Source organism: Sulfuritalea sp. (assembly GCF_017302275.1).
Lineage (GTDB): Bacteria > Pseudomonadota > Gammaproteobacteria > Burkholderiales > Rhodocyclaceae > Sulfuritalea.
On the sequence record NZ_JAFLDR010000003.1, the window covers coordinates 1 to 108,990 of the forward strand.

Genomic DNA, 108,990 nt, shown 5'->3' on the forward strand with positions numbered 1-108,990 from the left:
GCCTGACGCCGGCGGCCACCGGCTCGGACACCGGCGGCTCGATCCGCCAGCCGGCGGCCCTTTGCGGCCTCACCGGCCTCAAACCCACCTATGGCGTGGTCAGCCGCTACGGCATGATCGCCTTTGCCTCCAGCCTCGACCAGGCCGGGCCGATGGCCAAGTCAGCCGAGGACTGCGCAATGCTGCTCAACGCCATGGCCGGCTTCGATGCGCGCGACTCGACCTCGCTCGAGCGTCCCGCCGAAGACTACGCCCGCGACCTGGAGAAGCCCTTGGCCGGCCTGCGCATCGGCCTGCCCAGGGAATTCTTCGGCGAGGGCATGGATGCCGACGTGCGTGCGGCGGTTGAAGCGGCCCTGGCCGAATACCGCAAGCTCGGCGCGACCACGGTAGAGGTCAGCCTGCCCAACTCCGGCCTGTCGGTGCCGGCCTATTACGTGATCGCACCGGCCGAGGCCAGCTCCAACCTCTCGCGCTTCGACGGCGTGCGCTACGGCTACCGCGCCCCCGAATACGGCGACCTCAACGACATGTATTCGAAGTCGCGCGCCCAGGGCTTCGGTGCCGAGGTCAAGCGCCGTATCCTGATCGGCACCTACGTGCTCTCGCATGGCTATTACGACGCCTACTACCTCAAGGCGCAGAAGATTCGCCGTCTGATCGCCGCCGACTTTCAAAAAGCCTTCGAAAGCTGCGACGTGATCATGGGCCCGACCTCGCCTTCGGTGGCCTTCGCCTTCGGCGCCAAGAGCGCCGACCCGGTGCAGATGTACCTCTCCGACATCTACACGATTTCCACCAACCTCGCCGGCCTGCCCGGCATGTCGATTCCCTGTGGCTTCGGCGCCACGCATTTGGCAAACCCGATGCCGGTCGGACTGCAGATCATCGGCAGCTGGTTCGGCGAAGCAAAAATGCTGCAGGCCGCGCACCAGTACCAGAAGGCTAGCGACTGGCATGTTCGTATGCCGGAGGAATTGAAATGAGCCAGTGGGAAGTCGTCATCGGGCTGGAAACCCATGCCCAGTTGCAAACGAAGTCGAAGATTTTCTCCGGCAGCAGCATCGCCTTCGGCGCCGAACCGAACGTCCAGGCCAATGCCGTGGACATCGCCCTGCCCGGCGTGCTGCCGGTGCTCAACGGCGAGGCCGTGGTCTGCGCCATCAAGTTCGGCCTCGCCGTCGGCGCCAGCATCGCGCCGCGCTCGGTGTTCGCGCGCAAGAACTATTTCTACCCCGACCTGCCCAAGGGCTACCAGATCAGCCAGTTCGAGATTCCGGTGGTGCAGGGCGGTGGATTGGCGATCCGCGTGGGTGAGCAGGAAAAATTCGTGCGCCTGACCCGCGCCCACCTCGAAGAGGATGCCGGCAAGTCGCTGCACGAAGACTTCCACGGCCGCACCGGCATCGACCTCAACCGCGCCGGCACGCCGCTACTGGAAATCGTCACCGAACCCGACATGCGCTCCAGCGCCGAAGCCGTGGCCTACGCCCGCGCCCTGCATTCGCTGGTGCAGTGGATCGGCATCTGCGACGGCAACATGCAGGAAGGCAGCTTCCGCTGCGACGCCAACGTCTCGGTGCGCCGTCCCGGCGAGCCGCTGGGCACGCGGCGCGAGATCAAGAACCTCAACTCCTTCCGCTTCATGCAGCAGGCGATCGACTTCGAGGTGCAGTGGCAGATCAACGAAATCAGCGAAGGCCGCGCCATCCGCCAGGCCACGGTGCTTTTCGACCCCGACAGCGGCGAAACCCGCGCCATGCGCAGCAAGGAAGACGCCCACGACTACCGCTACTTTCCCGATCCCGACCTGCTGCCGCTGGAAATCGGCGCTGACTGGATCGCGCAAGTGAAGGCCGGGCTGCCGGAACTGCCGCAGGCCATGCAGGCGCGCTTCCAGGCGGAATACGGGCTCTCGGCCTACGACGCGGCGATACTCACCGCCTCGCGCGCGATGGCCGATTACTACGTGGCCGCCGTTGCTGTCGCAGGTGCCGCCAACGGCAAGGCCGTCGCCAACTGGATCATGGGCGAACTCGCGGCGCGCCTGAACAAGAACGACATCGACGTCGCCAACTCACCAATCTCGGCCGCGCAACTGGCGGGGCTGGTCCAGCGCATCGCCGACAACACGATTTCCAACAACATCGCCAAGAAGGTATTCGAGGCGCTGTGGAACGGCGACGGCAGCAGCGCCGACGAAATCATCGAAAAGCAGGGCCTGAAGCAGATCACTGATACCGGCGCGATCGAGGCGCTGGTCGACGAGGTTCTCGCCGCCAATCAAAAATCGGTGGACGAGTTCCGTGCCGGCAAGGAAAAGGCCTTCAACGCGCTGGTCGGCCAGGCCATGAAGGCAACCCGGGGCAAGGCCAACCCGCAGCAGGTCACCGACCTGCTGCGCAGGAAACTCGGCGCTTGATCAGTTCTTTCCGGCAGGCTTGTCGCTGGCGGGCTTGTCAGCCGCCGGCGCCGCGGCCGGAGCGGGCGCCGCCGCGGGCGCGGGTGGCGCGGTGACTCCGGCCGGGATCACGGTCCGCGGAATCGCCGGGGCCGACGCTTCCGGTTCAAGCGCCTTCTTGCCGGTCAGCTCCAGGTAGCGTTTGCGCTCCTCGGCGAACTTGGCCCGCACCTCCTCGGCCTCCTTGACCTTGGCCGCTATCGCTGCCTGCTGGGCGGCGATTTCCTTCTCGTTGTCGCGCACCTGAGCCTTGACATCCTCCGGCAGGGCCTTGCCCTTGTAGAACTCCTTGTCGGCGTCGATCTTCTTCTTGCGCTTGTTGGCTTCGCCGAGCCGCGCCTCGGATTCCTTCCTGTTCTTTTCGATCTCCGCCAGCGAGCGGTCACGCGCGGAAATGATGTCCTTTTCGCTGGAATAGGTCGAAAGCAGCGCCAGCGAGCGGCGCCGCTCCTCGGCGGCCTTCTTCGCATCCGCCTCCTTCTTCAACCTCTCGGCCTCGCGGCGCGCCTGCTGTTCCGGCGTCAGCGGCGCCTCGACTGTCTTCGCCACGAAGCCGCGGTTGTCGCGCTCCTCGTAGGCGCGCCCCTGGCAGGCCTCGGGCAGGAAGTCGCCGCAGACCTTGCGGCCGCTGGCATCGTCGCAACAAAAAATCCGCATCTGGGCCGAAGCACCCATCGCCAGGATCGTGGTTGAGGCAAACAGCAAGGTGGAAATCAGGCGCATGGGGGTTCTCCCTGGAGAGGTGTTCTTGGGCATCAGTCGATCCCGTAACGAAGGCGGTAGTCACGCACGGCGGCAAGATTGCTTTCAAGTTCCGGATGGCCGGACAGATAATCGATCAAATCGGTCAAACTCGCAACGCTGATGACTGGAATCCCGTAATTCCGTTCGACTTCCTGTACCGCCGAAAGCTCGCCCTGGCCGCGTTCCTGGCGATCCAGGGCGATCAGCACGGCGGCCGGCGTGGCACCCGCCGCGCGTATCAGCTCCACCGACTCGCGCACCGAGGTGCCGGCGGAAATCACGTCGTCGATGATCAGCACGCGACCCTGCAGCGGCGCGCCGACCAGCGTGCCGCCTTCGCCGTGGTCCTTGGCTTCCTTGCGGTTGTACACGTAGGGCAGGTTGCGGCCAAGGCCGGCAAGCGCCATGGCGGCGCCAGCGGCCAGCGGGATACCCTTGTAGGCCGGCCCGAACAGGACATCGAAGTCGATGCCGGCAGCGAGGATGCGCTGTGCATAAAACCCGGCGAGCCGCGCCAGTGACGCGCCATCGGAGAACAGGCCGGCATTGAAAAAGTAGGGGCTCAAGCGCCCGGCCTTGGTCTTGAACTCGCCAAAGCGCAACACGCCCAGCTCGCAGGCGAAGGCGATAAACTCGCGGCTCAGGTCGTTGGCCGCGACACGGTCGGCGTTCGCATTCATCGCGCGCATTCTACATCCACGGGCACATGCTCCGAATACTCAGTCTGAATCTGAATGGTATCCGTTCCGCCGCCGGCAAGGGCGTTTTCGAATGGCTGGCGACGCAGCGGGCCGACATCGTCTGCGTCCAGGAACTGAAGGCGCAACTGGCCGACCTGAGGCCGGCATTGCGCGAACCGCCCGGCTACCGCGCCTGCTTCCACGCCGCGGAAAAGAGGGGCTACAGCGGAGTCGGCATCTACTTCCGGCGGGCGCCGGACCGCGTCATCGAAGGCTTCGGCAATGCGGAGTTCGATGCCGAGGGGCGCTACCTGCAGGCCGATTTCGGCAAGCTCTCTGTGGTCTCGCTCTACCTGCCCTCCGGATCCAGTTCGGACGAACGCCAGCAAGCCAAGTTCCGTTTCCTCGACCGGTTCCGGCCGCAACTGGAAAGCCTGGCGCGCGACGCCCGGAAGTCGGGGCGGGAGGTCGTCCTGTGCGGCGACTGGAACATAGCGCACCGCGAAATCGACCTGAAGAACTGGAAGTCGAACCAGAAGAACTCCGGATTCCTGCCCGAGGAACGCGCCTGGCTGACCTCCGTGTTCGACGACCTGGGCTGGGTGGACGTCCATCGCAAACTGCAGCCCGAGGCCGCCGGCGAGGCCTATACATGGTGGTCGAACCGTGGCCAGGCCTGGGCCAAAAACGTCGGGTGGCGCATCGACTACCAGATCGCCACGCCCGGCCTGGCCGCGACGGCCCGCCGGGCCGGCGTGTACAAGGAGCAGCGCTTTTCCGATCACGCGCCGCTGACCGTCGATTACGAATTCGACATGGTGTGACCTGGATCATTGCAGCGCCGCGACAAAATCGGTAGCCTTCAACTTTTAACCCATTCTTTCGATCCTTTCCAGGAGAATCACATGAGCGACATGAGCGAAGTCACCAAGGACAAACTGATTGCCGACGTCAAGCTGGTCATCGCCGACAGCGAGGAACTGCTGCGCGCCACGGCCGGCCAGGCCGGCGAGAAGATCGCCGAAATCCGCGCCCGCACCGCCGACCGCCTCGCCACCGCCAAGATCAAGCTGGCCGAAGCCGAGACGGCCGTGGTGGACAAGGCCAAGCTGGTCGGCCGCGCCGCCGACGACTACGTGCATGACAACCCCTGGCGTTCCGTGGGAGTTGCCGCCGGCATCGGCTTCATCGCCGGCCTGCTGATCGGCCGCCGCTGATCCCATGAGCGAAGGCGCCCCCGGCGGCGAAGCCTCCCGGGCGGGTCTGTTCGCATCGCTGAAAGGGCTGTGCGGCACCTCGCTGGCGCTGGTGCAGAACCGCCTCGGGCTGCTTGGCGTCGAACTCGCCGAGGAACGGCTGCGCCTGCTGTCGCTGGCCACCTACGGCGCGATCGCCCTGATCTGCCTCAGCGCGGGACTGGTGTTCCTCGCGGTGTTCCTGACCGTGTTGTTGTGGGACAGCCAGCGCCTGTTGGCGCTGGGCGTCTTCAGCGCGCTCTTCCTCGGCGCCGGCATCGCCACCCTGCTGATGGCAATGAATTACGCCAGGGCAGGGTCGGCGCTGTTCAAGGCCAGCCTCGCGGAACTGGCAAAGGACCGCGAAGCGCTGACGCAGGGCGAATCCGCAGGACCGCGATGAGTCCCGCCGAGCTCGAACTGGCACTGAAGAAGCAGCGCCTGCAGATCAAGGGCGAAACCCTGCGCGTCGATTTCGGGCGCCACGCCGCAGGCTTGCGGCCGACCTTGGCGGTCGGCGATCTCGCGGTCGACGCCGGATACTGGCTGCGAGCCCATCCGCAGGTCGTCGTCGCCACCACGGTCGCCTTGCTGGTGGCCAAACCCCGCCGCGTCTGGAGCTGGGGACGCCGCGCCTACTTGGGCTGGCAGGCCTGGCGCAAAGTACGCGCCCTCTTCGACCCGCGCCCGCCTTCGCGCTAGGCGCTGACGCAAGGCGGTACTGGAAGCCGTGAAGGTGTCGATGCGCCGCGTTGGCCAAGCCGCCCTGGTCCTGGGCGGCGTTGTCGTCCTCCTGCTCGGTTTCGCCTGGCTGGCGCTGCCGGGCATCCTGCAGTCGCAGGCGCAGAAGCTCGTCGCCGAGAAAAGCGGCCACGCGCTGGCGCTGGCCAAGCCCGAGATCAACCCCCTGGCGCTGAGCCTGCGCCTGCGCGAACTCAAGCTGGCGGACCCGGAAGGCGCACCGCTGCTGGCGTTCCGCGAGCTCTTCATCGACCTTTCGGGCGCCAGCATCACCACGCGTGGCATCGTCATCGACGAATTGAAGATAGACGGCCTCGCCGTCAACCTGGTCCTGCGCAACGACGCCCAGGCGCCTATGAACTGGAGCCGGCTGCTGGCCGCCTTCGCCGGCAAGGACGAAAAGAAGCCCGATGCGCCGCCGCGCATCGACATCAACCACCTGGTCTTGAGCGGCGCTCAGGCCGACATCGCCGACCAGCGCAGCACGCCGGCCTTCGTCAGCCGCGTCGACGCCTTCGACCTCGAACTCGAGAGCATTTCCACCAGGCCCGACGACAGCGGGCAATTCAAGCTGTCGGCGCACACCGCCTTTGGCGCCCAACTCGAATGGAAGGGCACCGCGACGCTGAATCCGCTCGGCTCGAGCGGCCAGCTCAGCCTGCGTGGCGTCGATCTCGGCAAGCTCGCCCCGTTGCTGGCCCAACGCCTGCCGCCGGAGCTGGGATTCGCCCCGCCCGAGGGCATCGCCGGCCTCGCCTTCGATTACCGCCTCGGCCATGCCGACGGCAAGCTCGCGCTGGCACTCGATCCCTTTACGGTCGAACTCGCCGACCTCGTCCTGCGCAAGCCCAGGGCCACCGGAGCGCCGGCCATCGGCCTCGGCGGGCTGACCCTGGACGGCGGCCGCTTCGACCTCGCCACGCAGCGGTTGGCCTTCCGGTCGCTGGCGCTCAAGGACATCAGCCTCGAATCGGGCGCCGGCAAGGAGCGCGCGAAGCGGATCGCGCTGCCCGAACTGAGCGTGGCCGCAACGCGCATCGATCTGGCGCAGCGCGCGGCCGAAGTCGGCGCCGTGAGCCTGCGCAACGGCCGCATCGCGCTGCGCCGCGACGGCGCCGGTGCGATCGACCTCGTCGCAGCGCTGCAGGCACTGGGACCCGATGCCGCCGCCGCAAGACCGGCCGCAACCAAGCCCGCCTCGGAGCCCGCGGCGGCGCCCTGGCGCTACGCGGTCGAGCGCATCGCGCTGTCCGGCTTCGGCCTCGCCTTCCATGACAAATCGATGACGCCGGCGTGGCAGGTCGGGCTCGAGGACATCGCGGCCGAGACCTCGGGCGTCAGCGAAAATCTCGACCGCCCGCTGCCGCTCAAGGCCGGCCTGCGCGTCGCCAGCGGCGGGCGGCTTGCGCTGGAAGGCAAGTTGCTGCCGGCGACGGCGGCGATCGACCTGCAACTGAAACTCGACGACCTGGCGCTGAAGCCGGCGCAGCCCTTCATCGGCAAGTACGCGGCGCTGGATCTCGCCGCTGGCCGCATCAGCGCCGCCGGCAAGCTGCAACACGACGTCAGGGCCGGCAGTTACAAGGGAGGCTTCGGCGTCAGCGAACTGCGGCTCAACGAAGCGGGCAGCGACAAGGTTTTCCTCGCCTGGAAATACCTCGGCAGCAAACAACTGGAAGCGACGCCGCAGAAATTGCAGATAGGCGAGCTGATGCTCGACGGGCTCGATACGCAGTTGCTGATCGCCAGGGACAAATCCACCAATTTCCAGCGCATCCTGCGCAAGACGGAGGCGCCGCCCCCCGCGGCGCCCGAAGCCAAGGCCGATGCTGCCGCCCCGCCCGCCGTGGCGCCCGCGACCGAAGGAAGCCCCCGTGCGGCGCCGACTTCCGCACCTGCACCCGCTGCGGCACCGGACGCGAAGCCCGCACCGGCCTTCCTGGTGAACATCGACCGCCTGCGCTTCCGCGACGGCGAGCTCGAGTTCGCCGACGAGTCGCTGCTGTTCCCCTTCGGCACGCGCATCCACAAGCTGCGCGGCTCGGTCGCCGGGCTGTCGTCGCAACCCGGCGCCGCGGGCCAGCTCGAACTCGACGGACAAGTGGATGACTACGGCCTGGCGCGCGCGGTGGGCCAGGTCGATCCCTTCGATCCGACCGGCTTCACCGAAATCAAGCTGATTTTCCGCAACCTCGAAATGACGCGCCTGACACCCTACTCGGCCACCTTCGCCGGGCGCCGCATCGATTCCGGCAAGCTCTCGCTCGACCTCGAATACAACATCCGGAAGCGCCAGCTGCAAAGCGAGAACACGGTGGTGATCGACAAGCTGGTGCTCGGCGAACGCGTCGACAGCCCAACCGCCAAGGACCTGCCGCTGGACCTGGCGATCGCCCTGCTGGAGGATTCCGACGGCCGCATCGACCTCGGCCTGCCGATCACCGGCAGCCTCGACGATCCGCAGTTCAGTTACGGAGCGCTGGTCTGGAAGGTAATCGGCAACGTCCTGAGCAAGATCGTCACCGCGCCCTTCCGCGCGCTGGGTGCCCTGTTCGGCGGCGGCGACGAGAAGCTCGACAGCATCGCCTTCGAAGCCGGCGCGCGACGCCTGACGCCGCCCGAGCGCGAAAAGCTGGTGAAGCTGGCGGGCGCGCTGAACAAGCGGCCGGCGCTGGCCCTGACTATCGGCGGCACCTGGAACGCCGCCGACCGCGTCGCCCTGCAGGACCTGCAACTGCGCCGCGCGCTACTGGAAAAAAGCGGGCAGAAGATCGACGCGCAAGGCGACCCCGGACCGATCTCGACGCGCGCGCCGGCGATCCAGGCGGCGCTGGAAACCCTGTTCGGCGACCGCTTCGGTGCCGCCGAACTGGCCGGCCTGAAGCAAGGCTTCCGCGATGCCAACCCCGGGCAGCTCGAAGAAAACCTGACCGGCAAGATGATGTCGCGCCTCACCGGCCTGGTTCGTCCGCCGCGCCAGTTGAACGAGGGCGAAGTCGGCGCGCTCAAGGGCGCCGACTTCCACGCCGTGCTCTACCAGCGCCTGCGCGAGAAGGAAGCCATCGTCGACGAACGCCTGCAGCAACTGGCGCAGGCGCGCGGCGAGGCGACGCTGGCGGTGCTCAGGGAAGCCAGGGCGCCGGTCGAGCGCGTCACGGTGGGGGCGGTTGAGATGGTCGCCGGCGCGGACCACGAGGTGCCGCTCAAGCTGGGACTGGGCAAAGCCGCGCGCTGAGTCGCCGTAGTGCGGGCGCCGTCCGCAGGGGATACCGTCTCCGGCATTGCCGGAGACATAACTTTCACGCCGGCGGTTCCCGCGCCTCCAGCAGTTCCGTGTCCTCGTGCGAATACGGCGGCGCACAACAGCAGAGGATGCGCAAGGGCTCGGCGCCCAGCGCCTCGATGCAATGCGGCGTGCCCGGCGCGATCAGCACCGTGTCGCCAGCGCCGACTTCCATGCGCTCCGCGCCCAGGGTCATCAGGCCGCTGCCCGAGGTGACGTGGTACAGCTCCTCGGTCCGCGCATGGCGGTGCAAGACCGTGCGGCAACCCGGCTCGACCGTGGCTTCGGCCAGGCTTTGCAGGCGATTGCCATGTTGCGCGGGATGCATCAGTTCGCGGATCTCGGAACCGTCCTTGGTGGTGTAGGCGGGAATCTGCGCGTAGCTGGTCTTCATCGCGCTCAGTTTGCCATGCCGATCGGTGGCGGCGGTGCGGCGCGTTTCTGGTTCATTTGCATGATGCGGGAAACATCGCCCCGCATCATGCAAATGAACCTTTCTTCTAACACCCGCCCCCCTTCGCCCCCCTCTCGGGGGGTTCCCCATTTGCTCGCTACGCTCGAAATCACCCCGTGCGCCTGTTGTTATTTCGAGTTAAGCAAGCAATGCAGCATGCCCTGCGCGGCGGGGTCCAGTTCGCCCTCGGCGTCCTGCGCGAGGAAGTGGCGACGGAAGGCGGCACGAGCCGCCGGTACATTGACCATGTCATAACCCAGGGCGCGCAGCCCCAGCAGCGCATCGAAGCCCTCCGGCGCAGTCGGCGGCGGCGCCTCGCACCAGAGGCCGAAGCCCGCTTGCGCCAGGCGGCGCCAGGGGAACAGACGGCTCGGATCGACCTTGCGCGTCGGCGCCACGTCGCCGTGGGCCAGCACGTTCTCGGCCGGAATCCGGTGGCGCTCGCGCAGCTCGCCGAGCAGCACCAGCAGCGCGGCGATCTGCGGCTCAGCGAAGGCTTCCTCGCCAGTGTTGTCGAGTTCGATGCCGATCGAGCCCGAGTTGAGGTCGGTCATGGAGCCCCAGCGCGAGTCGCCGGCGTGCCACGCACGCGCGGCTTCGTCGACCAGTTGCAGCACCGTCCCGTCACGGCCGATCAGGTAGTGGGCGCTTACCTTGCGCTGCCGATCGGTGAGCGTGGCGAGGGCCTTGGCGACGTTGTCGCTGGTGGTCTGGTGCAGGATGACGAAATTCGGCCGGCGCTGGTCGAAGTTGGGCGAAGGCACCCATTGGGCGCGGCCATCCGGCGGCAGCGGCGCGCACGCAGCCAGCGCGGCCAGCAGGAGCAGGGCGATCCCGCGCGGCATCATCGATGGATGCGGGCGGAACGGGCGCGACCGTCAGATGACGATCGGCTTGGCCAGGCGCGCCCGGCTTTGCGCCTCGGACTTGTTCATCTCGGACACCTGGCGGCCGTAGGCCTCGCGCGCAGCCTGCCCCTGACGGGTCGCCTCGATGCTGCGGATGCAGCGCCAGCGCTTGCCGGCCTTGGTTTCGATCTGGCGCATTTCCGTCTTCGGATGGTGCTGACGGCAGTGATAGCAGAAAGCAGTTTCGGACATACCGTGGAACTCATGCAGGAGGGAGACCGCAATTGTAGACCGAGTTGGCCCAATGATCCTATAGACTTCCCGCCCGCATTGTCCCTCTCCCTGCGTCAAGACCCTTAGTCATACGTGGATACTTCCCCGCAGATTCCGCCTGTCGTCGAATTGCCGCTCTACCAGGGCATCGACATCGCCGACGTGACGCTGGTCGATACGCCCGCGGCGGCGGCCGTTGCCTGCCGCGCATTGCTCGCCGAAACGGTGCTCGGCTTCGACACGGAAGCCAAGCCGACCTTCGCCAAGGGCGAGGTGTCCACCGGGCCGCACCTGGTGCAGTTGGCCACCGAGCGCCGGGTTTACCTGTTTCCCGTCAATGCGGGACTGGACCGCGAGGGCCTGCGCGAAATCCTCGAATCGACACGGATACTCAAGGTGGGATTCGGCCTCGGCAGCGACCTGGCGCAACTCAGCGCCCGGCTCGGCATCGAGGCAAAGGCCGTGCTCGACCTGTCGCGCGCGCTCCCCGGCGACACGCCGAAGCAGGCCATGGGCGCCAAGACCGCGGTCGCCCGTTACCTGGGCCGGCGCATGCGCAAATCCAAGCGCATCACCACGTCCAACTGGGCCCACCCGCGGCTCAACGAACGCCAGATGCTGTATGCCGCCGACGATGCGCAGGTCGCCCTTCGCGTCTATCACCTGGCCCTGGCCGCGGGCCACCTGGAACACATGCCTTCGAGCGCCACCCGCAAATCATGAAACGTACACTTGCCTTGCCATAGGCGAGCAAACTCGGCCCGCCCCCCTTCCCCCCTCGCGGGGGGTTGCTGATCGGCTCGCTTCGCTCGATGTCACCGGTGACCCAATTCGCCGCGTCACAGTAGACCGCTTCCGACCGGCGGCAATCAGCGCCGCAGAAGTCCGTTCCAGAAGGCCGCCAGTTCGACCATGCGGTTGGCGAAGCCCCATTCGTTGTCGAACCAGATCAACAGGTTCGCCAGTTGCCGGCCGCTCATGCGCGTCTGCGTCAGGTCGATGATGGCGGAATGCGGGTTGTGGTTGAAGTCGATCGAGGCGTGGGCCTCGCCGGTATGGGCAAGCTGGCCGGGGTGCCCCGCATCGACGGCGCGCCGCAGGCAGGCATTGATGTCCGTGACCGTGGCGGCGCGTGCCAGCGTCGCCACCAGGTCGATCGCCGAAACGTTGGCCACCGGTACTCGGATCGACTTGGCCTCGACGCGGTCGGCCAGGTGCGGCAGCAGGCGCACCACGCCCCGGGCCAACCCGGTGGCGACGGGAATGATGGACTGCATGGCCGAGCGCGTGCGGCGCGGATCGGAATGGTGGTAGCCGTCGATCGGCGGTTGGTCGTTCATCACGGAATGCAGCGTGGTCATCATGGCGTGCTCGATGCCGAAGGCCTCATGGAGCATTTCCAGCACCGGGACCACGGCATTGGTGGTGCACGACGCCGCCGAAACGATGCGTTCGTCGCCGGCCAGCGACGCGTGGTTGCTGCCGAAGACGACGGTGCGATCGACATCGCCTGCACCATGGCCCGGATGCGCCAGCAGCAGGCGCGGGCAGCCGGCGGCGATGAAGGCTTCCAGCTCATGGCGATGCGAATAGCGGCCCGATGCCTCGACCATCAGGTCGACGCCCAGGCTGCGCCAATCCACCCCCTCCGGCGTCGGTGCGTGCGACACCGGAATGCACTGGCCGTCGATGCAGATATGCCCTCCCCGTTGTTCCACGCTGCCCGGAAAGCGGCCGTGGGTGGAATCGAAGCGGGTCAGGTACACCATGCTTTCGATGTCCGCCGGCTCGTTGATGGCGACGATGCAAAGTTGATCGCGCAGCGAGGACTCGCGCAGCGCGCGCAGAAAGCAGCGGCCGATACGGCCGTAGCCGTTGATGGCGATTCTCAGGGGCATGGAGGACAACTGTCGGAGGTGAAAATGCGGATCCGCCGTCGTGGCGGATCCGCTTGCTGCACGATCAGGCTTGCGCGCCCCCGAATATCGCGTTGAGGGTCGGGCTCGGACGCATCACGGCTTCGGTTTTCTTCGCGTCCGGCATGTAGTAGCCGCCGATGTCCACTGCCTTGCCCTGCACGACCTTCAGCTCCTCGACGATCTTCTGCTCGTTCTCGGCCAGGGTCTTGGCGAGCGGCGCGAAATGCGCCTGCAGCTCCTTGTCCCCGGTCTGCGCCGCCAGCTCCTGCGCCCAGTAGGTCGCGAGGTAATACTGGCTGCCGCGATTGTCGAGTTCGCCGGTGCGGGTCGACGGGCCCTTGCGGTTGTCGAGCAGCTTGCCGGTGGCGGCATCCAGCGTGGTGGCCAGGATCTTCGCCCGGGCGTTGCCGGTCTTGATGCCGAGGTCCTCCAGCGACACGGCCAGCGCGAGGAACTCGCCCAGCGAATCCCAGCGCAGGTGGTTTTCCTGCACCAGCTGCTGGACATGCTTGGGCGCCGAGCCGCCGGCGCCGGTTTCGTACATGCCGCCGCCGGCCATCAGCGGCACGATGGACAGCATCTTGGCGCTGGTGCCGAGCTCCATGATCGGGAACAGGTCGGTCAGGTAGTCGCGCAGGATGTTGCCGGTGGCCGAGATGGTATCCATGCCGCGGCTCGCGCGCTCCAGCGTGTAGCGCATGGCGCGCACCTGCGACATGATCTGGATGTAGAGGCCCGAGGTGTCGTGGTCCTTGAGGTAGGTGTTGACCTTCTTGATCAGCTCGTTTTCGTGCGGGCGGTAAGGGTCGAGCCAGAAGATCACCGGCGTGTCGGACTGGCGCGAGCGGGTGACGGCGAGCTTGACCCAGTCGCGGATCGCCGCGTCCTTGACCTGGCACATGCGGAAGATGTCGCCCTGCTCGACGTTCTGCGAGAGCAGCACTTCGCCCGTGGCGAGGTCGACGATGTTGGCGACGCCGTCCTCCTGGATTTCGAAGGTCTTGTCGTGCGAACCGTACTCTTCGGCCTGCTGTGCCATGAGGCCGACGTTGGGCACGGTGCCCATGGTCTTCGGGTCGAAGTTGCCGTGCCACTTGCAGAAGTTGATCATCTCCTGGTAGATGCGGGCGAAGGTCGATTCCGGCATCACGGCCTTGCAGTCGTAGGGCTTGCCGTCGGCACCCCACATCTTGCCGCCGCCGCGGATCATGGCCGGCATCGAGGCGTCGACGATGATGTCGTTGGGCGAATGGAAGTTGGTGATGCCCTTGGCCGAATCCACCATCGCCAGGCGCGGGCGGTGTTCCTGGCAGGCGTGCAGGTCGCGCTCGATCTCTTCGCGCAGCGAATCCGGCAGGGTCTTGATCTTGTCGTAGAGGTTGACCATGCCGTTATTGACATTGATGCCAAGCTCGTCGAACAGCTTGGCGTGCTTTTCGAAGGCCTCCTTGTAGTAGATCTTGACGCAATGGCCGAAGACGATGGGGTGCGAGACCTTCATCATGGTCGCCTTGACGTGCAGCGAGAACAGCACTCCGGCCTGGCGGCAATCCTCCAGCTCGCGTTCGTAGAACTCGCACAGCGCCTTCTTGCTCATGAACATGCTGTCGATCACTTCGCCGGCCAGCAGGCTGACCTTGGGCTTGAGCACGACGGTCTTGCCGCTCCTGGTGACGAGTTCCATCCTGACGTCGCGCGCGCGGTCGAGCGTCATCGACTTCTCGCCATGGTAGAAGTCGCCGTGGTGCATGTGAGAGACATGGGTCTGCGACCACTGCTTCCACTCGCCCATCGAATGCGGGTTCTTGCGCGCGTATTCCTTGACGGCGCGCGGCGCGCGGCGGTCGGAATTGCCCTCGCGCAGCACCGGGTTGACCGAACTGCCGATGCACTTGCCGTAGCGGGCCTTGAGCTTCTTTTCCTCGTCGCTCTTCGGGTCTTCCGGATAGTCCGGGATCTTGTAGCCCTTGGCCTGCAGTTCGCGCACACAGGTCATCAATTGGGCGACCGAGGCACTGATGTTGGGCAGCTTGATGATGTTGGTGTCGGGGTCATGGGTCAGGCGCCCCAGTTCGGAGAGGTTGTCGGGGACTTTCTGCTCCGCCGTCAGGCAGTCGGAGAATTCGGCGAGGACGCGCGCCGCCACTGAAATGTCGCAACCGACGACATCGACGCCCGCCGGTGCGGCGAAGGTCTTGATGATCGGCAGAAACGCATAGGTCGCCAGCAGCGGCGCTTCGTCGGTAAGCGTGTAGATGATCTTCGGTTTGCCTGCAGCCATTCTTTTTTTCCCCTTGCCTTTGTGTGTTGAAAGTATCTGTTTATGCGCTCATTAGCGCCATTATGAATCCTTCCGGCGATTTCAAGAACTCCCTTTCGATCCGATTTGCTGCGCCGGACACGGCCACGGGGCAGCGACGCATTGCCCGCGGGGCGGAAGGAGCGGCGGCTCAAAAGTCGGCGCCGGTGACACGGCGCGGAAAGTTCCTACAATGACGCGGATTTCATCCCAGCCTTCAATCATGGCCGCTTCCCCGTTCCGCGCCGGTGCCCGCGAGGGCTTCCTCGGCTTCCTGCCCCTTTCGGTGGGCCTGATCCCCTGGGCCATGGTCACCGGCATGGCCATGATCAGCACCGGCCTGACGCCGCTGCAGGCGATGGGCATGAACGTGATCGTGTTCGCCGGCACCGCGCAGCTCGGCACCCTGCCGCTGATCGCCATCGGCGCGCCGCTGTGGCTGATGGTGGCGACGGCGCTGGCGCTCAACCTGCGTTTCGTGATCTTCAGCGCCGCCATCGCCGAAGGCTTTCGCGGCGCCGACTCGCCGACGCGCTGGTTCTGCGGCCATCTGCTGACCGACGGCGTGTTCGCCCATTGCGTGGAGAAGATGCTCAAGGTTGACGATGCGCGCTGGCGCCTGGGCTACTTCCTCGCGCCCTCGCTGTGGTCCTGGCTGCTGTGGCAGGCCTCCACAATGGTCGGCGTGTTTGCGGCGGGTTCGATCCCGAAGCACTGGTCGCTCGAATTCATGGCCAGCATCGCCCTGCTGGTGCTGCTGGTCCCGATGGCCAGGCAGCGCCCGATGCTGGTCGCGGCGATGGTCGGCGGCGCCACCTCGGTGATCCTGCGCGGCATGCCGCTGCGCCTCGGCCTGATCGTCGGCATCGTCGCCGGAATCGGCGCCGGCTTCGCCGCCGAGCACTGGCATGGCAGAAAGGAAGTGCCATGAGCGCTCCCCGCGGTCGGGCCGGGGCTGGGGGGAGGGCAGTCCGATGAGCGACGAAGCGACGCTGTGGCTCGCCTTCATCCTGATCGGCCTGGCGACCACGCTGCCGCGCGCCAGCTTCATCGTGCTCGGCAGCCGCGTCAGCCTGCCGCCGGTGGTCCAACGCGCCCTGCGCTACGCCCCGGCCGCCGCGCTGGCGGCCATCGTGGCGCCCGACGTGCTGGTGGTCACCGGCGATTTCGTGCCGCTCAATCCCAAGCTCGCCGGCATCATCGCCGCGGTCGCCGCCGCCGTGCTGTGGCGCAATCCCTGGCTGCCCTTCATCGCCGGCATGGCGGTGCTGCTCGGGTTGCGGGCGGTCTGAGGTCCGTCAGGCCCCTTCGCGCTCGGCCAGCCGGCGCAACGCCAGCGGAAACGCGCCGGTCAGGAAGCTGGCGACCGCCGAGACGATCAGCGCCCAGCCCGCCATGTCGTCGCCGAACAGCGGATGCACGCCGCGCAGCAACCCCGCCAGCGCGGCGCCGCCGGCAAGCAGCAGCACGGCGCCCAGCGCCGCGAAGAAGACGAAAGTCCAAGGCCAATGGTGCGGTTTCATGGCTGCCCCCGCCTCGTCCAGTTACCCACGCTCACTTGTTCTTCGCCCGCGGGTGGGCGCTGTCGTATACCTTCGCCAGGTGCTGAAAGTCGAGGTGGGTATAGATCTGCGTCGCGGCGATGCTGGCGTGGCCGAGCATTTCCTGCACCGCGCGCAGGTCGCCGGAGGATTGCAGCACGTGCGAGGCGAAGGAGTGGCGCAGCATGTGCGGATGCACGTGCACGCCGACTCCCTGGCGCTGCGCCCATTGCGCCAAGCGGTACTCGATCTGGCGCGGCATCAGGCGCGTGCCGTGGCGGCCGAGGAAGAGCGCGACGCTGCCTTCCACGGCGAAGCGAGGACGCAGCTCGAGCCAGGCGCGCAGCGCGGTCTGCGCCTTGTCGCCGACCGGCACCGTGCGCGTCTTGCGCCGCTTGCCGGTGACCGTGACTTCGCCGGCATCGAGGTCCAGCCCGCCGGGCCAGTCGAGGCTCACCAGTTCCGCCAGGCGCAGGCCAGAAGAGTAGAACAGTTCGAACATCGCCGCGTCGCGCACCAGCAGCGGATCGTTCTCCTCGGTGGTCACCGGCACGTCGAGCAGGGCGGCGGCCTGGTCGATGCCGAGCGCCTTGGGCAGGCCGCGCGCGCGCTTCGGTGCGCGCAGGCCGTCGGCGGGATTGAGTTCGATCGCGCCGCGCCGCGCGAGCCAGGCGTAGTAGCTGCGCCAGGCCGACAGGGTGCGGGCGATGGAGCGCGGCGCCAGGTCCTGCGCGTGCAAAGCCATCAGGCCGCGCCGCAGTTGCGGCGGCTTGAGCGCGACCGGGTCGCCGTCGGCCGCCAGCGCCGCGAGGCGGACCAGGTCGCGGCGATAGGCCGCCACGGTGTGCGGGCTGGCCTGCCGCTGGACGCTCAGGTCGGCGAGGAAGGCCTCGACCGAAGCGTCCGCCATGTCACGCGGCGACGCGCAGCAGTGCCGCCGCGGCCAAGTCGCCGATCCGTTCGAGGTAGAGGGTGCCCAGTTCGGGGTAGAAGCGATGCGGTTCCTCGCTCGCCATCACCAGCAGGCCGAAGCAGATGCCGTCGGCCTCGCGCAGCGGCACCTGGGCCATCGAGCGCAGGTACGCCGCGGCCTCGCCGAACCAGAGCGCCGATTCCTGGCCGGCGACGCTGCCGCAGTAGGGGCGATGCAGGCCGGAGGCAAAAGCCTTGACGGAATCGGCCACGGCCTCGAATTCGCGGACCTCGCCCTGTCCGGCGCCCCACAGGCGTACCGTCACATGGGGCACGGCGAAGGCACCGCCGAGGTGCGAATACAGGGCGCGCAGCGCGCCGGCCTGGTCGGTCGCGGCGATCAGCGCCACGGCGAGGCCGTGCACCTTGTCGGAGATCGAATCGTTCTCCTCGCCGAAGCCGATCAGTTCGACCAGCTTGGCTTCCAGTGAGCGCACCTTGTCGCGCAGGTTGAACAGCTGCTTTTCGGTGATCGAGATGGCGCGGCCGCTGTGCGGGTCGGGCAGCGTGACCAGGGTCAGCATCTCGGCATACTGGTCGAAGAACTCCGGATGATCGTGCAGGTAGCGGGCGACGTCTTCTGATTTCATGTCATGGCTTTCACAGGTTGTGCGGCAATTCGATTTCGGCGCTGAATACGGTGGCGGCGGGGCCGGTCATCAGCACCGGCTCGTATTGGCCACCACGTTCGCCGGCCCAGGCGATGGAGAGATCGCCGCCGCGCGTGGTGACGCGCACCGGCGAATCGAGCATGCCGCGGCGGATGCCGGCCACCACGGCGGCGCAGGCGCCGGTGCCGCAGGCGAGGGTCTCGCCCGCGCCGCGCTCGTACACGCGCAGGCGGATCGCGTGGCGGTCGACCACCTGCATGAACCCGGCATTGACCCGGCGCGGGAAGCGCGGGTGGGCTTCGATCAGCGGGCCGGTTGCGGCGACCGGCGCGGCATCGACGTCGGCCACCACCTGCACGGCGTGCGGGTTGCCCATCGAGACGACGCTGATGTCCACCTGCGTAGCGGCGAAGTCGAGCGGCTGCACCACGGCATCGCTGTCACTCTGGAATGGAATCTCCGCCGGTGAAAAGCGTGGCGCGCCCATGTCCACCGTGACCTGGCCGTCGGCCTCCAGCTTCGGCACGATGATTCCGCAACGGGTCTCGACGCGGATTTCGCGCGCGGTCGCCAGGCCCTGCTCATGCACGAAGCGCACGAAGCAGCGCGCGCCGTTGCCGCACTGCTCGACCTCGCCGCCGTCGGCATTGAAGATGCGGTAGCGGAAATCGACGCCGGGCGTGGTCGGCTTCTCGACCACCAGCAACTGGTCGCAACCGACGCCGAAATGGCGGTCGGCCAGCCAGCGCGCCTGGGCCGGCGTCGGCACGAAAGCCTGGTTGATGGCGTCGAGCACGACGAAATCGTTGCCGAGACCGTGCATTTTGGTGAAGCGGATTTTCATTGACTTGAAATAGTTTGGTGGTCAGGAAGGGTCAAATATCGAGCGTAGCGAGCAAAACAATAGCCTCCCCGCGAGGGGAGGACAGGAGGGGTGGGCCTTCAATTCGCCTTTCGTATCCTCTTCGAGGCCTCGACGCCACTCCCTTGAAAATACGTTGAGGATACGCCGTGCGGTCAGCACCGACTTCCGGCAATTGAGGGGTCAATAAAGCCCTTTTTCGCCCGGCGGCCGGGTTTTGAAGCGCTTGTGCAGCCAGTAGTACTGCTCCGGCGACTGCAGGGCTTCCGCCTCGATGAAGGCATTCAGGCGCCGCGCGTCGGCGCCGTCGTCGCTGCCGGGGAAATCCGTCCACGGCGCGCCGAGGCGCGCCACATAGGCGCCCTGCTCCATGCGCGTGACGAGCGGGATCACTGTCGCCCCGGTCAGCCTGGCCAGCCGCGAGAGGCCGGTGATGGTGGCGGTCGGCACGCCGAAGAAGGGCACGAAGATGGATTCCTTCGGGCCGTAATCCATGTCCGGCGAGTAGTGGAAGAAACGGCCGCCCTTCATCGCCTTGAGCGCCTTGCGCGTGCCCTCCTGGCGCGACGCCAGTTCGCAGTTGCCGAAACGCAGGCGGCCGCCGTTCATCGCCGCTTCGAACACGTGGTTCTTCTGGTGGGTGTAGATCGCCACCAGGCCGTGCTCCAGCGCCAGCCGGATCCAGCCGGCGTCGATGCCGACGAAATGCGGCACCAGCAGGATCACCGGCTTGTCGCGACAGGCGGCGAGCTGTTCGCCGCCTTCGAGGCGCACCAGGCGCCGGATGCGTTCGGGCGAGGCCCACCACCACAGCCCGAGCTCGACGATGCTGCGGCCGAAGGCGGCGAAGTGCCGTCGCGCCAGCGCCGACTTTTCGGCCGGCGACAGATGCGGAAAGCACAGGCCGAGGTTGGTCTGCGTGACATGGCGCCGTTCGCCCACCAGCAGGTAGAGCAACCAGCCAACGCCGCGCCCGACCGCCGCCAGGAGCGGCAGCGGCAGCCAGTGCAGCAGCCACATCAGCGCCAGTATCAGTCGCGTCAAGGCAGGGCGGCCGAAGCGGCGGGGAGACGGTTGGATTGCGCGAACATCTGGAGTTCCGAGCATCAGAAACCCGAATTATCCCGCCAGTCGGCGCCGACTCGGTGAATTTCCCCGCCAGCCTTGCGAGAACCCGACCGGCGAAGCGCGCTTCTACTGACGGTCCGCAATGGCCATCCGCCTCGACATCCGCCAAAACCTTTCGACCGGAAAGGTTGTGTCGCTTATTGGCACGTTGCGTGCCATTTCGTTTCATTTGTCCATTGGCCAGCCGATTCTTCTTGCCACGACAGTTCAAACCTCGTGATAGTTCGGCCTCGTGTTTTGAAACATAACGTTCCATATTCGGGGGGGTTGCGCGGAATGAATGGACGAACCGGCAAGGGGGCAGGCCGCGGATGGCTTTCGCGTTCGACTACATCGTAGTCGGCGCCGGGTCGGCCGGCTGCGTGCTGGCCAACCGGTTGTCCGAGCGCCCCGGAACCAGCGTCCTGCTGCTGGAGGCCGGCGGCGAGGACTGGAATCCGTGGATACACATCCCGGTCGGCTATTTCAAGACCATGCACGACCCGAAGCTGGACTGGTGCTATGTCACCGAACCCGATCCCGGCATCGCCAACCGCCAGTTGCAGTGGCCGCGCGGCAAGGTGCTGGGCGGATCGAGCTCGCTCAACGGCCTGCTCTACATCCGCGGCCAGCGCGAAGACTACGACCGCTGGGCGGCGCTGGGCAATCCGGGCTGGGGCTATGCTGATGTGCTGCCCTACTTCATGAAGTCCGAAGACCAGCAGCGCGGGGCCGATGCCTGGCACGGCGTCGGCGGCCCGCAGAAGGTGTCCGACCTGCGCCTCAACCGCCCGATCGCCGATCGTTTCGTCATGGCCGCACAGGAAATCGGCATCCCCTTCAATGCCGACCCCAACGGCGCGGAACAGGAAGGCGTCAGCTATTTCCAGCAGACCGCGCACAAGGGCTTGCGCTGGAGCACCGCGCGGGGCTTCCTCAAGCCGGCGCGGCGGCGTCCGAACCTGAAGGTCGAAACGCGGGCGCAGACCACGCGCGTGCTGTTCGACGGCCGGCGCGCGACCGGCGTCGAATTCGTCCAGGGCGGGCAAACCCGTCAGGCCACCGCGCGGGCCGAGGTGATCCTTGCCGCCGGCGCCATCGGCTCGCCGCAGATCCTGCAATGCTCCGGCCTGGGCCCGGCGGAGGTGCTGCAGGGCGCGGGCGTGCCCATGCTGGCCGACCTGCCGGGCGTCGGCGCCAACCTGCAGGACCATCTGCAGGTGCGGCTGGTGTTCAAGACCCGCGAGCGCACCTTGAACGACGAGGTCAACAGCCCGCTCGGCAAGCTGTGGATCGGCATGCAGTACCTGCTCTCGCGCACCGGGCCGCTGACGCTGGCGGCAAGCCAGGTGGCGATCTTCACGCGCTCCGCCCCGCACGTGGCGCGGCCAGACATCCAGTTCCACATGCAGCCGCTCTCCGCCGACAAGCCCGGCGAGGGGGCGCACCGCTTTTCCGCCTTCACCTCCTCGGTCTGTCAGTTGCGCCCCCACAGCCGCGGCCGCATCGCCATCCGCTCGGCGGATGCGCGCGAGTACCCGGCGATCCACCCCGGCTACCTGTCCGACGAGCGCGACCATCCGGTGGTGATCGGCGGCATCAAGGTTGCGCGCCGCATCGCGCAGGCGCCCGCGTTGGCAACGCACATCCTTGCCGAACATGTCCCCGGCGAACAGTTCCGGACCGACGCCGAATTGCTCGACGCCGCGCGGCGCTACAGCCAGACGATTTATCACCCCGCCGGCACCTGCAAGATGGGCAGCGACCCGCTGGCGGTGGTCGACGCGCGGCTGCGGGTGCGCGGCATGGCCGGCCTGCGCGTGGTCGATGCGTCCATCATGCCGGAGATCGTCTCCGGCAACACCAATGCGCCGACCATCATGATCGCCGAAAAGGCGGCCGACATGATTCGCGAGGATGCTGCGTGAAAAGGAATTGCCCGAGAGGCAATAGTAGGGCGGTCGCGGCCGAGAGGCCGGTCTGCCCCGGTTGTTAACAATACGAGGAGGCAACAGACATGGCGATATCGATTAGGAAGCTCCTGGGGGTCGCCGCGGCGGCCGTGCTGGTCACCGCGGGCGGCCTGGCCCAGGCCCAGCAGGTGACGCGGATGAAAATCCAGACCGCGGTGCCCACCGCGAGCATCTACTACGACCTGATGAAGCGCTTCGGCGACCGCGTGGACAAGATGTCCAACGGCCGCCTCAAGATGGAAATCCTGCCCGACGGCGCGGTGGTCAACGCCTTCGAGATCCTCGACGCGGTGGACAAGGGCGTGGTCGACGGCGGCTTCGCCTGGACCCACTACTGGTCGGGCAAGAACAGCGCGGCGGCCCTGTTCTCCAACCCGGCGGCGGGCGCCGGCACCGGCATGGACCAGCTTTCGCACATGGCCTGGCTGTCGCAGGGCGGCGGCAACGCGCTCTACGAGAAGCTCTACGAACAGGGCCTGAAGATGAACATCAAGCCCTTCATGATGCAGCCGATGGGTCCCGACCCCTTCGGCTGGTTCAAGGTGCCGATCAACTCCATCGCCGACATGAAGAAGATGAAATACCGCTCGCCCCCCGGGCTGACCGGCGAAATCTTCAAGGAAATGGGCATCACCGCGGTGGCCATGCCGGGCGGCGAGATCGTGCCCGCGGCGCAGCGCGGCGTGATCGACGCCGCCGAGTGGATCGGCCCGGCGGACGACATGATCCTCGGCTTCCACAACGTGTTCAAGCATTACTACCTGCAGGGCCTGCACCAGTCCTCCGACGTCGGCGAAGTGCTGTTCAACAAGACCGTCTGGAACAAGCTGCCGGCCGACCTGAAGGCGGTGATCGAGGGCGCAGTGATGGCCACCATCACCGAGACCTATGCCTTCAACGTGGATCGCAACGCCAAGGCCCTGGAAAAGCTGCAGAAGGAACACAAGGTCATCGTGCATGACACGCCCAAGGAGTTCTTTGCCGCCTTCCACAAGGCCACCAACCTGGTGTATGACCGCGAGGCGGCGCGCAACCCGCTGTTCAAGGAAGTGCTGGAATCGCAGCGCGCCTATGCCAAGGTCGTGGTGCCCTACTGGACCAAGATCAACGGCCTGTATTACGGCATCGGCGCCGAAGCGGTGGGCGCCAAGTAAGATCGCAACAGGCAGGACGGTGCGCGGCACCTGTCGCGCACCGCATCCATCCCGCCGCAATCGTCGGACACAGGACCCATGACCGGACAAGCCTCGAAACTGCTGCGGATCGCGCACAAGCTCGATCCGATCGCCATCTGGACCGGCAAGCTCACGGCCTGGCTGATCATCCCCATGGTGCTGTCCCTCGTCTATGAGGTCGTCGCGCGCTACGTCTTCGACTCGCCGACCTTGTGGGCCTACGACATGACCTTCATGCTGTATGGCTCATTCTTTATGCTCGGCGCGGCCTACACGCTGCAATGCAAGGGCCACATCCGCACCGATTCGCTATACGCCGGCTGGTCGCCGCGCACCCAGGGCATCGTCGATGCCGTCTGCTACGTCGTCATGTTCATGCCCTTCGCCGCGATCTTCCTGTATTTCGGCTGGGGCTACTTCCTCAAGGCCTTCATGACCAGCGAGCGCTTCGTCAGCAGCCCCTGGATGCCGATCACCTGGCCCTTCAAGGCCGCGATGCCGCTCACCGGGTTGCTGCTGGCGATCCAGGGCATTTCCGAATTCTGCAAGAGCCTGGATGCCGCGATCACCGGCCGCTGGGCCGAAGGCATGGGACCCAAAGGCCTCACCAAGGAGCTGACATGAGCAACGAGGTGTTCGGCCTGGTTTCGCTGGCGGCGCTGTTCGGCATCATTTTCATCGGCTTTCCGATCGCCTTCACGCTGGGCGCCGTGGCCCTCGGCGCCGGCTTCATCGCCTTCGGCCCGATGGTGTTCGACCTCGCCGTGCTGCAAACCTTCTCAGTGATGAAGGATACGGTGCTGGCCTCGATCCCCTTCTTTCTCTTCATGGGCTTCCTGCTCGAACAGTCGGGCCTCATGGAGCGCATGTTCACCGGCATCCAGCAGTTGCTGGCCGGGCTGCGCGGCTCGCTCTACCTTGCCGTGCTGATCACGGCGACCATCTTCGCCGCCGCCACCGGCATCGTCGGCTCCGCGGTCACCCTGCTCGGCGTCATGGCCGGGCCGGCGATGATCAAGAGCGGCTATGACACCAAGATGAGCGCCGGCGCCATCGCCGCCGGCGGCACCCTGGGCATCCTGATCCCGCCCTCGGTGATGCTGATCGTCATGGGCCCCGTGGTCGGCATCCCCGCCACCGACCTGTTTGCCGCGGCGGTGATCCCCGGCCTGCTGCTGTCCACCATCTTCACCGTCTGGTGCCTGGTGCGCTGCTGGCTGAATCCGGCGCTGGGCCCCGCGCTGCCGCCGGAAATGCGCGCGACCTCGATGCTGGCCGTGGTCAAGGACCTGGTGATCGGCGTGGTGCCGGTGATCGTGGTCATCGTCGCCACGCTGGGCGTGATCCTGATGGGCATCGCCACGCCGACCGACGCCGGCGCCGTGGGCTGCGCCGCCGTTTTCGTCCTGACCTTGCTGTCGCGGCGCATGACGCTGGCCAAGATCCGCCGCTCGGCCTACCAGACGCTGGAAGTGTCGAGCATGATCCTGATGCTGGTCACGGCCTCCAACCTGTTCGGCGCGGTGTTCTCGCGCCTGGGCAGCGCCGAATACCTGGCCGGCCTGCTGACCAGCCTGGCCCTGCCGCCGACCCTGATGCTGATCGTCATCCTCGGCCTGATCTTCGTCCTCGGCTGGCCGCTGGAATGGGTGCCCATCGTGTTGATCGTGGTGCCCATCGTGCTGCCCATCGTGCAGGCGGCGGGCATCGACATGATCTGGTTCTGCACCCTGGTGGCGATGACGCTGCAAACCGCCTGGCTGTCGCCGCCGGTGGCGCTGTCCGCCTACTTCCTCAAGGGCGTGGTGCCGCAATGGGAGCTGAAGGACATCTACGCCGGCATGTCGCAATTCATGATCCTGCAACTGATCGGGGTCGCCCTGCTGATGATGTTCCCCAAGATGGCGACCTGGCTCCCGACCTTGAACTGACCCGCGGCGCTCCCCCGCAACCTGGAGGCAAACCACCATGCTGGCGAAGGACGTGATGACCACCGCGGTGCTCACCGTGACCCCCGAAACGGATGTCGGCGAGATCGCCGGACTCATGCTCGATGCACACATCAGCGCGGTCCCGGTGATCGCCGCCGACGGCAGCCTGGTCGGCATCGTCAGCGAAGGCGACCTGATCCATCGCGCCGAATCCGAAACGCGGCGCCGCCCCTCGTGGTGGCTGCGCCTGCTGGCCACGCCCGAGGAACCGGCCGAGCGTTACCTGCGCGAATTCGGCCGCCGCGCGCGCGACGTGATGACGAAGGACGTGATTTCGGTCACGCCGGACACCCCGCTCACCGAGATCGCCGCCATGCTGGAGAAATACCACATCAAGCGCGTAACGGTGCTGGAGGGCGGCAAGCTGGTCGGCATCGTCAGCCGCGCCAACCTGCTGCGCGGCGTCGCCAGTTGGCGCCGGCCGGGCGGCGTCCGCGTCGATGACTCGGCGCTGCGCGCGCTGCTGCTGGCGGCCCTGAACGAAGCCGAACTGCCGATGCACCTGATCAATGTCACCGTCACCAGCGGCGTGGTCGAGATCTGGGGCGTGGTCGATACGCAAGTCCAGATCGACGCGGCACGCGCCGCCGCCGAGGCCACGGCCGGCGTCGTCCGCCTCGAAAGCCACCTGGTGTGCCGCGCCTGACCGAAACCCGGGCTCGCCGGGGACGGACCGGCGCAGCACGCGGTATGCTCCGTCCCGCCCCCTGACCGCGGACGGCGGGGCGATCCGAACACGCGCCGAGGAGACGCCACATCAAGCGCAGCAAGCCCCTCGCGGGCCAATACAACTCCGCCGCCTGGGTCGAATCCGGCGCCGACGACACCGCCGAACCCGCCGACGAGGAAGCCAGCGAGGACATCCGCCGCCTGCGGCCGCTGACCGTGCTGGAGCTCCTCAGCGAAGCCTCGCAACCCCTGACCCTGGCGCAACTGGCCGCCATGATGCGGGTGCCGAAAAGCACCCTGATGCGCCTCTTGCGCGCCATGGAGGCGCAGGGCTACCTGCTGCACATGCCGGCCGAGCGCGGTTACGTGCCCGGCAATCGCGCCACCACGCTGGCGCTGCGCATGCTGCGCGGCTCCAACATCCGCCGCGAATGCCGCGCCGTGCTGCGCAACCTGGTGCGCTCGCTGGGCGAAACCTGCAACCTGACCGTGCCCGACGCCGGTCGCGTGCTCTACGTCGAGCGCATCGACACCACCGCGCCGCTGCGCATGCACCTGCCACCCGGCACCTGGGTGCCCATGCACTGCACCGCCAGCGGCAAGCTCTTCCTCGCCTCGATGCCCCTGCTGGAACGGCGCAGCATCCTCGCGCAACTGCAATTGACGCGGCATTCGCCGCGCACCATCACCGACCGCCGCGAACTGGAAGCCGAACTCGAACGCATCGCCCGCCGCGGCGTCGGCATCGACAACGAGGAATTCGTCCTCGGCATGGTCGCCGTGGCCGTCCCCGTGCGCGGCAAGGACGGCAACCTGGTCGCCGCCGTCGCCTGCCACGCGCCCACCGCGCGCCGCTCGCTGGACGAAATGCTGACCAGCGTCCCCGAACTGCGCGCCGCGGCCGACGCGATGGCTCGGATACTGAGTCCGGCGAAGGAGTAAGGCCGGCAAGGCCCGGCCGCGTCGCCGTATTGCCGGCGCCGACTCTTGCCTACGCCAAGTACGGTGCTGCGCCTGCTGGATGTCGATATTTCTCTGGAGCAGGGCGTCGCAGCGACAGGCATCAGGGGAAAAGCGGCCTCGGCCGCGAGGAAACCGGCGCGCATCATAGCCGCAGTGCGTAAGAAGGACGCCTGGTAATAGTTGGTCAGGCGTGCGCGGACGGACCCCGCATCGGCTGGACGGCAAGGCGCAGACCCATGGCCTTGAGGATGGCCGACAAGCTGCTGAGGACGGGGTTTCCGTCGGGTGACAAGGTGCGATAGAGCTGCGTCGCGCTCAGATGGGCGGTCTCGGCCACGGTCGGCACGCCGCCGAAGGCCTTCGTCATCTGGCGCAAGGTAATCAGGAGTTCGCTCTGGTCGCCTTCCTCAAGAATGCTGTTGAGCAATTGAACAGCATAGGCCGGGTCCTCGCGGAGCATCTCGGCCATCGCGTCGTCGTGCGCTCTATCTCTCATCGCTTGCCCTCCTTTGCCAGTCTTGCCAGTAGCCACAGGCACGGTCGATATCCGCAGCCTGAGTTCGCTTGTCGCCACCGCACAGCAACAACACGATTTCCTTGCCGGCGACCGCGTAATACACGCGAACCCCTGGCCCGACATCGACCCGAAGTTCCCATACGCCATCGCGACAAAACTTGTGGTCGCCGAAATTCCCGAGCTCAATGCGGTTCACCCGCCGATCCACGGCGATTCTCGCGGTCACGTCACGCAGCTTGCGCACCCAGTCGAGGAAGACATCCTTTCCGTCGGGCGTCAGGTAATGCCGGACTTCGTACATGGCTCAGTTTCGTTTATAAACGAATCATTGTCAAACCGATGCGCTTGCCGGCGTTCACCACGCGGACCGTGCGTATCGCCTATTCGCGCGCGCCGAAGGCGTCGTGGAAAACCACCGTGCCCTGCGGCCAGTGCCCGTCGAATGACAGGGCGAGGAAGTATTCCGGCGGCACACCGGCATGGGCCAACTGGTCGAGGTTTCTGAAACCGAACTTCCGGTAGTAATCCGGATGCCCGACCAGGCAACAGCCCCGCGCGCCCATCGCCTGCAGCCGCGCCAGGCCTTGCCGTATCAGCGACTTACCTATGCCCTGCCGCTGATGTGCCGGCAGCACGGACACCGGCCCCAGGCCATACCAGTCCGGCGTGCCGTCAGAGAGGGTCACAGGCGAAAAGGCGACATGCCCGACGACCCGCCCATCGAGTTCCGCGACCAGCGATACCGCCAGCGCCCCGGCGGCCCGCAGCGCCTTGACGATGAACTGCTCGGTGTGCTGGCTGATTTCGAGTGTGGCGAAGGCGGCGAGGGTGACGGTGGTGATGGCGTCGGCATCGGCAGCGGTTTCGTTGCGGATGAGGGCTTCAGGGTTCATTTGCGATCCATTCGCGCAGCGCTTCCAACTGGGTGGATTGGCTGGCTTGTCTGCTAGTCAGGCAAGGCCGGGTTTTCGATGTTGGCGGTGATCGGAATCAGAGGACCTTGCGGCCTTCAGCAGTGTTCAGCAGTTCCGGAAAGGCGAGGATGGCCGGGCGACGGCCGGAGCCTTCGCGCAGTTGTTTGAGCAGCCCGGCATCCTGCAACTGGCGCAGCAGCGGGTGCGCGGTCGGCTTGGGGATGCCGGCGCGGGTGGCGAAGTCGCCGATGCGGAAGATCGGGCGATCGAAAAGCGCGTCGACAATCTGGGCGCTGTGCTGCGAGCGGGTGATTTCCCGTACCCGCGTTTTCATCGTTTCATAGAGAGTCAGGATGGCCTGAACGCGGGCGATGTTGGTCTTCGCCTGCTCGGCAATCGCGCGCAGGAAGAAGGCCGACCACCCGGTCCAGTCATTTTCGCGGGTGACGGCGGCGAGCCGTGCGTAGTACTCGGCGCGGTGGGCTTCGAGATAGGCGGACAAGTAAAACATCGGTGTCGACAAGCGACCCTTGCTGTAAAGGAACAGCGGGATCAGCAGGCGGCCGATCCGCCCGTTGCCGTCCTTGAAGGGATGCAGGATCTCGAACTGGGCATGGACGATGGCGGTTTGCAGCAAGGGGTCGGTATCGTCGCTTTCGAGGTAGCGCTCCCAGGCTTGCAGGTGGTCCATGAGCTGCAGGGGGTTGGGTGGGATGAAGCTGGCCGTCTCGATGGTGCAGCCGTGGGGGCCGATCCAGTTCTGCGTCTTGCGGAATTCGCCGGGCTCCTTGTCCTGGCCGCGCACGCTGTTCATCAATTCCTTGTGCAGGGCCTTGACGAGGCTGAGCCGCAAGGGGCGGTCGGTCAGCGTTTCGGCGGCCAGCGTGAGCGCCTTCCGGTAGTTCAGGATCTCCTGGATGTCGGCCTCCTTGTTGATGTCGTATTCCCGGCCGGCTTCGTGTTCCAGAACCTCCTCCACGGTGGCCTGGGTGCCCTCGATGCGAGAGGAAAGCACCGCTTCCTGGTGGGTCAGTGGCGAGAGCATCACCGCCGGGTTCACCATGCCCTGCAGCAGGCCGTCGTAACGCGCCAGCGCGGCGTTGGCCTCACCGACCAGCGTGACCAGTTGCGCAATCTCGATGCCGGAAGGCGGCAGGGCAGCGGGTTCGTGAGCTTGCATGGCGCCTCTTGTATTGGCTGTCAGAGCCAAAGCTGTTTGTGTATTGAAAGCGAGCCGGGTCTATACATGAAACGACTTGTGTATAGCCTATCCAGCACAAGGGTTGTTTCGTATTGCAAATAGAACATTTCGATACGTTATTGTGCCCTATCTCGCCACTGCGTGCGCAATCCTTCGCTTGAATCGAGCGCCCCATTGCGGAATGGCTGTGAATGGGTGGGGTATTGCTTGCCATGATCCGCTCCGATGCCACCCACCTGCCCGGCGGCAGCCGGATCGCTTCCAATCACCATTAACCAAATGCCAAATTCACCAATAAGCTTAATGTCCTGCCAAGGAGAAATCGACGCCCCATTGCAAGCTGCCGGTCGTCAAAGGGCTGATCGAAGCAGGCAAGGTTCGCGCGACGATGTCGGCACTGGCGGGTGGCGCAGCGCTGGGCTTCGGTTTTTACGGGATCGTGGATTTGCGATGGCGCCGGCGCCGACTGATTTCCACAAGAGCATGACCGCGCATGCGGACCATCGCATCTGGCAGGACGTGGATCGGCCGATGACGGCCGCCGGCCGCGTTTATCTGAAACTCACGGTCATCGACGACGTGCTGATCGTGTCCTTCAAGGAGGTATGAACATGAAATGTCCAAGCTGCGGCGCGGCGAAGCTGGTCCGCGACCGGCGTGAGGAGCTACACCTACAAGGGCGAGACGACATCCATTCCGGACGTGAGCGGCGACTATTGCCCGGCCTGCGGCGAGGCCGTGCTGGACATGGCCGAATCCGCCCGGACCAGCGCGGCCATGCTGGAGTTCAACAAGCAGGTGAATGCCGCCATCGTCGATCCGGCATTCATCGCCAGCGTGAGGAAGAAGCTGCGCCTGGACCAGCAGCAGGCCGCCGAGATCTTCGGCGGCGGCGTGAATGCGTTTTCCCGCTACGAGAACGGCAGAACGCGGCCACCGCTGGCGCTGGTGAAGCTGCTCAAGGTGCTCGACCGGCATCCGGACCTGTTGGACGAGGTGCGGGCCGCCTGAACCGGGGCACGCGCACGTGGCCGCCCTCATCGGCGCGGCGAGGTGCCGTACCGCCGGCGCCGACTCTTCAAATGCACTCAGCTTCGAAGCCGGCGCCTCGCTGGTGCACATCCACGTACGCAACCCGGACGAAACGGCCAGCTCCGACCCGGCGCTGTTCGTCCAGGTGCAGGAAGGCGTGCGCAAGCACTGCCCGGGCATGATCATCCAGTTTTCCACCGGCGGCCGCGGTCGCGAGCAGGCCGCGCGTGGCGCCATGCTGCACCTCAAGCCCGACATGGCCTCGCTGGCCACCGGCTCGGTGACTCCCGGCCAGCATCTACGAGAACCCGCCCGACTTCGTCGAGGGCCTGGCCAAGACCATGCTCGACAAGGACATTAAGCCCGAGATCGAGGTATTCGACCTCGCCATGCTCTACAACGCTGCCAGCCTGGTGAAGAAGGGTCTGCTCAAGAGCCCGCCGCACGTGCTTTCGTGCTCGGCATCGCCAACGCCCTGCCGGTGCGGCGCAGCGTCTTCGACTTCCTGCGCAGCGAACTGGCCGAGGTGCTGCCCGGCGCCACCTGGGTCGCCGCCGGCACCGCGCGCTGCCAGTTCGAGGTCAACCAGTGGTGCCTAGAAGCCGGCGGCCATTGCCGTACCGGCCTGGAAGACAAGCTGCGCTTCGACCCGACGCGGCTGGCCGCGAGCAATGCCGAGCTGGTGAAGAAGATTGTGGATGTGTGCGACCGCCATGGAAGGCGGCCGGCGACGCCTGCCGAGGCGCGGCAGATACTGGGCTTGCGGCCTGCCTGATCGTCCCGGTTACGAAACGTCGACAATCCTCAGACCGGCCTTGCGCGCCGCGGCAAGCTGCTGCCGGTCGGCGGATACAAAGGCGTCCGGCTGGCAGGCCAGTGCGCACGCCACATGAAGCGCATCCATCGCGCGCAGCGGATGCGCTTCCAGGAGCGAAACCACCCCGGCGAGAACTTCCGATGTGATCTGGCAGATATCGACATCCGCCAGATCGGCCACCGCGTCACTTTTCAATTGTCGATAGGCGGCCCTGGCGAGTTTCTTCTCGCGCACGAGGCGGCACAGTGTCGAGGTGAGTTCCGGAAAGCAGATGACGCTGACGAAAAGCCTGTCCGCCTCCTGGCACAGCGCCAGTACCTTGTCCGACCCCTGCTCTGCGACATAGCGTTTGGCAAAGGCCGAGGTATCCAGAAACAGCCTCACGCCGAATCATCCCGATCACCCAGTAGTTCCCGGCTCAGGGACAAGCCCTTGACCGTCAATGGCGTGGCTTGCCGCTTCCAGGACGGCAGCGCGGAACGGACCGGCACTATCTCGGCGATGGGTTTTCCGTTGCGGAAAACGCGAACCGTATCCCCGCCCTCGACGGCGTCGAAATAGTCCTTGGCGTGCTTGCGCAATTCGGTGAACGTGGTTTCCTGCATGGCGCCTCCTGTATGAGAATGTACAGTGTAATGTACATTTCGAGTTCAGGGTGCGATCCGGGTTTCGGCACCGGTCATGTCAGTAGGCCATAGGGGTCAGAGCCATTTGACATTGCCGGGGAAGCGGTAACGATGCCTTGAGGCGCCGCGCGAACCCCAGGCGCTTGACCGGTGTATCCAAGGTGATACACTCCGCGTCATGAACCTGTTTCTGCAATCGGACGAATTCGCGGCCTGGCTGTCCGGCCTGGCCGATCTGCGTGGCAAGGCGCGCATCGCCCGGCGCATCGAGCAGGCCGAGGCCGGCAACTTCGGCGACTGCGAGCCGGTCGGCGAGGGCGTGTCCGAGATGCGTATCCACTACGGCCCCGGCTATCGCGCCTATTTCACCAGGCGCGGCGACGTGGTTTATCTGCTGCTGCTGGGCGGCGACAAATCGACCCAGAAACGCGACATCAAGCGCGCCAAGGAAATGGCGCGAAAACTGGAGGAATAAGCCATGACCCGATTCACCCGCTTCGATGCCGCCGACTATCTCGACAACGACGAATCCATTGCCGAGTACCTGACCGCCGCGCTGGAAGAGGACGATCCCGATGCGTTTCTCGATGCGCTCAAGACCGTGGCGCGCGCCCGCGGCATGACGCAACTGGCCAAGGACGCCGGGCTGGGCCGCGAGAGCCTGTACAAGGCGCTGGCGCCAGGCGCCAAGCCGCGTTACGACACGGTATTGAAGGTGGTCCGGGCGCTTGGAGTCACGCTGCATGCCGAGCCTTCCCATGCGGGAGCTGTCGGCGCGCGTTGAAAACCACCCGGTTGTGCGCGTTGAATTTACCCGGCACCGGGTAAAAGGCGAGATATCTCCGACCCCAATGGCGCCCGCAGGAATTGATGGAGGTGACACGATGAGCCGGATGATCAACGAAGCCCTGCAGACGATGCGCGATCTGGAGCAGGTCGGCGCCGTCAGCAAGCAGACCCTGCGCGACTTCGAGGCGCAGGCCGTGCCGCCGCCGGCCTACACGGCCGAGTCGATCCGCCGTCTGCGCGAGCATCTGCACGTCAGCCAGGCGGTGTTTGCGGCCTATCTCAACGCCAGCGTTTCCACCGTGCAGAAGTGGGAAAACGGCGAGAAGAAGCCGAGCGGCGCGGCATTGCGCCTGCTGTCGGTCATCGAGCGGCGCGGGCTGGAAGTACTGGTTTGAATGCGGTGGGCGCAAGAGGCGGGGGGCGCCCGACCCGGTGAGCGTTGCAGTCGGCGGGTGCACCTGTCTCGAAGCCCACGCCTGCCGCATCTTCGCCCTTGGCCAGACACAGCATAGCCAGGCACACGGCGAACTCGCCGGCCGCATTCATGCAGAGGTCGTGATGGCGCTGGCGCCGACCGATTTCCACAAGAGCATGACCACGCCTGCGGACCATCGCATCTGGCAGGACGTGTATCGGCCGATGACGGCCGCCGGCCGCGTTTAGCTAAAACTCACGGTCATCGACGACGTGCTGATCGTGTCCTTCAAGGAGTTATGAACATGAAATGTCCAGGCTGCGGCGCGGCCAAGCTGGTCCGCGACAGGCGTGAGGAGCTACACCTACAAGGGCGAGACGACCTCCATTCCGGACGTGAGCGGCGACTATTGCCCGGCCTGCGGCGAGGCCGTGCTGGACATGGCCGAATCCGCCCGGACCAGCGCGGCCATGCTGGAGTTCAACAAGCAGGTGAATGCCACTATCGTCGATCCGGCATTCATCGCCAGCGTGAGGAAGAAAAGCGCCTGGACCAGCAGCAGGCCGCCGAGATCTTCGGCGGCGGCGTGAATGCATTTTCCCGCTACGAGAACGGCAGAACGCGGCCGCCGCTGGCGCTGGTGAAACTGCTCAAGGTGCTTGACCGGCATCCGGAGCTGCTGGACGAGGTGCGGGCCGCCTGAACCGGGGCACGCGCCCGTGGCTGACCGCATCGGCGCGGCCAGGCGCCGTACCGCCGGCGCCGACTCTTCAAATGCGCTCAGCTTCGAAGCCGGCGCTTCGCGGGTGCACATCCACGTGCGCAATCCGGACGAAACGGCCAGTTCCGACCCGCCGCTGTTCGCCCGGGTGCAGGAAGGCGTGCGCAAGCACTGCCCGGGCATGATCATCCAGTTTTCCACCGGCGGCCGCGGCCGCGAACAGGCGGCGCGTGGCGCAACACCAGATCGCCAGATCGCTTAGGGTCAGGGGAGCTTTCGACCGAATCCTTTGAATCTTCTCTTCAACCGGAGATAATCGCCGGACTGGAGGATTGAACATGAACGCGCGAGTGCAAGCCCTCATCGACCAAGCCAGAATCATGACTGCGGAGGAGCGTCTCGCCGCGCTCGACGCCCTGCAGGAACTCGTGACGCCACCGGACCAGGCATGGGAAGGCGCTTGGGCGCTGGAAAGCGAGGATCGTGTAAGCGCCTACCAGCGCGGCGAAATCAAGGCGGAGGATTTCGACGTTTTCATGGACCAGATGCGGCAGGACTATCTGGACAAAAAATGAGGGTCCGGCAACTTTCGGTCGCCAGCGCCGAATTGCGGGAAGCCATGACGTGGTATCGAGCGCGGAGCCCTCGCGCAGCGGAGAATCGCTGGTTGCGTGTCCAGGATGCGCGGCGCTCAATACTCATGTTTCCTCACGCCGCGCCGCTGATCGGCCAAAGAACACGACGGTTCATCTTGTCCGGCTTCCCCTGCGACCTGATCTACAGCGTGCTGCCGGATGAAATCCTGATCGTGGCATTCGCCCACCACAGCCGTCGCCCGAGTTACTGGAAAGATCGCCTACGCGATCCTGACTGAAGGCCGGTCTGCCAATTTCGGAAAGTCGGCGCTGGCGAGACGGCGAATCGATGCGGCAAAGAACCAATTCATGCTGACCCCATATCGTTGTAGGCCCCTATGGCTTCTTACGGCATGCCTCTCTGAGGAACTGTGCAAGACGAGAAATTTACGGATACCATGCAGCCTTGCCTAAAGCGCTGCGGAGACTGCGCAAGGTGCCGGTCGTGTTGAGGTATTACTAAACAGCATCTTCTATGCGTTGCCTTCGTAGCGTGACATCTGCGCAAGGGAATGATTGAAAGTTTACGGATAGAGTATTGGGATGACAACACTTCCATTTCTAGTAGGCTTTGCGAAGCCATGCACCTCGCCTGGCCGCGCAAACAACCCTGTAGAGTATTTTTACGACCAGACAGAAGACATGGTCCGTTGGACAGGTCATGCGGATAGTCCTTTCGCGATTGATCAATCGAGCGCCAGCGGTCCTATGACCAAGAAGGCCGACATTGAAAAAGGTGAAGACAACAAAGACCGGCGTATGTGGCGCTAGGCTCATTGATGATTCTCATCCTTTCGAACAAATGGGATATCACTGTTGATTTTGTTGTTCGGGAACTCAAGCGGCGCGATGCCGAGTTCCTCCGAATTAACACTGAAGATTTAACTAAAGACGGCGTGGCTTTTTACTTCCCTGGCCCTAGGCTTATGGTTACAAGGGACGGGAAGGCGTTTGATCTGTCGTCTTGCATTACCGCTATCTGGTGCCGTCGCCCAGGTAAGCCGTTTGATTTTCTTCCGAAGGAGGAAAATCCATCGGAAGCCATTCAAAAGTTCGTCAGCGATCAATGGTACGCATGCCTAGAGGCGCTTGAGCTGATAGACGGTGCGCGATGGATCAATCCTCCCGCGGAAAATGACCGTATGGAGAGCAAGTTGCGGCAACTGCGACTGGCAACAGAACTCGGGTTCTCTATCCCCAGAACATTGGTCTCCAATTCGGGAAACGAGATTCGGGCTTTCTGCCATTCGGAGAATGACCGGATCGTTGCTAAGGCACTCTATGCCCCACTCATTGAGGAGCCTGACCAGGATTTCTTTATCTTCTCGAACGTAGTTACTCAGAAGAACTTGAATGATGACGACGCCTTGTCAGTCGCACCAAGTATCTTCCAGCAAGTACTGTCACCTAAGATTGACTACAGGGTAACCGTGGTTGGAAGCTCTGTGTTTCCGGTCAGAGTCGTGAGCAATACAGGTGGCGATGAAGCGCTAGATTGGAGAACAAGGGAGTCCGAACTTCGTTTCGAGATATGCAAACTGCCCCAGCACATTGAAGGCTTGTGTCGAGACTATGTCGCCAAAGCAGGACTTATCTTCGGTGCTTTGGACCTTGTTGAGTATTCCGGTGAGTTTTACTTCCTCGAGATCAATCCCAATGGTGAATGGGGTTGGCTTGAAAAAACCGTCGGGGTAAAAATCAGTTCCGCAATATGTGACATTCTGCTGGGCGAGCAAGAATCATGAAGCAAATAGCTGAGTCCCTCGACAGGCTTCTTCAGTTTTTGTTTCCGCCTTACGCTCTTTGGCGCCAAGGCCCGAGTGATGATGCTCCGGAGGTGCCGGATGGCGCTGAGGTATCCGGGGGCGACGACTTCTACGGAAAGAAGTCGATCTCATCGGAAGTACAAAAGAATCATCTGATGGTTGCAGAGAAAATCCACTCTGCGGAGCAAGAGCGAAAGAAGACAATTGAAGACAAGGCCGCCAATTTTTTTGTTGGCGCGACATTGTCCTCTGGAATCCTAGCGGCATTGCCAACGCTACTTACAGAGAAGTTAAGCCTGCCTCTCTGGGGGAAGCTTATTGTTTTTGTGCTGCTAATAATCGCTGCGATCTATTTGATCGGGGCCGCCATATATGCCACAAAGGTCCGCGGCATCGGTGCGTTCTACGTTTTAAGTAACGCTGATCTGGAGGGACGCCTATTCAGTGACCCTGATTTCCAGCGCAAGTGGGCAGTGCGATTGGTTGAACTGACACGGCTCAATCAGCCGACGCTAACTCGCAAGTCGAATCAACTATGGGTTGCAGAGCAGATGTTTTTGCGTGGAGTGATTTCCACGATCATTTCAGGGGGGCTACTCGGCTTATTGGCCATCGGCTTCCCGCCGAGTCATAAGAATGATTTGGAGGCTTATGCAGTAAGCGTTTTCGAATGTAGGGAGTCAAACGCGAGCCTGGCGATGCTGCTGGCGGCAGAAGGTAAAGCGCTTGGGGTGCTTGAGGCCAAACTTTCGGCCAGCTTGGAAGCGCAGGAGGCACTAAAGGTCCAGATGAGTCTAAAGAAAGAGACGGCTACAAAGCAAGTCACCGCACAGTCAAAGTCATCTAAGCCGAAATCTTTGTCTTCAAAACCTTGTGGGCCTGAGCGTAAGACGGATGCAGAAGTGCCTGCAGCTCAAGGTCAATAAGCTGAAGTCAAGTGTGGGCAATTCGAATGACCGCTCCGGCCGATTATTTAGATGCCTCAATTATGTTGAGCCACCACCGGCGTCGTGCGCCAACCGCCCGTCTGGAGCGGAAGGCGCAGATCGCGACCTCCACATAATTCGGGAGTTAGTACCGAATCGATCAGGGGAAGAGGCTGCCAAATGTGCGGGAGTCTTTCATTGGGTCAAGTTTCGCGCGTTCTGGAGGCGATCGTCATGCCGACCCAGTCGGCCAGCGATTCCGTCGAGACTCCTGAATATGAGGCCACGATCTGTGTACTGCAGGATCTCGCGGTTGGGTTCGTGAATGACAAGATGCCGCGCACACTCCACTCAGCCAGATCGCGGAAATTATGGTGAGCGCAGGACCTCGTCCTCGCCTCGTAGAAGACCATGGCGACTGGCTTCTAGTAGGAACATCTCTGGGCGCTCAACATAATCGAGGCATCTACATAATCGGCCTTATGTTGAGCTCCACATAAGGCCGAACAACCGCCGTACCGCCAGCGCCGACTTTCTCATGACCGCAAAACAGAAGCCCGCATTCCGCGGGCTTCTGTTTGGTTGAATCAAGGCTACGTCCTCAGACGTAATCCTTGTACTTCTCCAAGAACCGCACCGGCTTCGACAGCGCATCCCTCCTGAACGGATCGCCCAGTTCGCGGGTGCACATGATTTCGAGGATGCAGGTCTTGCCGTGGTTCATCTGCAGGTCGATGGCCTTCTTCAGCGCCGGGCCGACTTCTTCCAGCTTGTCCACCACGATGCCCTCGGCGCCCATGGCGCGGGCGATGCCGGCGAAGGACTGGTTGTCGAGTTCGCCGGCGACGAAGCGGCGGTTGTAGAAATCCACCTGGTTCTTCTTCTCCGCGCCCCACTGGCGATTGTGGAAGACGACGGCGGTCACCGGGATGTTGTGGCGCACGCAGGTCATGGTTTCCATCAGGCTCATGCCCCAGGCGCCGTCGCCGGCATACGAGATCGCCGGCCGGTGCGGGGCGGCCACCTTGGCGCCGATGATGGTGGGGAAGGCGTAGCCGCAGTTGCCGAAGCTCATCGCCGCGAAGAAGCTGCGCGGCTTTTCGAAGCGCAGGTAGCTGTTGGCCACCGAGTTGATGTTGCCGATGTCGGTTGAGACCATCACGTCGGGCGGCATGGCTTTTTCCAGTTCGCGCAGCACCTGGCGCGGATGCAGGTAGCTGCCGCCGCTGAAGGTTTTTTCCTTGCCGTTCTCGTCGATCATGTCCAGGCTGAAGGCGTCGCGCTCGTGGGTCCAGTCGTCGAGCTCCTTTTCCCAGGCGGCCTTTTCGTCCTTGATCTTCGCCGCGCGCTCGGCCTTGGTCGCGTCGCAGGCCAGCGTGCGGCCGGCCAGGCGTTGCGTCAGGGCGATGGCGGCGGCCTTGGCGTCGCCGCAGATGCCGACCGAGATCTTCTTCACCAGGCCCAGCATGGTGTTGTCGGCGTCGATCTGGATGATCTTGGCATCCTTGGGCCAGTAGTCCATGCCGTGCTGCGGCAGGGTGCCGAAGGGGCCGAGGCGGCTGCCCAGCGCCACCACGACGTCGGCCTGCGCCATCAGCTTCATCGCCGCCTTCGAGCCCTGGTAACCCAGCGGGCCGCACCACAGCGGGTGGCTGGCGGGGAAGGAGTCGTTGTGCAGGTAGCTATTCACCACCGGCGCGCCGAGGCGCTCGGCCAGTGCCTTGCATTCCTCGACGCCGTCGGCCATGACCACGCCGCCGCCGGAGATGATGACGGGGAACTTGGCCTTGGCCAGCAGCTCGGCCGCTTCGTTCAGCGTCTGCTCGCCGCCGGGGCCGCGATCGAGGCGGAAGGGCTTGGGGATCTCGCAGGTGATGTCGCCGTAGAAATAGTCGCGCGGGATGTTGAGCTGGGTCGGGCCCATTTCGCTCATGGCGCGGTCGAAGCAGCGGCCGGTGTATTCGGCCATGCGCTTGGGATTGTTCACATGGCCCTGGTACTTGGTGAATTCCTCGAACATCGGCAGCTGGTTGGCTTCCTGGAAGCCGCCGAGGCCCATGCCCATGGTGCCGGTTTCGGGGGTGACGATCACCACCGGGCTGTGCGCCCAATAGGCGGCGGCGATGGCCGTGACGCAGTTGCTGATGCCGGGGCCGTTCTGGCCGATGACGACGCCATGGCGGCCCGAGACGCGGGCATAGCCGTCGGCCATGTGGCCGGCGCCCTGCTCATGCACCACCGGGATCAGGCGGATGCCGGCCGGGGCGAAGATGTCCATGGCGTCCATGAATGCAGAGCCCATGATGCCGAACATGTCGGTCACGCCGTTGGCGACCATGGTTTCGACAAAGGCTTCGGAAGGGGTCATGCGGGTGGGGCCCGTGGGCACGGACCGGTTGTCAGCGGCGCTCATGGCGGCTCCTCATTGTTATGAAAATACGGGACGAAACGTTTTGAAAAACGTACAGTTTTGCGACTTTATGGCTTCGCCTGGGTGATGTCAAGCATAAACGAGACATGGCGTATCGAAAAACGGTATATGATGCCGGCCATGAGCCCGCCCACCGACCGCCGCCTGCCCGAGCCCGTCGCCATCGACGGCGACACGCCCACGCTGCGCCTGTTTTCGCTGCTGGAAGTGATCGCGCGCAAGAACCATTTCTTCAGCCTGCCGGCCCTGGTCGAGGAAACCGGCCTGCCCAAGCCCACCCTGCACCGCATGCTGCAGCAGCTCGAAAGCGCCGGCATGATCCAGCGCGAGGCCGACGGTCGCCACTACGGCATGGCCCTGCGCCTGCGCCGCCTGGGCGAAGACCTGCTGTTCAACAGCACGGTGCATGGCGCGCGCCACGCCGTACTGCGCACCCTGGTCGACGAGGTCGGCGAAAGCTGCAACATCACCGCGCTGGCCGGCGGCGAGGTGCTCTACCTTGATCGCGTCGAGACCCCGGCGCCGCTGCGCTTCTATTTGCAGCCGGGTTCGCGCGTGCCGGTGCATTGCTCGGCCAGCGGCAAGCTCTTCCTCGCCCAGATGCCCGACGCCCAGCGCAGCCTGCTGCTCGATGCGGCGACGCTGGAACGCTACACGCCCAGCACCCTCACCGATCGCGCCGCGCTGGAAGCCGAGATCCAGCAGGTGCGCGACCAGGGCTATGCGCTCGACCGCGAGGAGTTCCTCCCCGGCCTGCTGTGCATTGCCGTGCTGGTGCCGGCGATCGACGGCCGGCCGTCGAATACCGGCATCGCCATCCAGGCGCCGGTGATGCGCCTTTCGATCGAGCAGGTGCCCAAGGTGCTGCCGGCCCTGCAGCGCGCCGCGCGCGCCATGGCCGCGATCGATGCCGAGGCCGTGCCCGGCGCACTGAGGTCCGGCACATGAGTGATCTGGCGCAGATACGGCCGACGCAGCGCGTCTCGGTGCGCGAGTTGTTCGGCATCGATTCCGACCTGACGGTGCCGGCCTTCGCCGAGCGCGATGCCCACGTGCCCGAGATCGACCCCGTCTATCGTTTCAACCCGGATGTCACGCTGGCCATCCTCGCCGGCTTTTCGCGCAATCGCCGCGTGATGCTGCAGGGCCTGCACGGCACCGGCAAATCCACCCACGTCGAGCAGGTCGCGGCGCGCCTTAACTGGCCCTGCGTGCGGGTGAACCTCGACGGCCACATCAGCCGCCTCGACCTCGTCGGCAAGGATGCCATCGTCCTCAAGGATGGCCTGCAGGTCACCGAGTTCCAGGAAGGCATCGTGCCCTGGGCGCTGCAGCGGCCGGTGGCGCTGCTGTTCGACGAATACGATGCCGGCCGCCCGGACGTGATGTTCGTGATCCAGCGCATCCTCGAACGCGACGGCAAGTTCACCCTGCTCGACCAGAACCGCGTGATCGAGCCGCATCCCGATTTCCGCCTCTTCGCCACGGCCAATACCGTGGGCCTGGGCAACCTCACCGGCATGTACCACGGCACGCAGGTGCTCAACCACGCCCAGATCGACCGCTGGAACATCGTCGCCACGCTGAACTACCTGCCGCGCGAGGAAGAAGTCGCGATCGTGCTGGCGCGCGTGCCCTCGATGAACCACGAGGCCGGGCGCAAGCTGGTGACGGCCATGGTGGCGATGGCGGAACTCACGCGCAAGGGCCACGCCGCGGGCGACCTCTCGATATTGATGTCGCCGCGCACGGTGATCACCTGGGCCGAGAACCTAGAGATCTTCGGCGACACGGCGCTGGCCTTCCGCCTTTCCTTCCTCAACAAGTGCGACGAAGTCGAGCGCGCGCTGGTGGCCGAGTACTACCAGCGCTGCTTCGATGTCGAGCTGGCGGAGTCGGTGATGCGCGGCGCCGCCGGAACGCCGCCCGCCTGATGCAAGTCCCCGCCTCGGGCGGCTCGCGCCGGCAGCAGTGGCAACAGCGCGCGGAGGAGCTCAGCGCCGCCACCTTGCGCGCCATGAGCGGCGACGCCAGCCTGCACTTTCGCGGCGGCCACCTGCACCAGGGCGGGCACCCGCTGCCGCTGCATGCGCCGCACCTGCGCATCGACACCGGTGCCGTCGATTACGCCGATTGCCGCGCGCTGGCCGATGCCGTGGCCCTGCGCCTGCGCTACACCGACAAGGCCCTGCACGAGGCCCTGCGTCCCGCCGACGGCATCGAACGCCTGGTCTTCGAATGGCTGGAGCAGTTGCGCGTCGAAACCCTGGTCGATGCCGCCCTGCCCGGGCAGGTGCACAACCTGCGCCACCGCTTCGAACGCTGGGCGCGCGACTACCACCGCGCCGGGCTGACGCGCGGCCAGCTCGGCATGCTGATGTACACCCTGGCGCAGATGTGCTGGTCGCGCCTGACCGGCTACCCGGTGCTGGAAGAAACCGAAGAAATGATCGAAGGCATGCGCGCCGGGCTGGCCGAACCGCTGGGCACGGCGCTGGCCGGCCTGCGCCGGCAGCGCGGCGACCAGGCGGCCTACGCGGTGCATGCGTTGGTGATCGCCAAGCACGTGGCCGCCGAACTGCCGCCGCTGCGGCGCGACGAGGACGATGCGGAAAGCGAAGCCGATGACGACGACGACGCGCGCCGCCGTTTCCGCCTGCTGCTGAACTTCGAAGGCGAAGGCGAGAGCGTGATCGCCAGGGCCGAAACCGGCGAGAGCCGCGTTTTCGGCGAATCCGCAGACGGCTACCGCATTTTCACCCGCGCCCATGACACCGAGCTCGAAGCGGCCGGCCTGGTGCGCCGCGCCCAGTTGCTGGAATTCCGCGAGCGGCTGGACCAGCGCGTCGCCGCGCAGGGCATCAACCTGCGGCGTTTGGCGCGCGAGCTGCGCACCTTGCTGGCCGTGCCGCAGCGCGACGGTTGGCTGTTCGACGAGGAGGAGGGTCGCATCGACGGCCGGCGGCTTTCGCGCCTCGTGACCTCGCCGACCGAGAGGCGGCTCTTTCGCCAGGACCGTTACCAGCCCGCCGCCGACGATTGCCTGGTGAGCCTGCTGGTCGATTGCTCGGGTTCGATGAAGAACAATGTCGAGGCCGTCGCCACCCTGGCCGACATCCTCTTGCGCGCCTTGGAGATGGCGGGCGTGAAGAGTGAGTTGCTGGGCTTCACCACCGGTGCCTGGAACGGCGGCCGGCCCCATCGCGAGTGGCTGGCGGCCGGCAGCCCGCCGGCGCCGGGGCGGCTCAACGAGGCCTGCCACCTGGTGTTCAAGCCGCTGGATCGCACATGGCGCCGGGCGCGCGCCGGCATCGCCGCGCTGCTCAAGGCCGACCTGTTCCGCGAGGGCATCGATGGCGAGGCGGTGGACTGGGCCTGCGAGCGGCTACTGGCAAAGGAGGCGCGCCGCCGCATCCTGATCGTGATCTCCGACGGCTGCCCCAACGACGCCGCGACGCGTCGCGCCAACGACGCCTTCTATCTCGACAACCACCTCAAGGAAGTCGTGGCGCGGCGCGAGCAGCAGTGCGCGGTCGAGGTACTGGGCTTGGGCGTCGGCCTCGACCTCAGCCCCTTCTACCGCCGCTGCCTGGCGCTTGATTTATCCGCGACGCTGGACAACGCGGTGTTCAATGAAATCCTGCAACTGATAGTCGGCCGTCACCGGCGCTAGGCGGACGAATTTGGATACGTCATTCCGGCGAACGCCGGAATCCAGGGACGTCGGTTCTGGATCCCGGGTCAAGCCCGGGATGACGGGCTAGGTGAATTTTTCGCGATCTGCTTGTCGCGCCATTTGAAAGGAAGCACATGGCAAAGAAACGCCTGGTAGTGCAATTCGGCATGGGGCATTCGATCCGCCGCCGCGACTACACCGAGGCCGCGGCGCGCGCGATCCGCGATGCGCTGTGGCACAACTCGCTGACCGTGGCCGAGGCCTTCGGCTATCCCAAGGAGGCGATGCTGATCGACGTCGAGATCGGCGTGCAGAAACCGGAGGAGGTCGATACCGCGAAGCTGATGGATATCTTCCCCTACGGCCAACCTTCGATCCGCGTCGTCTTCGGCGGGCTCGACATCCCCAAGCCGCACCGCGAGGGCGTGAATGTCATCGCCAATGCGGCGGTCATGGTGTCCTTCGACATGGAGGCCGCCCATGGCTGAGATCGAGCACCGCATCATCCTCGAAACCGGCACCGGCAACGACCTCTACGGCGAGGACTACACCAAGGCCGCCTGCCGCGCCGTGCAGGACGCCCTGCACCATTCCTCGATCACGATGTTCCGCACGCTGGGCATGGACCACCGCCGCATGCGCGTGCAGGTGACCATCGCCGTGCAGGAGCCGGACAAGGTGGATACGGCGCTGGTCGCCGCCGAACTGCCCCGCGGCAAGGCCGAAGTCCGCGCCGTGCGCGGCGGCCTGAATGTGCATGATCCGGAGAACGGCACCACCCACGTCATCGCCACGGCGGCGATCGAAGCCTGGGTGCCGGTGGATGCGGATGTGTGGAAGTTGAGCGCGGCGACGTAAGAGTCGGCGCTGGTGGGACGGCGATTTTGCGCCGCCCGTCAGGCCGTCATGGCTTGCGGCGACGCTAGCACATTGGCTGCCTGGATCGCGCCGTACTCGGTAAAGGCGAAGGGCAGCACCTTCGAAAACTTGAGCTTGGCGAGGCGGTCACATTTTGTGACCACCTCCTGCTTTTCCCCCGGCGGGAGGCGAAACATGGAGTCTTCCGGAAAGCCCGCCGCGTTGCGCTTGACGGCCTGATTGAGCGCCCTGGTCGGAACTCCATAGCGATCCGCCAGATCAAGCGTCGATCATTACCCCTTGGTCGCGTCGGGAAACTTGATTGGTGAATATTCAGTCACGGCGCAGCTTCTGCCGGACCGCTGTCGAAGGTCGTTGCGATGATGGCGATTTGACTAAACCGGCAGTGACCGGTCGTAAAGCGTTTCCGGCGCGATGTCGATATTGCCCGGCCAGACGACGGTGCCGCAGTCGACGGAGGCCTTGGCGAAAAGCGGCGATCCCTTCAACTGGACAAACGGCTTTTTGTCCATGTACGGCCCCATGTCGAACACGCGCTTCTCGCCGTTCTCGAATTGAAGGAACAGCTTGTAGTCCGGTCCGGTTTCCACCTTCACTACATCGAGCAGGTCGTGCATGGCGCTCTCCCTATTGCAGCGGCGCGATTCGGAACGGCTGCTCGCCGGCGGCCGCCAGTTCCCAGTCGGCATACAGCTCGTCCTTGTGGATTTCGATCCATGCCTGAACCATTTTGAGTTGTCTTGGCGGAATGCTGCCAGCAAGTACGTTGCCGTCTTCAATGGCGATCGACGCCTTAGCGCCGGCGTACCGCACATGAATGTGGGGCAGATTGTGCCGGTCGGAATCCTCGAAGAACATCGATACAAGGATGCCGTAGAACATGCTGATTGTTGGCATTTCGCCTCCTCTTGACCAGTGAAGGTCGCCGCGAACTCAGGCGAAGTATAGGCAATAGCCGGCTGCCGTACGCAATCAAAATGCCTGTCAGCTTGATCCGTTGTCGAACGTCGCCGCCATGTCCCGCGCCGCCACCAGCAGGCGCGGCACGCATTCCATGGCGCGGGCCATGGGCAGCCGCGCCACCGGCGCCTGCAGCGCCACGGTGGCGATCATGCGGCCGCCGGCGCCGATCACCGGCACCGCCAGGCCGATCACGCCGGCCTGCAATTCCTCGTTGTTGACGCCGACGCGGGTCTTGGCGATGTCGTCGATCTGGGCTTCGAGCAGGGCGATGTCGGTCACCGTGTTGTCGGTGTAGCGCTTCAGGCTCAGCGATTCGAGCATGCGGCGGCGCTTGGCCCTGGGCATCTGGCTGAGGAAGAGCTTGCCGCTCGAAGTGCAGTGCAGCGGCACGCGCGAGCCGGGCTTGAGCTCCGCCTTGAGCGACCAGTCGGTTTCGACGCGATCGATGTAGACGATCTCGTCGCCGTTCAACATGGCCAGGTTGCAGGTCTCGCCGATGTCATCGACCACGCGGCGCAGGATGGCGCGGCGCTCACCGCGCGGGTCGTTGTTGGACATGACGTCGAGGCCCAGGCGCGCCAGGCGATGGCCGACGCCGTAGGTCTTGCCGGTCGGCTCGCGCTGGATCAGGCCGGCACTTTCGAGCAGGCCGAGGATGCGGAAGGCCGTCGGCGCCGGCAGGCCGCAGCTCGCGGCGATGTCGGAGAGCGCCAGCGGCCGGTTGGCGCGGGCCACGGTTTCCATGATCGCGACCGCGCGCAGGGCGGCGGCCGAGGAGTTGCCGGATTCGCTCATGGGGCGGGATTTCGGGCCTGGAACATGGCGGCAGTATAAAAGCAGTCCGCAGCGCCTGGAAGCAAAATCAGTCGAAAATGAAAAGAAAGATTTCGTTTAAAGTGGAAAATGTTGGCGTTTGACGATTTCCCGGCGTATATTCCGGGAAAAACGAAACTCGCGATTTCGTTTCCAGGCCCGGTAGAAGGCCGCCGCGAACCAGCGCTGCAGAACCACACATGAGGAGACCACCATGCACCTGACGACCCCGAAACTGTTCCGCGAAATCCTGTTTTCCCTCGCCGCGTTGTTCGCCGCCAGCGGCGCCATCGGCCAGGAGAAGTACCCGCAACGCCCGATCGAGTTCGTCGTGCCCTGGGGACCGGGTGGCGGCGCCGATCAGTTGGCGCGCAAGCTGGGCAAGCTGCTCGAGGCCGACCTGAAGACCTCCTTCCCGGTGATCAATGTCCCCGGCGCCACCGGCAACACCGGCATGACCAAGCTCCTGAGCGGCCAAGCCGACGGCTACTCGATGGCCATCCTGATCGGCGACACGGCGGCGACCCTGGTCGCCGGCGGCGCGCGCTGGAAGCTGGCCGACGTGACGCCGCTGGCCATCGCCATCCGCCAGCCCTCGGGGCTCTTCGTCAAGGCGGACAGCCGCTTCAAGACCTGGAACGACGTGGTGGCCGAAGCCAAGGCCAAGCCGGGCACGCTCAAGGTGGCCATCCTCGGCTTCGGCAGCGCCGATGACATCACCCTGAACTTCCTCGCCGGCAAGGGCATCAAGATGATTGGCGTGCCCTTCGCCAGCCCCGGCGAGCGCTACAGCTCGATCCTCGGCGGCCATGCCGACATCCTGTTCGAGCAGGCCGGCGACGTCGGCAGCTTCCTCAACAGCAAGCAGATGCGGCCGCTGATCTTCTTCGGCGAGGAGCGCATGGAGGAGTTCCCCGACGTGCCCTCGTCCAAGGAAGCCGGCCTGGAAATCTACCTGCCGCAGTTCCGCTCGCTGGTGATGAAGGCCGGCACCGATCCGGCGCGCGTCAAGCTGGTGGCCGACGCCATCGCCCGCGCGGCGAAGTCGCCCGAGTTCGTCGCCTTCCTCAAGGAGTCGATGGCGCGCAAGGACAGCTTCCTCGGTGCCGCCGAGGCGCAGAGCTTCATCGCCGGCGAGATCGACACCATGCAGAAGTTCACCGCCAAGAAGTAAGGCGGCAGGAACCCGGATGGAATCGCCATGCTGAACCGCCTGCTGCGTGCCTCGCCCTACATCGTGGTGCAACTGGCCGCGATGTACCTCTACCAGGTGGCGGGGCGCATCGACTTTCCCGCGGCGCCGGGACGGATCGGGCCGGACTTCTGGCCCAAGTCCATCCTGGTGCTGCTGGGGCTGGTCTGCGTTTATGAAATCATCAAGAACCTGCTGATCGGCGAAACCTTCACGGCGGCCGGCCTGCTGGAAAAATTCATGAAGGACAGCGGCGAAGCGGGAGGCGAGGAAAAGCTGCGCAGCTATCCGCTGCTGCTCGGCGGCGGCATAGTCCTCACCATCATCTACGTCGTCACCATTTCCACGCTCGGCTTCTTCCTCGCCACGATCGCCTACCTGGCACTGTTCATGGTCCTCGGGCGCTACCGCAACTGGACGGTGATCGCCGTCTCCAGCGTACTTGGTGCGCTGGCGCTGGTGTTCATTTTCATGAAAGTGGTTTACGTCTCGCTGCCGCTGGGGAGCGAACCCTTCTCGGCGGTTTCGCTCTGGTTGCTGCGCGTCATGGGGGTGCACTAATGGAGGCGCTGGTCCACCTCGGCAACGGCTTCCTGCAGGTCTTGCAGCCGATGAACCTGCTGGTGCTGTTCATCGGCTTGGTGCTGGGCATGCTGGTCGCGGTGCTGCCGGGGCTGACGCTGGTGATGGGCGTGGTGCTCGCGCTGCCCTTCACCTACAGCATGGAACTGCTGCCGGCGATCATCCTGCTCACCGCCATGTATGTCTCCGGCACCTACGGCGGCGCCTTCACCGCCATCCTGTTCCGCATTCCCGGTGAACCGATCGATGTGCCCCTGCTGTGGGACGGCTACACCATGGCGCGCAAGGGCCAGCCGGCCAAGGCGCTGGGCTGGACGCTGTTCTCCGCGCTGGGCGGCGGCCTGGTGATGGTCATGGTGATGGTGCTGGCCTCGGCGCCGGTGGCCAAGTTCGCACTGACCTTCTCCTCGCCCGAGTATTTCGCCATCATCGTCTTCGGCCTCGCCAGCGTGGTCTCGCTCGGCGGCGGCTCGATCACCAACGCCGCCATCAGCCTGATGCTGGGCCTGTTGATCGCCACCGTCGGCGTCGATTCGATCTACGGCGCCGAGCGCTTCGCCTTCGGCGTGCCCTTCCTCCAGGACGGCATCGAGTACCTGCTGGTGATGGTCGGCGCCTACGGCCTGGGCGAGGTATTCACCCGCATGGAAAAGGGCTTTGCCGGTGACGGCGCGTCGGCCGATACCGACCGCCGCATCAACACCGAATTCCCCACGCTGGCGGAAATGATCAAGCTCAAGATGACCTTCCTGCGCAGCTCGCTGGTCGGCATCGTGGTCGGCATCATCCCCGGTGCCGGCGCCACCGTCGCCTCCTTTGTCGCCTACGGCGCCGAGGGCCAGTATGGCAAGCGCGGCAAGGAGCTCGGCAGCGGCATCGCCGAAGGCATCATCGCGCCGCAGACGGCGGCGACCTCCTCGGTCGGCGGCGCGATGATCCCGCTGCTGACCATGGGCATCCCCGGCAGCGGCGCGACCGCGATCATCCTCGGCGCCTTCCTGCTGCACGGCATGCAGCCGGGGCCGCAGGTCTTCGTCACCTCGGGGCCCTTCGTCTATGCCGTGTTCGCCTCGATGTTCCTCGGCGTGATCGGCATGTGCATCCTCGGCTTCTTCGCCATCAAGCCGCTGGTCAAGGTGCTGGAACTGCCCGAGGCGGTGGTCTCGGCCTTCGTCGTGATGTTCTGCTTCATCGGCGCCTTCGCCGCGCGCAACAACCTCTCCGACCTGTATGTCATCACGGCATTCGGCATCCTCGGCTACCTGTTCGAGAAGTTCAAATTCCCCATCGCGCCGATGGTGCTCGGCGTCATCCTCGGCCCGCTGGCGGAAAGCTCCTTCATGACCATGATGGTCAGCCACGGCAACGACTGGACGGTGCTGATGGGCCGCCCGATCAGCGCCACGGTGATGGTGCTGGCGGTGGTCGCGCTGGTCTATCCGATACAACGCCAGCTGCGCGAGAAGACCCGGCGCAACTAGAAAACTGGCGACAGAAAGGCTGAAACCGATGGGGATGATTCTCACCGTCATCCCGGGCTTGACCCGGGATCCAGAAACGACCGCCGACTGGATTCCGGCATTCGCCGGAATGACGTATCGAACCATTTGTTTCTGCACTACTGACTACTAGCAACAGAAAGGCAGCAGAGCAATGGACAAGGCAGTCACCCAACTGATCGAGGCCGCACGCGCTGCGCAGCGTCGCTACGAAACCTGGGACCAGGCCGGCGTCGACGCGCTGGTAGCGGCCGCCGGCTGGGCGATCATGGAACCCGGGCGCAACCGGGCGCTGGCCGAAATGGCGGTGCGCGACACGGGCCTCGGCGTGGTCGAGGACAAGGTCACCAAAAACCACCGCAAGACCCTGGGCCTGCTGCGCGACCTCAAGGGTGCGAAGAGCGTCGGCGTCATCGCCGAGTACCCGGAGCGCGGCATCGTCGAGATCGCCCGGCCGGTCGGCGTGGTCGCCGCGATCACGCCCTCGACCAACCCCGGCGCCACGCCGGCCAACAAGATCATCAACGCGCTCAAGGGCCGCAATGCGGTGATCGTCGCGCCTTCGCCCAAGGGCGCCTCGACCTGCGCCGCGCTGGTCGGCTACGTCACAGCGGAACTGGCGAAAGTCGGCGCGCCGGACAACCTGGTGCAGATGCTGCCCGCCCCGATCACCAAGAACGCGACGCATGCGCTGATGCGGCAATCCGACCTGGTGGTGGCCACCGGCTCGCAGGCCAACGTGCGCGCGGCCTATGCCAGCGGCACGCCGGCCTTCGGCGTCGGCGCCGGCAATGTCGCCAGCATCATCGACGCCTCGGCCGACCTGGCCGACGCGGCGGCGGCGATCGCCCGCTCCAAGACCTTCGACAACGCCACGAGTTGTTCGTCGGAGAACAGCGTGGTGATCCTCGATGCGGTGTATTCCGGGGCCATGGCCGCTTTGACGGCCGCAGGCGGCATGCTGCTCGATGCGGCGGAGAAGGCCAGGCTGCAGGCCGTGATGTGGCCCGAGGGCAAGCTGGCGGCGCAGGTGACGGCGCAGGACGCGCCGCGCATCGCGCAGATCGCCGGGCTGGAAAGCGAGGCCCTGCAGACCGCGCGCTTCCTGATGGTCGAGGAAACTGGGGCCGGGCCGGAATTCCCTTTCTCCGGCGAAAAGCTGTCGCCGGTGCTGGCCGTGTATCGGGCGCGCGACTTCGACCACGCCTGCGCCATCGTCGGCGATATCTATGCCTTCCAGGGCGCGGGACATTCGGTCAGCATCCACAGCGCCGACGACGCACACATCCTGCGCCTCGGCCTTGAGCTGCCGGTCTCGCGGGTGATCGTGAACCAGATCCACTGCTACGCCACCGGCGGCAGCTTCGACAACGGCCTGCCGTTCTCGCTGTCGATGGGCTGCGGCACCTGGGGCCGCAACAATTTCTCCGACAACATGAACTACCGCCACTACCTCAACATCACGCGCATCTCGCGCCGGATCGCGCCGCGCGAGCCGGCCCTGGACGAGATTTTCGGCGAGCATTTCCGCAAGTACGGCAAATAGGCATGTTGCGTACGATCCGGGCACTGGTCGAACATCAGGCGGCAGTCCGCCCCGATGCGACCTACCTGATCGCGCCGGAAACCGGGCGGGTGATGAGCTTCGCCGAACTACGTTCCGCCTCGCTGCGCCTGGCGTCCTGGCTCGCCGGCGAGGGCATACGCCCCGGCGCGAAAGTGGCGCTGCTGATGCACAACGGCTACCAGACCTGCCGCCTGTTCATCGGCGCGATGTACGGCGGCTACTGCGTTACACCGCTCAACCTGCTGGCCCAGCCCTCGCAGCTCGCCTACGTGCTGGAGCACAGCGACGCCGAGATCGTCTTCGTCGCGCCCGACCAGGTCGAGCGCCTGCGGCAGGCCGCCGCAGGTCTGGCGAAGCCGCCGCGCTTGGTGGTCTGCGAGGTCGATGCGGTGGAGTTCCTGCCGCCTGCAGCGACCACCGCCACGCCTGCGACTCCCGGCGAGGAAGACGCGGCGCTGATGATGTACACCTCGGGCACCACCGGCAAGCCCAAGGGCGTGGTGCTGGCGCAGCGCGCCGTGGTCTCCGGCGGGCAATTCGTTTCGGCGGTGCATGAACTCGGCCCGGCCGACCGCGTGATGGCCGTGCTGCCGCTGTACCACATCAATGCCCAGGTGGTCACCGCCACCGCGCCGCTGATCCATGGCGGCAGCCTGGTGCTGCCCAGGCGCTTCAGCGCCTCGAACTTCTGGCAGACGGCGATCGGCCAGGGCTGCACCTGGGTCAACGTGGTGCCGACCATGATCGCCTACCTGTTGAACGGCCCGGACCTGGCGACGCTCGGCCTCGATGGCGCGGCGATCCGCTTCTGCCGCTCGGCCTCGGCGCCGCTGCCGCCGGCGCAGCACCTGGCCTTCGAGCAGAAGTTCGGCATCGGCATCATCGAGACCATGGGCCTCACCGAAACCGCGGCGCCCTGCTTCTCCAATCCGCTCGACCCGGCGCAGCGCAAGCTCGGCAGCCCGGGGCCGGCCTTCGGCAACGAGGCGAAGATCATCGACACCGCCGCCGCCACGCTGCCCGCCGGCGCGACCGGCGAGATCATGGTGCGCGGCGCCAACGTCATGACGTGCTACTACAAGGACCCGGCCGAGACGGCGCGCACCCTGGAAGCCGACGGCTGGCTGCATACCGGCGACCTCGGCCACATGGACGCCGACGGCTTCGTTTTCGTCACCGGGCGCATCAAGGAACTCATCATCAAGGGCGGCGAGAACATCGCGCCGCGCGAGATCGACGAGGCGCTGCTCCAGCATCCCGCGCTGCTTGAAGCTGCGGTGGTCGGCATTCCCGACGACAACTACGGCCAGGAAATCATGGCCTGCGTGGTGCTGAAACCGGACCGGACCTGCTCCGAGGCGGAACTGCGCGAGTACTGCCAGGGCACGCTGGGCAGCTACAAGACGCCACGGCTGTTCCGCTTCGTCAAGGAGTTGCCGAAGGGCCCGTCGGGCAAGGTGCAGCGTTTGAAAATGCTCGACCTTCTTGCGCCCGCGACGCCGTCCGGGTCCATCTAGTCCGCATGCTTTTTTGACAACCGCCCTCAAATCATGAAGCGCGCAACCTCGTTGGGGCTTCAGTGGGCAAACTCGGCCCGCCCCCCTTCGCCCCCCTCACGGGGGGTTCCTGAACGGCTCGCTGCGCTCGATATCACCGCCCGCCGATTCCCCAGTTCCACGTCAATCCGTTTGCGGCGACTGCGCGCCCGCCGGCACCTTGTAGCGGTTGTAGCCCCAGAGGTATTGCCCGGGGCACTGGCGGATCAGCGTTTCGAGTTCGCGATTGATTTGCGCGGCGCGCTGCGTAAGGTCGCCTGCCAGTGGCGCCGACAGCGGAAACAGCTTGAGGTAGTAGCCGGCGCCGTAGTGCAGGCGTTCGGCATAGGCCAGCAGCACGGTGGCGCCGCCGGGTACGGATTGGGCGAGGCGCGCGGCGAGCGTCATGGTGTAGGCGGAACGGCCAAAGAACGGTAGCCAGGCTCCTTCGCCGTTGCCCGGCACCTGGTCGGGCAGCATGCCGACGGCCTCGCCGCCCTTGAGCGCCTTGAGCAGGCGGCGCACCCCGGAGAGATCCGCCGGCGCCAGCTTGAGGTTCGCCCCGCGCCCCTCCTCGATCAACGGCGCCAGCCAGTCCTGCTTGGGCCGCCGGTAGAGCACGGTCATCGGCTTGCGCGCGGCGTAGTACTGCGCGGTGATCTCGAAACAGCCCAGATGCGGGGTAAGGAACACGATGCCGCGTTTGGCCTCCCACGCCGCTTCCACCAGTTCCCAGCCGGAGACTCGCACCACGCGTTCGATCACTTCGTCCTGCGGGCGCAGCCATATCTTCGGAAGTTCCAGCAGCGCCTTGCCGGCTTCGGCGATCGCCTCGGCCTTCGCCTCCATCATTCCTGCCTGCCGGATATGCAGCCGGAAATTGCGCCGGTAGGTCGGCGAAGCCAGCCACGCCAGCCAGCCGGCCAGCGCACCGAGGTTGTGCAGCAGCGGCAGCGGCAGGCGGGCGAGGAAGCGGAACAGGGCGGGTAACACGGCGATTCGCGGAGACTGGTGGCTGTGGGGGCGGGCAGGGAAGCGGGGGAGAAAGTAGAATTATCGCCTATGTCCAAATTCCTCCGTGCCGCCGTCATCGGCGTCGGCTACCTCGGGCGCTTCCACGCGCAAAAATACGCCGCCCTGCCCGATGTCGAACTGGTCGGCGTGGTCGATCCCGATCCCGAGCGCGCCGCCGCCGTGGCCCGGGAACTCGGCACCGCCGCGCTTCCCGGCCATGCGGAACTCGCCGGCAAGGTCGACCTGGTGTCGATCGCCAGCACCACCGAAAGCCATTACCGCATCGCCCGCGACTGCCTCGCTGCCGGCCTGCACGTGCTGGTGGAAAAGCCGATCACGGTGTCCGTGGCCGAGGCCGACGAGCTGATCGCCCTGGCCGCTGCCGGCCGGCGCATGCTGCAGGTCGGCCACCTCGAACGCTACAACCCGGCCTGGCTGGCGGTGCGCGACAGGATAGCCACCCCGCTGTTCATCGAGGCCCACCGCATGGCGCCCTTCAAGCCGCGCGGCATCGATGTCTCGGTGGTGCTCGACCTGATGATCCACGACCTCGACCTGATCCTGCCGCTGGTGCAGAGCCCGATCGCCGACCTGCGCGCCTCCGGCGTGGCGGTGCTGACGGAGGGCATCGACATCGCCAACGCGCGCATCGAGTTCGCCAGCGGCTGCGTCGCCAACATCACCGCCAGCCGCGCGTCGACGGCGAGCCTGCGGCGCATGCGCATCTTCCAGCACCACGAATACCTCTCGGTCGATTTCGGCGAGCGCAAGCTCGGCTTCGCCAGGAAGCGCGATGCAATCATTGACGCAGGTGACACAAATGAATCCCCGATCGACAGCGAAAGCCGCATCGAGCCGCCCGGCGACGCGCTGCTGAGCGAGATCCAGGCCTTCGTCGCCAGCGTGCGCGGCGAAGCCGTGCCCGGCGGCACCTGCAGCGGCCGCGACGGACGCGAGGCGCTGGCCGTGGCCCTCGAAATCGAACGACTGATGTCGAAGCAAGGAATCCAATGAACATCCCCATGCTGGACCTCAAGGCCGAATACGCCTTGCTCAAGGACGAAATCGAACCCGCCGTGTGCGAGGCGCTGGCCGCCTGCCAGTACATCGGCGGCCCCAACGTCAAGGCCTTCGAAGCGGAAGCCGCGGCCTATGCCGGCGTCAAGCACGGGATCTCCTGCGCCTCGGGCACCGACGCGCTGCTGATCGCGCTGCGCGCCATAGGGCTCGGCCCCGGCGACGAAGTCATCACCACGCCCTTCACCTTCGTCGCCACCGCGTCGACCGTGGTCATGTGCGGGGCTAAGCCGGTGTTCGTGGACATCGATCCGCGCAGCTTCAACCTCGACCTCGACCAGGTCGCGGCCGCGATCACGCCGCAGACGAAAGCCATCGTGCCGGTGCACCTGTTCGGCCAGCCGGTGAATCTGGCGCCGCTCAAGTCGCTGTGCGAGAAGCACGGCCTGAAGCTGATCGAGGACGCGGCGCAATCCTTTGGTGCCGACTACGCCGGCCGCAAGTCGGGAACCTACGGCGACATCGGCTGCACCTCCTTCTATCCGTCGAAGAACCTCTCGGCCTTCGGCGATGGCGGCCTGATGATCACCGATGACGATGCGCTGGCGGCCGAGCTGCGCGTGCTGGCCAGCCACGGCTCGCGCGTGCGCTACCACCACCATGTGCTCGGCTACAACTCACGGCTCGACGAAATCCAGGCCGTGATCCTGCGCATCAAGCTGCGCCGCCTGGACGACTTCAACAAGCGCCGTATCGCCATCGCCGACTTTTACAACCAGGAACTGGCGGGCCTGGTCGAGACGCCCTTCGCCGACGGCCACGGGCGCCACGTCTATCACCAGTACACGATACTTTCCGACCGGCGCGACATCATCCAGAAAGTGCTGACCGAATCGGGCATCGCCTGCGCCGTGTATTACCCGGTACCGCTGCACCGGCAGGAAATGTTCGCCGCCACGCATGGCGACGTGCGCCTGCCGGTCACCGAGAGCGTCGCCCGACGCTGCCTGTCGCTGCCCATCTCGCCGATGCTGAAGGACGAGCAGATCCGCCGCATCGTCGGCGCCATCCGCCAGGCGCTGACGTGAGTTTCCACCCAACCGCCGTCATCGCCGCCGACGCCAGGCTCGGTGCGAATGTCCGCATCGGGCCCTTCGCAGTGATCGAGGAGGATGTGGTCCTCGGCGACGATTGCGAAGTCGCCGCGCATGCGGTGATCAAGCGCCACACGCGCATCGGCGCGCGCAGCCGGGTCGCCGAGCACGCGGTGATCGGCGGCGACCCGCAGGATTTCAAGTTCGCGGCGGACTGCGTTTCCTACACCGAGATCGGCGAGGACAACTGGCTGCGCGAAGGCGTCACGGTGCACCGCGGTTCGCGCCAGGGCAGCGTCACCCGGCTCGGCGACCACTGCTTCCTGATGGCCTACAGCCACGTCGCGCACGACTGCAGCGTCGGCAACCACGTGATCATGGCCAACACCGCCGGCATCGCCGGCGAGGTGGTGGTGCATGACAAGGCCTTCATATCCGCAGCGGTGACGGTGCACCAGTTCTGCCGAATCGGCCGCAACGCGATGGTCGGCCTGTCGTCGAAAGTGGTGCAGGACGCCCTGCCCTTCTGCATCACCGACGGCAACCCGGGCCGCGCCCGCGGCCTCAACCTGGTCGGACTCAAGCGCAATGGATTTTCGCGCGAGGACATTTCGGCGCTGAAGGAAGCCTATCGCATGCTCTACTCGCGCGTCCCTCTCGAAGAGGCGCTGGCGCGCATGGCGGCGATGGACAGTCCGCCGGTGAGCGAATTGAGCGCCTTCATCGCGAACAGCAAGCGCGGCTTCGCCCATCCGACCCGTTAGCCCGAAGGAGCTATTGACCCTGCTCGAGGAGCAGGGAAGAATTCCGACGACATTTCAGATGGGGAGCGTCATGAAATTCAAACGCAGCTTTCTGCTCACTGCGGGGCTGTTGGCCACCGCTTCGGCGCAGGCCTTGACGATCGGCACCTTGGGCAACTCGAGGACCAACGCATGGCTACCGGGTGGAAGCAGCTATTCCGAGATCCGGTCGGTACTCAATGCTGACGGGCACACGCTGGTCGGCTCGAACAGCATCGATGCCAGCTTCCTCGGTGGCGTCGACGTCTTCCTGACCAGCACCTTCGAACCGTTCTTCGCCCTGTCGGGTCCGGCGCTAAGCGCCGAGGTCAGCGCCCTGACCAATTGGGTATCCAACGGCGGCACGGTCATTTTCTCCGGTGAGCATGGCGGTTTCACGCCGTCGTTCAATTCCTACACGACCGCGTTCGGAATCACCATGGGCGGCATGGCGGCAAACTACAACGCCGGTGTCGCGTTCGTGACCGATCCGTCCGATCCCTATCTCGCCAATGGCGTGTCGGGGTCGGGGTGGGCCGTGAATAACCGTGGCTGGATCGACTCGGTGGCAGGCCCCTACACCACGCTGGCCACCAGCGGCCTGAACCCGAACGAACTGTTCGCGGTTTCCAAGCAGTTCGGGCAAGGAACGGTCATCGCGTTTGCGGATACCTACTTCATGCACAACGCGGCGGACCCGGACCATATGGGCCGACAGTTCCTCCTCAACGCGATCAACCAGCACGGCGCGAACGTCGCGCCGGTTCCCGAACCCGAAACCTACGCAATGATGCTGGCAGGACTGGGATTGCTCGGCCTTGTCTCACGCCGCCGGAAACGGAAAGCGACTGCCTGATCACCGGCTGCCTGCTCAACGCAAACGGGAGCAGCGGCCTACCTTCCGTCGCAGGGATCAGCGCGGAAACGTCACTGCGGCCACGACGATGGAGGCGATCAGCAGCGCGAAGGGTGCTCCGAGTCGTGGCTTCTTGCGCACGACCACGCCCTTGATCTTCTCGATGTTTTCGCCAATCCGGTTCATGCGTACATAGAGTTCCGCGACGGATCCGATAATCGCGAGGAGCGCGAGGTAGAAAATTACGGTACGAAATTCCATGATGGGTCCCAGGCTCCGCCCCATGGATCTTTCGCTGCTTCCGGCGTGGCGGGTGTCGGGAGCATCGGCATTCCTTTCGATGAAGCGGCGGCAACCCGAATGGGCCACCATCCAGCCGTGAGCGTACCCGAAAACGAGCGTTCGATCCGCTTGCCAGCGAACGGTTCCGCCCGCAGGGCGACCGGGCGATTCCCGAAGATCGTCACCTGCCGAAAATCCCGTCAGCGCTTGCCGTTCGCCAGCTTCGCCGCCTCTGGCATGCGCCGCAAGCGCCAGATGACCACCGGGCCGAGCAGGCCACCGATGCCCAGCGTCGACCACGCCAATCCCCATATCACGTGCTCCGGCAGGCTGCCGGCACGGCCCCAGTCGAGCACCAGACCGAACACCCACGGCGCGATCGCGCCGGCGCCGAAACCGAGCACCGAGCGCAACGAGTAGGCGGCGCCGAGGTAGCGCGGATCGGTGAGCTCGGTCAGCGTCGTCGAATGGATCGAGGAATCACCGACGCCCGTGACGTTGTAGAAGATCGCCACGGCGACCAGCAGGAACATCGGCATGCCGACCATCCAGCCGAAACTGAAGGAGCAGGCCAGGCTGCAGACCGCCATCAGCAGCGTGATCGTGGTGCGTCCGTAGCGATCCGAGAGCGAACCGCCGATCACGCTGCCGACCACCGCCGCGAGGTAGGTCAGCGCGCTCAGCGTGGCGCCGAGGCTCACCGCCTCGGCGCCACCGCTGCCGCCGGCCAGCGCCGCAGCGGCGAGGAAGGCCGGCAGCCAGGCCCAGAGGCCGAGCAGTTCCCAGGCATGAAAGGTATAGCCCCAGATCGACAGCATCGCCGGCTTGTTGCGCAGCACTTCGCCGATGCGGCTGCGCGTGCCGTGGCCGTCCGGCAGGGCGTGCACCACGTTGGGCACGTCGCGCAGCGCCCACCAGCCGAGGCCGAGGCCAAACAAGGGAAACAGCGCGGTGACGACGAAGCCGCCGCGCCAGCCAGCGATCGGAATCATTGCGCTGGCGATCAGCAGGCCGACGGCGTAGCCGAGCGAAGCGGCGGCGAGGTAGAAGCCCAGCGCCAGGCCGCGGCGCTCGGGCATGCGCTGGGCGACGATGGCCAGGCCCGGCGTATAGGAACCGCCGGAACACAGCCCGGTCAGCCCGTAGAGCAGCAGCGCGGAGGCGAAGCCTTCGGCCAGGAAGGCGAACAGCAAGCCGCTGGCAACCGCCGCGGCCCCGGTCAGCAGGTAGATGCGGCGCGCGCCGAAACGGTCGGAAAGGAAGCCCACCGAAAACAGCGAAACCAGGAAACCGACGTGATAGGCGGACTGCACCATGCCGGCCTGCCAGGCCGTCATCTGCCAGTCGGTGCGCAGCAAGGGCAGTACCGCGGACCAGGCGGTGAACATGGTGGCGAAGGCGGCGCGCGCGGCACAGAACTGGAGCAGCCAGGACATGGGCGCAGTTTAGGGCCTCGGCACCCCGATTTGACGGCCCCGCGGCTCCTGGCCTACAATGCGCGCCGATCCGCCGAGTTAAATGACAACTTGCGAGGCGGAGAAGACCCCGACGAACGTCGCCGGTCGGAAAACAAATATCGCTAAAGCGTCGCCTGCTCCCGCCCCATAGCTGGCCTCGCCAAGCATGGGGCGTTTGCTTTTTGGAGCAGGACAAATGGCACAAGAGTATTTCTTCACTTCCGAATCGGTCTCCGAAGGCCATCCGGACAAGGTTTCCGACCAGATTTCCGACGCCATCCTCGACGCCATCCTGGCGCGGGACAAACATTCGCGCGTCGCCGCCGAGACCCTGTGCAACACGGGCCTCGTCGTGCTGGCGGGCGAGATCACCACCAATGCCACCGTCGATTACATCGGCATTGCGCGCAATGTGCTGAAGCGCATCGGCTACGACAACACGGAGTACGGCATCGACTACAAGGGCTGCGCCGTGCTGGTGGCCTACGACAAGCAGAGCCCGGACATCGCCCAGGGCGTGAACAAGGCCTACGACGACAACCTCAACCAGGGCGCCGGCGACCAGGGCCTGATGTTCGGCTACGCCTGCGACGAAACCCCGGTGCTGATGCCGCTGCCGATCTACCTGTCGCACCGCCTGGTGGAGCGCCAGGCCATGCTGCGCCGCGACGGCCGCCTGCCGTGGCTGCGCCCCGACGCCAAGTCGCAGGTCACCATCAAGTACCAGGACGGCAAGGCGCATTCCATCGATACCGTCGTCATCTCTACCCAGCATGCACCCGACATGGAGCTGCCGCAAATCCGCGAAGCCGTGATCGAGGAAATCATCAAGCCCATCCTGCCGAAGGAACTCGTCAAGGGCGAGATCAAGTACCTGGTCAATCCGACCGGCCGTTTCGTCGTCGGCGGCCCGCAGGGCGACTGCGGCCTCACCGGGCGCAAGATCATCGTCGACACCTACGGCGGTGCGGCGCCCCACGGCGGCGGCGCCTTCTCCGGCAAGGACCCGTCCAAGGTCGACCGTTCCGCCGCCTATGCCGGCCGCTACGTGGCAAAGAACATCGTTGCCGCCGGCCTGGCCAGCAAGTGCCTGGTGCAGATCTCCTATGCCATCGGTGTCGCCGAGCCGACCTCGGTCTGGGTCACCACGCAGGGCACCGGCAAGGTCGCCGACGCCACCATCGCCGAACTGGTGAAGAAGCACTTCGACCTGAGGCCGAAGGGCATCGTGCAGATGCTCGACCTGCTGCGTCCGATCTACGAAAAGACCGCCGCCTACGGCCACTTCGGCCGGGACGAGCCGGAATTTACCTGGGAGAATACGGACAAGGCCGCCGCGCTGCGCGCGGATGCGGGCCTGTAAGGCCCGAGGGCCGCGGACCCTTGTCCGTGCCTCGTCGCAGGCTAACCTGCCAGTTCCATCGGCAGGTTAAGGCCCGCAGGGCCGGCCGCAGACAAAACACGGGCAAGCCAACCCGGCACTGACCGCTGAATCCAGCGCCTGGACTCGAAATCCATTCACGGCGATAACGAATTGGCCCGCATCGCGGGCCATTTTTTTATCTGGCGCAAACTTGTTAAGCTCTTCGTGGTCGATAATCGGAACCGACAGCGGAGAACGACATGCACGATCTGGCAAAGAATGTATTGGGTGGCCTGCTCCAGCCCTGCAGCGTCGACCCCATGACGGGATTCTTCCGCACCGGCGACTGCCAGGTGACGGAAGAGGATGTCGGCAACCACGGCGTATGCATCGTCGCCACAGCCGAATTCCTTGCCTTTTCCCGGTCGCGCGGCAATGATCTTTCCACGCCGCATCCCGAGTTCGAATTTCCGGGTGTGAAGCCCGGCCAGCGCTGGTGCCTGTGCTCTGCGCGCTGGCAGGAAGCCCTGCAGGCCGGCAAGGCACCGCAGGTCGTGCTGGAGGCGACTTCCGCCGCGGCGCTCGAGGTCGTGCGCCTGGCCGACCTGAAACGCCATGCCGTGACACTCGACGAGGAGAAATGATGAACGCGCTCTACAAGTTGTCGGCCAAGGCCCTTGATGGTTCCATCCGGTCGATGGGGGACTGCCGGGGCAGGGTCCTGCTGTTTGTCAATGTCGCCAGCGGGTGCGGCTTTACGCCACAGTACGCCGGGCTGGAGGCGCTCTGGCGCAAGTATGGCGAGCGCGGACTGACGGTACTGGGTTTTCCCTGCAACCAGTTCGGCGGCCAGGAACCCGGCAACGAAGCGGCCATCGGCGAGTTCTGCAGCCTCACCTACGACGTAACTTTTCCCATGTTCGCCAAAGTTGACGTCAACGGCGACGATACCCACCCCATCTTTGCCTTTCTCAAGGAGGGGGCGCCCGGCTTGCTCGGCACCGAAGCCATCAAGTGGAATTTCACCAAGTTCCTGGTGGATCGCGAGGGCGGGGTGGTCGGGCGCTATTCCTCGTCGCACAAGCCCGAGGACATGGCGGCCGACATCGAGAAGCTGCTTTAGCTGTCTGCGCCGGCGCCCGTCGGCCGGAATTCAAGCCGCAAGTGACTTTACCCGGCGCCGCTTCGCCTTCGGGCTTTCGTCCTTTTCGGCAAACTCGTCGTCGCCGTCGCTAAAGCGAACGATCTTCACACCGGCCGGCAGGTCTGTCTTGCGGCGCGACAGATCTTTCAACCAGTCGTTTCCGGGAGGGGCGAGAACATCCATGAGGCTCATGGCGTGCCGGGTCATTTGCGGCTCCTGCATTGCTTGATTGCTGTGGCTGGATATCACATGTCCAGAATCATGCCTCGATGACAGGCGAAGGCCCCGCATGTGCGGGGCCTTCGGGCGGCCGGAGGGAGGAAACCGGCCGCCGGGGGAGCGACATTTTACCGACTGAAGTAACGGCTTGAATCGGCGAGAAATTTAATTATTGCATCGGGCTGCATGGGTCTTTCCTTGCGGTTTGCGTCTGGCGACATGAACGGATAGATTGGGCCGGAACCGATCGGTTCAACGCGAATTTGCAACAACTTGTTGCAAGGACCGCGCGGCGCTACCCGGCAAGGGCGTCGAGGTAGTACCAGCGACCGTCTTCGCGAACGAAACGGCTGACTTCATGCAGGCGTTGCCCGCGTCCGCCGACGCGAAAGCGGGCGACGAAGTCCACCGTGGCCGTATCGCCGTTTTCCGCATGGGCGCGAAGCTCGAGTGCCAGCCATTTCGGCACCGGTTCGGTAGCCAGATCCAGAGCCGACGGTCGGGTCGAGGCATGCCAGGTCGCCAGCAGGTAGTCCTCCAGTCCCCGTGCATAGGCGCAGTAACGCGAGCGCATCAGGGTTTCGGCGTCCGGCGCCACGAGCCCGGCGTGGTGGCGGCCGCAGCAGGCGGCGTACGGCAGCGGCCGACCGCAGGGACAGGGGTTCCGGATCTTCGGCGACGCCGAGCTGCCCATCACTGACCCTTGCCGGGTTCGGGCGGCAGTGCGCACTTCGGGCATGCGCGGCCGAAGGGCGAGATGTAGCGCCACCAGATCCAGGCCAGCCCCGGCAACAAGGCGATCAGCGCGATGTCGGCCCAGCCAGGCTGCGCCAGCTCACCCTGCCACCAGGCGACGGCGGCGCGGATCGCCTCGATCAGCAGCACCATGTAGCCGAATGCGGCGGCGAGCAGCAGCAGGCGCTTCACGTTCCACGCCCCGCGTAAACCCACTCCAGCAGCGCGTCCTGGGCCGCCTGCGCGCCGCCGGCATGGGGGTGGTTGACGAAGAAAACCACGATCCAGCGCCGTCCGCTGCGATCCAGCACCCAGCCGGCAATGCTGCGCACGCCTTCGAGCGAACCGGTCTTGATGTGGGCCTGGCCGGCGACGCCGTTCTGCTTCAGCCGCTTGCGCATGGTGCCGTCGGTCGCCGTCACCGGCAGCGACGCGACCAGTTCCGGCATCACCGCGCTTTTCCATGCCGCCTGCAGCACGCGGCCGAGGCCCTCGGCGGAAATCCGCTCACGGCGCGACAGGCCCGAGCCGTTTTCCAGCACCAGTTCGGGCAGTGCCAGGCCGCGCGCATCGAGCCAGGCACGGATCGCGGCGTCGGCATCCTCGGTGCCGGCGGGACGGCGCCCGGCTTCCATGCCCAGCGTCAGAAACAACTGGCGCGCCATGACATTGTTGGAGAACTTGTTGATGTCGCGCACTACTTCGGCAAGAGTCGGCGATGGCAGCACGGCAAGCGGACGGGCGTCGGCCGGCACCGGGCCGTCGCGCACGCCTCCCGACATGCTGCCGCCCAGTTCGGCCCACAGTTGCTGGAAGACGCCAAGCACGAATTGGGGATGGTCCATTACCGCGATGTTCCAGCGCTGCTCGCTGCAGCCCGGCGGAAAGACACCGGTCAGCACCAGGCGCGTGGTCGGCCCGTGCGCGAACACGTCGGCGCGCAGGCGCTCCTTCCAGTCGCCGCAGCCATTGCCGGTGCCCAGTGTGGTCTTGTTGATCAGGTCGAGGTTGGCCGGCGCCGGCTCGGCGCTGACCAGCAGGGTCTTTTGCTGCGGGTCGGGAACCAGTTGCAGCGTCACCGCCTTGAAATTGACCAGCAGCGCGTCGGGCGCGACGTTGTAGGGGCGCATCGGCTGCGCGTCGAAACGTGCCGGATCGCCGTTGGCCGTGAGGAAAGCGCCGCGATCGAGCACCAGGTCGCCGCGTATCTCGCGGATGCCGCGCGCGCGTATCTGGCGCAGCAGGCGCCCGAACTGGTCGTAGGTCAGCTTCGGGTCGCCGCCGCCGCGCAGGTGCAGGTCACCCGTGAGCACACCTTCGCTCAAGGTACCGCCCGCAAACGCCTCCGTTTTCCAGACGTAGGCCGGACCCAGCAGGTCGAGCGCGGCATAGGTGGTGACCAGCTTCATGGTCGAGGCCGGATTCAGCGCCGTGCGCGCATTCACCGCCAGGCGCGGCGACGCGGCATCGACCTCCCGGACCCAGGCGGCGGTAGCCGAAACCGGTATGCCGGCGGACTTGAGGGCGTGCATCACGGATGGCGGCAACTCGTCGGCGCGGGCGCCCAGGGCAAGCAAGCAGGCCAGCAAGGGTAAAAATAGTCGCATGGCGCGATCTTAGCGCGCAGTTACCGTCGCCGGCTTGCGCCGATGGCCTATAGAATCGGTGGCAAGGCAAAAAGGGGAACAACCCGATGGAATCACCCGCCTGGCATCCGTCGGCAAAGACAGCACGCGCGGCGAAACTGACGCCCTTCGGCGACTGGCTGGAGCGCGAGCGCGGACTGCGTTTCGCCGACTACGACGCACTCTGGCGCTGGTCGGTCGACGACCTCGAGGGTTTCTGGTCGGCGATCTGGGACTACTTCGCGATTCCGGCGGCGACGCCGCGCGGTCGGGTACTGGCCGAGGCAAGGATGCCCGGCGCGCGCTGGTTCCCAGGCGTCACGTTGAACTACGTCGACCAGGTCTTCCGCCACGCCACGGCGGCGCGCCCGGCCATCGTCTCGCGCAACGAAGCAGGAGAGAACCGCGAGATCGCCTGGGCCGAGTTGCAGCGCCAGGTCGGCGCCCTGGCGGCGACCCTGCGCGGCATGGGTGTCGAGCGCGGCGACCGCGTCGTCGCTTACCTGCCCAACATTCCCGAAACCGTGATCGCCTTCCTCGCGGTCGCCAGCATCGGCGCGATCTGGTCGGCCTGCTCGCCCGACATGGGGCGCATCGCTGTGGTCGATCGTTTCCGCCAGATCGCGCCCAAGGTACTGATCGCCGTCGATGGCTACCGCTACGGTGGCAAGAACTTCGACCGGCGCGAACTGATCCACCAACTGCTGGCCGAGTTGCCGAGCATCGCCCACTTGGTGCTGCTGCCCGGCATGGACCCGCAAGCCGATCCTGCCGAATTTGACCACTGCACGAGCTGGACCCGGGCCACGGCCGGCAATGCGCCGCTGCGGGTGGCGCAGGTGCCTTTCGAGCATCCGCTGTGGGTGGTCTATTCCTCGGGCACCACGGGCCTGCCCAAGCCCATAGTGCATACGCAGGGCGGCATCGTGGTCGAGCACGTCAAGATGTGCGCCTTCCATTTCGACCTCGGTCCGGAAGACCGCTTCCACTGGTATTCCAGCAGCGGCTGGGTCATGTGGAACTGCCAGGTTGCCGGGTTGCTGATGGGCAGCACGGTCTGCATCTACGACGGCAATCCCGGCTGGCCGGACTGGAATGCCCTGTGGCGCTTCGTCGGCGAAACGCGGGTCACGTTTTTCGGCGCCGGCGCGGCCTTCTTCCTTTCCTGCCTCAAGGCGCATGTCGAGCCCAATGATGTCGCCGATCTCTCGGCCCTGCGCGCCATCGGGTCCACCGGTTCGCCGCTGCCGCCCGAGGGCTACCAGTGGATCTACGACCACGTCCGAAGTGACATCTGGCTCAACCCGGTTTCCGGCGGCACCGATTTCGCCGGCTGCTTCGTCGGCGGCGTGCCGACACTGCCGGTATACCTCGGCGAGATGCAATGCCGCTGCCTTGGCGCCAAGGTCGAAGCCTGGGACGAGGCCGGCAGGCCGCTGGTCGATGAAGTCGGCGAACTGGTCTGCAGCGCGCCCATGCCATCGATGCCGCTGATGTTCTGGAACGATCCCGGCGACGCACGCTACCGCGAAAGCTATTTCGACATGTATCCCGGCGCCTGGCGCCACGGCGACTGGATTCGCATCACGCCGCGCGGCGGCGCGATCATCTACGGCCGCTCGGATGCCACCATCAACCGCCACGGCATCCGCATGGGTACCAGCGAGTTGTACCGCGCGGTGGAGGAAATACCTGAAATCCTCGACAGCCTGGTGGTCGACCTCGAATACCTGGGGCGCGAAAGCTACATGCCGCTGTTCGTCGTCATACGCCCCGGCCATGAACTGACGCGGGCGCTGGAAGCCCTGCTGCGCGAGCGCATCAGGGTCGCGCTCTCGGCACGCCATGTGCCCAACGAAATCTTTGCCGTGGCGGAAATTCCGCGCACGCTTTCGGGCAAGAAGATGGAGTTGCCGGTGAAGAAGCTGCTGCTCGGCCAAGCCATCGAAACGGTGGCCAACCCGGATGCAATGGCCAATCCGGCGAGCCTGCAGTGGTTCGTCGACTTCGCCGCGCGCCGCGCCGCCGGGGAGAAGACAGCATGAGCGCCCCCCGCCGGGCCGCCCCAAGGGTGGCGCAGCCAACAGACGGAGCCGCGCAGCGGCAGACCGCCATCACCCCCTGCCTTGGGCAGGGGGCTGGGGGGAGGGTAGTTCGGTGAGCGGGCGCGTCGCGGTTCCCTTGCCCAAGGCCTACCTGCTGCTCAACCACGGGCCGACCGTGCTGGTTTCCAGCGCCCACGGCGACCGGCGCAACGTGATGGCGGCCGCGTGGAACATGGCGCTGGACTTCGATCCGCCCAAGGTCGCCGTGGTGATCGACAAATCCACGCTGACGCGCGAACTGGTCGAGGCCTCGGGCGAGTTCGTGCTCAACGTGCCGTCGCGCAGGATCGCCGCCTTGACGTTGGCTGTGGGCAGCGAAAGCGGACGCGGCATCGACAAAATATCAAAAGTCGGCGCTGGCAGCACGGCGGCCGCCGTGGTCAAGGCGCCGCTGATCGACGATTGCCTGGCCTGGCTGGAATGCCGCGTGATTCCCGAGCCGCACATCCAGAAAAGCTACGATCTGTTCTTCGGTGAAGTGGTCGCCGCCTGGGCCGACCCCGAGGTGTTCGCCAACGGTCGCTGGCATTTCCCCGATGCACAGCGGCGCAGCATCCACTATCAGGCCGGCGGCAACTTCTTCGCCACCGGCGAGCCGTTCGACGCATAGCTGAAGCGCGCGTTGCACACCGATTGTCTTCGACGAGCAGAGCGAGCGAATCAACCCCCTCCCCCGCGAGGGGGAGGCCGGGAGGGGGCGGGTCATCGAAGACGTCTGACGCGACTTTGACGCCCGGTCGATGAGCGGGCGTCAAAGTCGCGTCAGACGCGGAACGGCGCCACGCCGATCAGCCAGGCGTGGCCCCAGAGTGCGAACACGGCCCAGGCCAGCGCGCCGACGGCTGCCACCGTGGCGTCCCGCGTCCAGCCGCAGACGGGATAGCTGCGGCCGGCAAGGCGATCGCGGCGGCGCGCCACGATGAAGTTCGCTATCGCCCAGGCGAGGAAGGCGCCGAACAGCACGACATCGGCGCGGTTGCCGTTGGCCAGCAAATGGGCCAGAGCCCAGAGCTTGACCCCGGCGACCATCGGATGGCCGACCCTGGCCTTGATGTGGCTGCCCGGCAGGTAGGCGGCCACCAGAAGGATAAAGGCCGGCAGGGTCAATCCCGCCGCCAGGTGGCGCATCGGCGTCGGTGGCGCCCAGAGCACCACATCGCCGGCTCGCGCCAACCCGTAGCCCCAAATGATCAGGCCCAATCCTGCGGCAGAAAAGAGTGAGTACACGCCCTTCCAACGCAATTCACCGATCCGGGCGATCTGTGCGCTACGCCATGTATCGGCGAACATGCGCACCGAGTGCACACCGAGAAACAGCAGCAGGCCGAGGATCAGGGTGGTCATGGAACACTTTCCGCAACAACGTAGTGCGGCCATGATACTTGCGATGTAAAGCGTCCGGGGCCATCTTGACGTTATCGCCCCCAGGAGAATTCCATGTCCAGCCGTCGCCTGCAGCAGATCATTCCCGCCGTCGCCACCTCGGATGGCGCCGGCGTCAACCTGCGTCGCAGCCTGGGCCGTGCGCCGGAAGCTCGCCTCGACCCATTCCTGATGCTCGACGAATTCTCCTCGGACGATCCCGACGACTACATCGCCGGCTTTCCGTCCCACCCCCATCGCGGCTTCGAGACCGTAACCTACATGCTCGACGGCCACATGCTGCACCAGGACCACCTCGGCAACCGCGGCAACCTGCTGCCCGGCGGCGCGCAATGGATGACGGCCGGGCGCGGCATCATCCATTCCGAGATGCCGCAGCAGGAACGCGGCCGCATGCGCGGCTTCCAGCTCTGGATCAACCTGCCGGCGGCGGAGAAGATGAAGCCGGCGTCCTATTGCGACATCCGCCCCGACGAAATTCCGACCGTGGCACTGGCCGGCGGGGGCGAAGTGCGCGTGATCGCCGGGCAAATCGACGTTGGTGCCGACGAGGTCGCCGGCCCGGTGCGAGGCATCACCACCGAGCCGCTATATATGGACGTGCGCTTGCCGGAAGGTGGCAGTTTCAGCCATCCCGTCGCCACAGGCCACAGCGCGTTTGTCTACGCCTACGAAGGCAGCCTCGCCATCGGCGAGGAAGCAGACGCGCGCCGGTTACCGGCGCAGTCCGCCGGCGTGCTGGGCGGAGATGGGCCGGTAGCAATCCGGGCAGCGGGCGGCCCGGCCCGCTTCCTTCTCCTTGCCGCGCGTCCGCTGCATGAGCCGATTGCACACTACGGCCCCTTCGTCATGAACACCCGCGAGGAAATCGAGCAGGCCGTAGGCGACTACCGCAACGACCGACTGACCTGAAGCGGCCTGGGCCGGCGCCGGTCCACGGCCGCTCTGGCCGGTACCTGGCTCAGACGCCCGGTATCGCCTTCAGCACCGGATGCAGGCACGGTCCGCCTACCGCGACCGTGCGCCACTGGCGGCGCGCGGGGACAATATTTGGCGTCCCCTACTTGAACAAGTGGCAACAAGGCCCTATTATTAGCACTCGTTTGCGATGAGTGCTAACACTCTCTCGCTTCTGTCCACCCGGCGGCCTGGCCGCTCAGGTTTCTTGTCTGTAACAACCCGTTTGAAGAGGAGAGCAAGTCCATGAAGATTCGTCCCTTGCATGACCGCGTGATCGTCAAGCGCCTCGAGGAAGAGAAGCGCACCGCCTCCGGCATCGTCATTCCCGACAACGCCGCCGAAAAGCCCGACCAGGGCGAAGTCAAGGCCGTCGGCGCCGGAAAGATCCAGGACGACGGCAAGGTCCGTCCGATGGCACTCAAGGTCGGTGACCGCGTGCTGTTCGGCAAGTACTCCGGCCAGTCCGTCAAGGTCGATGGCGAGGAACTTCTCGTCATGCGCGAAGAAGACATCATGGGCGTGGTTGAGCTCTAATCCCCACAGAACTACAGGAGATACATACAAATGGCAGCTAAAGAAGTTCTTTTCGGCGATTCCGCGCGTCAGCGCATGGTGGCCGGCGTTAACATCCTGGCCGACGCGGTCAAGGTCACCCTCGGCCCCAAGGGCCGCAACGTCGTGCTCGAGCGCAGCTTCGGCGCGCCGACCGTAACCAAGGACGGCGTTTCGGTCGCCAAGGAAATCGAGCTCAAGGACAAGTTCCAGAACATGGGCGCGCAGATGGTCAAGGAAGTCGCTTCCAAGACCTCGGACGTCGCCGGTGACGGCACCACCACCGCCACCGTGCTGGCCCAGTCCATCGTCCGCGAAGGCATGAAGTTCGTCGCCGCCGGCATGAACCCGATGGACCTCAAGCGCGGCATCGACAAGGCCGTCCTCGCGGTCGTCGAAGAGCTGAAGAAGATTTCCAAGCCCTGCACCACGACCCAGGAAATCGCCCAGGTCGGCTCGATCTCGGCCAACTCCGACGCCGATGTCGGCAAGATCATCGCCGACGCGATGGACAAGGTCGGCAAGGAAGGCGTGATCACCGTCGAAGACGGCAAGTCGCTGCAGAACGAGCTGGAGGTCGTCGAAGGCATGCAGTTCGACCGCGGCTACCTCTCGCCCTACTTCATCAACAACCCGGACAAGCAGATCGCCATCCTCGACAATCCCTTCGTCCTGCTGCACGACAAGAAGATCTCCAACATCCGCGACCTGCTGCCCGTGCTGGAACAAGTCGCCAAGGCCGGTCGTCCGCTGCTGATCGTCGCCGAAGACGTCGATGGCGAAGCGCTGGCCACCCTGGTGGTGAACAACATCCGCGGCATCCTCAAGACCGTTGCCGTCAAGGCCCCGGGCTTCGGCGACCGCCGCAAGGCGATGCTGGAAGACATCGCCATCCTGACCGGCGGCACGGTGATCGCCGAGGAAGTCGGCCTGACCCTGGAAAAGGCCACCCTGAAGGATCTGGGCCAGGCCAAGCGCGTCGAAGTGGGCAAGGAGAACACCACCCTGATCGACGGCGCCGGTTCGGAAGACACCATCAAGGGCCGCGTCACGCAGATCCGCGCCCAGATCGAGGAAGCCACCAGCGACTACGACAAGGAAAAGCTGCAGGAGCGCGTGGCCAAGCTGGCCGGCGGTGTGGCGCTGATCAAGGTCGGTGCCGCCACCGAAATGGAAATGAAGGAAAAGAAGGCCCGCGTCGAAGACGCGCTGCACGCCACGCGTGCCGCCGTTGAAGAGGGCATCGTCGCCGGCGGCGGCGTGGCCCTGCTGCGCGCCCGTTCCGCGATTTCGCTCAAGGGCGACAACCACGAGCAGGATGCCGGCATCAAGATCGTGCTGCGCGCCCTCGAGCAGCCGATGCGTGAAATCGTCGCCAATGCCGGCGACGAACCGAGCGTGGTGGTCAACAAGGTGCTCGAAGGCAAGGGCAACTTCGGCTACAACGCGGCCACCGGCGAGTACGGCGACATGGTGGCAATGGGCGTGCTGGACCCGACCAAGGTGACCCGCTACGCGCTGCAGAACGCCGCCTCCGTGGCCGGCCTGATGCTAACCACCGACTGCATGGTGGCCGAGCTGGTCGAAGACAAGCCGGCCGGCGGCATGGGCGGCATGGGCGGCATGGGCGGCATGGGTGGCATGGGTGGCATGGGTGGCATGGACATGTAATCGACGGCGTCGAATACATGTCCTGCGGACAAGGTTAGGAACAGGGGGAACCCTGGTTCCCCCCGTACCCCCTTCCTACTGGACCGTGCATATCGAAACCCCCGACTCTGGAAACAAGGTCGGGGGTTTTCCATTTCGGGTTCAAAAAGTCGGCGCCGGCGACACGGCGAATGCATGGCGGATGCATTGGTGGCGCAGCGATTTTCCCGATCCGGCAACGGACAGGCTATTATTTCGCCCATACCCCTAAAGTCAGAGGAGGTGTCCAGTGGGCAGCGATGGCATTTATCGCAAGACTGAAAAGGGACGGACCGAGGTGGCGACTCGCGCCAACAAACTCGGACTTCGCGAGCGAACCATGCTGATCATGGTCGACGACAAGACCACCCGCCGTGGCCTGCTGGAAAAGAACACCCATCCGACCAGCGAAGGCATCCTCAACGACCTGCTGGCCGGCGGCTACATCGAAACCACCCCGGGCACCGGTGACGCGCCCGCGGAGCCGCCCGTCGCCGCGGCCGCGCCGGCAAGCGCCCCTGCCCAGCCCGCGGTCGAGGTCTCGGTCAAATCCGCGTCAAGCTACGCCTGCCGCGCGCTGGTGGCCTACCTCGGCCCCAGCGCGGACGACCTGACGGTGTTGGTGGAAAAATGCAAGGGACTCGACGAACTCACCGAGCGGTTGCAGAAGTGTCGCGACGTCATCCAGGCCATGGCCGGGCGGAAAAAGGCCGACGAATTCTGGTTCAGCGTCAGCGCCCGCCTGCCAAAGGCCTGATCTGTGGCAAGCTGGCGCTGATTCGAGACTTACCCGGAAACTCGTTCAGACATCCGCCGCCATGAGAATTCTGCTCGCCGAAGACGACCGCATCATTTCGCAGGGCCTGATCGCCGCCTTGCGCAAATCCGGTTATGCCGTGGATCACGTGAATAACGGTGCCGACGCCGATACCGCCCTGCTGTCCCAACAATACGACCTCCTGATCCTCGACCTGGGCCTGCCGCGCCTGTCGGGCATCGATGTGCTCAAGCGCCTGCGCGCGCGCAAAGTGACCATGCCGGTGCTGGTGTTGACGGCGCAGGACGGCGTCGAAGACCGGGTGCGCGGCCTCGATGCCGGCGCCGACGACTACCTGACCAAGCCCTTCGCCCTGCCCGAACTGTTCGCCCGGGCGCGCGCACTGACCCGGCGCGGCACCGGCAATCCGACCCGGATCGAAGTCGGCCCGCTTTCCTACGACCAGTCCGAGCGCATGGCGCGGCTGAACGGAGAGATCGTCGAGCTTTCGGCGCGCGAGCTGGCGCTGCTGGAAATCCTGCTGCTGCGCGCAGGTCGCCTGGTCGCCAAGGAACAATTGGTGGACCAGCTTTGCAGCTGGGGCGAGGAAGTCAGCAACAACGCGATCGAAGTCTATATCCATCGCCTGCGCAAGAAACTCGAACCGGGCGGCGCCCGTATCACCACCGTGCGCGGCCTCGGCTATTGCCTGGAGAAACCCGCAGAAACGGCCGATGACAAAGCCTGATGCCGGCCGGCGCCGCGGCATCCTCGGCATGCGGCGCCCATCCTCGCCCGCCAAGGCCGCAGGCGCGGCTGCGGCCAAACCGGTAAGTAGCGGAGCCCAGGGCAACAATCCCTTCGTCAGTTTCGAATACCCGAATTCTCTGTTCGGCGAGATCCTCGACTGGATGCTGGCGCCGCTGCTGCTGCTGTGGCCGATCTCGATTGCCGCCACCAACCACGTCGCCGGATTCATCGCCAACCAGCCCTACGACCACCACCTCGGCGACAACGTCGCCGCCATCGTGCAACTGGTCAAGGTGGATGGCGACCGCGTCACGGTCAACCTGCCGGCGGCGGCGCGCACGGTGCTGCGCACCGACGAGAGCGACACGCTCTACTACCAGGTGGTCGGCCCCAATACCCGGGTGATCCATGGCGACCGCGAAATCGCCTATCCACCGCTGCCGGAAAAGATCGAGCCGGGCAAGGTGCTGTTCCGCGACGATCGCATCGATGCCGACGCTGTGCGCGTAGCCTACGCCTTCATTCCGGTCAGGAAGGGGGTTCCCCCCGCGCTGGTGCAGGTCGCGGAAACGCTGCACAAGCGCGAGGCGCTGGCCTCCAGCATCATTTCCGGCGTCCTGCTGCCGCAATTTGCCATCATTCCGCTGGCCGTGATCCTGGTCTACATGGGGCTCACGCGCGGCATCGCCCCGCTGCGCCTGCTGCAGGAGCGCATCCATCGCCGGCGGCCATCCGATCTATCGCCGATACCTGTCACCCGCGTGCCCGACGAAGTGCGCCCGCTGGTGGTGGCCTTCAACCAGATGATGGGCCGGCTGGAAGAAAACCTGCAGGCGCAGCAGCGCTTTATCGCCCAGGCCGCGCACCAGATGCGCACGCCGCTGACCGGGCTCAAGACCCAGACCGAAATCGCGCTCTCGGAAACCGATCCGGCGCAGATGCGCCATGCCTTGCAACTGATCGCCGAGAGCACCGACCGCGCCGCGCACATGATCAACCAGTTGCTGATCCTGGCGCGCACCGAGGCCAGCCACGAAAAGCTGCACCAGGTGGTGCCGCTCGACCTCGACGCACTGGCCCGCGAAGTCACCGGGGACTGGGTGGTGCGGGCAATGGCCAAACGCATCGACCTCGGCTTCGAGGACCACGGCAGTCCGCTGATGATCAACGGCGTGCCCCTGCTGCTGCGCGAACTGCTGATCAACCTGGTGGACAACGCGATCAAGTACACCCCGCCGGGGGGGCACGTCACCGTGCGCGTGCGCGGTGGTCGCCTGGCGCTGATCGAGGTCGAGGACGATGGCATCGGTATCCCGGCGCAAGAGCGCGAAAGCGTGTTCGAGCGCTTCTACCGGGTGCTGGGTACCGATGCCGAAGGCAGCGGCCTGGGCCTGCCGATCGCCGCAGAAATCGCCGAACTGCACCAGGCCCGGATCGATTTGCTGCAAGGCAGCAACGGCCAGGGCTGCCTGTTCCGCGTCAGCTTTCCGCGCCGTGCGCAGTCCCGTGACGCGCCGCCGCCACGGGCCGCCAGGGCAGCCTCCAGCGGATTTCCGGTCGGGCTGTAAGCTTCCCGTCAGGAAGGATGGTCGACAATTGCCCTATCTTGGGGCAATTGGCGCTGGCATGGGCCTTCGGTAGTACTGCTCCGGGAATATGGCGGGCGCGCGACACAGGGAAAACCCGGAGTGCGCCTCAGGAACGGCGGACTGTTCCGGTTCGCCGCAAGACCAAAAGGAGGAGTGCTACATGCAACTCACGGAGAAGCACAAGCAGTACTGGAACATCAACCTGAAGATAAGCACGATCCTGCTTGTCCTCTGGTTCGTGGCCACGTTCGTCATGGGCTGGTTCGCCCGCGAACTCAATGAAATCAACTTCATCGGCCCCCTGGGCTTCTACATGTCGGCGCAAGGCTCCTTGATCATCTACGTCGCGATCATCGCCTATTACGCCTATTACATGAACAACCTGGACAAGGAATACGGTGTCCATGAAGGGGAGCTCGACTGATGAGTGCCGTTACCCAATCGCAATTCAATGCCAACCTGAAGAAGTACTATAGCTTCTACACGGGTGGCTTCGTCGCCTTCGTCATCGTCGTCGGCATCCTCGAACAGATGGGCGTGCCGAACAAGATCCTCGGCTACATCTTCCTGTTCGCCACCATCGCCCTGTATGCCGGCATCGGCTTCATGTCGAAGACGGCGGAGGTCGGCGAGTACTACGTTGCCGGCCGGCGCGTGCCCGCGCTGTTCAACGGCATGGCGACCGGCGCCGACTGGATGTCGGCGGCCAGCTTCATCGGCATGGCCGGCACCCTGTACCTGACCGGCTACGACGGCTTGGCCTTCGTGCTGGGCTGGACCGGCGGCTACTGCCTGGTGGCGATCCTGCTCGCGCCCTACCTGCGCAAGTTCGGTCAGTTCACGATTCCGGACTTCCTCGGTGCGCGCTTCGGCGGCCATCTGCCGCGCTTCATCGGCGTCATCGCCGCCATCACCTGCTCCTTCACCTACGTGATCGCGCAGATCTACGGCGTCGGCATCATCACCTCGCGCTTCACCGGCCTCGAGTTCCAGGTCGGTGTCTTCGTGGGCCTGGCCGGCATCCTGGTCTGCTCCTTCCTCGGCGGCATGAAGGCGGTGACCTGGACCCAGGTGGCGCAGTACATCATCCTGATCGTGGCCTACATGATCCCGGTGGTCTGGCTGTCGGTGAAGCATACCGGCGTGCCGATCCCGCAGATCGCCGCCTACACCTCGGCCCTGCCCAAGGTGACGGCGCTGGAAGCCGAGTTCAACGACAAGGCCACGCCCAAGGGTGCCAAGGAAGAGTCGGTGCGCGCCATATTCCGCGAGCGTGCCGCCGCCGCCGACACCAAGCTGAAAGGCCTGGAGAAGGACGGCCCGGCTTTCCTCGCCGCCGAGAAGCAGAAGCTGACGGACAAGGTCGCGGCCCTCAAGGCCGAAGCCACGCCCGATGCCAAGGCGATCGAAGCCGCCGAGAAGGCCGTCAAGGACTTCCCGGCCGATGCCGCTGCGGCAAAGAAAGCCTGGGAGGCCGAGAAGAAAGTCGGCGCTCGCGCCGCGCCGACCAAGCGCCATGCCGAAGCCTTCGGCGTTGGCGGCAAGACGCCGGAAGAGGTCGAGAAGAACCGCGGCATCGCGAAGAAGAACTTCCTCGCTTTGATCGCGTGTCTGATGATCGGAACCGCCGCCCTGCCGCACATCCTGATGCGCTACTACACCACGCCTTCGGTGCATGAGGCGCGCGTTTCGGTGTTTTGGGGTCTGTTCTTCATCTTCCTGCTGTACTTCACGGCACCGGCGCTGGCCATCCTGGCCAAGTTCGAGGTGTACAGCAACTTGGTGGGGTCGAGTTTCTCGGCGTTGCCTGCCTGGGTCAGCAACTGGTCCACGGTAGACAAGACGCTGATGAACATCGCCGACATCAACAAGGACGGCATCGTGCAGCTGGCGGAAATCGTCATCGGCGGCGACCTGATCGTGCTGGCAACCCCGGAAATCGCGGGCCTGCCTTACGTGATCTCGGGCCTCGTTGCTGCCGGCGGTCTGGCAGCGGCGCTTTCCACCGCTGACGGCCTGCTGCTGACCATCGCCAACGCGATGTCGCACGACCTGTACTACAAGATGATCGACCCGAACGCCTCGACGGTGCGCCGTATCGCGGTGTCCAAGGGTCTGTTGCTCGTAGTGGCCCTGACGGCCGCTTACGTCACCAGCCTGAAACCGGGCGACATCCTGTTCCTGGTCGGCGCGGCCTTCTCGCTGGCAGCCTCGGGCTTCTTCCCGGCGCTGGTGATGGGCGTGTTCTGGAAACGTGCCAACTATCTGGGTGCGGTGCTGGGCATGAGCTTGGGTCTGGGCATCTGCGCCTACTACATGTACATGACCTATCCCTTCTTCGGCGTCAATGCACCGAAGTGGTGGGACATCAACCCGATCTCTGCCGGCACCTTCGGCATTCCCGCCGGCTTCCTTGGCATCATCATCGGCAGCCTGATTTCCCCGGCACCGAGCAAGGAAATCCAGGAACTGGTCGACCATGTGCGCTATCCGAGCCTGGAAGGCGACATCGACACCAAGGGCGCCTGATAAGTCTTATGGAGGAGGAGGAGGGCTAGGGAGCATACCCACCCTCATTTGACCGGCCCCCGGGAAACCGCGGGCCGGTTTTTTTATGTCTGGCTCGGAGAGCCAGACGGTACCCCCTGGTGGGATATGTCTCGCGGGGGTGGCTGGACGGTACCCTTGAGGAGTATGTTCCGCCCGGATCGCGCCTTGTTCGCCGTGTCGCCAGCGCCGACTTTTTGCGTCGGCGGCGGATGCAAATATCAGAAAGGAAGTTCGGGAATGAGTTTCATCAAGTCGGCTCGCGCGGTGTCCTTTACCAGCTTCCTTGCCCGCTTGGGCTCGAAGGCGACCAGGCGCTTGACGATAGCCGTCACGTCGTCGGGACGGTTGGCATGATGGTAGGCCATGCCCAACTGGTAGAAGCCTTCGCCGCTCATGGGCTGCAGTTCGACCACCTTTTCCAGGGCCTTGACCGCTTCGTCGTGCTGCCCCAACCGCGCGTGGGCCAGGCCCATGCCGTACCAAGCCATGTCCTGCGCCGGCACCAGTCGCACCGCCTCGGCAAACGCGGCAATCGCCTCCTTCGGCTTGCCGGCGTGTTCGCAGACGTAGCCGAGGTTGAACCAGTTGGCGCCGTCGTCCGGCGTCAAGGCCAGGGCCGCCTCGAACCACTTGATCGCGACCTCGTAGTTCTTGCGCTTGGCGGCGATCGCCGCCAGGTGTCGCGCCGATTGCACGTCCTGCGGGTTGTTGCGGAAGGCCGTCAGGTAGGCTTCGAATGCGGCGTCCTCGCGACCGAAAAAATGGAACAGCCAGCCGCGGGCATAATGCCGCCAGTGCTCGTAATTCATGAAAATGCCCAGGCAAGATAACGGAGACCGAAACATACCATGAGCCACCCGGAACTACTCATCCTCGGCGTGCTGCGCGCGCTGGCGGAAGTCGCCATGCTGTTCCTCCTCGGCCAGGGCCTGCTGGCCCTGCTGGCGGGCAGCCGGCGTCATGACAACACCATGTACAAGCTGTTCCTGATCATCACCGCGCCGGTGCTGAAGGTGGTGCGCAAGGTGACCCCGCCGCAGGTCATCGACCGGCACCTGCCCTATGTTGCCTTCGCCTTGCTGTTCTGGTGCTGGATCGGGCTGGCCTATCTCAAAAGGCTCTACTGCGAAAACAACATGCTGCAGTGCTTCTGAGGCAGTACGGGACCGCTATTGATCCGGCTGAAACCTCTTGAACGTTCGCCCTGAGCTTGTCGAAGGGCACGCAGGGCTTCGACAAGCTCAGCCCGAACGGCGGTTTCAAGTTCACCGATGCCGGCTCAAGACTATGGCGACAATCAGGAGTCGTCGGCCACGCCCAGGCTGATCCGGACCAGTTGCGGAACGCTGGTCGCCCCGAGCTTGGCCATCATCCGGGCCTTGTGCACTTCAACGGTGCGCGCGCTGATGCCCAGCAGATCGGCGATTTCGCGATTGTGCCGGCCGGCGATGACGAGTTCCATGACTTCGCGCTCGCGCGGCGTCAGTTCGGTGAGCCGGCGCACGAAGCCGTCCTGCTGAAGCTGGCTGCGCAGCGTCGCCGACTGCTGGCCGTAGGCCTCGTTGATGGCCTGGATCAGGCGCGCTTCGTCGAGCGGCTTTTCCAGGAAATCGATCGCCGCCGAGCGGAACGCCTCTCTGGCGCTACCGATGTCGCCATGGCCGGTGATGATGACGACCGGGATGGCGCAGCCCCGTGTCTGCAGTTCGCGCTGCAAGCTCAGGCCGTCCATGCCTTTCATGCGTATGTCGATGATCAGGCAGCCCTGCCAGTCGGCGCGCCAGGCCGCCAGGAAACTCGCGGCGTCGGCGAACACCGCGCAACGGAAGCCGTGCAGGCCCAGCATGAGGCCCAGCGCATCCCTCACGGAGGCGTCGTCGTCGATGATGAATACCGTGTTTTCCATGGAGTCACCTGTTCGTCGATGCCACCGGCAGGACCAGCCGGAAGCAGCCACGGCCGCCGAGTTCGACGGACAGGCTGCCACCGTGCGCCTCCGCAATCGCCCGGCTGATGGCCAGGCCAAGGCCGAGGCCGGATGACTTGGTGGACATGAAGGGTTCGAAGATGTTGTCGCGCAATGTCGCCGGAACGCCGTGCCCGCTGTCGATGACTTCGATCGCCACCTGGCCGCCCGCATCGGCGCAGGCACCCAAGCGAACCCGCGCCTGCCCCGGCGCCAATTCGGCCACGGCTTCGAAGGCATTGCTCAGCAGATTGCGCAGCACCACTTCGAGTTGCAGCCGATCCGCATTCACCGCCAGTTCCGGCACCTCGTCCAGTATGAAATCGACCTTCTCGTCGTTGGCCCTGCCCCGAAAGCTTGCCGCCACCGCGTCCAGCAGTTCGGGCAGCAAAACACGCTCCAGTTGGGTCGCCCCGGTGCGGAAAAAGTCGCGCAGGCGGCGCACCACCTCGGCGGCTCGGCCGGCTTCGTCGATCATGCGCTGCACGACCTGGCCCAGTTGCGCCGGGTCAGCGCCCCGTTCCAGCAACTGCTTGGTCGCCGACCCGTAAGCGGCGAGGGCCGTCAGCGGCTGGTTGAGTTCGTGTGCCAGCGCGCCGGCCATCTCGCCGGCCGCGGCGAGACGCAGCGAATGCCGCAACTCTGCGGCGGCGCGGCGCTGTTCGTCGACGGCGACCCCGATCAGGAAGCCGACCAGGGCAAGCAAAAAGGCACGCATTTGCAATTCGAACAGCGAGAGCTGTTCGGATTGCTGCAACAAGCCGGCAAGCAGCAGCCCGAGTTGCAGCGTCGTGACGCAGAACACCGCCCCGGCCAGGCCCTGCCGCGATGCGGCCCAGACCACCGGCAGGAACAGGACGTAGAAATAACGGAAGTGGGCCTCGGCGCCGGGAACGAAGGCGATCCACAGGCAAAACACCGTCAGCCCGGAATAGAACAGGGTTTCCCAACGCAGCAGGATGGTCCGCAACAGCAGGCGGCGCGGCGCATCCTGCAGCCACCACAGCAGAGGGAATGTGACGAAGACGCCGACACCGTCGCCCACCCAGAAACGCATCATCGCGTCCCACCACTCGCCGCGTGAGAGCAAGCCCGCCAGCAGCAGGGTCGAGACGAAGCACAGGCTGTTCAGCAGCGAACCGAAGATCACGATGCTCGACCAGCGCAGCAATCCGACGCGGTCGGCAAAGAGGCCGGATTCCGGACAATGCCGCCGCAATCCCCAGGCCATCAGCGCGTACCCGGCGGTCAGGGTGACGCCCAGCCACAAGGTGATGCCCAGGTTGCCCGGGACATCGCGCACCAGGATGTCGCTGGCCACGATCGCGACGAACAGCGCGGCGATCGCCGGGCGCCCGCGACGCAGCAGAAACAACAGGCCGAGCGCGGACGCGGGGTTCCATGGCGTGACGTTCAGGTGCCGCAGCGGCAGGATGAAGCTTGCCCAGTCGAGCAACACGTAGAACACGACAAAGGCGCCCAGCCAGGCAGCAGATTTCGCAGTCTTGGGCAGGAGATCGGGCAAACGCGGTTCCTTTCTGGTGGCAGCGACATTGTCGCCGATTCGGCGCCGACCCATACCTCGTTGCCAGAGCCAGGCGAAGCAGGGCGTTGCCCTTCCCCGGACCGCGCAAGCCCTGACGTAAGGGATGCCCTTACGGGCTCGCCCGAATTTCCCTGGGGACGATTCGACTCTACGATGCGCGCTGATGAAAATCGCCATGGCAGTCACCCACTCGCACTTGCAGAACGCTGCGCATCCGCAAGCGATGCGGCGGCTTCTGATTCCGGTGAAGAACGCGAAAAGCGCTGCCGGCGCGGTGATGTACGCCATCCGGCGGCGCGCCGAGGCGCGCGACGTTGCGGTGTGCCTGCTGCACGTCGAGGAATCGCCGACGCAGTGGCAGGCATTGCTGGGTGGAACCGGCATCCATGGCGCACGACGCTCGCGGGCCGATGCGGTATTCGGCCCGGCGCGGCGGATGCTGGACGGGCTGGATATCGAATTCGCCGCCTATGTCAGGTCGGGACCGGTGGTGTTCACGATCCTCGATGCCGCGGAGGAACTCGAATGCGACGAGATCGTGGTTCCTGCGCCGAACTGGGGCCTGTCGCACCTGCTGTCGCGCCATGTGGTGACGGTGCTGACGGCACGGCAACGATCCGCGCGACTGGTGGCGGTAACGAACTCCGGAATCGTGGTGACCTGAACGGGTTGCCGCGGAGGACAAAGTCTCCAGAGGAGGAGAGGTTAGGGCGGAACCGGTGAAAACTGCTTCCGCCCGTTTTTTCCGGTGCCCCGAAAAGTCGGCGCTGGCGACACGGCAGGCAACCCCGAAAGGAACACGTCCCCGCATGAGCCTTTCCCTGCGCTTCGTCCTTCCCCTGCTGCTGGCGCTGGCGGGTATTGCCTATGCCATCGCGCCGCTGGTCGACCAGCTGACGCTGAAATGGTTTGTGCGCGACCTCGACATCCGCGCCACGCTGATCGCCAACACCGTCCAGGAGCCGCTGCTGGAACAATTGGCCGCAGGAAAGAAGGTCAAGGTTGACGCATTTTTCGCCCGCATCACGCAGGACGAGCGACTGTATGCAGTCGGCTACTGCGCTTCGGATCAGGCGGCGGCGTTGGCCAGTCGCGCTATGCCGTCTGAAATACGTTGTAACGATCTTGCGCGCTGGGAAGGGGCGGGCGACCACCTCTTGGCCAGAAGCCAGGGGCCCTTGCACGTTTCGGTAAAGCCGATGCCAAACGAGGTTGCACCCGCCGGAAAGCTGGTTTTGGTGCACGACATGAGCTTCGTCACGCGCCGCAGCGAGGAAACCAAGCGCTACGTGTTCTATTTCTTCATGGCCCTGGCGGCGGTCGTGTCGCTGATCACGGTGATCATCGCCCAGTTGTCATGGCGCGGCTGGATGGCCGGCATGCGCTCCCTGCTTCGCGGCGAAGGTCTGCTGCGCCAACCGGAAGCGGGGGCGCCACCCGGGCTGTCGGAATTCAGGCCGATTGCCCGCGACCTGCAACGCCTGGTGCGCGAACTGGAGGCGGAAACGCGCGCACGCGACGAAAGCCAGATCACCTGGACGCCGGAGGCGCTGCGCGCCATTCTTCACGGCGAACTGCGCGGCGAGGACGTCATCGTGGTGTCCAATCGCGAGCCCTACATCCACCAGCGGCGCGGCGAACGCATCGAGGTGCAGCGACCGGCCAGCGGCCTGGTCACGGCGCTGGAACCGATCATGCGCGCCTGCTCCGGCACCTGGATCGCCCATGGCAGCGGCTCGGCCGATCGCGAGGTGGTGGACCGGCATGACCGTGTCGCCGTGCCGCCGGACAAGCCCGCCTACCAGATCCGCCGCGTCTGGCTCACGGCCGAGGAGGAGGCCGGTTATTACTACGGGCTGGCCAATGAGGGCCTCTGGCCGCTGTGCCATATCGCCCATGTGCGGCCGACCTTCCGCTCGGGCGACTGGGCCCAGTATGTCGCGGTCAATCGCAAGTTCGCCAAGGCCGTGGCGAGCGAAGCGAAAACCAAGGCGCCCATCGTGCTGGTCCAGGATTACCACTTCGCGCTGCTGCCGAAGATGATCCGCGAGGTACTGCCCGATGCTACGATCATCACCTTCTGGCACATTCCGTGGCCCAATCCGGAATCCTTCTCCATCTGTCCGTGGGGCGAGGAGGTGCTGGCCGGACTGCTGGGCAGCAGCATTCTCGGCTTCCATACGCAGTTCCATTGCAACAACTTCGTCGACACCGTGGATCGCCTGCTCGAGGCCCGCGTCGATCGCGAATCCTTCACTGTTTCCCTCGGTGGCAAGCTGACCGCCGTCCGTCGCTATCCGATCTCGATCGCCTGGCCGCCGGAAGCGGAGCTGATGCAGAAGGATGTCGCAAGCTGTCGCGACGACATCCGCAAGGCGAACGGCCTGCCGGCGGGACACAAGCTCGGCATCGGCGTCGATCGCCTCGATTACACCAAGGGCATCGTCGAACGATTTCGCGCCATCGAGCGCCTGCTGGAAATGAATCCCGAATGGATCGGGCGCTTCAGCTTCATCCAGATCGCGGCACCGACGCGCTCGGGTATCGATGAGTATCAGCACCACGAGGCGCAAGTGCGGACCATGGCCGCGCAGATCAATGCCCGCTTCGGGCGCGAAGGCCCGCCGCCGATCGTGCTCAAGGTCGAGCACCACGATGCGAAGGAGGTGTATGAACATTTCCGTGCCGCCGACCTGTGTTTCGTCAGCAGCCTGCACGACGGCATGAACCTGGTCGCCAAGGAGTTCGTCGCCGCCCGCGACGATGAACGCGGAGTCCTGATCCTGTCCCAGTTCACCGGCGCCGCGCGCGAATTGCCTGAAGCCCTGATCGTTAGTCCCTACGATGCCGACCAGTGCGCGGCCGCGCTGCACCTCGCGCTTAACATGCCCGAGACCGAACAACGCGACCGCATGCGTCTGATGCGCGGACTGGTGGCCGAGTACAACGTCTTCCGCTGGGCCGGCCGCATGCTGCTCGATGCCGCCGCCATGCGCCGGCGCGGCCGGCTGATCGGCAAGGGCGGCGGCAGGTCCGTATGAGACAGGGAACCCTGCGCCGGCCGCCGGCCCCATGTATCGAGTGCGCCTTCTTTCTCGATGTCGATGGCACGCTGCTCGACATCGCCGACACGCCTTCTGCCGTGCGGGTAGACTTGGAACTGCTCGAGCTGATCGAAAGGCTGTCCCGAGTCAGCGGCGGTGCGCTGGCCCTGGTCAGCGGCCGTTCGATCTCCGACCTGGAAGAACTGCTGGGCGCACGGCGCATGCCGCTGGCCGGCCAGCATGGTCTGGAGCGGCGCGACGCCGCCGGCCGGCTGTGGATCCATGCCGCGCCGCCCGGCGCCAAATGCACCATCAAGGAGGCGCTGGCGCCGGTGCTGGCCAGGCATGCCGGCCTGCTGCTGGAAGACAAGGGGCTCACGCTCGCGCTGCATTACCGGCAGGCGCCCCACCTTGCCGCCTATGCGCATCGACTGATGGCGAGGCTGATGCAGGAAGCGGGAGGCGAACTGGAACTGCAGAAGGGCAAGCGCGTGATAGAAGTCAAACCGGCGGGCATCGACAAGGGCACGGCAGTGGCCGAGTATCTTGCGGAATCGCCTTTTCGCGGACGGCATCCGGTGTTCATCGGCGATGACCTGAATGACGAACACGGCTTTGCCGAGGTGAACCGGGTCGGCGGAATCTCAATCAAGGTCGGCCCCGGGGCGAGTTGCGCCAGCTATCGCCTGCCGCACGTCGCGGCAGTCCGCAACTGGCTGAATGACGCACTGAAGGGAGCAGGATGAACACTCTGGACCTGGCCTTGATTGGCAACTGCACGGTGGGCGCGCTGGTCGACGCACGGGCGAAGATCGTCTGGGGCTGCTTCCCGCGCTTCGACGGCGATCCCGTGTTCTGCTCCCTGCTGCGGAACAGCGATGACTACGGTTTTTCCGCAGTCGAGCTGGCGGATTGCGAGCGCACCGAGCAACACTACCTGGAAAACACGGCGATCCTGGTGACCCGCCTTTTTGATTGCCACGGCGGCGGCATCGAAATCACCGATTTCGCGCCGCGCTTCGGCCAGTACGGGCGCATGTTCCGGCCGATGATGCTGGTGCGCCGCATCCGTCGCCTCGGCGGCAGCCCGCGCCTGACGCTGCGTGTGCGGCCGGCCTGCAACGACGGCGCTGCACGCCCGGAAGTGACCTGGGGCAGCAACCACATCCGCTATGTGGCGCAGGGGTTGACCCTGCGGCTTACCACCGATGCCTCGCTGACCGCGATCCTGCAGGAAACCGCCTTCTTTCTCGAAGATACCGTGACCTTGCTGCTGGGCGCCGACGAATCGGTGCATGAGGCCGCCAACGAAGTCGGCCGCCGCTTCCTGGCGGAGACCACCGAATACTGGAGCGAGTGGGTACGCTTCCTCGGCATTCCCTTCGAGTGGCAGGAAGCCGTGATCCGCGCCGCGATCACGCTCAAGCTGAACGCCTACGACGACACCGGCGCCATCGTCGCCGCGATGACCACCTCGATTCCCGAAGCGGCGGGCAGCGAACGCAACTGGGACTATCGCTATTGCTGGGTGCGCGACGGCTATTTCGTGGTGAACGCCCTGAATCGGCTGGGCGCCACGCGCACCATGGAACGCTACCTCGGCTACATCGTCAATGTTGCCGCCAATGCCGGCGACGGCGTGCTGCAACCCGTGTACGGCATCGATGGCCGGGCGGCACTGGACGAAAGGGAAGTCCCGTCGCTGGCCGGCTATCGCGGCATGGGCCCGGTGCGCATCGGCAACCTGGCCTACCGCCAGGTGCAGCACGACGTCTATGGCTCCGTCATTCTCGCGGCAACCCACATCTTCTTCGACCAGCGTCTGGTACGGCGTGGTGACGAGGCCCTGTTCCATCGCCTCGAAGTCCTCGGCGAACAGGCCCGGCGCTGCTACGACCAGCCCGATGCCGGCCTCTGGGAGTTGCGCGGCAGCGCCCGGGTGCATACCTTTTCGTCGGTGATGTGCTGGGCGGCCTGCGACCGCCTGGGACGGATCGCCGCCCGCCTCGGCCTGGCCGAGCGCGCGGCGTACTGGTTCGGCCATGCCACGCAGATGCACGCGACGATCAGCAAGAAGGCATGGAACAGCAAGCGCGGCAGCTTTGTCTCGACCTTCGACGGCAAGGCCATGGATGCCAGCCTGCTGTTGCTGGCCGAGGTCGGTTTCCTCGATGCCGCCGATCCGCGCTTCGCCGCCACGGTTGCCGCCGTCGAAAAGGATCTGCGTCACGGCGATTACATTTTCCGCTATGTCGAGAAGGACGATTTCGGCGAACCGGAGAACGCCTTCCTCGTGTGCACCTTCTGGTATGTCAATGCGTTGGCCGCGCTGGAACGCCGCGACGAGGCGCGGGCGCTGTTCGAGAAGCTGCTGGCCTGCCGCAACCGCCACGGCCTGCTGGCCGAGCATATCGATCCGCGCAGCGGCGAACAATGGGGCAATTTCGTCCAGACCTACAGCATGGTCGGCCTGATCAATTCCGCCATCCGCCTTTCCATGCGCTGGGACCAGGCGTTTTGACCTTGGCGAAACACCACGGCGCCGCGGAGCCTCGGCGCGGACTGATCTACACTGCGGCACTGTGAGTATCCAGTTCGACCGCGCCCGCCTCGCCCTGCTGCTGTTGCTGCTGGCCCTGCTCGGCGTCGGCCTGTGGGCATATCGTGGTGTCGACTCGTCGCTTCGCGAGATCCGCGCCACCGGCCTGCAGACCCTGCTCAATACCCAGGTCGGCACCCTTGAGCAGTGGATCGCCGAACGTCGCCACGAAACCGAGCAGCTCGCCCGCAGTCCTGAGCTCGGTGCCATACTTTCGTCCCTGCTGCAGGGGCGCGGCGCCGACCCCGAACTGCTGGCCCGGAACGTACTGGACAAGTCGGCCACGATAGGCGTCAGCGGCGTGCTGGTAATCGATTCCAAGGGCGGGATACGCGCCGCCTCCGATCCCTCGCGCATCGGCCGCCGGGTGAGCGACGAGTTCCTGACCCACCTCGCCCGGGTGCTCGCCGGCGAGACATCCTTCGTCCGTCCGTCGCGAACCGGAACAGTGGACGGCAGCGCCGGCAGCATTCGTGTCTGGGTCGCGACGCCGGTGCGCGGCCGCGACGGGCGCATCCTCGGCGCCCTTGCGCTTGGCTCCCCCGCGGTGGCTGGAATGGGCGCCCTGTTCGAGGCCGCGCGTCCCGGCGAGACCGGCGAGGCGCTGGTATTCGACGACGAGGGCTGGCTGCTGGCGCCCAGCCGCCATGCCGCGGAGATGGCACAGCGCGGCCTCGAGGCGCGCATGGCGCCGCCGGGTGCCGAAGGCGGCCAGCTGACTCCGCTGGCCGCCGCCGCCGTGGCGGCGCGCACCGCGGGCGGCGAAGGCCTGCTGCTCGATCCCTATCCCGGCCACCTCGGGCGGGAGGTGATCGGCGCCTGGCGCTGGCTGCCTGAGCATGACATCGGCGTGGCAGTCGAGATTGAAGCCGGCGAGGCCTACGCGCCGCTGGCTTATCTCCAGATCGGCTTTGCCATCGTGCTGCTGCTACTGTTCGCCGTCTGGTTCTCCGGATTTCTGTCACCGGGAACGCTTGCCGCCCTGTTGCGGCGCGAGGGCCAGAAGCAGATGGGCCCCTACAAGCTGCTGCGGCAGATCGGTGAAGGCGCGATCAGCAACGTCTACCTGGCTCAGCATCGCATGCTGAAGCGCCCGGCGGCGGTCAAGGTGCTGAAGGCACAGAGCACCAAGGAAGAGTGGATCGCCCGCTTCCAGCGCGAAGTACAGCTTTCCAGCCTGCTGCACCACCCCAACACGATTTCCATCTACGACTACGGCACCGGCACCGGCGGCGAATTCTGGTATGCCATGGAGTACCTGGAAGGCCTGTCGCTGGCCGACCTGGTCGAGCGCTATGGCCCGGTGCCGCCCGCACGCACCGCCTACATCCTGCGCCAGGCATGCGCCTCGCTGTGGGAGGCGCATGCCTGCGGCCTGGTGCATCGCGACATCAAGCCACAGAACATCATGCTCTGCGACATGCGCGGCGAGCGCGACTTCGTCAAGGTGCTGGATTTCGGCCTGGTCAAGCAGATCGACGGCAAGCAGACGCGCGACCTTACCGGCGTCATGCGCATCCTCGGCACGCCGCTCTACATGTCGCCGGAACGCATTCGCAACCCGGCCGATGCCGATGTCCGCGCCGACATCTACGCGCTGGGCGCGGTCGGCTTCTTCCTGCTTACCGGCAAGCGCCTGTTCGAAACGGAAACCGAGCACGACCTGACCTACCACGTGCTGCACGAAGCACCCCGGCTGGCTTCGGAATGCTCGCCCTTCGCGGTCCCCGCCGAACTCGACGCGCTGATCGGCCGCTGCCTGGAAAAGGACCCGGCAGCCCGTCCGCAGGCCATTGCCGAGGTGGCCAGCGCGCTGGATGGCGTGCTGGTGCATCAGCCCTGGCGACGCGACCAGATCGAGGCCTGGTGGCGGCAGAACTGGGTCGGGGAAAGCGATCCGGGGCGGCGCTTCACGGCTCCCGTCGCCTGAAGCAAAGCGACAGCGACTTATCGAAGCCCGATAAAAAAGGCCAGCCCGAAGGCCGGCCTTTTGCCCTGCCGAAAACTGCTGCTTAGTGGCCGGATGCGCCCGAAGCGCCGACGCCGGTTTCCGAGCGGATCAGCTGGGCCGGGAACAGGGCGCGTTCCTTCTTCGCCTGCGCGCTGTTGTCCATCTTGGAGACCAGGTAGATCACCACGAAGGCGGCGGTCATCGAGAAGATGGCCGGCGACGCGTAGGGGAACATGGCGGAACCCTTGGCGTGACCCAGCGAGACTTCCCACACTGCCGGCGACATGATCGTCAGTGCCACGGAGGAGATCAGGCCAACCGTACCGCCCGCGACCGCACCCTTGGTGGTGCAATCCTTCCACAGCACGGACATGAACAGCACCGGGAAGTTGGCCGAGCAGGCCACGGCGAAGGCCAGCATCACCATGAAGGCAACGTTTTCCTTCTCGAACACGATGCCCAGCAGCACGGCGAAGATGCCGAGGCAGACCGTCGTGATCTTCGACACGCGCAGTTCGGTGGCCGAATCCACGTTGCCATGACGCCACACCGAGGCGTACAGGTCATGCGACACCGCCGATGCGCCGGACAGCGTCAGGCCCGCCACCACCGCCAGAATCGTGGCGAAGGCCACGGCGGAGATGAAGCCCATGAACAGGTCGCCGCCCACAGCCTTGGACAGATGCACGGCTGCCATGTTGCCGCCGCCGTTCAGGCCCTTGGCGATTTCGCCATTGACGAAGTAGTCGGCCGGGTTGGGGATCAGGTTGGTGATGGCGCCGAAGCCGATGATGAAGGTCAGGATGTAGAAATAGCCGATCCAGGTCGTGGCCCAGCCCACCGACTTGCGGGCTTCCTTGGCGCTCGGTACGGTGAAGAAGCGCATCAGGATGTGCGGCAGGCCGGCGGTGCCGAACATCAGCGCCATGCCGACGGAAATCGCCGAAACCGGATCGTTGATCAGCGCGCCCGGCCCCATGATGGCATCCTTTTTCGAATGCACTTCGACCGCCTTGCTGAACATCGCCTCGGGGCTGAAGCCGAACTGCAACATCACGGCGAAGGCCATGAAGGTGGCGCCGGTCAGCAGCATCACCGCCTTGATGATCTGCACCCAGGTCGTCGCGGTCATGCCGCCGAACAGCACGTAGACCATCATGATGCAGCCGACCAGGCAGACCGCGACGATGTAGTCGAGGCCGAACAGCAGCTTGATCAGCTGGCCGGCACCCACCATCTGGGCGATCAGGTAGAAGGCCACCACCACCAGCGAGCCGCAGGCGGCGAAGGTGCGGATCGGACCCGGGTCGAAGCGGTAACCCGCGACGTCGGCGAAGGTGAACTTGCCCAGGTTGCGCAGGCGCTCGGCCATCAGGAAGGTGATGACCGGCCAGCCGACCAGCCAGCCGATCGAGAAGATCAGGCCGTCGAAGCCGGAGCCGAACACCAGGCCCGAAATACCGAGGAAGGACGCCGCCGACATGTAGTCGCCGGCGATCGCCAGGCCGTTCTGGAAGCCGGTGATGCCGCCACCCGCGGTATAGAAGTCAGCGGCGGTCTTGGTCTTGCCGGCCGCCCACTTGGTGATCCACAGCGTGATGCCGACGAACATGGCGAACATCACGATGGCGGTCCAGTTGGTGGCCTGCTTTTGCGCCTGACCGAGGTCGGCGCCGGCGGCGAGAACAGCGCCCGCGGCCAGGAGGGCGGCAGCGCCGCCGAGGATGTGTTTGGCCTTGATCACTTGGAAGCCTCCCTTACGATTTCGTCCTTGGTCGCATCGAACTCGTTGTTGGCGCGGCGGACATAGATGGCGGTGATGACGATGGTGAAGACGAGGACGCCGACGCCGAGCGGAATCCCGATCGAGGTCACGGCACCCGCGCTGATCTTGGTCGCCAGGAACTGCTTGTTGAAGGCAACCAGCAGGATGTAGCCGAAATACACGACCATCATCATGATCGACAACACGATCGAGTAGTTGTTGCGCATTCTTACGAACTGCATGAACTTCGGATTCTTCTGAATCCTTTCAACGATGTCTTCTTCTTTCATATTGTCCTCCGGAGGATGGAAGGGATTGTTTAAGTGACAAATGATGCATTTGCAACGCACAATTCTAGGAACCGGCTCTTACACGCGCCTTACTCTGCCTGTCAGCCAGTCGTCAGCAAGGCAGTGGTCGTCCATCCCCAGGCAAGGTCTTTGACGTTCCCGCCCCGAGGCCCTATAATTCGCGGCCTTTCCGGCCAGGTAGCTCAGTTGGTAGAGCAACGGACTGAAAATCCGTGTGTCGGCAGTTCGATTCTGCCCCTGGCCACCAAGATCAGAGCGGGGGTTCTTCGGAACCCCCGCGTTTGTTTGCAGATCCGGTTGCCAATCGTCGATTGGATGCCCCGAGTGACCTCCTCCCACGACCATGAACGCCGCTTCGGCGGCATCGAACGGCTGTATGGTGCCGGCGCCCTGGCGCGCGCCACGGCAGCGCATGTCACGGTGGTCGGCGTCGGCGGCGTCGGGTCGTGGGCGGCGGAGGCGCTGGCGCGCTCGGGCATCGGCCGCCTGACGCTTATCGACCTCGACCACATCGCCGAATCCAACGTGAATCGGCAGATCCACGCCCTGGAATCGACCTTCGGCGCGGCCAAGGTCGACACGATGAAGGAGCGAATCGCGGCGATCAATCCGGCCTGCGTGGTCGCCACCGTGGAAGAGTTCATCGACGAGCCCAATGTGGCAGCGCTGATCCCGCCCTGCGACGCGGTGATTGACGCCATCGACCAGGTGCGTGCCAAGGCCGCGCTGATCGCGCATTGCCGCCGTGCCGGGATCCGCATCGTGACCACCGGCGGCGCCGGCGGCCGCACCGATCCGACGCGGATCGAAGTGATCGACCTGGCGCGTACGACGCAGGATGCGCTGGCTTCGAAGGTGCGCGCACGCTTGCGCAAGGAGTTCGGCTACCCGCGCGACCCGAAACAGAAGTTCGGCGTCGACTGCGTGTTTTCGCCGGAGCAGGTTCGCCGTCCGACGGCGCAGGCTTGCGCCATCGAGGATGACTTCGACGCCGCCGCCGGGCTCGCCTGCGCGGGCTACGGCTCATCGGTGGCGGTCACCGCGAGTTTCGGTTTCGCCGCGGCGGCGCGAGTGCTCGCCGGTATACTCGCGCCATGACACCTGCCCCCGTCGTCCTCGTCACCGGCGCCGCCCGTCGCGTCGGCGCGGAGATCGCGCGCGCACTGCACGAAGCGGGCGCCCGCGTGGCGATCCACTACCGCGCCTCGGCAGCCGAAGCAAACGAACTGGCGGCGCGGCTGAATGGCTCACGTGCCGACTCGGCCCTGACCTTCGCCGCCGACCTGCTCGACACCGCCGCCCTGCCGCCGCTGGTGGACTCCGTCGTACAGCGTTTCGGCCGGCTTGACGCGCTGGTGAACAACGCCTCCTCGTTCTTCGCCACGAAAGTCGGCGCTGTCGACACGGCGGCATGGGACGACCTGATCGGCTCCAACCTCAAGGCGCCGCTGTTCCTCTCGCAAGCGGCTGCGCCGCATCTTGAACGGAGCGCCGGCTGCATCGTGAACATCACCGACATCCATGCCGAGCGTCCGCTCAAGGGCTATCCGCTGTACTGCGCGGCGAAGGCCGGCCTGCTCGGGCTGAGCCGGGCCCTGGCGCTGGAACTGGGGCCGCGGGTGCGGGTCAACGCCGTGGCGCCGGGGCCGATCGAATGGCCACAAAACGATCATGACTTTCCGCCCGCCACGCGCGCCGCTATCATTGAACACACCTTGTTGAAACGCGTCGGCTCGCCGGCCGACATCGCGCGCACCGTGAAATTCCTCGTCTTCGATGCTCCTTACATCACCGGCCAGGTGATCAATGTCGACGGCGGAAGGACGGCGCGATTGTGAACGCCCTCTTGAATCCTGCACCGACCGCCAGGCAAGCCCAAAGGGCAGCCTTCGAGAGCAACAAACTCGCAAAACGCCTGCGCCGTGAAGTGGGACAGGCGATCGCCGACTTCAACATGATCGAGACCGGCGACAAGGTCATGGTCTGCCTTTCGGGTGGCAAGGATTCCTTCGCCCTGCTCGACATCCTGCTGTTCCTGCGTGAGCACGCGCCGATCGGCTTCGACATCGTCGCGGTCAATCTCGACCAGAAGCAGCCCGGCTTCCCCGCCGAGGTGCTGCCGGACTACCTGCGCAGCATAGCCGTGCCCTTCCACATCGAGAACGAGGACACCTATTCCATCGTCAAGCGCGTGATCCCTGCGGGCAAGACCACCTGCTCGCTCTGCTCGCGCTTGCGGCGCGGCGTGCTGTACCGCGTCGCCTGCGAACTGGGGGCGACCAAGATCGCGCTCGGCCACCATCGCGACGACATCCTGCAAACGCTGTTCCTCAACATGTTCTTCGGCGGCAAGCTGAAGTCGATGCCGCCCAAGCTGGTCTCGGACGACGGCCGCAACATCGTGATCCGCCCGCTGGCCTATTGCCGCGAAAGCGACCTCGAAACCTGGGCCGAACAACGCGCCTTTCCGATCATTCCCTGCAACCTTTGCGGCTCGCAGCCCAACCTGCAACGGCAGCAGGTCAAGCAGATGCTGCGCGACTGGGAGAAGCGTTTCCCGGGCCGCATCGAGACCATGTTCCGCAGCCTCGCCAACGTCGTGCCTTCGCATCTGCTCGACGCGCGCCTGTTCGATTTCGCCGGGCTGGTGGCCACCGGCACGCCCGATCCGGAAGGCGACCTGGCTTTCGACCCGCAAGCCCTGCCGCCCGTCGCGCCGCAGGTCATCGACTTCATGGCGCACGACGACTGATGGACGCCCGCCGCCTGCCCGCCCGTCACGGCATCCTCTGGCTGCTTGCCGGATTTGCCCTGTTCCGCCGCCATCCGCCGCTGATGACCGCGCTCACCTTCGGCTACCTGCTGACGGTACTGGTGGTCAACCTGGTGCCGACCATCGGTCCCTTCATCCTGCCGCTGCTGCTGCCCACGCTGACCGTGATGCTGGCCAACGGTTGCCGCGCCATCGAACGCCGGCAATCCCTCGATGCCGACACCCTGGGCGTCGGCATCGGCGCCCAGCGCCTGGGCCTGCTTCGCCTCGGCATCCTGCACCTGGTCGGCTCCAGCCTGCTGGTACTGATCAGCGGCATCGCGCTGGGTGAACCGATCAACCTCAAGGACGGCATGGACGCCGACGAGGCGGCGGCGTTCATGGCCGACATGGGCGTGATCGTGGTGCTCGCCTCGCCCTTGCTGATGGCCTTCTGGTTCGCGCCGCTGCTGACGGCATGGGATGGGGTCAGCGCCGGCAAGTCGTTGTTCTTCAGCTTCGTCGCCAGTTGGCGCAACTGGCGTTGCTTCGCCATGTACGGCCTGGCACTGGCGCTGGTCGGCGCGGCGCTGCCGGGCCTGATCCTGATCGTCGCCGGCACGCTCTCGCAATCACTGCTCAGCATCCTCTCGGTCGCGCTGCGCATGCTGCTGATCTTCATCCTGGCGCCGACCATGGTAGCCAGCGTCTACCTGTCCTACCGCGACGTGTTCGCGACGCCCGACCCCGTGTCCGAATCCATCCCGGAAGCGGAGCCCGCCCAACCCGATGAGTGAGGCCGCCGGCGCGCTGGGGATACTCGGCGGCACCTTCGATCCGCTGCACATCGGGCATCTGCGGCTGGCGATCGAAGCGCGCGAAGCTTTGGGCCTCGCCGAAGTATGCCTGGTCCCGGCCGGCAACCCGGCGCTGCGCGACGCACCGTGCGGCACGCCAAAGGATCGACTGGCCATGGTCGAGCGCGCCCTGGCCTCGCTGCCCGGCTGCAGCGTGGGCCCGGCCGAAGTGCTGAACTCGACGGCAAACCCGGCGCCAAGCTACACCGTCCATACGCTGCAACGCTTTCGCGCGCTGCACGGACCACAGCGCGCCTTGGTGCTGCTGCTGGGCGCCGACGCCTTCGCCCGGCTCGAAGCCTGGCACCGCTGGCACGAACTGTTCGACCTGGCGCATGTCGCCGTGGCGACGCGACCGGGCCACGACATAAGAGTCGGCGCCGGTGATACGGCGCTCGACGCCGAATTCCTCAGCCGGAAAGGCACCGCCGCCGATCTCGCCGGCGTGCCGGCCGGACGCATCGTTCCCTTCGCGATCACGGCGCTGGAGATTTCCGCGACGGCGATTCGCGAGCGGCTGGCCCGCGGTCTCTCGGTGCGCCATCTGGTCCCCGATCCCGTTCTAGACTATATTGAATCCCATCAGCTCTACCGGACTCCGCATGGACATTAGAAAACTGCAGAAAATCGCCGTCGCCGCGCTCGAGGACATCAAGGCCAAGGACATCGAGGTGATCAACACCTCGAAGATCTCGGCGATGTTCGACCGCGTCATCATCGCCACCGGCGATTCCAACCGCCAGGTCAAGTCCCTGGCGAAGAACGTCCATGACAAGGTAAAGGAAGCCGGCGGCCAGGTGATCGGCATCGAGGGCGAGGAGGCCGGCGAATGGGTGCTGGTCGATCTCGGCGACATCGTGGTCCATGTCATGCAACCCGCGGTACGCACCTACTACAACCTCGAAGAATTGTGGAAGGTCGTCCCCAAGCGAACGCGCAAGAAGGCCGCCGCCGACACCGAAGGCGAATGAAGCTGATCGTCGCGGCAGTGTCGGCCAGGCCGCCGGACTGGGTCGCCGCCGGCTGGACCGAATACGCGAGGCGCATGCCGCGCGAACTGCCGCTGGAACTCATCGAGATCAAGCCCGAGCCGCGCAGTTCGGGCAAGACCGCGCAGGCCATGATGGCGCTCGAAGCGACGCGCATCGATGCCCGGTTGCCGGCCCGCTGCCGTCGCATCGCACTCGACGAAAGCGGCGAGGCGCCGACCACGCGGCAACTGGCCGAGCGTCTGGCAAAATGGATGGTTGACGGCGCGGACGTCGCCTTCATCATCGGCGGCCCCGATGGACTCGATCCGCGCATCAAGGACAACGCCGACGAAACCATGCGCCTTTCCAGCCTGACCCTGCCCCACGCCCTGGTCCGGGTGATCCTCGCCGAAGCCCTGTATCGGGCCGTCAGCGTGACAAAGAGCCACCCCTACCATCGGGACTGAAGCTATGCTCGGAAGCCCCGTTTTAGTCAAAAGGAATGATCCGGTGCGAGACACCCCTCGGCGTGATACGACGCAAGGACGAATTGGTCGCCCCCGTCCCGGGGCGGGGCTATCCTGATGCCTATCGCTAACGTCCTCGCATGATCGATCCGCGCATCTACCTTGCATCGAGAAGCCCGCGCCGCCGCGAATTGCTGGCGCAGATCGGCGTCCGCTTCGACCTGTTGCTGTTTCGCAGCGGATCGCGCGAGGACGATGAGGTCAGCGAAGCCTGGCTGCCCGGCGAAACGCCGGAAGCCTATGTCCAGCGCGTGGCGCGGGCCAAGGCCCAATTCGGCGCCGACCTGCTGGCGCGGCGGCCGCTGGTGTCGCATCCCGTACTTGCCGCCGACACCACCCTGGACCTCGACGGCGAGATCATCGGCAAGCCGCGCCACGAGGATGATGCGATGGCCATACTTGACCGCCTCTCCGGACGCAGCCACCGCGTGCTGACCGCGATCGCCATGGCCAGGGACGGACGCATCGAGCACCGCCTTTCGATCAGCGACGTGCGCTTCCGCACGGTCAGTGCCGGCGAGATCCGGCGCTACGTGCAAAGCGGCGAACCGATGGACAAGGCCGGCGCCTATGGCATCCAGGGCCGCGCCGCCACCTTCATCGAGGAAATCCGCGGCTCGCACTCGGGCATCGTCGGCCTGCCGCTGTGCGAAACCGCGCTGCTGCTGCGCGATTTCGGCTATCCGCTGTGAGACCCCCGCGCAGGGCCGCCCCAAGCCGGGGTCAGCGTTCAACCCGGAGGCTGCAGCGCGGCCGAACCATTGTCACCCCCTCCCCGGGGGAGGGGGATGGGGGGAGGTTTTCTTCATGCTGACCGAGCAGTTCCTGATCAACTTCACGCCGCAGGAAACCCGCGTCGCCCTGCTGCAACAGGGCGTGGTGCAGGAACTGCACATCGAGCGCACCAACGGTCGCGGCATCGTCGGCAACGTCTACCTGGGCCGCGTGGTGCGCGTGCTGCCCGGTATGCAGTCCGCCTTCATCGAAATCGGCCTGGAACGCACCGCCTTCCTCCATGTCGCCGACATCTGGAGCGAACGCGTCACCGGCAACGGTTACAACAGCCATGAAACCCGGCCCATCGAACGCATCCTGGCCGAGGGGCAGTCGATCATGGTGCAGGTGCAGAAGGACCCGATCGGCACCAAAGGCGCGCGCCTGACCACCCAGGTATCCATTGCCGGTCGCCTGCTGGTGCATTTGCCGCAGGATACCCACATCGGCATTTCGCAGCGCATCGGCGAGGAAGCCGAGCGCGAGAAGCTGCGCGCGCGGATCCAGGCCCTGCTGCCGCCCGACCAGCCCGGCGGCTACATACTGCGTACCGTCGCCGCCGAAGCCGGAGATGACGAACTGGCGGCCGACATCGCCTACCTGCGCCGCATCTGGAGCGAAATCAAGAGCCGCAGCGTTGGCGCCCTGCCGCCCATGATGCTGCATCACGACCTGACCCTCGCCCAGCGCGTGCTGCGCGACCTGGTGAATAGCGAAACCGCAAGCGTGGTGATCGACTCGCGCGAGAATTTCCAGAAGCTGCAAGCCTTCGCCAACGAGTACGTGCCGCAGGTCGCCGATCGCCTGGTGCATTACACCGGCGAGCGACCGCTGTTCGACCTGCATGGTGTGGAAGAGGAAATCCAGAAGGCGCTGGCGCGGCGCGTCGACCTGAAATCCGGCGGCTACCTGATCTTCGACCAGACCGAGGCCATGACCACGATCGACGTCAATACCGGCGGCTACGTCGGCTCGCGCAATTTCGACGACACCATCTTCAAGACCAACCTCGAGGCGGCGCAGACCATCGCCCGCCAGTTGCGCCTGCGCAACCTCGGCGGCATCATCATCGCCGACTTCATCGACATGGAAGACGAACAGCACAAGGAGGCGGTGCTGGCGGAATTCAACAAGGCGCTGGCCAGGGACCACACGCGCATCACCGTCTCCGGCTTCACCCAGCTCGGTCTGGTCGAGATGACGCGCAAGCGCACCCGCGAAAGCCTCGCCCACATATTGTGCGAACCCTGTCCGACCTGCGGCGGCCGCGGCGAGGTGAAGACGGCGCAAACGGTCTGCTATGAAATCCTGCGCGAACTGTTGCGCGAGGCGCGCCAGTTCACGGCGCGCGAAATGCGCGTGCTCGCCGCGCCGAACGTGATCGACCTGTTCCACGAAGAAGAGTCGCAGGCATTGGCCATGCTCTCGGAGTTCATCGGCCTGCCGATTTCCCTGCACGCCGAGAGCGGCTACACCCAGGAGCAGTTCGACATCGTTTTGATGTAAGGCTAAAATCCGCTTCCGACGCGGGTGTCGTATAACGGCATTACCTCAGCTTCCCAAGCTGATGAAGAGGGTTCGACTCCCTTCACCCGCTCCAGTCCGCAGGATACCGTCCGCCCTCCGGGTCGGACGAAATGAAGAAGGCCGGCGCATGCGCCGGCCTTCTGCTTTCCGCCAACCGGCCGCGGAATTACTGCTGGGTGGTTTCCGCCTTCACGGCGATCCACTTGCCGGAGCGCAGCTCAAGCGAGTATTGCTCCAGCGATTCGAAGCGATAGGCCTTGCCGGACTGCTTGCCCTGCTCGACCACCACCGACCTCAGGCTGATGCGGTCGCAAGCATCGCCGCCGGCAAGGTCGGTCAGCCGGGCGTCGGTCCATACGCGGCGCTGCTTGTAGTCCTTGAGGCCCTTCATGGCGGCGATGGTGCTCTGCGCCAGTTCTTCGCGGCCAAGGTCGACGCTGGCCAGCTTGCCGCCCTTTTCCTTGATGTTGGCGCGCACCGCGACATCCGCCGCGAACATGGCGATGATGGCCTGCGCGTCGCCCTTGGCAATGGCGCCGTCGAGCGCGGCCAGCCAGGTCTTGGCAATATCGGTCGGCGCGCACTGTTTGCCGGCAGCGGCGGCGGCAGGCGACTTGCGCTTCTGTTCGAGCTGCTTCTGGCTCTCCTGGTCGGCGGTCTGCGAATAGCGGTCGAGTTCGGCGTCGAATTCCCCGGGGACGTAGAAGTTTGGCACCTTGTCCAGCAGCACCGGCAGCAGGATGGTTAGCAGCGCGCGCTCGCGAACCTTGGCCGGGGCGCGCACGAAACCGACTTTGCCGGGATCGATGTCGAGCGTGTTGTCGCCGACCTTCATCGTGGTGCCGCCGCGATTGACCTTGTCGTAGGTTCCCTCGGGATTGTTGGTTTCCTTCGCCAGTTCCGGCGACAGCACATAGGGCTCGTGGTCGGTGCCGCGAATGCCGATGGTGGCGGACGCGGTCACGACGTTGTGACCGCTGCGGTTGGTCCGGGAGATCCAGCCGCTGATGACGCGCAGCGAACCGGTCACGAGGCGGATGGTGAGGCTGTCGGTCGGCTTGTCCTCGGCGGCGAATCGCTCGGCGACGAACTCGGTGCCGGGGCGCACCGCGACCACGCCCGCATCCTCGGTGCGCAGCACGGCTTCGGCCTGGGCGGCGGCACGCACGCGCTCGCCGACATAAACCGGGTCGCCCTCGCGCAGCTTGCGCTGAGCGCTGCCGCGCGTCGCGCTGACGTCGCCACGCAGGCGCCAGACCACGGCAAAGCGGGTCGCGCCCGGGGCTGCCGCCTCGGCAGTCGGCGCCGGTGCCGCGTGAGCCGGCAAGGCCGCGCTCATCACGAAGAAGCAAAGGCCGAGGCTGCCGGCAAGGGCGCCGAGGCCGGCCCGATTGAACATCCATTTCATGGCGAACTCCTCATGTTTCCAAAAACCGATTGACCGCCCAACATTGAAGCACAGACGATCCTGCCCGTCATGCGGTTTTTTCACGGATCGCGACATTTTTGAGACGCCAGCGTTCTACATGAATCTTCGTCCCGCGCCATCGCGACGGGCTCAGGACTGCCGACCGGCGCCCAGGTCTTCCAGGGTATTGACGTTGGCGAAGGCCTCCGCCTCGTCGTCGAAATCCACCTCGACCACCTTCAGCGACGCGTGCCAGAGGCCGACCCGGCGCTCGCCGCTGGCGAGAAAGGCGTCGAGTCCGGGTCGCAGATCGCTGCGCAGCAGGCAGAAGGCGCGGTGCACACGTCCGTCCGCGCGAGCCACGGCGAGGTCGGCCGCCTTCGCTTCCAATGCCGCGCGCAGGCGTGCCACCAGGTCGGCGGGCAGGAAGGGCGAGTCGCAGGGCGCGCTGACCAGCAGCGGGGTCCCGGCATGCGCCAGCGCGGCCTGCAGACCGGCCAGCGGGCCGGCGTAACCGGGGATCGTGTCACCCAGCACGGGGCAGCCGAAACCGGCATAGCGTTCGCGATTGCGGTTGGCGCTGATCAGCACGCTATCCACCTGTGGCGCCAGGCGAACCAGCACGCGTTGCACCAGCGGCTGGCCGTTGAGCTCCTGCAGGCCCTTGTCGACGCCGCCCATGCGACGGCCGGCGCCGCCGGCCAGTATGACGCCGGTGATCGGCGCGCTCACCGGCGCACCAGGTCCCACACCATCGCCACGCCGTCCAGCAGCAGGTCGCCGATGTCGGCATTGAGCCCGCTGCCGCGCTCGCGCTGCTGGCGGCTGCGCTCGCGCTCGGCGTCGAGGATCGTCTCGGCCAGCAAGGCCGGGGCCGGCGGCGTGGCCTGCTTCGCCGCGGCCTCCCGGTAGCCCGACAGCGCCTGTTCCACCGCCTGCGGATCGAGGATCGCGATCGGCGCGCGGCAATGGGTGCAGGCGCTGTCCTTGCGGATATCCACCGGCGCGCCGCAACCGGTGCAGCGCACCGTGCCGATGCGGACCTTGATCTCGTCGATCTCGGCGCCGGTCAACTGGCGCACGAAGCCCTTCTCGATCATGAACTGGGCAAAGGTGATGAAGCGGCCGTGCTGGCCGCAACGCTGGTAGTTGAATACTCCGCTCCTGACCCGATCCTGGGAATGGATCAGGCGTTCGCCGCAACGCGGACAGTGCAGGGGATTGGCCAGCGAAACGCGCTGGTCGTCGCGATGTTCGTGGATCAGGCGGAACAGGTCGACCACGCCGGCCGGCGCCAGTTGCAGGCTTTCGTAGTCGTCGAACCAGATGCCCTGGCAGGAAAAGCACAGGTCGAGTTCGACATCGCCATTGAGCTTGCGCGGGAAGCGCTGCGCCTGCATCGGCGCGCGGCAGGAGGGGCAGGCAGGGGCGGCCATGGCTCAGAACACCAGCGTCGCCCACTCGGGGTCGAGCGCGCGATCGACGAACGCGCTGGCGGCGATGGTGCCGGCATACTCGGAAATCAGCGCCTCGCCAGGGCCGACCAGCGCGCCCATGGCCATGGCGCAGGCACGCAGCTCGACGCCGAGGTTGGTGGCCTGGCGCAGCATCTGGTAGATCGAGGTTTCGACCCCCGGCCACGGCCGCATCCCATCGGCAACGCCGGCCACCAGCAGGCGCACCGCCGGGCCGGCGAAATGGATTTCCACCCTGCAATCGAAGGCCGCCGCCGCTGCCGCGTGCACGAAGGGCGTGGCGCATAGATCGGGGCGCTCCGGCGTCGCCGACCAGAGCAGGATGGCGAGCTTGTCGCGGCGGACGCTCACAGGAATTCCGCCGCCGGTTCGGCGCGCCGCACATGGGCGCGGTAGCGCTCGGCGTCCACCAGGCGGTCGCACTCGGCATCCCAGTGCGTCGGCCGCGCGCGCACCATCCAGCCGGCATGGTAGGGATCGCGATTGAGGATGGCCGGATTCTCCTCGGCCTCCTCGTTGGCCGCGACCAGCACGAAGGAAATCGGTCCGCGCACGGCGAGCACGGTCTTGGCGCATTCGACCGTGCCCAGGCCGCGCCCCCGCGCCACGTCGGCACCCTTCGGCTTGGCGGTGAAGCCGATGATTTCGCCGGCGCGAAAAATGCCGTAGGCCGTAGCGCCGATCAGCGCCTCGCCGCCATCCCGCTTCACCCACATGTCGTGCTCCAGGTCGTAGAGCAGGCCATCGGGAATCGCGCCGCGAAAGGGCACAGGATTCATCGGGTCGGGCACATGGCGCCGGGGGCCGCGCCATCCGGCTTGCCGTCGTGCGGCATCCCGGCACAGCCAGAGAGCATGGCCAGCGCCAGCAGGACTACAGCGCGTCGGGAACAAGTCCGGGTCCCGGCCGCCATGGTGCCACGCGTCGGATGGCGGAAGAGAGAGGGAGTCGAACCCACCAGGGACCGCGTGGCGACCCCTGCCGGTTTTGAAGACCGGCCGCCCCACCGGGGAACGTTCTCTTCCATTGTTGATTTACTCATCGAGCCATGCATGGGTGGTCGCGCCGCCGCGCAGCAGGTGCTCATCGCGCACGCGGCGAGTGTAGCCGATGCGATCGAAGAATTCGAGGATCTGGATCGCCACCTTGCGCCCGCCGCCACCATCGCCGTAGATGATGTCGCGCAGATCGGCGGCACGCGCCATTCCACGCTCCGCGTTCAGGCGCCGGACGATGGCGGCCAGGTTCGCGACCGCGGCGGCGGTGAAGTAATGGTCGTGGGCAACCGGGTAAAGCTCGCCACCGCGCGCCATGCGGCGGAACAACTGGCGTACCACGTCTTCGGCGGTGCCGCTGGCGCGGAACACGTCGCGCACGCGCGGCGGGTTGAACGGCGCCGCGTCGAGCAGCGGCTTCAAGACGGTGAACAGGTCCCGGTCGCCGGCCGAGACGCTGGCGACGTGCCCGGGCAGGTGCAGCCAGGCACGGGTCTGCGCAATCCCGCCGGCGGCCAGCAGTTCGCCGACCAGGGCATCGAAGGCGGCACGCGGCAGGTTGGCGGAGGTCATGCGCCGCAGGCGTTCGCGCTCGACGCCGGTCAGGTCCGGGGCGCGTTCGTGCTCGCGCGCCAGGACATCGAGAAGGCGCCGTTCCAGCGCAGACCAGGCCGCGCCGGCAAACCCGAGGCGCCCTTCGCCGTCGCGGACCAGCGTCAGTCCGGCGCGCGCCCACAACGCCTCCGCCTCGGGCGCGGCAAGGTTCCAGGCGGCAGCGAAGCGCGCGAGGTCGACGCCAGCGCCAGTTCGTGCGGCGAGCAGGGAAAGCGTCGGCAGCGGATCATTGTCGCGCATCGCCGCCAGCAGGGCGAGCCGCTCGGCGCTGCGCTTGTGTCGCGTCGGCGGAAAAATGTCGAGCACGCGCCCGCCGCCGACGCTGCGCTGCGCGCCGGCATCGCGCAGCACGAAGCGGTCGCCGCGCAAGGCCAGGGTTTCGCGTTCGAGCAGGATTTCCACCAGCGCCGCCTCGCCGGCGCCGGCTTCCGCGCAATCGAGCAAGGCGACGCGCCCCATGATGTCCTCGGCGCCCAGATGCACATGCACGGTCTGCAGGTGCCGCAGCGCCGCCTGTCCGGGCGGCACGCGCAGTTCGCCCTGGAATCGGCGCAATGGGATCGCGAGTGCGGGGTCGACCACCCACATGCCACGTTCGATGTCGCGCTTTTCGAAGTCGCCGACCAGCGCCAGCGCGCAACGCTCGCCGGCCTGCCCCTGCTGCGCGGGCCGATCCTGCACGTGCAGGCTGCGTACGCGCGCTCGAAGTTGTCCGCTGCGCCCCGGCGGCGACACGATCACCGTGTCGCCAGCGCCGACTTTTCCGGAATGGGCCGTGCCAGTGACCACCGTGCCGGCGCCGGCGAGGCTGAAACAGCGATCGATGGCCAGCCGGAAGCGACCTTGCGCCAATGCGCGCGCGGTGCCGGCGGCGACCGCATCGAGGTGTGCGCGCAATGCGGGCACGCCCTCGCCGCCGCGGGCCGAAAGCGGAAACACCGGGCTGCCGGCGAGCCCGGTTCCGGCCAACAGCGCCGCCACCTCGGCCTGCGCCTCCGCCAGCCGTTGCGGCGTCACGACGTCGATCTTGTTCAGTGCGACGGCGCCGCGCGTGAGGCCGAGCAGGTCAAGCAGTTCCAGGTGCTCGCGCGTCTGCGGCATCGGGCCGTCGTCGGCGGCAATCACCAGCAGCACGAAGTCGATGCCGGTGGCGCCGGCCAGCATGTTGTGGATAAGCTTCTCGTGGCCCGGCACATCGACGAAGCCCAGCACCGAGCCGTCGGCCAGGGCTGTGTAGGCGTAGCCCAGGTCGAGCGTGATGCCGCGCGCCTTTTCCTCTGGCAGGCGATCGGCATCGACGCCGGTGAGCGCCTTCACCAGCGTGGTCTTGCCGTGGTCGATGTGACCCGCGGTGCCGATCAGCATCGTCCGACTTCCAGGCCCGCCAGCGCGGCGGCGAACGCTGTCTCTTCGTCCGGTTCGAGGCAGCGCAGGTCGAGCAGCAGGGCGCCATCCTCGATGCGGCCGATCACAGGCTTGGGCAGGGCGCGCAAGGCCGCCTCGATGCGGTTCAGCACGCCGCCTTTCCTGCCTTGCGGACGGATGGAGAAACCGGCTGAGGGCAGGCGGTCGACGGGCAGCGAGCCGGAGCCGATCTGCGATTTCAGCGCGACGATTTCCGCCGTCACCGGCAGGCCGGCCAGCGCGTTTTTCAGCGTCGGCAGCAGGCGTTCGGCGGCGGCTCGAATCTCGACTTCGGGCCGCGTCAATTGGCGCACGGCGGTGACGCGCAGGTGCAGGCGGTCGGGATCGCGGTAGAGCGCCAGCACGGCTTCCAGCGCGGCCAGCGTCAGCTTGCCGACGCGCAAGGCGCGCTTCAGCGGGTTCTTCTTGATCCTGGCGATCAGGTCGCGGCGCCCGACCAGCAGGCCGGCCTGCGGCCCGCCCAGCAGTTTGTCGCCGGAGAAGGTGACGAGATCAGCGCCGGCGGCGATGGCTTCGCGCGGCGTCGGTTCGTGCGGCAGGCCGTAGGCGGAGAGGTCGCTCAGCGTGCCGCTGCCGAGGTCGACGACGAAGGGCAGATTGTTCTGGTGCGCCAGTGCGGCGAGTTCGGCTTCGGGCACGGCATGGGTGAAACCGTGGATCGCGTAGTTGCTGGCATGCACCTTCATCAGCATCGCGGTGCGCGGGCCGAGGTTCTCGGCGAAGTCCCTGAGGTGGGTGCGGTTGGTGGTGCCGACTTCGACCAGCTTCGCGCCGGCGCGGCTCATGATGTCGGGCACGCGGAAGGCGCCACCGATCTCGATCAATTCACCGCGCGAGACGATGACCTCCTTCTTCTGCGCCAGGGTGTTGAGCAGCAGGAACACGGCGGCGGCATTGTTGTTCACCACCGTCGCCGCCTCGGCCCCGGTGAGTTCGCAGAGCAGTTCATCGACCACGCTGTCGCGGTCGCCGCGGCCGCCGGAGGCTATGTCGTACTCCAGCGCGCAAGGCGAACGCGCGGCGGCGATCAGCGCCTGCACGGCTTCCTCGGGCAGCGGCGCGCGACCGAGGTTGGTGTGCAGCACGGTGCCGGTGAGATTGAACACCGGGCGCAGCTTTGGCGTCGTTTTCGCCGTGACGCCAGCGCCGACTCTTGTGATCAGCGCGTCCTCGCTTGGCATGGCACCCCCTTGCTTCACGGCCTCGCGCGCGGCGCCCAGCACCTCGCGCACAACCCCGGTGACAATGGCGCGGCCATGCAGATCGATCAGGGAGGAAACCGTCGCGGCGGAAAGCAGGCGGTCGACGGAGGGAAGCAGGGAGAGCGGATTCATGATTTCACCCGGACCGGGCAGAAACGAGATCGATTTATTGTAGCGGCTTCCGTGCGGTGGCGGGCCTTGACATGAGTCATTGCCCGCTACCGCGCGCGAACCATAGTATCGATGCAAACCCGGCGTGCAGGATTCGCGCCACGAGACCGGACTCATGCGAGGAGCGCCACATGAACAAGCACAATCCGTCGAAAATATCGACTTGGCTCAGGCTCCTGGGCATCGAGCTCAGTCCGGTCAGCCATCGCGAACGACTGGTGTCGGCGCTAGGCGGCTGCTTCGGTATTTTCGCTGTGTATTGGATCAGCAATGCCGTACTTGGCAGTGCCGCCTCGCCTATCCTGCTGCTGTCGATGGGTTCCACCGCCGTCATGCTCTTCGCGGTGCCGCACGGCGCCCTGTCGCAGCCCTGGCCGCTGCTCGGCGGCCACCTGGTGTCAGGGCTGATCGGCATCGCCTGCCTGCTGTACGTGCCGGATCCGATGCTGGCCGCCAGCCTGGGCGTCGGCCTGGCCATCGGCGCCATGCACTATCTGCGCTGCATCCATCCGCCCGCGGGCGCCACGGCACTGGCCGCCGCACTCGGCGACGCCTCGGTGCGCGCCATGGGTTTCGGCTTCGTCGTCGCCCCCGTGATGCTCAACGTCCTGATCATCCTGGTCGCAGCCGTCGCCTTCAACGCCCTGTTTCCCTGGCGCCGCTACCCGGCTGCGCTGGTGCGCGGCGGCGCAGCGCCAGCGCCGCCGGCTGGATACGAGTCCATTTCACACGAGGACTTTGTCTACGCGCTGACCCAAATGGATTCCTTCATCGATGTCTCCGAGGAAGACCTGCTGCGCATCTACAGCCTTGCCACCGGCCGCCGCGATACCGGGGCGGCCGGCAATGTCAGCTCTTCTGCGCCTTCCTGAAGGCGGCGAAATCACCACCCTTCAGGTAATGTTTCTCGGCCACGTAACGGTCGAGCAGCAGCGCGTCGTCGACGGTCTTTAGCCCGCCGGTCAAGCGCGCAACCTCCTTGCCCGCGCCGTCGAGGAAGACCAGCACCGGCCGCAGCTTGCGCGGATTGTGGCGCTTGACCATCGCGTGCAGCGGGTCCTTGTCGTCGAGTTCCAGCTCGCCGAAATCGGCATGGGCGCCGAGGAAATGCTTCGAGTATTTCGCGGTGACTTCGGGCTTCTTGAGCACACTCACGGTGTAGCGACAAGCCCCTCAGTTCAAATGATCGCCGAAGTACAGCATGACGTGGCGGTCGGGCTGCTGCTTCGCCGCCGCCAGCGCGGCGTGGTCATCGGCATGCAAGGGCAGCACGCCGTCGAGATGGTCCGCCGCGGCCGGCAGGCTGAAGGCAGCGGCGCAAAGAAATGCGAGCAGGGCAAGCAGGCGCTTCATGGGTTCTCCTTGGGACGAGGTTACTGGCAGACAGTGTAGGCTGAAGTTTGGTTCCGTGAAATGCCTCGGGGTTCCGTCCGCGGGTAAGCGATGAAACGAAATCACCGTGTCGCCAGCGCCGACTCTTGCAATTCAGCCCCCGGGCACCAGCAGCAGATTGGGCCCGCTGCGCGAATAGCCGGCTTCGTCGACCAGGATGTCGAGCGCCAGGGTGGCGAGGTCGTCGGCCACCGGATCGACGGGTGCCTTCTCGGCATACACGATCTTCAGGTAGCTCTTGCAGGCCTCGCAGGTTTCGGCGCGCACCGCGTCTGGCCCGGGCTGGCCGGTCCCGGTTTCGAGGTAACGGTAACCGATGCCTTCGGTGGCGTCACAGGCGGAGCACTTGACGCGCACGAGGTTCCACTCGGTGTTGCACAAGGCGCAGTGCAGGTAGCGCAGGTTGCCGACCTCGCCGGCGCCGCGCACCACGCTGGCCACGGGCAGGAAGCCGCAACAGGGGCAGACGCCGGGCACGTCGAGCGCGACAATCTCGGCAACGCCGAGGCGGGCAGCGCCGGCTGTCCAGAGCACCTGCAGGGCGGCGCCGACATAAGGCAGCAAGGCGGCATCCGGCCCGTAGAGCTCGGTATGCAGCACGCGCTCGGCCAGGGCTTCGATCCGCTCGGCATCGTAGGCGGCAAGCCGCGCCAGATCATCGCGCGCCATGTCCGGCGCGTCGCGGGCCACGGCGGCGACAATCAGGGAAAGGCTGTCGCGCCAGGCGGCGGAACGCGGCCAGGATTGTGCCGGCAGGGGCGGCATGCGGTGTTCGCGCGCCACGCCCATGCGTGCCGCATCCGGCAAATCCAGCGCGGGCATGGCCTGCAGGGCCAGGTGCTGGGCGCGGCTGATGGCACCGAGGAAGCGCAGCCAGTCGCCCAGGCTGTGGCCGTCGGCGAGTTGCTCGAAGCGCAGTGCGCGCTGGCTGAAAAGTGTCGCGGGGTCGGGCGCGATGACGTGGGGCGGCTCGCTGCTCGACTTGATGGGAATGATCGGGGCTTGGAAAGTGGCGCTCATGGGGAAGAGTCTATTCGATTGGGGTCGTACAAACGACCCGCGGGCCGGAGCCCGCGGGTTTGTTGGCGCTGCGAAATGCCGGTTCAGGACTTGCCGGTGACCTGACGGTACCAGGCGCGGTGATGCTGCTTGGCCCAGGCGCGGGTGACCGTGCCATAGACCATCGCCCGCACCGTGCCGCGAACCCAGAGCGCGGCATAGACATGGACGAAGATCATCGCGATCATGATCGCGGCGACCGCCGAATGCACCACCGCGCCCAGGCGCACCACATCCACCGGCAGGTTGAAGTAGGCGCGCCACAGGAAGACGCCGGAAACGAACAGGAGCAGCATGCACAGCGCCATGGCCCAGAACATCGCCTTCTGCCCGCCGTTGTACTTGCCCTGTTCCGGCATGTTGTGGTCGTTGCCGCTGACCATCTCGCCGGCCCGCGAGAGCCATTCCTTGTCCGCCGGCGTCATCACGTTGAGCGACTTGAAGCGGAAGAACATCACCAGGAAGGCCAGCGCCATGAGAACGCCGAGGAAGGGGTGCAGGATGCGCGCCCAGACCCCGCCGCCGAAGAGCTGCGTCAGTGGATAAAAGGCCGGATGGAAGAAGGCCAGGCCGGACAGCGCGAGCAGGATGAAGCAGATGCCGACGAGCCAGTGATTGGCCCGCTCCTGCGCGTCGTAGCGCGTGAGGTCTTTCGGATTGCGGATCATGATGCTGCCTCCGATGGGCCGCCCCGAGGGGGCAGCGAGTCAACAAGCTGGAAGCCGCGCAGCGGCTGAACCGTCGTTACCCCCTTCCGCGGGAAGGGGGCTAGGGGGATGGTCGTTTTCATTTCTCCTCCTTCTCCAGTTCGTCCTCAAGCTCCTTGCTGACCTCGTTCGGACCCTTCATCACGTAGTGGAACAGGCTGCCCAATGCCACGGCAGCCATGGCCACAGTGGCCACCGGCTTGGCGATGCCCTTCCACAACGACACCAGCGGACTGATACTGGGATTGTTGGGCAGGCCCTTGTAGAGCTCCGGCCGGTCGGCGTGGTGCAGCACGTACATGACGTGCGTGCCGCCCACCCCTGCCGGATCATAGAGCCCCGCCTTGTCGTAGCCGCGCATCTTCAGGTCGACCACTCGCTTCGCCGCGTAATCCTTCATCTGCTCCTTGGAGCCAAACTGGATCGCACCGGTCGGGCAGACCTTGGCGCAGGCCGGCGCCTGGCCGACGGCGACGCGGTCGGAACACAGCGAGCACTTGTAGGCCTTGTTGTCTTCCTGCGAGATGCGCGGGATGTTGAAGGGACAGCCGGTGATGCAATAGCCGCAGCCGATGCAGTTTTCCTGGTGGAAATCGACGATGCCGTTGGCGTACTGGATGATGGCGCCGGGGGCCGGGCAGGCCTTGAGGCAGCCCGGATCGGCGCAATGCATGCAGCCGTCCTTGCGGATCAGCCACTCCAGCTTGCCCTTTTCCTCGACTTCGGCGAAGCGCATCACGGTCCACGACTTGGCCGTCAGGTCGATCGGGTTGTCGTAGACGCCGTGGTTGACGCCGACCTCGTCGCGAATGTCGTTCCATTCCATGCAGGCCGCCTGGCAGGCCTTGCAGCCGATGCAGGTGGACACGTCGATCAGCTTGGCCACTTCCGTGGTCTGCCGGACGCCGGGTGCCGGTGTGGTCGTCGCCGAGCGGCGGGCGATATCTAGCGATTGCAATGCCATGTCATATCCCCCTTAGATCTTCTCGATGTTGACCAGGAACGCCTTGTATTCTGGCGTCTGGCAATTGGCGTCGCCGACGAACGGCGTCAGCGTGTTGGTGATGAAGCCCGGCTTGGTGACCCCCTTGAAGCCCCAGTGGATCGGAATGCCCACGGTGTGCACCTTCTTGCCGTCGACGTCGAGCGTCTTGATCCGCTTGGTGACCACGGCCACGGCCTTGATGAAGCCGCGGTTGCTGCGCACCTTGACCTTGTCGCCGGTGGCAATGCCCTTCTCCTGCGCCAGTTGCTCGCTGATCTCGACGAACTGGTCGGGTTGCAGCACGGCATTGATCATCGAGTGCTTGGTCCAGTAATGGAAGTGCTCGACGAGGCGGTAGGTAGTGGCCACGTAGGGGAAGTCCTTCGCCTTGCCGAAGGTTTCCATGTCGCCCTTGAACACCCGTGCCGCCGGATTGCTGATGGCCTTGGGGTTGTTGGGATGGAAAGGATTCTTGTCCAGCGGCGTCTCGAAGGGCTCGTAATGCTCGGGGAAGGGACCGTCGGCCATGGCCGGCGCGAAAAGCCGCGCCACGCCTTCCGGGGTCATGATGAAGGGCATCACCCCCTCGTCGGGTGCCGCGTCGGGCCGCATGTCTGGCACGTCGTTGCCGCCCCAGGCCGTGCCGGTCCACTTGATCACCGTGCGCTTCGGGTCCCACGGCTTGCCGGAAAGGTCGCAACTGGCACGGTTGTAGAGGATGCGCCGGTTGGCCGGCCAGGCGAAGC

At 65.6% G+C, this 108,990-nt stretch carries 121 protein-coding genes, 3 tRNA genes and 2 pseudogenes (1 of these 126 only partly in view); 76 read left to right on the forward strand and 50 right to left on the reverse strand.

Features of this window, described 5'->3' with window-relative positions:
- Together J0M27_RS02115 and gatB are read left to right on the forward strand one after the other, a co-directional pair.
- Window positions 1–986, forward strand: a 986-nt coding sequence (locus J0M27_RS02115) for an amidase family protein (protein WP_294986980.1), incomplete at its 5' end; no start/stop codon positions are given.
- A complete protein-coding gene (gatB, locus tag J0M27_RS02120) occupies window positions 983–2,422 on the forward strand; it encodes an Asp-tRNA(Asn)/Glu-tRNA(Gln) amidotransferase subunit GatB (RefSeq protein ID WP_294986982.1) in 1,440 nt (479 codons plus the stop codon). The genes J0M27_RS02115 and gatB, both read left to right, overlap by 4 nt.
- Here the strand turns inward: gatB and J0M27_RS02125 are convergent, their stop codons facing one another.
- Window positions 2,423–3,184 (reverse strand): hypothetical protein, encoded by a 762-nt coding sequence (locus J0M27_RS02125; protein ID WP_294986985.1) that lies wholly within the window; start codon window positions 3,182–3,184, stop codon window positions 2,423–2,425.
- Window positions 3,185–3,216: 32 nt separating this feature from the next.
- Window positions 3,217–3,894 carry an orotate phosphoribosyltransferase gene (gene pyrE / locus J0M27_RS02130; RefSeq protein ID WP_294986988.1) on the reverse strand — a complete coding sequence of 226 codons (678 nt, stop codon included), beginning with the start codon at window positions 3,892–3,894 and terminating at the stop codon, window positions 3,217–3,219.
- Between the two features lie 17 nt (window positions 3,895–3,911).
- On the opposite strand from pyrE, the gene J0M27_RS02135 reads away from it, so the two are divergent.
- The 5 genes from J0M27_RS02135 (at window position 3,912) to J0M27_RS02155 (ending at window position 9,096) form a co-directional block, all read left to right on the forward strand.
- Window positions 3,912–4,709, forward strand: a complete 798-nt coding sequence (locus J0M27_RS02135; protein WP_294986991.1) for an exodeoxyribonuclease III — start codon at window positions 3,912–3,914, stop codon at window positions 4,707–4,709.
- Between the two features lie 81 nt (window positions 4,710–4,790).
- Window positions 4,791–5,102 (forward strand): DUF883 family protein, encoded by a 312-nt coding sequence (locus tag J0M27_RS02140; RefSeq protein ID WP_294986994.1) that lies wholly within the window; start codon window positions 4,791–4,793, stop codon window positions 5,100–5,102.
- 4 nt (window positions 5,103–5,106) lie between these two features.
- Complete coding sequence (locus tag J0M27_RS02145) at window positions 5,107–5,523, forward strand: phage holin family protein (protein ID WP_294986997.1); 417 nt, start codon at window positions 5,107–5,109, stop codon at window positions 5,521–5,523.
- Window positions 5,520–5,822, forward strand: coding sequence for a YqjK-like family protein (locus tag J0M27_RS02150; RefSeq protein ID WP_294987000.1), 303 nt, complete (start codon window positions 5,520–5,522; stop codon window positions 5,820–5,822). The genes J0M27_RS02145 and J0M27_RS02150 overlap by 4 nt, the downstream gene beginning before the upstream one ends.
- A gap of 40 nt (window positions 5,823–5,862) precedes the next feature.
- Entirely contained in the window at window positions 5,863–9,096 is a 3,234-nt protein-coding gene (locus J0M27_RS02155; RefSeq protein WP_294987002.1) for a DUF748 domain-containing protein, read from the forward strand.
- A gap of 64 nt (window positions 9,097–9,160) precedes the next feature.
- On the opposite strand, the gene J0M27_RS02160 is transcribed toward J0M27_RS02155, so the two are convergent.
- From J0M27_RS02160 to J0M27_RS02170, 3 genes are all read right to left on the reverse strand, one after another.
- A complete protein-coding gene (locus J0M27_RS02160) occupies window positions 9,161–9,538 on the reverse strand; it encodes a cupin domain-containing protein (RefSeq protein ID WP_294987004.1) in 378 nt (125 codons plus the stop codon).
- Between the two features lie 188 nt (window positions 9,539–9,726).
- On the reverse strand, window positions 9,727–10,446 hold the full coding sequence (locus J0M27_RS02165; RefSeq protein WP_294987007.1) for an N-acetylmuramoyl-L-alanine amidase: 720 nt from the start codon (window positions 10,444–10,446) through the stop codon (window positions 9,727–9,729).
- Between the two features lie 30 nt (window positions 10,447–10,476).
- On the reverse strand, window positions 10,477–10,644 hold the full coding sequence (locus J0M27_RS02170) for a hypothetical protein (protein WP_294987009.1): 168 nt from the start codon (window positions 10,642–10,644) through the stop codon (window positions 10,477–10,479).
- A gap of 168 nt (window positions 10,645–10,812) precedes the next feature.
- Between J0M27_RS02170 and J0M27_RS02175 the strand changes: the two genes are divergently transcribed.
- A complete protein-coding gene (locus J0M27_RS02175; RefSeq protein ID WP_294987011.1) occupies window positions 10,813–11,442 on the forward strand; it encodes a 3'-5' exonuclease in 630 nt (209 codons plus the stop codon).
- 146 nt (window positions 11,443–11,588) lie between these two features.
- On the opposite strand, the gene J0M27_RS02180 is transcribed toward J0M27_RS02175, so the two are convergent.
- Window positions 11,589–12,617: a glyceraldehyde 3-phosphate dehydrogenase NAD-binding domain-containing protein gene (locus J0M27_RS02180; RefSeq protein ID WP_294987014.1), complete on the reverse strand. Its 1,029-nt coding sequence runs from the start codon at window positions 12,615–12,617 to the stop codon at window positions 11,589–11,591.
- Between the two features lie 64 nt (window positions 12,618–12,681).
- On the reverse strand, window positions 12,682–14,919 hold the full coding sequence (locus tag J0M27_RS02185) for an NADP-dependent isocitrate dehydrogenase (protein ID WP_294987017.1): 2,238 nt from the start codon (window positions 14,917–14,919) through the stop codon (window positions 12,682–12,684).
- A gap of 241 nt (window positions 14,920–15,160) precedes the next feature.
- Here J0M27_RS02185 and J0M27_RS02190 point away from each other — a divergent pair, with 241 nt between their 5' ends.
- Window positions 15,161–15,868, forward strand: a complete 708-nt coding sequence (locus tag J0M27_RS02190) for an AzlC family ABC transporter permease (protein WP_294987019.1) — start codon at window positions 15,161–15,163, stop codon at window positions 15,866–15,868.
- A gap of 43 nt (window positions 15,869–15,911) precedes the next feature.
- Window positions 15,912–16,229, forward strand: a complete 318-nt coding sequence (locus J0M27_RS02195; protein WP_294987020.1) for an AzlD domain-containing protein — start codon at window positions 15,912–15,914, stop codon at window positions 16,227–16,229.
- A 6-nt stretch (window positions 16,230–16,235) separates the two neighbouring features.
- Here the strand turns inward: J0M27_RS02195 and J0M27_RS02200 are convergent, their stop codons facing one another.
- From J0M27_RS02200 to J0M27_RS02220, 5 genes are all read right to left on the reverse strand, one after another.
- Entirely contained in the window at window positions 16,236–16,460 is a 225-nt protein-coding gene (locus J0M27_RS02200) for a hypothetical protein (protein WP_294987022.1), read from the reverse strand.
- Window positions 16,461–16,491: 31 nt separating this feature from the next.
- The gene (gene xerC / locus J0M27_RS02205) at window positions 16,492–17,388 is read right to left on the reverse strand and encodes a tyrosine recombinase XerC (RefSeq protein WP_294987025.1); all 897 of its coding nucleotides are present in this window, start codon (window positions 17,386–17,388) and stop codon (window positions 16,492–16,494) included.
- 1 nt (window position 17,389) lies between these two features.
- A complete protein-coding gene (locus J0M27_RS02210) occupies window positions 17,390–18,040 on the reverse strand; it encodes a DUF484 family protein (protein ID WP_294987027.1) in 651 nt (216 codons plus the stop codon).
- A gap of 10 nt (window positions 18,041–18,050) precedes the next feature.
- Entirely contained in the window at window positions 18,051–18,905 is an 855-nt protein-coding gene (gene dapF / locus J0M27_RS02215; RefSeq protein ID WP_294987028.1) for a diaminopimelate epimerase, read from the reverse strand.
- A gap of 201 nt (window positions 18,906–19,106) precedes the next feature.
- The gene (locus tag J0M27_RS02220; protein WP_294987029.1) at window positions 19,107–19,967 is read right to left on the reverse strand and encodes a lipid A biosynthesis acyltransferase; all 861 of its coding nucleotides are present in this window, start codon (window positions 19,965–19,967) and stop codon (window positions 19,107–19,109) included.
- A 395-nt stretch (window positions 19,968–20,362) separates the two neighbouring features.
- Between J0M27_RS02220 and J0M27_RS02225 the strand changes: the two genes are divergently transcribed.
- The 6 genes from J0M27_RS02225 to J0M27_RS02250 all read left to right on the forward strand — a co-directional run bounded on the left by J0M27_RS02225 (window position 20,363) and on the right by J0M27_RS02250 (window position 26,780).
- Window positions 20,363–21,958, forward strand: a complete 1,596-nt coding sequence (locus tag J0M27_RS02225; protein WP_294987031.1) for a choline dehydrogenase — start codon at window positions 20,363–20,365, stop codon at window positions 21,956–21,958.
- An 89-nt stretch (window positions 21,959–22,047) separates the two neighbouring features.
- The gene (locus J0M27_RS02230; protein WP_294987033.1) at window positions 22,048–23,157 is read left to right on the forward strand and encodes a TRAP transporter substrate-binding protein; all 1,110 of its coding nucleotides are present in this window, start codon (window positions 22,048–22,050) and stop codon (window positions 23,155–23,157) included.
- A 78-nt stretch (window positions 23,158–23,235) separates the two neighbouring features.
- Window positions 23,236–23,802 (forward strand): TRAP transporter small permease subunit, encoded by a 567-nt coding sequence (locus J0M27_RS02235; protein ID WP_294987035.1) that lies wholly within the window; start codon window positions 23,236–23,238, stop codon window positions 23,800–23,802.
- A complete protein-coding gene (locus J0M27_RS02240) occupies window positions 23,799–25,109 on the forward strand; it encodes a TRAP transporter large permease subunit (RefSeq protein ID WP_294987037.1) in 1,311 nt (436 codons plus the stop codon). The genes J0M27_RS02235 and J0M27_RS02240 overlap by 4 nt, the downstream gene beginning before the upstream one ends.
- 37 nt (window positions 25,110–25,146) lie before the next feature.
- The gene (locus J0M27_RS02245) at window positions 25,147–25,815 is read left to right on the forward strand and encodes a CBS domain-containing protein (RefSeq protein ID WP_294987038.1); all 669 of its coding nucleotides are present in this window, start codon (window positions 25,147–25,149) and stop codon (window positions 25,813–25,815) included.
- Between the two features lie 239 nt (window positions 25,816–26,054).
- Window positions 26,055–26,780, forward strand: a complete 726-nt coding sequence (locus J0M27_RS02250) for an IclR family transcriptional regulator (RefSeq protein WP_294987040.1) — start codon at window positions 26,055–26,057, stop codon at window positions 26,778–26,780.
- A gap of 205 nt (window positions 26,781–26,985) precedes the next feature.
- Here the strand turns inward: J0M27_RS02250 and J0M27_RS02255 are convergent, their stop codons facing one another.
- The 4 genes from J0M27_RS02255 to J0M27_RS02270 form a co-directional block, all read right to left on the reverse strand.
- Complete coding sequence (locus J0M27_RS02255) at window positions 26,986–27,297, reverse strand: addiction module antidote protein (RefSeq protein WP_294987042.1); 312 nt, start codon at window positions 27,295–27,297, stop codon at window positions 26,986–26,988.
- Complete coding sequence (locus J0M27_RS02260; protein WP_294987044.1) at window positions 27,287–27,619, reverse strand: type II toxin-antitoxin system RelE/ParE family toxin; 333 nt, start codon at window positions 27,617–27,619, stop codon at window positions 27,287–27,289. The genes J0M27_RS02255 and J0M27_RS02260 overlap by 11 nt, the downstream gene beginning before the upstream one ends.
- A 79-nt stretch (window positions 27,620–27,698) precedes the next feature.
- Complete coding sequence (locus J0M27_RS02265; protein WP_294987046.1) at window positions 27,699–28,211, reverse strand: N-acetyltransferase; 513 nt, start codon at window positions 28,209–28,211, stop codon at window positions 27,699–27,701.
- 97 nt (window positions 28,212–28,308) lie between these two features.
- Window positions 28,309–29,412, reverse strand: a complete 1,104-nt coding sequence (locus tag J0M27_RS02270; RefSeq protein WP_294987048.1) for a Fic/DOC family N-terminal domain-containing protein — start codon at window positions 29,410–29,412, stop codon at window positions 28,309–28,311.
- 471 nt (window positions 29,413–29,883) lie between these two features.
- Between J0M27_RS02270 and J0M27_RS02275 the strand changes: the two genes are divergently transcribed.
- From J0M27_RS02275 to J0M27_RS02290, 4 genes and pseudogenes are all read left to right on the forward strand, one after another.
- A complete protein-coding gene (locus J0M27_RS02275) occupies window positions 29,884–30,042 on the forward strand; it encodes a type II toxin-antitoxin system MqsR family toxin (protein WP_294987050.1) in 159 nt (52 codons plus the stop codon).
- A gap of 48 nt (window positions 30,043–30,090) precedes the next feature.
- Window positions 30,091–30,444: a type II TA system antitoxin MqsA family protein gene (locus J0M27_RS02280; protein ID WP_294987052.1), complete on the forward strand. Its 354-nt coding sequence runs from the start codon at window positions 30,091–30,093 to the stop codon at window positions 30,442–30,444.
- Between the two features lie 16 nt (window positions 30,445–30,460).
- On the forward strand, window positions 30,461–30,826 hold the full coding sequence (locus tag J0M27_RS02285) for a 3-keto-5-aminohexanoate cleavage protein (RefSeq protein WP_294987054.1): 366 nt from the start codon (window positions 30,461–30,463) through the stop codon (window positions 30,824–30,826).
- Window positions 30,807–31,240: pseudogene (locus tag J0M27_RS02290) on the forward strand (3-keto-5-aminohexanoate cleavage protein). Before J0M27_RS02285 ends, J0M27_RS02290 begins: the two are co-directional and overlap by 20 nt.
- A gap of 9 nt (window positions 31,241–31,249) precedes the next feature.
- Here the strand turns inward: J0M27_RS02290 and J0M27_RS02295 are convergent.
- Window positions 31,250–31,666: a type II toxin-antitoxin system VapC family toxin gene (locus J0M27_RS02295; protein WP_294987055.1), complete on the reverse strand. Its 417-nt coding sequence runs from the start codon at window positions 31,664–31,666 to the stop codon at window positions 31,250–31,252.
- A complete protein-coding gene (locus J0M27_RS02300; protein ID WP_294987057.1) occupies window positions 31,663–31,887 on the reverse strand; it encodes a type II toxin-antitoxin system Phd/YefM family antitoxin in 225 nt (74 codons plus the stop codon). Before J0M27_RS02300 ends, J0M27_RS02295 begins: the two co-directional genes overlap by 4 nt.
- A gap of 199 nt (window positions 31,888–32,086) precedes the next feature.
- On the opposite strand from J0M27_RS02300, the gene J0M27_RS02305 reads away from it, so the two are divergent.
- The 11 genes and pseudogenes from J0M27_RS02305 to J0M27_RS02355 all read left to right on the forward strand — a co-directional run bounded on the left by J0M27_RS02305 (window position 32,087) and on the right by J0M27_RS02355 (window position 37,160).
- A complete protein-coding gene (locus J0M27_RS02305; protein ID WP_294987059.1) occupies window positions 32,087–32,383 on the forward strand; it encodes a type II toxin-antitoxin system RelE/ParE family toxin in 297 nt (98 codons plus the stop codon).
- A gap of 3 nt (window positions 32,384–32,386) precedes the next feature.
- On the forward strand, window positions 32,387–32,692 hold the full coding sequence (locus tag J0M27_RS02310) for an addiction module antidote protein (protein ID WP_294987061.1): 306 nt from the start codon (window positions 32,387–32,389) through the stop codon (window positions 32,690–32,692).
- Window positions 32,693–32,792: 100 nt separating this feature from the next.
- Window positions 32,793–33,092: a helix-turn-helix domain-containing protein gene (locus J0M27_RS02315; RefSeq protein ID WP_294987062.1), complete on the forward strand. Its 300-nt coding sequence runs from the start codon at window positions 32,793–32,795 to the stop codon at window positions 33,090–33,092.
- A 37-nt stretch (window positions 33,093–33,129) separates the two neighbouring features.
- The gene (locus J0M27_RS02320; RefSeq protein ID WP_294987063.1) at window positions 33,130–33,360 is read left to right on the forward strand and encodes a type II toxin-antitoxin system MqsR family toxin; all 231 of its coding nucleotides are present in this window, start codon (window positions 33,130–33,132) and stop codon (window positions 33,358–33,360) included.
- 102 nt (window positions 33,361–33,462) lie between these two features.
- Window positions 33,463–33,815 (forward strand): annotated as a pseudogene (locus tag J0M27_RS02325) (type II TA system antitoxin MqsA family protein).
- 16 nt (window positions 33,816–33,831) lie between these two features.
- A complete protein-coding gene (locus J0M27_RS02330; protein WP_294987065.1) occupies window positions 33,832–34,095 on the forward strand; it encodes a 3-keto-5-aminohexanoate cleavage protein in 264 nt (87 codons plus the stop codon).
- Between the two features lie 76 nt (window positions 34,096–34,171).
- Window positions 34,172–34,408 carry an addiction module protein gene (locus J0M27_RS02335; protein ID WP_294987067.1) on the forward strand — a complete coding sequence of 79 codons (237 nt, stop codon included), beginning with the start codon at window positions 34,172–34,174 and terminating at the stop codon, window positions 34,406–34,408.
- 125 nt (window positions 34,409–34,533) lie between these two features.
- Window positions 34,534–34,707, forward strand: a complete 174-nt coding sequence (locus J0M27_RS02340) for a hypothetical protein (RefSeq protein ID WP_294987069.1) — start codon at window positions 34,534–34,536, stop codon at window positions 34,705–34,707.
- Window positions 34,708–35,011: 304 nt separating this feature from the next.
- The gene (locus tag J0M27_RS02345; protein ID WP_294987071.1) at window positions 35,012–35,239 is read left to right on the forward strand and encodes a hypothetical protein; all 228 of its coding nucleotides are present in this window, start codon (window positions 35,012–35,014) and stop codon (window positions 35,237–35,239) included.
- An 8-nt stretch (window positions 35,240–35,247) separates the two neighbouring features.
- The gene (locus J0M27_RS02350; RefSeq protein ID WP_294987073.1) at window positions 35,248–36,213 is read left to right on the forward strand and encodes a hypothetical protein; all 966 of its coding nucleotides are present in this window, start codon (window positions 35,248–35,250) and stop codon (window positions 36,211–36,213) included.
- Window positions 36,210–37,160 (forward strand): hypothetical protein, encoded by a 951-nt coding sequence (locus J0M27_RS02355; RefSeq protein ID WP_294987074.1) that lies wholly within the window; start codon window positions 36,210–36,212, stop codon window positions 37,158–37,160. Before J0M27_RS02350 ends, J0M27_RS02355 begins: the two co-directional genes overlap by 4 nt.
- Before the next feature lie 601 nt (window positions 37,161–37,761).
- Here the strand turns inward: J0M27_RS02355 and xsc are convergent.
- Window positions 37,762–39,573 (reverse strand): sulfoacetaldehyde acetyltransferase, encoded by a 1,812-nt coding sequence (xsc, locus tag J0M27_RS02360; RefSeq protein WP_294987076.1) that lies wholly within the window; start codon window positions 39,571–39,573, stop codon window positions 37,762–37,764.
- A gap of 138 nt (window positions 39,574–39,711) precedes the next feature.
- Here xsc and J0M27_RS02365 point away from each other — a divergent pair, with 138 nt between their 5' ends.
- The 5 genes from J0M27_RS02365 (at window position 39,712) to J0M27_RS02385 (ending at window position 44,125) form a co-directional block, all read left to right on the forward strand.
- Entirely contained in the window at window positions 39,712–40,539 is an 828-nt protein-coding gene (locus J0M27_RS02365; RefSeq protein ID WP_294987078.1) for an IclR family transcriptional regulator, read from the forward strand.
- Entirely contained in the window at window positions 40,536–41,525 is a 990-nt protein-coding gene (locus tag J0M27_RS02370) for an AAA family ATPase (protein ID WP_294987080.1), read from the forward strand. Before J0M27_RS02365 ends, J0M27_RS02370 begins: the two co-directional genes overlap by 4 nt.
- Window positions 41,525–43,264 (forward strand): hypothetical protein, encoded by a 1,740-nt coding sequence (locus J0M27_RS02375; protein WP_294987082.1) that lies wholly within the window; start codon window positions 41,525–41,527, stop codon window positions 43,262–43,264. Before J0M27_RS02370 ends, J0M27_RS02375 begins: the two co-directional genes overlap by 1 nt.
- 137 nt (window positions 43,265–43,401) lie before the next feature.
- Entirely contained in the window at window positions 43,402–43,755 is a 354-nt protein-coding gene (locus J0M27_RS02380; RefSeq protein ID WP_294987084.1) for a Lin0512 family protein, read from the forward strand.
- Window positions 43,748–44,125: a Lin0512 family protein gene (locus tag J0M27_RS02385; protein ID WP_294987086.1), complete on the forward strand. Its 378-nt coding sequence runs from the start codon at window positions 43,748–43,750 to the stop codon at window positions 44,123–44,125. Before J0M27_RS02380 ends, J0M27_RS02385 begins: the two co-directional genes overlap by 8 nt.
- 38 nt (window positions 44,126–44,163) lie before the next feature.
- Here J0M27_RS02385 and J0M27_RS02390 read toward each other — a convergent pair whose 3' ends face one another.
- From J0M27_RS02390 to J0M27_RS02405, 4 genes are all read right to left on the reverse strand, one after another.
- Entirely contained in the window at window positions 44,164–44,403 is a 240-nt protein-coding gene (locus tag J0M27_RS02390; RefSeq protein WP_294987299.1) for an ORF6N domain-containing protein, read from the reverse strand.
- A gap of 117 nt (window positions 44,404–44,520) precedes the next feature.
- Entirely contained in the window at window positions 44,521–44,763 is a 243-nt protein-coding gene (locus tag J0M27_RS02395) for a DUF2442 domain-containing protein (protein ID WP_294987088.1), read from the reverse strand.
- Window positions 44,764–44,773: 10 nt separating this feature from the next.
- The gene (locus tag J0M27_RS02400) at window positions 44,774–45,043 is read right to left on the reverse strand and encodes a DUF4160 domain-containing protein (protein WP_294987090.1); all 270 of its coding nucleotides are present in this window, start codon (window positions 45,041–45,043) and stop codon (window positions 44,774–44,776) included.
- 87 nt (window positions 45,044–45,130) lie between these two features.
- Entirely contained in the window at window positions 45,131–45,904 is a 774-nt protein-coding gene (locus J0M27_RS02405) for an IclR family transcriptional regulator (protein ID WP_294987092.1), read from the reverse strand.
- Between the two features lie 232 nt (window positions 45,905–46,136).
- Here J0M27_RS02405 and J0M27_RS02410 point away from each other — a divergent pair, with 232 nt between their 5' ends.
- The 5 genes from J0M27_RS02410 to J0M27_RS02430 all read left to right on the forward strand — a co-directional run bounded on the left by J0M27_RS02410 (window position 46,137) and on the right by J0M27_RS02430 (window position 52,279).
- Entirely contained in the window at window positions 46,137–47,096 is a 960-nt protein-coding gene (locus J0M27_RS02410; RefSeq protein WP_294987094.1) for a tripartite tricarboxylate transporter substrate binding protein, read from the forward strand.
- 27 nt (window positions 47,097–47,123) lie between these two features.
- Window positions 47,124–47,675, forward strand: a complete 552-nt coding sequence (locus J0M27_RS02415; RefSeq protein ID WP_294987096.1) for a tripartite tricarboxylate transporter TctB family protein — start codon at window positions 47,124–47,126, stop codon at window positions 47,673–47,675.
- On the forward strand, window positions 47,675–49,177 hold the full coding sequence (locus J0M27_RS02420; protein ID WP_294987098.1) for a tripartite tricarboxylate transporter permease: 1,503 nt from the start codon (window positions 47,675–47,677) through the stop codon (window positions 49,175–49,177). The genes J0M27_RS02415 and J0M27_RS02420 overlap by 1 nt, the downstream gene beginning before the upstream one ends.
- Window positions 49,178–49,349: 172 nt before the next feature.
- A complete protein-coding gene (locus J0M27_RS02425; RefSeq protein ID WP_294987100.1) occupies window positions 49,350–50,741 on the forward strand; it encodes an aldehyde dehydrogenase family protein in 1,392 nt (463 codons plus the stop codon).
- Between the two features lie 2 nt (window positions 50,742–50,743).
- Window positions 50,744–52,279 (forward strand): AMP-binding protein, encoded by a 1,536-nt coding sequence (locus tag J0M27_RS02430; RefSeq protein ID WP_294987102.1) that lies wholly within the window; start codon window positions 50,744–50,746, stop codon window positions 52,277–52,279.
- A gap of 162 nt (window positions 52,280–52,441) precedes the next feature.
- Here the strand turns inward: J0M27_RS02430 and J0M27_RS02435 are convergent, their stop codons facing one another.
- Complete coding sequence (locus J0M27_RS02435) at window positions 52,442–53,290, reverse strand: lysophospholipid acyltransferase family protein (protein WP_294987104.1); 849 nt, start codon at window positions 53,288–53,290, stop codon at window positions 52,442–52,444.
- A gap of 69 nt (window positions 53,291–53,359) precedes the next feature.
- On the opposite strand from J0M27_RS02435, the gene J0M27_RS02440 reads away from it, so the two are divergent.
- The 4 genes from J0M27_RS02440 (at window position 53,360) to J0M27_RS02455 (ending at window position 57,060) form a co-directional block, all read left to right on the forward strand.
- Window positions 53,360–54,325: a Gfo/Idh/MocA family oxidoreductase gene (locus J0M27_RS02440; protein ID WP_294987106.1), complete on the forward strand. Its 966-nt coding sequence runs from the start codon at window positions 53,360–53,362 to the stop codon at window positions 54,323–54,325.
- Window positions 54,322–55,416 carry a DegT/DnrJ/EryC1/StrS family aminotransferase gene (locus tag J0M27_RS02445; protein ID WP_294987108.1) on the forward strand — a complete coding sequence of 365 codons (1,095 nt, stop codon included), beginning with the start codon at window positions 54,322–54,324 and terminating at the stop codon, window positions 55,414–55,416. The genes J0M27_RS02440 and J0M27_RS02445 overlap by 4 nt, the downstream gene beginning before the upstream one ends.
- Window positions 55,413–56,186 carry an acyl-ACP--UDP-N-acetylglucosamine O-acyltransferase gene (lpxA, locus tag J0M27_RS02450; protein WP_294987109.1) on the forward strand — a complete coding sequence of 258 codons (774 nt, stop codon included), beginning with the start codon at window positions 55,413–55,415 and terminating at the stop codon, window positions 56,184–56,186. The genes J0M27_RS02445 and lpxA overlap by 4 nt, the downstream gene beginning before the upstream one ends.
- A 70-nt stretch (window positions 56,187–56,256) precedes the next feature.
- Window positions 56,257–57,060, forward strand: coding sequence for a PEP-CTERM sorting domain-containing protein (locus J0M27_RS02455; RefSeq protein WP_294987110.1), 804 nt, complete (start codon window positions 56,257–56,259; stop codon window positions 57,058–57,060).
- A gap of 57 nt (window positions 57,061–57,117) precedes the next feature.
- Here the strand turns inward: J0M27_RS02455 and J0M27_RS02460 are convergent, their stop codons facing one another.
- Together J0M27_RS02460 and J0M27_RS02465 are read right to left on the reverse strand one after the other, a co-directional pair.
- The gene (locus J0M27_RS02460) at window positions 57,118–57,321 is read right to left on the reverse strand and encodes a hypothetical protein (RefSeq protein WP_294987112.1); all 204 of its coding nucleotides are present in this window, start codon (window positions 57,319–57,321) and stop codon (window positions 57,118–57,120) included.
- A gap of 221 nt (window positions 57,322–57,542) precedes the next feature.
- Window positions 57,543–58,778 (reverse strand): MFS transporter, encoded by a 1,236-nt coding sequence (locus J0M27_RS02465; RefSeq protein ID WP_294987114.1) that lies wholly within the window; start codon window positions 58,776–58,778, stop codon window positions 57,543–57,545.
- Between the two features lie 217 nt (window positions 58,779–58,995).
- Here J0M27_RS02465 and metK point away from each other — a divergent pair, with 217 nt between their 5' ends.
- The 3 genes from metK (at window position 58,996) to J0M27_RS02480 (ending at window position 61,285) form a co-directional block, all read left to right on the forward strand.
- Window positions 58,996–60,162 (forward strand): methionine adenosyltransferase, encoded by a 1,167-nt coding sequence (metK, locus tag J0M27_RS02470; protein WP_294987116.1) that lies wholly within the window; start codon window positions 58,996–58,998, stop codon window positions 60,160–60,162.
- Window positions 60,163–60,422: 260 nt separating this feature from the next.
- Window positions 60,423–60,806, forward strand: a complete 384-nt coding sequence (locus tag J0M27_RS02475; protein ID WP_294987118.1) for a DUF2237 domain-containing protein — start codon at window positions 60,423–60,425, stop codon at window positions 60,804–60,806.
- Window positions 60,806–61,285 (forward strand): glutathione peroxidase, encoded by a 480-nt coding sequence (locus J0M27_RS02480; protein WP_294987120.1) that lies wholly within the window; start codon window positions 60,806–60,808, stop codon window positions 61,283–61,285. The genes J0M27_RS02475 and J0M27_RS02480 overlap by 1 nt, the downstream gene beginning before the upstream one ends.
- A gap of 30 nt (window positions 61,286–61,315) precedes the next feature.
- On the opposite strand, the gene J0M27_RS02485 is transcribed toward J0M27_RS02480, so the two are convergent.
- The 4 genes from J0M27_RS02485 to dacB form a co-directional block, all read right to left on the reverse strand.
- A complete protein-coding gene (locus tag J0M27_RS02485) occupies window positions 61,316–61,513 on the reverse strand; it encodes a hypothetical protein (RefSeq protein WP_294987122.1) in 198 nt (65 codons plus the stop codon).
- A gap of 307 nt (window positions 61,514–61,820) precedes the next feature.
- Window positions 61,821–62,219 carry a YchJ family metal-binding protein gene (locus J0M27_RS02490; protein WP_294987124.1) on the reverse strand — a complete coding sequence of 133 codons (399 nt, stop codon included), beginning with the start codon at window positions 62,217–62,219 and terminating at the stop codon, window positions 61,821–61,823.
- Entirely contained in the window at window positions 62,219–62,452 is a 234-nt protein-coding gene (locus J0M27_RS02495) for a hypothetical protein (protein WP_294987126.1), read from the reverse strand. The genes J0M27_RS02490 and J0M27_RS02495 overlap by 1 nt, the downstream gene beginning before the upstream one ends.
- On the reverse strand, window positions 62,449–63,867 hold the full coding sequence (gene dacB, locus J0M27_RS02500; protein WP_294987128.1) for a D-alanyl-D-alanine carboxypeptidase/D-alanyl-D-alanine-endopeptidase: 1,419 nt from the start codon (window positions 63,865–63,867) through the stop codon (window positions 62,449–62,451). The genes J0M27_RS02495 and dacB overlap by 4 nt, the downstream gene beginning before the upstream one ends.
- Window positions 63,868–63,953: 86 nt before the next feature.
- Between dacB and J0M27_RS02505 the strand changes: the two genes are divergently transcribed.
- Together J0M27_RS02505 and J0M27_RS02510 are read left to right on the forward strand one after the other, a co-directional pair.
- The gene (locus J0M27_RS02505; RefSeq protein ID WP_294987130.1) at window positions 63,954–65,930 is read left to right on the forward strand and encodes an acetoacetate--CoA ligase; all 1,977 of its coding nucleotides are present in this window, start codon (window positions 63,954–63,956) and stop codon (window positions 65,928–65,930) included.
- Between the two features lie 112 nt (window positions 65,931–66,042).
- The gene (locus J0M27_RS02510) at window positions 66,043–66,600 is read left to right on the forward strand and encodes a flavin reductase family protein (RefSeq protein ID WP_294987132.1); all 558 of its coding nucleotides are present in this window, start codon (window positions 66,043–66,045) and stop codon (window positions 66,598–66,600) included.
- Between the two features lie 152 nt (window positions 66,601–66,752).
- Here J0M27_RS02510 and J0M27_RS02515 read toward each other — a convergent pair whose 3' ends face one another.
- Window positions 66,753–67,334, reverse strand: coding sequence for an NnrU family protein (locus J0M27_RS02515; RefSeq protein WP_294987134.1), 582 nt, complete (start codon window positions 67,332–67,334; stop codon window positions 66,753–66,755).
- A 93-nt stretch (window positions 67,335–67,427) separates the two neighbouring features.
- Between J0M27_RS02515 and J0M27_RS02520 the strand changes: the two genes are divergently transcribed.
- From J0M27_RS02520 to J0M27_RS02555, 8 genes are all read left to right on the forward strand, one after another.
- Entirely contained in the window at window positions 67,428–68,285 is an 858-nt protein-coding gene (locus J0M27_RS02520; RefSeq protein ID WP_294987135.1) for a pirin family protein, read from the forward strand.
- 291 nt (window positions 68,286–68,576) lie between these two features.
- A complete protein-coding gene (locus J0M27_RS02525; RefSeq protein ID WP_294987136.1) occupies window positions 68,577–68,867 on the forward strand; it encodes a co-chaperone GroES in 291 nt (96 codons plus the stop codon).
- A gap of 30 nt (window positions 68,868–68,897) precedes the next feature.
- Window positions 68,898–70,556: a chaperonin GroEL gene (groL, locus tag J0M27_RS02530; RefSeq protein WP_294987138.1), complete on the forward strand. Its 1,659-nt coding sequence runs from the start codon at window positions 68,898–68,900 to the stop codon at window positions 70,554–70,556.
- Between the two features lie 268 nt (window positions 70,557–70,824).
- The gene (locus J0M27_RS02535; protein ID WP_294987140.1) at window positions 70,825–71,331 is read left to right on the forward strand and encodes a hypothetical protein; all 507 of its coding nucleotides are present in this window, start codon (window positions 70,825–70,827) and stop codon (window positions 71,329–71,331) included.
- A gap of 61 nt (window positions 71,332–71,392) precedes the next feature.
- Entirely contained in the window at window positions 71,393–72,079 is a 687-nt protein-coding gene (locus J0M27_RS02540) for a response regulator (protein ID WP_294987142.1), read from the forward strand.
- Window positions 72,066–73,649, forward strand: a complete 1,584-nt coding sequence (locus tag J0M27_RS02545; protein ID WP_294987144.1) for a sensor histidine kinase — start codon at window positions 72,066–72,068, stop codon at window positions 73,647–73,649. The genes J0M27_RS02540 and J0M27_RS02545 overlap by 14 nt, the downstream gene beginning before the upstream one ends.
- A 181-nt stretch (window positions 73,650–73,830) precedes the next feature.
- Entirely contained in the window at window positions 73,831–74,094 is a 264-nt protein-coding gene (locus tag J0M27_RS02550) for a DUF4212 domain-containing protein (protein ID WP_294987146.1), read from the forward strand.
- The gene (locus J0M27_RS02555; RefSeq protein ID WP_294987147.1) at window positions 74,094–76,199 is read left to right on the forward strand and encodes a sodium:solute symporter family protein; all 2,106 of its coding nucleotides are present in this window, start codon (window positions 74,094–74,096) and stop codon (window positions 76,197–76,199) included. The genes J0M27_RS02550 and J0M27_RS02555 overlap by 1 nt, the downstream gene beginning before the upstream one ends.
- 239 nt (window positions 76,200–76,438) lie before the next feature.
- Here the strand turns inward: J0M27_RS02555 and J0M27_RS02560 are convergent, their stop codons facing one another.
- Window positions 76,439–77,029 (reverse strand): tetratricopeptide repeat protein, encoded by a 591-nt coding sequence (locus J0M27_RS02560; protein WP_294987149.1) that lies wholly within the window; start codon window positions 77,027–77,029, stop codon window positions 76,439–76,441.
- A 39-nt stretch (window positions 77,030–77,068) separates the two neighbouring features.
- On the opposite strand from J0M27_RS02560, the gene J0M27_RS02565 reads away from it, so the two are divergent.
- Window positions 77,069–77,374, forward strand: a complete 306-nt coding sequence (locus tag J0M27_RS02565; protein WP_294987151.1) for a hypothetical protein — start codon at window positions 77,069–77,071, stop codon at window positions 77,372–77,374.
- Window positions 77,375–77,517: 143 nt separating this feature from the next.
- Here the strand turns inward: J0M27_RS02565 and J0M27_RS02570 are convergent, their stop codons facing one another.
- Together J0M27_RS02570 and J0M27_RS02575 are read right to left on the reverse strand one after the other, a co-directional pair.
- Window positions 77,518–78,126 (reverse strand): response regulator, encoded by a 609-nt coding sequence (locus J0M27_RS02570; RefSeq protein ID WP_294987153.1) that lies wholly within the window; start codon window positions 78,124–78,126, stop codon window positions 77,518–77,520.
- Between the two features lie 4 nt (window positions 78,127–78,130).
- Window positions 78,131–79,711, reverse strand: coding sequence for an ATP-binding protein (locus J0M27_RS02575; protein WP_294987155.1), 1,581 nt, complete (start codon window positions 79,709–79,711; stop codon window positions 78,131–78,133).
- A 184-nt stretch (window positions 79,712–79,895) separates the two neighbouring features.
- Between J0M27_RS02575 and J0M27_RS02580 the strand changes: the two genes are divergently transcribed.
- From J0M27_RS02580 to J0M27_RS02600, 5 genes are all read left to right on the forward strand, one after another.
- The gene (locus J0M27_RS02580; RefSeq protein WP_294987157.1) at window positions 79,896–80,396 is read left to right on the forward strand and encodes a universal stress protein; all 501 of its coding nucleotides are present in this window, start codon (window positions 79,896–79,898) and stop codon (window positions 80,394–80,396) included.
- 145 nt (window positions 80,397–80,541) lie between these two features.
- On the forward strand, window positions 80,542–82,773 hold the full coding sequence (locus tag J0M27_RS02585; protein WP_294987158.1) for a trehalose-6-phosphate synthase: 2,232 nt from the start codon (window positions 80,542–80,544) through the stop codon (window positions 82,771–82,773).
- A complete protein-coding gene (gene otsB / locus J0M27_RS02590) occupies window positions 82,770–83,522 on the forward strand; it encodes a trehalose-phosphatase (protein WP_294987160.1) in 753 nt (250 codons plus the stop codon). The genes J0M27_RS02585 and otsB overlap by 4 nt, the downstream gene beginning before the upstream one ends.
- The gene (locus J0M27_RS02595) at window positions 83,519–85,297 is read left to right on the forward strand and encodes a glycoside hydrolase family 15 protein (RefSeq protein ID WP_294987162.1); all 1,779 of its coding nucleotides are present in this window, start codon (window positions 83,519–83,521) and stop codon (window positions 85,295–85,297) included. Before otsB ends, J0M27_RS02595 begins: the two co-directional genes overlap by 4 nt.
- Before the next feature lie 61 nt (window positions 85,298–85,358).
- Complete coding sequence (locus tag J0M27_RS02600; protein ID WP_294987164.1) at window positions 85,359–87,305, forward strand: serine/threonine protein kinase; 1,947 nt, start codon at window positions 85,359–85,361, stop codon at window positions 87,303–87,305.
- Window positions 87,306–87,387: 82 nt separating this feature from the next.
- On the opposite strand, the gene J0M27_RS02605 is transcribed toward J0M27_RS02600, so the two are convergent.
- Entirely contained in the window at window positions 87,388–89,070 is a 1,683-nt protein-coding gene (locus J0M27_RS02605) for a cation acetate symporter (RefSeq protein ID WP_294987166.1), read from the reverse strand.
- Window positions 89,067–89,381, reverse strand: a complete 315-nt coding sequence (locus J0M27_RS02610; RefSeq protein ID WP_294987168.1) for a DUF485 domain-containing protein — start codon at window positions 89,379–89,381, stop codon at window positions 89,067–89,069. Before J0M27_RS02610 ends, J0M27_RS02605 begins: the two co-directional genes overlap by 4 nt.
- A gap of 192 nt (window positions 89,382–89,573) precedes the next feature.
- On the opposite strand from J0M27_RS02610, the gene J0M27_RS02615 reads away from it, so the two are divergent.
- From J0M27_RS02615 to J0M27_RS02665, 11 genes are all read left to right on the forward strand, one after another.
- Window positions 89,574–89,649: transfer RNA gene (locus J0M27_RS02615), tRNA-Phe, on the forward strand.
- Window positions 89,650–89,726: 77 nt separating this feature from the next.
- Entirely contained in the window at window positions 89,727–90,500 is a 774-nt protein-coding gene (locus J0M27_RS02620) for a tRNA threonylcarbamoyladenosine dehydratase (RefSeq protein ID WP_294987170.1), read from the forward strand.
- Entirely contained in the window at window positions 90,497–91,240 is a 744-nt protein-coding gene (locus J0M27_RS02625; RefSeq protein WP_294987171.1) for a pteridine reductase, read from the forward strand. The genes J0M27_RS02620 and J0M27_RS02625 overlap by 4 nt, the downstream gene beginning before the upstream one ends.
- Entirely contained in the window at window positions 91,237–92,154 is a 918-nt protein-coding gene (gene ttcA / locus J0M27_RS02630; protein WP_294987172.1) for a tRNA 2-thiocytidine(32) synthetase TtcA, read from the forward strand. The genes J0M27_RS02625 and ttcA overlap by 4 nt, the downstream gene beginning before the upstream one ends.
- On the forward strand, window positions 92,154–92,951 hold the full coding sequence (locus tag J0M27_RS02635; RefSeq protein WP_294987174.1) for a BPSS1780 family membrane protein: 798 nt from the start codon (window positions 92,154–92,156) through the stop codon (window positions 92,949–92,951). Before ttcA ends, J0M27_RS02635 begins: the two co-directional genes overlap by 1 nt.
- A complete protein-coding gene (gene nadD / locus J0M27_RS02640) occupies window positions 92,944–93,624 on the forward strand; it encodes a nicotinate-nucleotide adenylyltransferase (protein ID WP_294987176.1) in 681 nt (226 codons plus the stop codon). The genes J0M27_RS02635 and nadD overlap by 8 nt, the downstream gene beginning before the upstream one ends.
- A complete protein-coding gene (gene rsfS, locus J0M27_RS02645) occupies window positions 93,614–93,982 on the forward strand; it encodes a ribosome silencing factor (protein WP_294987178.1) in 369 nt (122 codons plus the stop codon). The genes nadD and rsfS overlap by 11 nt, the downstream gene beginning before the upstream one ends.
- Entirely contained in the window at window positions 93,979–94,449 is a 471-nt protein-coding gene (gene rlmH / locus J0M27_RS02650; protein ID WP_294987180.1) for a 23S rRNA (pseudouridine(1915)-N(3))-methyltransferase RlmH, read from the forward strand. The genes rsfS and rlmH overlap by 4 nt, the downstream gene beginning before the upstream one ends.
- A gap of 140 nt (window positions 94,450–94,589) precedes the next feature.
- Window positions 94,590–95,201, forward strand: a complete 612-nt coding sequence (locus J0M27_RS02655) for a Maf family protein (RefSeq protein ID WP_294987182.1) — start codon at window positions 94,590–94,592, stop codon at window positions 95,199–95,201.
- Window positions 95,202–95,319: 118 nt separating this feature from the next.
- On the forward strand, window positions 95,320–96,789 hold the full coding sequence (gene rng / locus J0M27_RS02660) for a ribonuclease G (RefSeq protein WP_294987301.1): 1,470 nt from the start codon (window positions 95,320–95,322) through the stop codon (window positions 96,787–96,789).
- A 20-nt stretch (window positions 96,790–96,809) separates the two neighbouring features.
- Window positions 96,810–96,883: transfer RNA gene (locus J0M27_RS02665), tRNA-Gly, on the forward strand.
- A gap of 93 nt (window positions 96,884–96,976) precedes the next feature.
- Here the strand turns inward: J0M27_RS02665 and J0M27_RS02670 are convergent.
- The 8 genes from J0M27_RS02670 to selA all read right to left on the reverse strand — a co-directional run bounded on the left by J0M27_RS02670 (window position 96,977) and on the right by selA (window position 104,062).
- On the reverse strand, window positions 96,977–98,218 hold the full coding sequence (locus J0M27_RS02670; protein ID WP_294987184.1) for a hypothetical protein: 1,242 nt from the start codon (window positions 98,216–98,218) through the stop codon (window positions 96,977–96,979).
- Between the two features lie 150 nt (window positions 98,219–98,368).
- Window positions 98,369–98,950 carry a molybdenum cofactor guanylyltransferase MobA gene (mobA, locus tag J0M27_RS02675; RefSeq protein WP_294987186.1) on the reverse strand — a complete coding sequence of 194 codons (582 nt, stop codon included), beginning with the start codon at window positions 98,948–98,950 and terminating at the stop codon, window positions 98,369–98,371.
- Window positions 98,947–99,654, reverse strand: a complete 708-nt coding sequence (locus J0M27_RS02680; RefSeq protein WP_294987188.1) for a zf-TFIIB domain-containing protein — start codon at window positions 99,652–99,654, stop codon at window positions 98,947–98,949. Before J0M27_RS02680 ends, mobA begins: the two co-directional genes overlap by 4 nt.
- Window positions 99,655–99,657: 3 nt before the next feature.
- Window positions 99,658–100,044, reverse strand: a complete 387-nt coding sequence (locus J0M27_RS02685; RefSeq protein WP_294987190.1) for a DsrE family protein — start codon at window positions 100,042–100,044, stop codon at window positions 99,658–99,660.
- Window positions 100,041–100,472: a glycine cleavage system protein H gene (locus J0M27_RS02690; RefSeq protein ID WP_294987192.1), complete on the reverse strand. Its 432-nt coding sequence runs from the start codon at window positions 100,470–100,472 to the stop codon at window positions 100,041–100,043. Before J0M27_RS02690 ends, J0M27_RS02685 begins: the two co-directional genes overlap by 4 nt.
- Window positions 100,473–100,622: 150 nt before the next feature.
- Window positions 100,623–100,718, reverse strand: a tRNA-Sec gene (locus J0M27_RS02695).
- Between the two features lie 9 nt (window positions 100,719–100,727).
- Window positions 100,728–102,668 (reverse strand): selenocysteine-specific translation elongation factor, encoded by a 1,941-nt coding sequence (selB, locus tag J0M27_RS02700; protein ID WP_294987194.1) that lies wholly within the window; start codon window positions 102,666–102,668, stop codon window positions 100,728–100,730.
- Complete coding sequence (gene selA, locus J0M27_RS02705; protein WP_294987196.1) at window positions 102,662–104,062, reverse strand: L-seryl-tRNA(Sec) selenium transferase; 1,401 nt, start codon at window positions 104,060–104,062, stop codon at window positions 102,662–102,664. Before selA ends, selB begins: the two co-directional genes overlap by 7 nt.
- Before the next feature lie 170 nt (window positions 104,063–104,232).
- Here selA and J0M27_RS02710 point away from each other — a divergent pair, with 170 nt between their 5' ends.
- Window positions 104,233–104,973, forward strand: a complete 741-nt coding sequence (locus J0M27_RS02710) for an HPP family protein (RefSeq protein ID WP_294987198.1) — start codon at window positions 104,233–104,235, stop codon at window positions 104,971–104,973.
- Here J0M27_RS02710 and J0M27_RS02715 read toward each other — a convergent pair.
- From J0M27_RS02715 to fdnG, 6 genes are all read right to left on the reverse strand, one after another.
- On the reverse strand, window positions 104,951–105,256 hold the full coding sequence (locus J0M27_RS02715; protein ID WP_294987200.1) for a hypothetical protein: 306 nt from the start codon (window positions 105,254–105,256) through the stop codon (window positions 104,951–104,953). The genes J0M27_RS02710 and J0M27_RS02715 overlap by 23 nt on opposite strands.
- 18 nt (window positions 105,257–105,274) lie before the next feature.
- Window positions 105,275–105,454: a hypothetical protein gene (locus tag J0M27_RS02720; RefSeq protein ID WP_294987202.1), complete on the reverse strand. Its 180-nt coding sequence runs from the start codon at window positions 105,452–105,454 to the stop codon at window positions 105,275–105,277.
- Between the two features lie 132 nt (window positions 105,455–105,586).
- Window positions 105,587–106,513, reverse strand: coding sequence for a formate dehydrogenase accessory protein FdhE (gene fdhE / locus J0M27_RS02725; RefSeq protein WP_294987204.1), 927 nt, complete (start codon window positions 106,511–106,513; stop codon window positions 105,587–105,589).
- An 83-nt stretch (window positions 106,514–106,596) separates the two neighbouring features.
- Window positions 106,597–107,220, reverse strand: a complete 624-nt coding sequence (locus J0M27_RS02730; RefSeq protein WP_294987206.1) for a formate dehydrogenase subunit gamma — start codon at window positions 107,218–107,220, stop codon at window positions 106,597–106,599.
- Between the two features lie 118 nt (window positions 107,221–107,338).
- On the reverse strand, window positions 107,339–108,223 hold the full coding sequence (fdxH, locus tag J0M27_RS02735) for a formate dehydrogenase subunit beta (RefSeq protein ID WP_294987208.1): 885 nt from the start codon (window positions 108,221–108,223) through the stop codon (window positions 107,339–107,341).
- 12 nt (window positions 108,224–108,235) lie between these two features.
- A protein-coding gene (gene fdnG, locus J0M27_RS02740; protein ID WP_294987210.1) for a formate dehydrogenase-N subunit alpha crosses the window boundary here: on the reverse strand, window positions 108,236–108,990 show its 3' end. The gene runs 2,308 nt beyond the window's last position; only the last 755 of its 3,063 coding nucleotides appear in the window; the start codon falls outside the window, past its right edge — the gene reads right to left on this strand; its stop codon occupies window positions 108,236–108,238.

Excerpts from the sequence above, each read along its gene's own strand:
- J0M27_RS02355 (WP_294987074.1), top strand. The coding sequence starts at position 36,210 with ATGAAGCAAATAGCTGAGTCCCTCGACAGGCTTCTTCAGTTTTTGTTT.
- J0M27_RS02625 (WP_294987171.1), top strand. The coding sequence starts at position 90,497 with ATGACACCTGCCCCCGTCGTCCTCGTCACCGGCGCCGCCCGTCGCGTC.
- J0M27_RS02555 (WP_294987147.1), top strand. The coding sequence starts at position 74,094 with ATGAGTGCCGTTACCCAATCGCAATTCAATGCCAACCTGAAGAAGTAC.
- J0M27_RS02490 (WP_294987124.1), bottom strand. The coding sequence starts at position 62,219 with ATGGGCAGCTCGGCGTCGCCGAAGATCCGGAACCCCTGTCCCTGCGGT.
- J0M27_RS02210 (WP_294987027.1), bottom strand. The coding sequence starts at position 18,040 with ATGAAATCAGAAGACGTCGCCCGCTACCTGCACGATCATCCGGAGTTC.
- J0M27_RS02430 (WP_294987102.1), top strand. The coding sequence starts at position 50,744 with ATGTTGCGTACGATCCGGGCACTGGTCGAACATCAGGCGGCAGTCCGC.
- J0M27_RS02710 (WP_294987198.1), top strand. The coding sequence starts at position 104,233 with ATGAACAAGCACAATCCGTCGAAAATATCGACTTGGCTCAGGCTCCTG.
- J0M27_RS02485 (WP_294987122.1), bottom strand. The coding sequence starts at position 61,513 with ATGACCCGGCACGCCATGAGCCTCATGGATGTTCTCGCCCCTCCCGGA.
- J0M27_RS02170 (WP_294987009.1), bottom strand. The coding sequence starts at position 10,644 with ATGCGCCAGATCGAAACCAAGGCCGGCAAGCGCTGGCGCTGCATCCGC.
- J0M27_RS02580 (WP_294987157.1), top strand. The coding sequence starts at position 79,896 with ATGAAAATCGCCATGGCAGTCACCCACTCGCACTTGCAGAACGCTGCG.
- J0M27_RS02655 (WP_294987182.1), top strand. The coding sequence starts at position 94,590 with ATGATCGATCCGCGCATCTACCTTGCATCGAGAAGCCCGCGCCGCCGC.
- J0M27_RS02515 (WP_294987134.1), bottom strand. The coding sequence starts at position 67,334 with ATGACCACCCTGATCCTCGGCCTGCTGCTGTTTCTCGGTGTGCACTCG.
- fdhE (WP_294987204.1), bottom strand. The coding sequence starts at position 106,513 with ATGAGCGCCACTTTCCAAGCCCCGATCATTCCCATCAAGTCGAGCAGC.
- J0M27_RS02160 (WP_294987004.1), bottom strand. The coding sequence starts at position 9,538 with ATGAAGACCAGCTACGCGCAGATTCCCGCCTACACCACCAAGGACGGT.
- J0M27_RS02230 (WP_294987033.1), top strand. The coding sequence starts at position 22,048 with ATGGCGATATCGATTAGGAAGCTCCTGGGGGTCGCCGCGGCGGCCGTG.
- J0M27_RS02730 (WP_294987206.1), bottom strand. The coding sequence starts at position 107,220 with ATGATCCGCAATCCGAAAGACCTCACGCGCTACGACGCGCAGGAGCGG.
- xerC (WP_294987025.1), bottom strand. The coding sequence starts at position 17,388 with ATGGCGGACGCTTCGGTCGAGGCCTTCCTCGCCGACCTGAGCGTCCAG.
- J0M27_RS02200 (WP_294987022.1), bottom strand. The coding sequence starts at position 16,460 with ATGAAACCGCACCATTGGCCTTGGACTTTCGTCTTCTTCGCGGCGCTG.
- groL (WP_294987138.1), top strand. The coding sequence starts at position 68,898 with ATGGCAGCTAAAGAAGTTCTTTTCGGCGATTCCGCGCGTCAGCGCATG.
- J0M27_RS02410 (WP_294987094.1), top strand. The coding sequence starts at position 46,137 with ATGCACCTGACGACCCCGAAACTGTTCCGCGAAATCCTGTTTTCCCTC.
- J0M27_RS02465 (WP_294987114.1), bottom strand. The coding sequence starts at position 58,778 with ATGTCCTGGCTGCTCCAGTTCTGTGCCGCGCGCGCCGCCTTCGCCACC.
- J0M27_RS02415 (WP_294987096.1), top strand. The coding sequence starts at position 47,124 with ATGCTGAACCGCCTGCTGCGTGCCTCGCCCTACATCGTGGTGCAACTG.
- rsfS (WP_294987178.1), top strand. The coding sequence starts at position 93,614 with ATGGACATTAGAAAACTGCAGAAAATCGCCGTCGCCGCGCTCGAGGAC.
- J0M27_RS02400 (WP_294987090.1), bottom strand. The coding sequence starts at position 45,043 with ATGCCAACAATCAGCATGTTCTACGGCATCCTTGTATCGATGTTCTTC.
- J0M27_RS02260 (WP_294987044.1), bottom strand. The coding sequence starts at position 27,619 with ATGTACGAAGTCCGGCATTACCTGACGCCCGACGGAAAGGATGTCTTC.
- J0M27_RS02670 (WP_294987184.1), bottom strand. The coding sequence starts at position 98,218 with ATGAAATGGATGTTCAATCGGGCCGGCCTCGGCGCCCTTGCCGGCAGC.
- J0M27_RS02395 (WP_294987088.1), bottom strand. The coding sequence starts at position 44,763 with ATGCACGACCTGCTCGATGTAGTGAAGGTGGAAACCGGACCGGACTAC.
- J0M27_RS02445 (WP_294987108.1), top strand. The coding sequence starts at position 54,322 with ATGAACATCCCCATGCTGGACCTCAAGGCCGAATACGCCTTGCTCAAG.
- dacB (WP_294987128.1), bottom strand. The coding sequence starts at position 63,867 with ATGCGACTATTTTTACCCTTGCTGGCCTGCTTGCTTGCCCTGGGCGCC.
- J0M27_RS02315 (WP_294987062.1), top strand. The coding sequence starts at position 32,793 with ATGAGCCGGATGATCAACGAAGCCCTGCAGACGATGCGCGATCTGGAG.
- J0M27_RS02690 (WP_294987192.1), bottom strand. The coding sequence starts at position 100,472 with ATGAATCCTGTGCCCTTTCGCGGCGCGATTCCCGATGGCCTGCTCTAC.
- J0M27_RS02240 (WP_294987037.1), top strand. The coding sequence starts at position 23,799 with ATGAGCAACGAGGTGTTCGGCCTGGTTTCGCTGGCGGCGCTGTTCGGC.
- J0M27_RS02380 (WP_294987084.1), top strand. The coding sequence starts at position 43,402 with ATGGCAAAGAAACGCCTGGTAGTGCAATTCGGCATGGGGCATTCGATC.
- fdxH (WP_294987208.1), bottom strand. The coding sequence starts at position 108,223 with ATGGCATTGCAATCGCTAGATATCGCCCGCCGCTCGGCGACGACCACA.
- J0M27_RS02475 (WP_294987118.1), top strand. The coding sequence starts at position 60,423 with ATGCACGATCTGGCAAAGAATGTATTGGGTGGCCTGCTCCAGCCCTGC.
- J0M27_RS02420 (WP_294987098.1), top strand. The coding sequence starts at position 47,675 with ATGGAGGCGCTGGTCCACCTCGGCAACGGCTTCCTGCAGGTCTTGCAG.
- J0M27_RS02370 (WP_294987080.1), top strand. The coding sequence starts at position 40,536 with ATGAGTGATCTGGCGCAGATACGGCCGACGCAGCGCGTCTCGGTGCGC.
- J0M27_RS02335 (WP_294987067.1), top strand. The coding sequence starts at position 34,172 with ATGAACGCGCGAGTGCAAGCCCTCATCGACCAAGCCAGAATCATGACT.
- selB (WP_294987194.1), bottom strand. The coding sequence starts at position 102,668 with ATGCTGATCGGCACCGCGGGTCACATCGACCACGGCAAGACCACGCTG.
- J0M27_RS02375 (WP_294987082.1), top strand. The coding sequence starts at position 41,525 with ATGCAAGTCCCCGCCTCGGGCGGCTCGCGCCGGCAGCAGTGGCAACAG.
- J0M27_RS02225 (WP_294987031.1), top strand. The coding sequence starts at position 20,363 with ATGGCTTTCGCGTTCGACTACATCGTAGTCGGCGCCGGGTCGGCCGGC.
- nadD (WP_294987176.1), top strand. The coding sequence starts at position 92,944 with ATGAGTGAGGCCGCCGGCGCGCTGGGGATACTCGGCGGCACCTTCGAT.
- J0M27_RS02300 (WP_294987057.1), bottom strand. The coding sequence starts at position 31,887 with ATGCAGGAAACCACGTTCACCGAATTGCGCAAGCACGCCAAGGACTAT.
- J0M27_RS02565 (WP_294987151.1), top strand. The coding sequence starts at position 77,069 with ATGAGCCACCCGGAACTACTCATCCTCGGCGTGCTGCGCGCGCTGGCG.
- J0M27_RS02545 (WP_294987144.1), top strand. The coding sequence starts at position 72,066 with ATGACAAAGCCTGATGCCGGCCGGCGCCGCGGCATCCTCGGCATGCGG.
- dapF (WP_294987028.1), bottom strand. The coding sequence starts at position 18,905 with ATGAAAATCCGCTTCACCAAAATGCACGGTCTCGGCAACGATTTCGTC.
- J0M27_RS02525 (WP_294987136.1), top strand. The coding sequence starts at position 68,577 with ATGAAGATTCGTCCCTTGCATGACCGCGTGATCGTCAAGCGCCTCGAG.
- J0M27_RS02635 (WP_294987174.1), top strand. The coding sequence starts at position 92,154 with ATGGACGCCCGCCGCCTGCCCGCCCGTCACGGCATCCTCTGGCTGCTT.
- J0M27_RS02680 (WP_294987188.1), bottom strand. The coding sequence starts at position 99,654 with ATGGCCGCCCCTGCCTGCCCCTCCTGCCGCGCGCCGATGCAGGCGCAG.
- J0M27_RS02610 (WP_294987168.1), bottom strand. The coding sequence starts at position 89,381 with ATGAAAGAAGAAGACATCGTTGAAAGGATTCAGAAGAATCCGAAGTTC.
- metK (WP_294987116.1), top strand. The coding sequence starts at position 58,996 with ATGGCACAAGAGTATTTCTTCACTTCCGAATCGGTCTCCGAAGGCCAT.
- J0M27_RS02310 (WP_294987061.1), top strand. The coding sequence starts at position 32,387 with ATGACCCGATTCACCCGCTTCGATGCCGCCGACTATCTCGACAACGAC.
- J0M27_RS02405 (WP_294987092.1), bottom strand. The coding sequence starts at position 45,904 with ATGAGCGAATCCGGCAACTCCTCGGCCGCCGCCCTGCGCGCGGTCGCG.
- selA (WP_294987196.1), bottom strand. The coding sequence starts at position 104,062 with ATGAATCCGCTCTCCCTGCTTCCCTCCGTCGACCGCCTGCTTTCCGCC.
- J0M27_RS02270 (WP_294987048.1), bottom strand. The coding sequence starts at position 29,412 with ATGCAAGCTCACGAACCCGCTGCCCTGCCGCCTTCCGGCATCGAGATT.
- J0M27_RS02550 (WP_294987146.1), top strand. The coding sequence starts at position 73,831 with ATGCAACTCACGGAGAAGCACAAGCAGTACTGGAACATCAACCTGAAG.
- J0M27_RS02255 (WP_294987042.1), bottom strand. The coding sequence starts at position 27,297 with ATGAGAGATAGAGCGCACGACGACGCGATGGCCGAGATGCTCCGCGAG.
- J0M27_RS02145 (WP_294986997.1), top strand. The coding sequence starts at position 5,107 with ATGAGCGAAGGCGCCCCCGGCGGCGAAGCCTCCCGGGCGGGTCTGTTC.
- J0M27_RS02365 (WP_294987078.1), top strand. The coding sequence starts at position 39,712 with ATGAGCCCGCCCACCGACCGCCGCCTGCCCGAGCCCGTCGCCATCGAC.
- J0M27_RS02460 (WP_294987112.1), bottom strand. The coding sequence starts at position 57,321 with ATGGAATTTCGTACCGTAATTTTCTACCTCGCGCTCCTCGCGATTATC.
- J0M27_RS02305 (WP_294987059.1), top strand. The coding sequence starts at position 32,087 with ATGAACCTGTTTCTGCAATCGGACGAATTCGCGGCCTGGCTGTCCGGC.
- pyrE (WP_294986988.1), bottom strand. The coding sequence starts at position 3,894 with ATGCGCGCGATGAATGCGAACGCCGACCGTGTCGCGGCCAACGACCTG.
- J0M27_RS02720 (WP_294987202.1), bottom strand. The coding sequence starts at position 105,454 with ATGAAGCGCCTGCTTGCCCTGCTCGCATTTCTTTGCGCCGCTGCCTTC.
- J0M27_RS02340 (WP_294987069.1), top strand. The coding sequence starts at position 34,534 with ATGTTTCCTCACGCCGCGCCGCTGATCGGCCAAAGAACACGACGGTTC.
- J0M27_RS02265 (WP_294987046.1), bottom strand. The coding sequence starts at position 28,211 with ATGAACCCTGAAGCCCTCATCCGCAACGAAACCGCTGCCGATGCCGAC.
- J0M27_RS02195 (WP_294987020.1), top strand. The coding sequence starts at position 15,912 with ATGAGCGACGAAGCGACGCTGTGGCTCGCCTTCATCCTGATCGGCCTG.
- J0M27_RS02165 (WP_294987007.1), bottom strand. The coding sequence starts at position 10,446 with ATGATGCCGCGCGGGATCGCCCTGCTCCTGCTGGCCGCGCTGGCTGCG.
- rlmH (WP_294987180.1), top strand. The coding sequence starts at position 93,979 with ATGAAGCTGATCGTCGCGGCAGTGTCGGCCAGGCCGCCGGACTGGGTC.
- J0M27_RS02235 (WP_294987035.1), top strand. The coding sequence starts at position 23,236 with ATGACCGGACAAGCCTCGAAACTGCTGCGGATCGCGCACAAGCTCGAT.
- J0M27_RS02385 (WP_294987086.1), top strand. The coding sequence starts at position 43,748 with ATGGCTGAGATCGAGCACCGCATCATCCTCGAAACCGGCACCGGCAAC.
- J0M27_RS02520 (WP_294987135.1), top strand. The coding sequence starts at position 67,428 with ATGTCCAGCCGTCGCCTGCAGCAGATCATTCCCGCCGTCGCCACCTCG.
- otsB (WP_294987160.1), top strand. The coding sequence starts at position 82,770 with ATGAGACAGGGAACCCTGCGCCGGCCGCCGGCCCCATGTATCGAGTGC.
- J0M27_RS02245 (WP_294987038.1), top strand. The coding sequence starts at position 25,147 with ATGCTGGCGAAGGACGTGATGACCACCGCGGTGCTCACCGTGACCCCC.
- J0M27_RS02185 (WP_294987017.1), bottom strand. The coding sequence starts at position 14,919 with ATGGCTGCAGGCAAACCGAAGATCATCTACACGCTTACCGACGAAGCG.
- J0M27_RS02275 (WP_294987050.1), top strand. The coding sequence starts at position 29,884 with ATGGCGCCGGCGCCGACTGATTTCCACAAGAGCATGACCGCGCATGCG.
- J0M27_RS02190 (WP_294987019.1), top strand. The coding sequence starts at position 15,161 with ATGGCCGCTTCCCCGTTCCGCGCCGGTGCCCGCGAGGGCTTCCTCGGC.
- J0M27_RS02455 (WP_294987110.1), top strand. The coding sequence starts at position 56,257 with ATGAAATTCAAACGCAGCTTTCTGCTCACTGCGGGGCTGTTGGCCACC.
- J0M27_RS02595 (WP_294987162.1), top strand. The coding sequence starts at position 83,519 with ATGAACACTCTGGACCTGGCCTTGATTGGCAACTGCACGGTGGGCGCG.
- J0M27_RS02585 (WP_294987158.1), top strand. The coding sequence starts at position 80,542 with ATGAGCCTTTCCCTGCGCTTCGTCCTTCCCCTGCTGCTGGCGCTGGCG.
- J0M27_RS02155 (WP_294987002.1), top strand. The coding sequence starts at position 5,863 with ATGCGCCGCGTTGGCCAAGCCGCCCTGGTCCTGGGCGGCGTTGTCGTC.
- J0M27_RS02125 (WP_294986985.1), bottom strand. The coding sequence starts at position 3,184 with ATGCGCCTGATTTCCACCTTGCTGTTTGCCTCAACCACGATCCTGGCG.
- J0M27_RS02150 (WP_294987000.1), top strand. The coding sequence starts at position 5,520 with ATGAGTCCCGCCGAGCTCGAACTGGCACTGAAGAAGCAGCGCCTGCAG.
- J0M27_RS02140 (WP_294986994.1), top strand. The coding sequence starts at position 4,791 with ATGAGCGACATGAGCGAAGTCACCAAGGACAAACTGATTGCCGACGTC.
- J0M27_RS02505 (WP_294987130.1), top strand. The coding sequence starts at position 63,954 with ATGGAATCACCCGCCTGGCATCCGTCGGCAAAGACAGCACGCGCGGCG.
- xsc (WP_294987076.1), bottom strand. The coding sequence starts at position 39,573 with ATGAGCGCCGCTGACAACCGGTCCGTGCCCACGGGCCCCACCCGCATG.
- J0M27_RS02350 (WP_294987073.1), top strand. The coding sequence starts at position 35,248 with ATGATTCTCATCCTTTCGAACAAATGGGATATCACTGTTGATTTTGTT.
- J0M27_RS02135 (WP_294986991.1), top strand. The coding sequence starts at position 3,912 with ATGCTCCGAATACTCAGTCTGAATCTGAATGGTATCCGTTCCGCCGCC.
- J0M27_RS02480 (WP_294987120.1), top strand. The coding sequence starts at position 60,806 with ATGAACGCGCTCTACAAGTTGTCGGCCAAGGCCCTTGATGGTTCCATC.
- J0M27_RS02180 (WP_294987014.1), bottom strand. The coding sequence starts at position 12,617 with ATGCCCCTGAGAATCGCCATCAACGGCTACGGCCGTATCGGCCGCTGC.
- J0M27_RS02425 (WP_294987100.1), top strand. The coding sequence starts at position 49,350 with ATGGACAAGGCAGTCACCCAACTGATCGAGGCCGCACGCGCTGCGCAG.
- J0M27_RS02570 (WP_294987153.1), bottom strand. The coding sequence starts at position 78,126 with ATGGAAAACACGGTATTCATCATCGACGACGACGCCTCCGTGAGGGAT.
- J0M27_RS02345 (WP_294987071.1), top strand. The coding sequence starts at position 35,012 with ATGACAACACTTCCATTTCTAGTAGGCTTTGCGAAGCCATGCACCTCG.
- gatB (WP_294986982.1), top strand. The coding sequence starts at position 983 with ATGAGCCAGTGGGAAGTCGTCATCGGGCTGGAAACCCATGCCCAGTTG.
- J0M27_RS02560 (WP_294987149.1), bottom strand. The coding sequence starts at position 77,029 with ATGAATTACGAGCACTGGCGGCATTATGCCCGCGGCTGGCTGTTCCAT.
- J0M27_RS02440 (WP_294987106.1), top strand. The coding sequence starts at position 53,360 with ATGTCCAAATTCCTCCGTGCCGCCGTCATCGGCGTCGGCTACCTCGGG.
- J0M27_RS02540 (WP_294987142.1), top strand. The coding sequence starts at position 71,393 with ATGAGAATTCTGCTCGCCGAAGACGACCGCATCATTTCGCAGGGCCTG.